Below are 115343 nucleotides of genomic sequence, written 5' to 3'. Positions count from 1 at the left end.
GGGTGACGGGGCTTTTGAACATGGTGGGCATTCTCGGTCGGTTGCCCAGCGGCAAGTGGCCTCGGAATCAAGTCTGAAGGGAAGCGGAGGCCGTGGCCTCACATGAACGTAATGTGCCGTTAGTTGACGTTTACGTAAAGCACGGTAAAGTGCTGTCTCAACAGAATGGGTGTGCTGCGCTATGGTTTGGCGGCGGCAGGCCCGATGACCGACCGGAGAGCCGGGTGGTCTGACGTTTCGGAAGGGGAGGCCGCCGTGACACTTGCGCTTTTCGTGATCAGCCTCATCGTTATGGGCGTGCTGGCCTGGCGGGAAAGCCCGCTCTGGCACTGGGGAGTTGCCATGCTGGCGATCGGCCTGCTCACCCGGTTCGATGTGGGCGCAGGCGGGCTCGCTTTCTATGGCGGGTTCGGGCTGCTGCTGGCGCTGGTGCCGGGCATCGTGCTGCTGCTGCTCAGCGTCGAGGCCATTCGCAAACCGGTGTTGACGCGGCCGGTCTATGGGGCGGTCAAATCCATATTGCCCAAGGTGAGCAAGACCGAGCAGGAAGCGCTGGATGCCGGCACGGTGGGCTGGGATGCCGAGTTGTTTTCCGGCAGGCCGGACTGGAGCAAGCTGACCGATATCAGGCCGCTGACATTGTCGGCGGAAGAGCAGGCGTTTCTTGATGGGCCGACCGAAGAGGTCTGCCGGATGATCGACGATTGGGATACGCGCAATAATCGCGCTGATCTCTCGCCCGAGGTCTGGCAATTCCTCAAGGAGCAAGGCTTTTTGGGCATGCTGATCGCCAAGGAATATGGCGGGCTGGGCTTTGGTGCGCAGGCGCAGTCGATGATCGTGTCCAAGATTGCCAGCCGCTCGGTGGCGGCGGGGATTACGGTGATGGTGCCCAACTCATTGGGGCCGGGCGAGCTGCTGGAAAAATATGGCACGGAGGCGCAGAAGGCGCAGTATCTGGGGCGCTTGGCGCGTGGGCAGGAAGTGCCGTGCTTTGCGCTGACCGGCGTGCATTCGGGATCGGATGCCGGGGGGATGCGCGATATTGGCGTGGTCACCAAAGGCCTGTGGCAGGGCGCCGAAACGCTGGGCGTAAGGCTGAGCTGGGACAAGCGCTATATTACGCTGGCGCCGATTGCGACGCTGGTGGGGCTGGCCTTCATCCTCAAGGACCCGGACAATCTGCTGGGCAAGGGCGAGGAGATCGGCATTACGCTGGCGCTGGTGCCGCGTGATCATCCGGGTGTTGAAATCGGGCGGCGGCATTTTCCGGCGCGGCAGGCCTTCATGAATGGGCCGACGCGTGGGACGGATGTGTTCATTCCCATGGACTTTTTGATCGGTGGCGTGGACCGGGCCGGGCAGGGCTGGCGCATGCTGATGGAGTGCCTCTCCACCGGGCGGGCGATTTCGCTGCCGGCGATTGGGACGACCTCGATCAAGCAGGCGCTGCGGGTAAGCTCGGCCTATGCGCGGATCAGGCGGCAGTTCGGCATTCCGGTGGGGATCATGGAGGGGGTGGCCGAACCGCTGGGGGAGATGGTCAAGCGTGCTTATACTTTTGAAGCGTCGCGGCGGCTGACGGCCTCGATGGTGGATGAGGGACAGCGGCCGGCGGTGATTTCGGCCTTGCTCAAATATCGCACCACCGAAGCCATGCGCGACAGCGTGGATGATGCCTTCGACATTCATGGTGGGCGGGCCATTCAGGATGGACCGGGCAATTATCTGTTCGGCGGCTATATGGCGACGCCGGTGGCCATTACGGTCGAGGGCGCCAATATCTTGACGCGCACGCTGATGACCTTTGCGCAGGGCGTGCTGCGGGCGCATCCGTTTTTGTACACGGAAATCGCGGCGGCGCAGAATCCGGACAAGGCGGAGGGGCTGGACCAGTTCGACGCCGCCTTTGGTGGGCATACCAAATTCATGCTGCGCAATATGGTGGCCAGTTTTGTGCATGGGGTGAGCAATGGCGCATTTGCCACGGCGCCTGCGCAGTCGGAAATGGCCCATTGGTACAAAAAGCTGCATCGCTATAGCCAGGATTTTGCTCTTGTGGCCGATTGGACCACGGTGGTGCTGGGCGGAGCGCTCAAGCGCAAGCAGAAGATTTCGGGACGGATGGCCGATATTCTGGGCGAGCTCTATCTGATGTCGGCCGTCCTCAAGCGGTTTGAAGAAGAGGGTAGGCTGGTCGAAGACCGGGAGTTGGTGGATGCGATCATGGCCGACCGGATCGCGGCGATGGAGCAGGTTTTTGGCGAGGTCTTCGCCAATTTCCCCAATGGGGTCATGGCCAATGCGATGCGGTTTCTGTGTTTTCCGCTGGGGCGGCACGCCAGGCGCTCGGGCGACCGGGTGAATTACCGCTTCGTGCGTAGTGTGCTGCGACCGGGCTCGTTCCGCGATCGGCTGACCACGGGTGTCTATGTGTCGATGGACCCCAATGACGTGACGGGCGTTCTGGAAGATGGGCTGCTCAAGGTGACCGAGGCCGAGGAGATCGAGGCCAAATTCGTCAAGGCGGCGCGCAAGGGGGTGATCGAGCGGCGGCTGGATCGCGACGCCATTGCCGATGCGGTGGCGGCGGGCGTGCTCAACGAGAATGAGGCGGGGATCATGCGGGCGGCCGATGAAGCGACCGACCGCGTGGTGAAAGTGGATGATTTTGCGGCCGATGAACTGGCGGCGGAGCATAAGCGGGCGGCGGAATAGGCCAACTTTCCGCAACCTCCGGCAGCTTCCTCGGGCTTGATCCGAGGATCGGCCGGGGAGGCAGTGCGGTGGAGAAAGGCCCTCGGGTCAAGCCCGAGGGAAGAGGCGGTGGCTGGGGTTGGGCTCGGCAAAGAGTCAGAGGATTTGAGGAGGTATGATGATGGCGGCGCAGGAGACCACGACCAAGCATTGGCGCTTTCACACCGATGTGGAAAGGCTGGGCTGGCTGACCATCGATACGGCCGGGGCAGGGGTCAATACGCTCAGCCGCGAGGCGATCATGGAGCTCGAGACACTGGTGGCGCGGATCGAGGATCTGGTCAGCTCGGGCGAGGTGATCGGGGTGATCCTGCTCAGTGGCAAGGATAGTGGGTTCATTGCCGGTGCCGATATTTCCGAATTCGATGCGATGAGCGATTTTTCGGTGCTGCCGGAAGCGCTGAAGCGCACCCATGCCCTGTTCGCCCGCATCGAAAAGCTCAAAGTGCCGGTAGTGGCGGGCATTCACGGCTTCTGCCTGGGCGGGGGGCTGGAGCTGGCGCTGGCCTGCCATTACCGGATCGCGGTCAATGACGAGAAGACGCGGATCGGATTTCCCGAGGTTAATCTGGGGATTTTTCCCGGTTTCGGCGGTACCGGGCGGTCGATCCGGCAGGCAGGGCCGGTCGATGCCATGCAGATCATGCTAACCGGCAAGATGCTGAAAGCAGGCGCGGCGCGGGGTTTGAACCTGGTCGACAAGCTGGTGCGGCATCGCGACATGCTGGCCTGGGAGGCGCGCAAGGCGGTGCTGCAGAAGCGCAGGAGCCGGCCGGCTCCGCCCGTCAAGCGGGCGATGGCGCTGGGGCCGGTGCGCGGCTATCTCGCCACCAAGATGAGCGAAGAGGCGGGCAAGAAGGCGCGCAAGGAGCATTATCCGGCGCCCTTCGCGCTGATCGACCTGTTCGAGGCGCATGGCAATGACTGGCAGGCCATGATCCGCGGCGAGATCGACGCCTTCGTGCCGCTGATGGGAACGGATACGGCGACCAATCTGAGGCGTGTGTTCTTTGCCTCGGAAGGTCTCAAGAAGCAGGGCGCCAAGGGCGCAAAATTTGCCCGGGTGCATGTGATCGGCGCGGGGGTGATGGGCGGCGATATCGCGGCCTGGTGTGCTTTGCGCGGCATGGCCGTGACGCTGCAGGATATCGATATGGAGCGTATCAAACCGGCGCTGGAGCGGGGCAAGGCGCTGTTCAAAAAACGCCTCAAGAGCAAGCGCGAGGTGGATACGGCCATGCTGCGGATCGAGGCTGACCCCAATGGCAAGGGCGTGGCGCGGGCCGATGTGATCATCGAGGCGGTGGTGGAAAAGCTCGAGGTCAAGCAGGCGATTTTCAGCGGTATCGAGGATCAACTCAAGCCCGGCGCGATCCTGGCTACCAATACGTCGTCGATCGAATTGGAGCGAATTGCGGAGGAGCTCAAGAACCCGGCGCGGTTGATCGGGCTCCATTTCTTTAATCCGGTGGCGCAGCTGCCGCTGGTCGAGGTGATCCGCTCGAGCTTCAATTCCGATGCCGAGATCGGCAAGGGCGCCGCCTTTGCGCTGGCGATCGGGAAATCGCCGGTGGTGGTGAAGTCGGCGCCGGGCTTCCTCGTCAACCGGGTGCTGATGCCCTACATGCTGGGCGCGGTGAAGCGGGTGGAGGCCGGCGAGAGCAAGGAATTGCTCGACGCGGCGGCTGTGGCCTTCGGCATGCCGATGGGGCCGATCGAGTTGATGGATACTGTCGGGCTCGATGTCGGGCAATCGGTGGCGCGGGAATTGGGGCAGGCGGTGCCGGCAGAGTCCAAATTCGCGGGGCTGGTCAATGCGGGAAAGCTCGGGCGCAAGAGCGGCGAGGGCTTTTACAAATGGGTCGATGGCAAGGCGCAGAAGGGCGAAGTGCCGGCCCATGCCGACCTTGCGGGGCTGGGGCGCGAATTGGTGCAGCCGCTGGTCGACACCACTGAAGTGGTGGTGGAAGAGGGCGTGGTCGCCAATGCGGGCCTCGCCGATATCGGGGTGATCCTGGGAACGGGGTTTGCCCCGTTCCTGGGTGGGCCACTTAAAGCACGTGCGGATGGGAGGGCCTGAGGCATGGCCGAATTGCGGAAAGTCGCCATTGTCGGGTCGGCCCGGACGCCGTTTGCGCGGGGGCATGGGGCCTATGCCGAGGAGAGCAATCTCACGCTGCTGGGCACGGCGCTGGGCGGGGTGACGGACAAGTTCGGGCTCAAGGGCGAAAAGATCGATGAGGTGATGGCCGGCGCCGTTATCGGGCATAGCCGGGACTTTAACCTGGCGCGGGAGGCGGCGCTCGATGCCGGGTTGTCGCCGCGTACGCCGGGGACCAATATTCAGATTGCCTGTGGCACGAGCCTGCAGGCCGCGCTCGTGCTGGGCGCCAAGATTGCGACGGGCGAGATCGAGAGCGGGATCGCGGCGGGATCGGATAATGTGAGCGATGCTCCGGTGGTGCTCGGCGACAAGTTGCAGCACCGTATGATCGAGCTGTCGCGGGCCCGTTCGATGGGCGAGAAGTTCGGGGTGTTCAAGGGCTTTTCCTTTGGCGAATTGCGGCCGGTGGCGCCGTCGACGCAGGAGCCGCGCACGGGGCTATCCATGGGCGAGCATTGCGAACTCATGGCGCGCAATTGGGGGATTTCCCGGCGGGCCCAGGATGAGCTCGCCGTGGCCAGCCATCACAATGCAGCCAAGGCCTATGACGAGGGATTTCACGACGACCTGCTGGTGTCCTGTGCCGGGCTGGTGCGCGACAATAATGTGCGGGCCGATACGAGCCTCGAGAAAATGGCGAGCCTCAAGCCGGCTTTCGACAAGAGCTCGGGGCTGGGTACGCTGACGGCGGCCAATTCGACGCCACTAACCGATGGCGCGAGCGCCGTATTGCTGGCGAGCGAGGACTGGGCGCGGGCGCGGGGCTTGCCGGTATTGGCCTATCTCACAATGGGGCGAGTGGCCGGCAATGACTTTGCGCATGGCGAGGGGCTGTTGATGGCGCCGACCATTGCGGTATCAGAATTGCTGGCGCGGGCCGGGATCGGGTTTGACGATATCGACTATTTCGAGCTGCATGAGGCGTTCGCCGCGCAGGTGCTGTGTACGCTCAAGGCCTGGAACGACCCAGCCTATTGCCGGGACGTGCTGGGGCGCGAGGCGGTGATGGGGCAGATCGATCCGGCCAGGATCAACGTCAAGGGTTCGAGCCTGGCCTATGGGCATCCGTTTGCCGCGACCGGCGCACGGATCCTGGGGTCGACGGCGAAATTGCTGTCGACGGAGCCGGGCAAACGGGCTTTGATTTCGATCTGTACGGCCGGCGGCATGGGAGTCGCGGCTTTGGTAGAGAGTTCAGCATGAGCGACAATGTCGTCAAATTCCGCCGCATCGAGAAACAGCCCGAGCCGCCGGTAAAAAAGCCGCGAGGTCCGTTGCCGGGCTGGGTACCCTTTCTGGTACTGGTGGTCATTGCGGTGGCGATCTATTTCGCCCAGCAATCGGGGCTGCTGGGCGGGCGCTAGCAGGGAAGTGTCTCTCAGGCTTCACAGCATGTTAATAATTCCCGCGGCCTTGACGCTTAGGTCAATGTTTTACTTGTCAGTGGACGGAATTGCGTAATACCGTCCAGCGATCTTGACCGTCGGGTCAAAACTGGCGGCCACAAGACTACCCACCCGCAGCAACAAACGCGCGGGACAAGAAAAAACTCAGGAAACTCCAAAAGGAGATGGGAACGAGCATGAAACTACATTCAACCCTGACCGCAGTAGCGGCCGCGGGCGCTATGGCGCTGATGATGAGCACGGCCGCGTCCGCCGTGACGCTGCAGATGCACAATGGCGGTGATCCGGGTTCGCTTGACCCCCATAAGGTTTCGGGCGACTGGGAAAACCGCGTTGTCGGTGACTATATCGAGGGCCTGGTCACCGAAGATACCAAGGCCGATGCCATTCCGGGCCAGGCCGAAAGCTGGGATATTTCCGAAGACGGCACTGTCTATACGTTCCATCTGCGCGACGGCATCAAGTGGACCGACGGCACGCCGGTTACCGCTGACGATTTCGTGTTTGCCTTCCAGCGCCTGATGAACCCGGCAACCGCCTCGGAATATGCGTATCTGCAATATCCGATCAAGAATGCCGAAGCGATCAACTCGGGCGAAATCACCGATTTCAGCCAGCTCGGCGTCAAGGCAATCGACGACAAGACCGTCGAAATCACGCTGGAAGCGGCAACGCCCTATTTCCTGCAGGCGCTGACCCACTACACCGCCTATCCGGTGCCAAAGCACCTGGTGGAGGAATATGGCGACGCCTGGACCAATATCGATCACATCGTTGCCAATGGCCCGTTCAAGATCACCGAATGGCTGCCGGGCTCCTATGTGCACTCAGTCAAGAACGAAGACTATTACGACGCAGCGAACGTGAAGATCGACGAGGTCTATTACCACGTGCTGGAAGACCAGGCTGCGGCGCTCAACCGCTACCGCGCCGGTGAATTCGACATCCTGACCGACTTCCCCGCTGACCAGTATCAGTGGATCCAGGACAACCTGCCGGGCCAGGCCCATGTCGAGCCCTTCCTGGGCGTCTATTATTATGTGCTGAACCAGGAAAAGCCGCCGCTGGACAATCCGTCCATTCGTGAAGCGCTGTCGATCTCGGTGCTGCGCGACGTGATCGGCCCCGACATCCTGGGTACCGGCGAATTGCCGGCCTATGGCTGGGTTCCCGAAGGCACCGCCAATTACGAAGGCGAAACCTATCTGCCCGAATGGTCCAAGCTGCCCTATGAAGAGCGCGTGGCCAAGGCCAAGGAACTGATGGCCGCGGCCGGCTATACGCCGGAAAACCCGCTGACCCTGCAGCTGCGCTACAACACCAATGACAACCACCAGCGCATCGCCGTGGCGATTGCCGCCATGTGGGAGCCGATCGGTGTGAAGGTCGAGCTGTTCAACGCCGAAACCGCCGTGCATTACGATGCGCTGCGCGCCGGTGATTTCAATGTGGGCCGTGCCGGCTGGCTGCTCGACTATTCCGATGCCGCCAATACGCTCGACCTGCTCAAGACCGGCACCCAGCAGGGTGAGACGATGAACTGGGGCAACAATTACGGCCGCTATTCGAACCCCGAGTTCGACAAGCTGATGACCGATGCCGCTGTGGAACTCGACCTGACCAAGCGCGCCGGTCTGCTGCACCAGGCCGAAAAGCTGGCCATGGACGAATTCGCGGCCATTCCGATCTACTGGTATGTGTCCAAGAATGTCGTGTCGCCCAAGATCACCGGCTTTGAAGACAATGCCAAGGACATCCACCGTACGCGCTGGCTGACCAAGGCCGAGTAAGCCCAAGGGCTTGATGATCGTGGGGGCCCTTACCGGCTCCCACGATCTCTTTTATTCCGGCGAGCGCGCGTGGACGCAGCGCCCCGGATAGCAAAGGTTTCGCATCATGTTGGGTTATGCCCTGCGGCGCGTGCTATCGGCTATTCCGATCGCATTGATTGCCGTAACCGTCTGCTTTTTCATCCTGCGCCTGGCACCAGGCGGTCCGTTCGATGGTGAGCGTGCGCTCCCGCCAACGGTGCTCGCCAATTTGCGGGCGCATTACAATCTCGATCAGCCGCTGATCAACCAGTACTTCATCTATATCTGGCGCCTGCTGCATGGCGATCTGGGACCGTCCATGGTGATCGACGGCTTCAATGTGAGCCAGCTGATCCGCATCGGCTTCCCCTTCACCCTCACCATGGCGCTAACTGCCTTCGTGATTGCCACCAGCATTGGCCTGTTGGCTGGCATGCTTGCGGCGGTGAACCAGAATAAGTGGCCGGACTATGTGCTGGTGCTGGCGGTGATGCTGGGCGTGGTGGTGCCGAACTTCCTGATGGCGGCGCTGCTGCAGCTGTGGTTCGGCGTTTATCTCCGTTGGCTGCCGGCGGGCGGCTGGGTCAATGGCTCGATATGGCACCTGGTTTTGCCGGTAACCGTGCTGGCCTGGCCGCACGCTGCGCGCATCAGCCGGCTGATGCGTGGCTCGATGATCGAAGTGCTTGGTACCAATTATGTGCGCACCGCCAAGTCCAAGGGGCTGGGGCAACGCCTGGTCCTGGCGCGCCACGCCATCAAGCCGGCGCTGCTGCCGGTCGTCTCCTATCTCGGGCCGGGGCTGAGCTATCTGCTGACCGGCTCGCTGGCCGTGGAGCAGATTTTCGGCTTGCCGGGGATCGGCAAATATTTCGTCACCGCCGCGCTTAACCGCGATTACGGCATCGTGCTGGGAACCACCATCCTTTACATGTTCATCATCCTGGCGCTCAATCTGCTGGTCGACCTCCTCTATGCCTGGCTTGACCCCAAGGTGAGGTATCGCTGATGGCCGGGATCACTGGAAAAGACGAAGTCCTCACCGCTTACGCCCGGAAACTGGAAACGCTGGACGCGCCCAAGGGCCGTTCGCTGACGCAGGATGCGGTTCGCCGCCTGCGGCGCAACAAGGCGGCCGTGGTGGCGATCTTCCTCGTCATCTTCATCGTGGCGGCCGCGTTTATCGGGCCTTATTTCCTGACCTGGGGTTATGCCGAGGTCGATTGGACCGCCATCCGCAAGCCGCCCGATTTCGACAAGGGCCATTATTTCGGCACCGACCAGAATGGCCGCGACATGCTGGCCCGCGTGCTGCAGGGCACGCAGATGAGCCTGATCGTGGCGGCGGTCGCCACCGTGGTTTCGGTGTCGATCGGCATCGTCTATGGCGCGGTGGCCGGCTATTTCGGCGGACGGGTCGACGCGGTCATGATGCGCATCGTCGATGTGATGTATGCGCTGCCCTATATCCTCTTCGTCATCATCCTCGTGGTGATGTTCGGGCGCAATCCGGTATTGCTCTTTGTGGGCATCGGGGCGATCGAATGGCTGACCATGGCCCGCATCGTGCGCGGGCAGACGCTCAGCATCAAGGAAAAGGAATTCGTCGAGGCGGCGCGGGCAGGCGGGGCCAAGCCCTGGACCATCATCATGCGCCACATCGTGCCGAACCTGACCGGACCGGTCATCATCTATGCAACACTCACCGTTCCCGAAATCATTATCGCCGAGAGCTTCCTGAGCTATCTGGGGCTTGGCGTGCAGGAGCCGCAGACTTCGCTGGGCACGCTGATTTCGTTCGGTGCGCCGGTGGCCGAAGTGCTGCCCTGGATGCTGCTGGCGCCGGCCGGCGTGCTGGTGACGCTGCTGCTCTGTTTCACCTATATCGGGGACGGCCTGCGCGACGCGCTCGACCCCAAGGATCGCTAACATGAAACAAGTCCTCAAAGTCGAAGACATGTCGGTGACCTTCGCTCTGCATGACAGCGAAGTGCATGCCGTGCGCGAAATGAATTTCGCGCTGTCGGAAGGGGAAACCCTGGCCGTGGTGGGCGAGAGCGGATCGGGCAAGAGCCAGGCCTTTCTCGCGATCATGGGCTTATTGGCCAAGAATGGCCGCACGGGCGGGCGCGCCATGATGGGCGAGATCAACCTGATCGGGCTGGCGCCGAGCCAGCTGGATATTTATCGCGGCAAGGATATCGCGATGATCTTTCAGGACCCGATGACCTCGCTCAACCCCACGCTCAAGATCAAGACGCAGCTGGCCGAAGTGCTGGTCAAGCATCGCGGTTTCGACAAGCGGGCGGCGGTGAAATCGGCCGTGGAAATGCTCGAGCGGGTCGGCATTCCCGAACCCGCAAAACGGGCCAATGCCTATCCGCATGAGCTCTCGGGCGGCATGCGGCAGCGCGTCATGATCGCCATGGCGTTGCTGTGCCAGCCCAAAATCCTCATCGCGGATGAGCCGACTACGGCACTGGACGTGACGGTGCAGGCGCAGATGCTGGATCTGTTCAAGACGCTGACCGACGATTTCGGCACTTCGCTGGTGCTGATCACGCATGATCTGGGCGTGGTGGCGGGCGTGGCCGACCGGATGATGGTGATGTATGGCGGACGGGCGGTGGAAAAGGGCGTGACCGACGATTTGTTCTACGATCCGCGCCATCCCTATACGCTGGGCCTGTTGCATTCGACGCCCCATATCGCCAAGCGGGCCGAGCGGCTCGATCCGATCCAGGGCCTGCCGCCGAGTCTTGAACACTTGCCCAAGGGCTGCTCGTTCAATCCGCGCTGCGCTTTTGCGTTCGACCGGTGCCTCAATGAACGCCCGCATTTGACCGATACCGGCAATGGACGGGAAAAGGCCTGTTTCTATGAGGGCCCGATGACTTACGGAAAGGTCGCTTGATGGACCAGACCCCGATCAACCTGCTCGAAATCCGCAATCTCAAGAAGACATTCGCGATTTCCTCGGGCCTGTTCGCCCGACCGCTGACCCTGACTGCGCTCGAAAACATCAACTTCACCATCCGCCAGGGCGAGACGCTGGGCATTGTGGGGGAAAGCGGCTGCGGGAAATCGACGCTGGGCCGCTGCATCCTGCAATTGCTGAGCCCCGATGAGGGGCAGGTGCTGTGGCTGGGGCAGGATTTGACCAAGCTGCCGGCCGAGGAGATGCGCAGGCGCCGCCAGGATCTGCAGATCATCTTCCAGGATCCGCTGGCCTCGCTCAATCCGCGCATGACGGTGGGCGAGATCATTGCCGATCCGCTGCGCACGCTGCGGCCGGAGCTGAAAAAGGAAGAGCGGCGCGCGCGCGTGCTCAAGACCATGGAAGCGGTGGGGCTATTGCCCGAGATGATCAACCGCTATCCGCACGAGTTTTCGGGCGGGCAGGCGCAGCGCATAGGCATTGCCCGGGCGTTGATCACCGAGCCCAAGCTGATCGTCTGCGACGAGCCGGTATCGGCGCTTGATGTCTCGATCCAGGCGCAGATTCTGAACCTTCTGGCCGAGCTCAAGGATGAGTTCGGGCTGACGCTGATCTTCATCTCGCATAATCTGAGCGTGGTACGGCATGTGTCGGACCGCATCCTGGTGCTCTATCTGGGGCGCATCGTGGAGCTGGCGACGGGCGACGAGATTTATGAGGACCCCAAGCATCCCTATACGCGGGCGCTGCTGACAGCGGTGCCGATCCCCGACCCCAAGCTGGCGCGACAACGCAATATCGATGCGCTCAAGGGAGAAATTCCCTCGCCGATCAATCCGCCATCGGGTTGCACCTTCCGAACCCGCTGCCGGTTTGCCAAGCCCTTCTGCGCCGAGCAACGGCCGCCGCTGGAGACGATCGATGGCGGGCGGCTGGTGGCGTGCCACCGCTGGCGCGAGATCGAGGTTCCCGAAGAGGCCGTGCTGGGGGTTTAGGCAGCCGGCGCTCGCGCTTGAAACCGCTGGCTAGGACCCAAAGGCCCAGGCCAGCATTTTGACGAACTCGGCCTGCCAGAACGGGTCGCCATGATCGCCAACGGGTTCGGTCAGGACAATGTCGGCGCCAGCGGCATGCAGCGCCTGGGCCCAGCGGGTGGCGTTGTCGCGGAAAAACGGCTCGAGCGTGCCAGCGGTGAGATAGATGCGCGGAAGCGCGGCGGGCATTGGCGTGGGTGGTTTGAAACCGGCGCCGGGGGAGGCGGCGAATACCGCCCCGTAAATGTCGGGGTGCCGCAGGCCCATGGCGAGCGAGAGCTCGGCGCTTGCCGAGACGCCGGCTACGGCCGTGCGGCTGGCCGGCAAGGCGATGTCGAACCTGCTGTGGACCCAGTCGCGAATGTCGCGGACGAAGAAATGCTCGTGCGCGGCAAAAAGCTGGCGGTCGAAATCGGGCGAGTATTCGCGAATACGAACCATCTCGTCGTCGGCGCCGGTTCGCCAGGCGCCGACAATCATTGTCGGCGGAAGGTCGGCCGCTTCGAGATAGCTGCCCCATTGCGAGAATAGCTGGCCGTCGCCGCAATAGACCACGGCTTGTGGCGGGTGGGGTGGACGGTAGACCGTGACCCGCCGCCCTCCGTCATAGGTGAAGGTCTGCGTGACGAGTTCGCCGGCGATCGAATCTGGACGGCGATGTTGGCCTGTCTCGTCGGTCATAGAAGGCACCTAGCCTGTTGTTCAAGCAGCAAGGCAGGGCAATCTGGCATTTTTGCGTGAGTGGATACCCCCTCCTGGCCTCCCCCTGATAGGGGGAGGGATCTCTCCACTCTAGGAGTGAGATCGAGTCACAATCACAAAACGGTCCCTCTCCCTATCAGGGGGAGGCCAGGAGGGGGTACTCCAATCCCTCGAATGCCGTGCTAATCCTAGCCGCCATAGCGGCCATTTCAGCATCCGAAAATTTGAGGACGCCATTCTCGGCCATCAGGGCGTGATATTGCTGCTGCTCATAGGGCACGCCCTTGGGCAGAGGCGTCACATGCCAGTGGATGTGGCTATTGCCCGATTGGCTGCCAAGCGAGAGCACATAGATGCGCTCGGCATCAAAGACCTGTTTGAGGGCGCGGGACAGGCGGTGCACCACCGCTTGCAGCCTGAGGTAATCATCGGGCGAAAGACCATCCGCCAGGTCCTCGATATGGGCCTTGGGGCAGACGATGGCATAGCCGGCCATGGTGGGATATTTGCTGAGAAAGGCGACGAAGAAGTCGTCCTGGGCAATGATATGGTGCCGATAGGCGGGATCGCCTGCCAGCATTCTGCAGATAAAGCAGGGGCCAGTGCGGCTGCGGTTGACCAGACCGGCCAGGTCGAAAGCCTGGCGTGCCATCAGCCGAGCCCGGATGCCTTGCCGGCCTCGCGCCGGTCCCTGCTGCCCATATCGACTGTTTGCGGCGGCGGTCGGGCCCGGCATAGGCGGGGGTTTCGATGAAGCCACGGGGATTGGTTTCGATATTGAGGAGGCGCGACTGCAGGTGGTTGGCGGCGAAGGGCTTGCGCAGGAATTCGGTGACGCCGGCGTCGCGTGCCTCGGCAATGCGCCGGGCGTCGGGGGCCGCGCTCATCATGATGACGGAAATCAAACGGTTGGCGCAGGCGGTGTCGGCGCGCAGCTTGCGGGTGAAGGCTATGCCGTCCAGTCCCTCCAGGTCGGCGTCGATGATCAGGATATCAAAGGGGCGCCGCTTGAGCTCGGCCATGGCTTTTGTGGCATCATTTGCCTCGCGGATATCCCGGCGGCCGATGGTGCGCAGCATGCCGGCGACCAGTGATGACATATGAGCAGAAGGGTCCACAACCAGAACGCCGAGGGCGGTAATAGCTTCGAACGTCATGAGCGGAGCCTGCCGGTTTGCCGTTTTGATGAATTGACACAATAGGTTAGTTTTCTTGTGACCGCGTTAATGACAATTTCGTCGCCTGACGGGAGCAATGTGCCGATTTGCCGTGAAAACCATGGCTTTGCCGCGTTGACAGGACGGGGCATTTTCCATATGTATGCCCCAAGTTTCCGGGCGGCGCTTAGAGAAAACTCTTGGGCGCCCCTTTTGTTTGACGAGGATATCAAGATGAAGATCCGCAACTCGCTGAAGGCGCTGATGACTCGCCACCGCGCGAACAAGCTCGTCCGCCGTCGCGGCCGGGTTTACATCATCAACAAGGTGGACAAGCGCTACAAGGCCCGTCAGGGCTAAGCGTTTTTACCATTCGTTAAGTTGACTCAAGCCCGCGAAAGCGGGCTTTTGTTTTTCGCGAAGTTCCTGCTGCCGCGGAAAGCCGATGCGCCGTTCCCATACGATCAGCATCCAGATCGATTATCCCTGCGAGGCCGCCTACCGGTTTCTGTCGCAACCGCGCAATTATGGCGAATGGGCAGCGGTGGACAAGGCGAGCTATAAGCCTGTTGGCAGTGATGGCGACTGGCAGGCCGACACCCCCTTCGGCAAACGGCATTTCCGCTTCACGCCGGCCAATGCGTTCGGCGTGCTGGACCATGCCGTTTTCGTGCCGGGCGAACCCTTGCTCTATACGCCCATGCGCGTGGTGCCCAATGAAGGCGGCACGGAGCTGACCTTCATCTTCTACCAGCGGCCGGGCATGAGCGAGGCCGAATTCCTCTCGGCGGTGGAGTGGATCACTACGGATTTTCTGACGCTCAAGAGCCTGCTCGAGGCGCGGAGGAAGTCGGGATAGGGGCGCCTCGCCCTCCCACGCCGGTTTCGCCGATCAGCCATATAGCTGACGCATCATCCTGTGAGAGAGAGCGGGGTCCTGGAGCAGAGGGGTGAGGTCGCTGACCTGATCGAGAGAGCCGACAATCGGCAAATGCTTGATCGGGCTGTCCGATATCGCGGCACTCGTCGCTGCCACGGCATCGTCGGCATTGATGGTGGTAAAGGGTCGCTCGTGGTAGGGACCCACGATGGGCTCGAAGCTGATGGCGCCGATGCGGTTTTGATGGTGCGCTAGGTCCAGATAAGCCGCGGCGAGGGCATCCTGGCGCTCCGTCCATTCGCTTGCCTGCAATGCGCGTTGTAGGTGCGGCGTAAGGGATTGGGCAATGGGCAGCCGGGCGAAGCCGCTGCCGAACCATTTGGAATAGGGCGCGTAGCGCCGCTCGAGCAGGAAGCCCATGCGCATCACGTCGCGTGCCAGCCGCGCGGCGACGACGCGTGAGCCGAGGTCGTCTCCCACCTGCCCGGCGCGGCCGACAAAGGCCTGTTCTTCGGCAATGCGCCCCCACTGACAGGCGATTTTGTAGAGCCAGACATTGCGTGGATAATAGGCTAGGCGATCCCGCGCCTGGCCTAAGCGGTTGTCATCATCATGGAACACAGCGCCCGAGGTAAAGGCGAGCAGCATTTGTTCGGCAAAGCCAAGCCATTGCAGATCGTTGAGATCGTCTAGGGAGCGCAGGGCGAAGTGGCTCTCAAGGCGCGCTTCGAGCGTATGAAACTCCAACCCATGCTCCCACGCCCCTGCGGCTTCGACGCCATTGGCCGGCGGATGGGGCCGGCTGCGCCAGCCAATGGGCTCGCCATGATAGCTGGGTGGTGCGATCCTGGAAAAGTCCTCGACCAGCCGGCGGGCATGAAGATCGAACTGCGCCTGGGTCACCATGATGTGGACGCGTGGTCCCCAATTGTGGTCCTTGGATACTTCATCGTCAAAGCCCAAAAGCTCCGAGCCATAGCCGATCAAGGCCGCCGAATAGTGAAGGTGCGGTGCAACCTGGCTCAGCCAGGGTCGAACGATATCGGCATAAAAACCACGTGACAGCTCAATGCCCTGCATGCCTTCCTCCCCTGGTCGCGATGCGCGGGTGATTGGATCACAGCTGGTTGTGCGGGGCCAATAAAAAGGCCCGCGCCTGGCGGGCCTTTTCCAATGTGGGTGGTTGGCGGCGCCTAGCTGGAGCCGGCGCCGTCCTGGCGGACGAAGGCGATGCGCAGCATGTTCGTAGCGCCCGGCGTGCCCAGGGGGATGCCGGCGGTGATAGCCACGCGGTCGCCAGGGCGGGCAAAGCCCTCCTGATAGGCGATGACGCAGGCGCGATCCACCATGTCTTCGAGGCTGACCGCATCTTCGGTCTGCACGCAATGGACGCCCCAGACCACCGACATGCGGCGGATGGTGCGCATATTGGGCGAGAGCACAATGATGGGCTTGGTAGGCCGTTCGCGGGCGGCGCGGATACCGGTGGAGCCCGAGGCGGTATAGGTGACGATGGCGGCCAGATCGAGCGTTTCGGCAACCTGGCGGGTGGCGGCCGAGATGGCGTCGGCGGCAGTTGCCTCCGGCTCGGTCTGGGCGGCGCGGATGATGCCGCGATAATTGGCATCGCTTTCGACGGCCACGGCCACCTTGTTCATGGTGGAGACCGCTTCGACCGGATATTGGCCCGAGGCGGATTCGGCCGAGAGCATGATGGCGTCGGCGCCTTCGAACACGGCGATCGACACGTCGGAAACTTCGGCGCGGGTCGGGACCGGCGAGGTGATCATGGATTCGAGCATCTGGGTGGCCACGACCACCGGCTTGCCATAGCGGCGGGCCATGCGGATCATGCGCTTTTGCAGGCCCGGCACGGTTTCGAGCGGCAGCTCGACGCCCAGATCGCCGCGCGCCACCATGATGGCGTCGGAGAGCTTGACGATTTCCTCGAGGCGATCGATGGCCTGGGGCTTTTCGATCTTGGCCATGACGCCGGCGCGGCCCTGCACGATCTTGCGGACATCGATGATGTCTTCGGGGCGCTGCACGAAGGAGAGGGCGATCCAGTCCGCCTCGGCCTTGAGACCTTCGATAAGATCGGCATGGTCCTTTTCGGTCAGTGCGCCGACCGGCAGGAGGGTGTCGGGCAGCGAGACGCCCTTCTTGTCGGAGAGCTTGCCGCCATAGATGACTTCGGTCTCGATGGCGCCATTGCCGACCTTGGTGGCCTTGAGCTGCAGCTTGCCATCGTCGAGCAACAGACGATCGCCAACCGAGACGCTCTCGATGATTTCGGGATGGGGCAGGTAGACGCGCTCGGTATTGCCCTTGTCGTCATTATGGCTGTCGAGCGTGAATTTCTGCCCGGCCACGAGCTGTACGGCGCCTTCGGCGAATTTCCAGACGCGGAGCTTGGGGCCCTGCAGATCGACCAGGATGCCCAGGGGATGCTTGAGGCGGGCTTCAACGCTGCGAATGCGCGCGACCGTCTGGTGCAGCAGATCGTGGCTGGCATGGCTCATATTGATGCGGAAGACGTCGGCGCCGGCCTTGGCCAGTTCCTCGATCATCTTCTCGTCGTGGCTGGCAGGCCCGAGGGTGGCAAGGATCTTTGCCCGTCTCATGCGTCTCATTGCGTATCCATGCCTTCGCTACTAGGTGCATCCGGAGGGGGAGCGTTGTCCGGACTGGGGATGTCGTCCTGCGGTGGGGCTGCGTTCACATCGTTCGGATCGACCAGAAATGTGGGATCTTCCAGATCTTCTTCGCTGCCGGGTGCGACAACCGACGGATCGACACCGCTCTCGGTGAGCTGCAAAGTCCAATCCGTACGGTTCTGCGTATCGATTTCAAAGAACCCCGTGCGCTCATAGCCTCGCGCCAGGCAATCCTCAACCCCAAAGATGGTGAAGGTCTCGTCACGCGTGCACATGAATACCGAACCATCCCAGGCGCCACCGCCGATATCATCGACTGCGAACATGTAATAAAAGCGACGCTGCAGATCGCCCTGGTAGAGCACGCGACAATCGCCGGGCGGGGCCTGCCACCAGCCCTCGCTCATCCAGCCGCGATCAGCCCGATAGCCGATGGCCACCGACACCAGATTGGCGGTTTGATTACAGATGCGCAGATCGGCCTTTGCCGGCAGGGCAAAGAAGGCGAGGCTTGAAAGCGTCGCCCCGACCAGGGTTAGACCGAGACGGAGAGTTCGCAAGAGCGTGCCGGAAATCATCGGGAAAAACGTGCCTGTTTGATAACAAGGTGATCGCAAGGTCAATGGCTAAAGCCGCGATTTGACGGAATTGCGGGCGCTGAACGGGCCAGACTCGCAAGGATGTGACCGCATTGCGGCAACCAGGCATTTACAAGCCCGTCCTGGGTGTGGATTGGGCGACAAAAGGCTTGAACCGGAGCGGGCTCTGGGTTTGAACCAAACCCAACGCCGCGCGCCCTGCGCGGCCGATTGTTTTTGTTTCCGCGGCATGGTCGCGGAACCGGGCAGGCGGCCTCGCACTGCCCTTTTAGCCAAGAGGACCGATTAATGGCCGAAGACAGCGTTGCCCAGGACCAGCTCCGCGCATTCATCGAACGCATCGAGCGGATGGAAGAAGAAAAGTCAGCGATCGCTGCCGATATCAAGGAAATCTATGCCGAGGCCAAGGGCAATGGCTTCGATACCAAGATCCTGCGCAAGATCGTGGCCATCCGCAAGCAGGACGCCAATGAGCGCATGGAGCAGGAAGCCCTGCTCGAGCTCTATATGAGCGCGCTGGGCATGGTGGCTGCGCCGCCCGAGGATTGATTGGTGGGGTGAGGCTGGTGGTTTGGGGCGCGCCATTCGAGCGCAGCACTCATGGCCTTCTCACCCTGATCATACTTCTGAACGAGGAATGATCTGTCCTTCTCCCACCGGGGGCGAGGGTTGGCTTCGAGCTTGACCCAGCGCTGGACCTTTTCCTCTCGCCTTGTTTCAGCCAAGAGCCGATAGCGGCGGCCTGCGCAGATTGGTGCGCAGGGCAGCGGCGTCCTGGCTGGGCGGGGAGCCGAACTGGCGGCGGTACTCGCGGCTGAACTGGGACGCGCTTTCGTAGCCCACGCGGAAACCAATTCCAGTCACATCGTTTGGATGAGCGGCGAGCAGTAGCCGCGCCTCCTGCAGCCTGATCTGCTTCTGGAACTGGATGGGGCTCATGGCGGTGGTCGCCTGAAAGTTCCGATAGAAGGCAGAAACGCTCATCCCGACAAATTCGGCGACATCTTCCACGCGGAAGGTCTGGGCATAGTGCTCGCGAATCCAACGGATCGCCCGGGCGATGTGGCTCAGCCGGCTATCGGCAAGACCCAGATGGCGCACGGCGGCCCCCTGCTCACCGACAATCAGCCGCCACAGGATTTCGCGTTTGATCATCGGGGCGAGCACGGCAATGTCACCTGGACAGTCGAGCAGACGCAGCAGACGCATGATAGCATCGAGCAGGTCGGCAGATGCGCTGCTGACAGCCATGCTCGAGGGCGTATTGACGCTCAGCAGGGGGAGGCTGCCCGCCGGCGCCTGCAGCAAGAGTTCGGCGATGCTGGCGGGTTGCAGCAGCAGGCCGAATCCCAGTGCCGGGTATTGTGGGCTTGCATCGAGATATTGACCCGTGATCGGCAGGTCGAGCGAGGCGATAAGATATTGGCCGGTGCGATACTCATAGAGGCGATTGCCCAGACCGATCCGCTTGCCACCTTGCACGATCAGCGCCATCACCGTGCCCGACATGGATGTCTCCTGCTCGGAGCCTTCCTGCCGGGCAATCATGACACCATCAATGGGCGTGCTCATGTCCTGCCTGACGTGGCGCAGGATTAGTGCCCGCAATTCCTCCAAGTACATTCGCTGTTCCTCCTAATGGTCAATTTTCTCAAGGATAAGAGGATTAGGCAAGTAGTCGGGAGCGCCGTTCTAACGCTTCGAGGGATGGGAGTGCTGTGATGTTGGCATGGCGATCAGACGTCGCCACCAACTGAAAGGAACTTCCATGAAGACCGTTATGATCACCGGCTGTTCATCCGGCTATGGGCTTGAAACAGCCCGCCACTTCCTCGCCCAGGGCTGGGCCGTCGTCGCGACCATGCGCAAACCGCGTGAAGATGTGCTCCCCCAATCCGAACATCTTCGCGTCATTGCGCTCGATGTCACCGATGCCCAGAGCATTGCGGTCGCGCTGGCAAGCGCCGGGCCTATCGATGCCCTGGTGAACAATGCCGGCATTGGTGTCGTCGGTGCCTTCGAAGCAACGCCCATGAGCTTTGTCCGGAAGGTATTCGACACCAATACTTTCGGCGTGATGGCCATGACGCAGGCCGTGCTGCCACAGTTCCGTGAGCGGAAATCGGGTGTCGTGGTGAATGTGACCTCCAGCGTCACATTGGCACCCATGCCCTTGGCGGCGGCCTATACCGCCAGCAAGATGGCAATCGAGGGGTTCACGGGATCGCTGGCGCACGAACTTGGCGCCTTCAACATCCGCGCCAAGCTGGTCGAGCCGGGATATGGCCCGAGCACGCGTTTCACCCAGAATACCGAGTTCAAGGTCGATGAGCTGATCCCCGAACCGTATCAAGGGTTTGCGCGCCCGATCTTTGCCGCCTTCGCCAATCCGGTTATGGTCACGAAGGAAACGGACGTCGCCGAAGCGGTGTGGCAGGCCGTTCACGACAGTTCGGGGCAGCTCCGATTTCCAGCTGGCCCCGATGCCGTTGCGTTGGCCCAGGTGAGCTGAAGCCGCGGGAGGGGGTGGCATTCCACTGAGCCGCCCCTTCCCCGTCGTAGGAGAAGTGCCCGCAGGCGGAGGGGGCCTTAGCGAAAGTTTGCCGGCGTCAAACTTGCCATGACCAGTTTGATCGAGCGTTTGCGGACGTTGGACTGGCCGGGGCTGGTGGTGACGGCGTTGGGCAGGTCGAGAAGGATGTCGGCACGGCCATTGACGATGGCGCGGGCAGGCAGCGGGAAGGTGAAGCGGCTGGTCTTGCCTGGGGTGACCATGGCCGTTCCCAGATTTACGCCATTGGCCGAGACGGCGACGGTCTGTTGACGCGGGCCGGGCAGGGTTACGCCGGTCAATTCCAATGTCAGCGTCAAATCTTCACCGGGTGCGGCAAAGGCGAGCCGGGCGCTCTCGCCGAGGGCATGCATGCCATCGCCCGTGGGGCCTTCCCAGCCGCAAGGCAGCAGCTCGCGGGTATTGGAACCTCCGGAGCGGAAATCGATCTGGGTGCCGAGGGTGTAGGCGCCGCTGACAGGCTGGGCGAAGCAAGTGGTGGTCTTGTCGATGTAATAGGCCTGATAGTCCGGCGGGACATTGGGATGGAGCATCAGCCAGACGACAGCTAGCTCGCCCAGGGCGATGGTCGCCGCCAGGCCATAGATGGGCATGGCCCAGGGGCTATCAGACCAGCGCAACATTGCCTCCGAACCAGGCGAGCGTGGTGGTATAGGCGCCCAGGAGGATGGCCAGGAGGCTCAGCCAGAACAGCCAGCGATGGCGAGCGAGCAGGGTCATCAGCGTGATGGTGAGCGGGGTCAGCGCCGTCATGAAGCGGAGCATGGAGGCAAGGCCCGCCGCCAGCGGAATGAGAATGGCCAAAAGGCAAAAGAGCGCTGCGGGCCATTGCCGGCGCCAGGCAAGGACGCCCGTGAGCACCAGCCCCGAGGCAGCCGCGATCGCCAGGACTTGCGAGCTGGAAGGCGCCCAGCCTTCGTCAGGCAGTTTGCCAAAGCCCTGCCAGAGATAGGTCAGGGGATTGGCAATGGTGCGGGCCCAGGCGCGTTGCACATGGCTGAAGGCGAGAGCGTCGCCCATCCAGAAATGGAGGAAGGCCATATAGGCAAAAAGGCCCAGCGGGGCGACGAAGAGGGCGAGGACCAGTTGCGGATTGCCCAACAAAGCGGGGATTGCGCCGCGCCAGGTGCCGGTATTGCGGCGATAGTCGAGCAGGGCTTGCAGGCCGATGGCGAGCGAAGCGAAGACGCCGACAATGCGGGTGGCTGAGAGGATTGATGCGGCGACGCCGGCGCTGAGATAGCGCGCGCGGTTGAGCTGGGCGAAGACCAAAGTGGTCATCAGCACATAGAGCGGCTCGGTGAAGAAGCTGGTGAAATAGAACGAGACCGGGCCGCTCAGCATGAAGGCGGCATAAAGCGCATAGGCGTGGCGGTCGCGGCCGAGCAAGGGCCAGGCGGCGAGCACGGCCGCATAGGTGGTGACCAGCGAGACCAGGCCTGCCGTGACGATGGTGGGGAAGGGCAGGAGCGCGCGGACGCCGCCCACCAGCATAGGGAAGGCGGGAAAGAATGCCCAATTGCCAGCATTGATGCGGCCGGGCACCGGATAGCGATCATAGCCGGTTTCGGCCATCTTGACGTACCAGCTGCAATCCCAGCGGCAAAGCTCGTCAAAATATTGGTCTATGCCGGCATCGGGCAGGGCGGTGCGGAAGGCGAGGTAGCGCAGGAGGAGGCCCGAGAGCAGGAACACCAGCGGCAGCAGGAGGAGATAAAGCAAGGTGCGCGATTTGGGGCTGTCGAGGGCGCCGGTTGCCGGCAATGCAATGGTGGCCTCTACCGGCACGGGCGTCGCGGTAGCTCCCAGAAGGTTATCGGCGCTGCGGTTCTCGAAAATCGCCATCGGCTCACCCTGCAAGGCAACTCAAGATTGGTTGACATAAATCCATGCGTGGGGACATCTGCGTCAATTGCAAGGCAGCCATCCAATATTTGCGTGCAACCAAAGTGTCATCTCGTGCTTTGTAGCGCCTTGCGGGTGGTGGTATAAAATTAAGCAACAGGTAACACCCATGTCGGTTGGCCCCGCTATCGAGACTTCTGCGGCACAGATCTCCAGTTTCAGCCCTGCCCAATTGGCGGTGATTGTTCCCAGCTATAACGAGCGGGGCAATATCGAGCTGCTTTACGAGAAGCTGGCAATCGCCCTGGGCGACACCGCCTGGGAAATGATCGTCGTCGACGACAATAGCCCCGATGGCACGGCCGACGTTGTCAATGAGCTTTCCCGCGTTTACGCCAATGTGCGCTGCCTGCGCCGTTTTGGACGGCGGGGCCTGGCTTCGGCCTGTATTGAAGGCATGGCCGTGACCTCGGCGCCCTATGTGGCGGTGATCGATGCCGATCTGCAGCATGATGAGGCTATTCTGCCCAAAATGCTGGAAGAGGCGCTGAATGGGGCTGACCTGGTGATCGGGTCGCGCTTTATCGGCGGCGGTTCGGCCGGGGATGGATTGAGCAAGACGCGGCTATCGGGCAGCCAATTGGCGACCAAGCTGGCGGTGATGATTGCCGGGCAGGATGTGAGCGACCCGATGAGCGGGTTCTTCTTGATGCGGCGCGACGCGGCGCTCAAGGCCGCGCCGAAGCTGGCCAGCGACGGCTTCAAGATTCTGATCGACCTGATCGTGACTTCGGCGCGGATGGGCAGCCCGCTCAAAATTGCCGAGGTGCCCTATGTGTTCCGGCCGCGCCACGCGGGCGAGAGCAAGATGAACCCGCTCATCGTCATCCAATATCTGGGGCTGTGGTTCTCCAAGCTCACCGGGGGCGTGCTGCCGCCGAGCTTTTTGCTGTTCGGCCTGGTGGGCGGCACGGGTGTCGTCGTGCATCTGGCGAGCCTGTGGCTCTTTACCTCGGCGATTGGCGCCAATTTCGTGGTGTCGCAGGTGGCGGCCACGTTGATCGCCATGACGTGGAATTTCTTCCTCAACAACAATTTGACCTATGCCGACCGCAAGCTGCATGGCTTCAAGCTGATCACCGGGTTGATCGGGTTCTGCGGTATCTGCGCGCTGGGTGGCATTGCCAATATTTCGGTGGCCAATGCCATCTATCAGGCCAATCACCAGACCTTTATCGCCGGGCTGTCGGGCGCGATCATGAGCTCGGTGTTCAATTACGCCGTGACGCGGGCGTTTACCTGGAAGTAGGCGGGGAGATCGGAGTACCCCCCTCCTAGCCTCCCCCTGATAGGGAGAGGGACTGGCCGGTGGGTGGCCGCAGCAATAAGCCTGCTTAGCTGATCTGGGCCATGGCTGCCGCCATGGCGGCTTCGTCGTAGCCTAATGTGGTGAGGGCGGTGGCGACGATGCCGGCACGGTCGAGGCCCGCGGCGGCGTACATGTCGGCCTGGGTTGCGTGCTCGTCGAAGCGATCGGGTATCATCAGCGGGCGGAAGCGGAGCTTGCCGTCGAGCAGGCCGTTGCTGGCGAGGAATGTCGCGACATGGCTGCCGAAGCCGCCAACGGCGCCTTCTTCGGTAGTCAGCAGCACGTCATGGGTGCCGGCGAGGCGGGCAATCAGGTCTTCGTCGAGGGGTTTGAGGAACCGCGCATCGGCAATGGTGGGGTTAAGGCCCAGGGCCGCCAGCTTGTCGGCGGCGGCGAGGACTTCGCCCAGGCGCGTGCCGTAGCTCAGGATGGCGATCGTCGCGCCCTGGCGGACGATGCGGCCCTTGCCGATGGGCAAGACCTGGCCGCGGGCGGGCATATCCACACCCAAGCCCTCGCCACGCGGATAGCGGAAGGCGATAGGGCCGTTGTCGTAAGCGGCAGCGGTCGCCACCATGTGGCGCAGCTCGGCTTCGTCGGCCGCCGCCATGTGCACCATGCCCGGAATGGCCCCGAGATAGGCGCTGTCGTAATTGCCGGCATGGGTAGGGCCGTCAGCGCCGACAAAGCCGGCCCGGTCGATGGCGAAGCGCACCGGCAGATGCTGGATGGCCACGTCATGCACGACCTGATCGTAGGCGCGCTGCAGGAAGGTGGAGTAGATGGCGCAGAACGGGCGCATGCCTTCACTGGCAAGGCCCGCGGCGAAGGTCACCGCATGCTGCTCGGCAATACCGACATCGAAGACGCGTGTGGGATGGACCTCGCCAAATTTGTCGAGGCCGGTGCCTGAGGGCATGGCGGCATTGATGGCGACGATGCGCGGATCGTCATTGGCTTCCTGGATCAGGCTTTCGGCAAAGACCGAGGTATAGGACGGGGCATTGCTGACCGCTTTGGCCTGGGCGCCGGTGATGACGTTGAATTTGGAGACGCCGTGATATTTGTCATCGGCATCTTCGGCCGGGGCATAGCCCTTGCCCTTCTTGGTGACGACGTGAACCAGGATCGGGCCTTCGGCGGCATCGCGGACATTGTCCAGAATGGGCAGAAGGTGATCCAGATTATGTCCGTCGATCGGGCCGACATAGTAGAAGCCGAGTTCCTCGAACAGGGTGCCGCCGGTGAAGAAGGAACGGGCGAATTCCTCGGTGCGGCGGGCCGGTTCGTGGAGGAACGGGGGCAGCTTGCTGACCAGGTTTTTGGCCGCCTCGCGGGTGCCGCGATAAACGGGGCCAGAGACCAGGCGCGCGAGATAGGCGCTGAGCGCGCCGGTGGGCGGGGCGATGGACATGTCATTGTCATTGAGGATGACAATGAGCCGGGCATCCATGGCACCGGCATTATTCATGGCCTCATAGGCCATGCCGGCCGACATGGCGCCGTCGCCGATGACGGCCACCACATTGCGCGGATTGCCCTGCAGGTCACTGGCCACGGCCATGCCAAGGCCGGCCGAAATCGAGGTGGAGGAATGGCCCGCGCCAAAGGGATCGTATTCGCTTTCGGCACGGCGGGTGAAACCGGAAAGGCCATTCTTCTGGCGCAGGGTGCGGATGCGGTCGCGGCGGCCGGTCAGGATCTTGTGCGGATAGGCCTGGTGGCCGACATCCCAGATGATGCGGTCATGGGGGGTATCGAAGGCGGCATGCAGCGCCACTGTCAGCTCGATAACACCCAGGGCCGAGCCCAGATGGCCACCGGTGACCGAGACCGCGTCGATCACTTCGGCCCGCAATTCGTCGGCCAGCTGGCGTAGCTCGGCACGCGGCAAGGCGCGCAGATCGGCAGGTGTGTTGACTTTATCGAGGAGCGGGGTCGAGGGGCGGTCGGCCAAGCGGCAATCCTTCGCCAGAAACGGCAATACATGAACTCTTTAGGCCTGCTGCAATGGCTTTGCAACATGGCCATGGCGCCAGCCGGAACCGGCTGGCGAGGAGCGATAGGGGCCCATCTTGCCCGAAATGAGGCTTTGCCCAGGGCTTAATTGGTGGCCGTGGCGGGCGGGACGATCACGAAACTGGAATGGCTGGGAACAGCGGCGAAATCGCCCACACTCATGGTCGCGACATATTTGCCCATTTCGGTGGCCGGATCGAAATCGGCCTCGTCGTGGTTGAAGATCACGGCGAAATGGTCCGAGCTCATGGTCGAGGGCGCGGTGAAGATCTCCGCGACATGCTCGAGATCGGGAGCAATGAGATCGGGCTGGCGCATGCCTCCGGTCGGCGCAGCCTTGGCCAGATGATCGGCCAATGCTGCGGCCACAGGGGCGCTATTGCTCTGCTCGGCGGAGCCGAAGGTGCCAGAGAAGAAGCCCGCCAGGGCGGCGGTGGCCGGATCTGCACCAAGCGAAGCCGTGCGCAGGCCGGTGGCTGAAGTCAGCGGGGGCAGGCGATTGGCCGGCTGGGGCGGCACGGCGGCGGTGACCGTAGTGTCGCGCTCGATGATATTTTCGAGGGCCCGCTGCGCATCCGGGTTTGGCGCAAGATAGGCGGTGACCCCTTCAGGCGGCTCGGACATGATGAGGCGCGGCTGGGGGATTGGCGCGGTGAGGGCGGCGAGCGCCGTGACCGCATCGCCCGAGGGCAGCGCGGAGGCGGTGGCCACGCGCAGGGTTTCGGATTTCGTGACCGGCATGGGCGCCAGGGTCTCGGGCAGCAATTCGGCTGCATCGAGCGGGGCGCTGCCCCTGGTCGAGAACGGAATGGCGCCGGGAGCGGCGGGCTGGGGGGCGATGTCGGCCACGGCCACGGCGGTTGGTGCGCCGCCCAGATCGGCCGGACGCATCATGGGGATGGGCGCTGCGGCGGGCATTGCCGCCTGCTGCGGTGCAACGGCGGCAACCTGGACGGGTGCAGCGGCGGCGGCCGGCACGGGCTGGCTATTATTGTCGCCGCCAAAAATCATGTCCATCAGCGTGCGGCCATTGCCGCCGCTATTGCTGGCGACACGGGTGCCCGAATTGCCGCCATTGCAGGGATAGGCGTGGCATTGCTTCCACTCGGCCATGGCGACCTGATAGCCCTCCTGCGATAGCGGTTTGCCATCGGTGGGCAGGTGCATGGTGCGGCCGTCGGGGAACAGGTCCTTGAGCTGAGCCCGTGTCATGCGCGGCCAGGCGCGGACCGAGCCGGTATCGAGATGCACGAAGGGGCTGCCCGAAGTGGGGTAGAAGCCGACGCCGCCGACCTGCTTGCGCATGGCGACGGCCCGCAGCTTGGACAGGGGAATGCCGGGAATGAAGAAATCCATGGCGTGGCCCTTGGTGTGCTGAGAATTTTCAGCAACGCCGGATGAACTCGCGCGCAGCATTTCATTGGTCTTGGGCGAGCGGTAGGCCGAGACCACGTTGATGGGCTGGCTGGCGCCCACTTCCTGATAGACTTCCCAAATCAGATCGAAGAGGCGCGGATCCATGCGTGCCGGCTCGTTGCGGCGCCAATCGCGCAGGAAGCGGTTCAGCTCGTTGAGGCCGGACTGCACATATTGCCCATTACGCTTGAAGACGATGCGGGCCGTTTCCTTGGTGTGGGTATAATAGAGATAGAGGGCACGCTCAGTGGCGGCGTGGGCCGGAACCACAGCCTGCGGCAGGATCACAGAAATGCTCATAAGGGCGGCGACAAACGCACGCACAATATGGTTCCGTATCAAAAGGTAAGTCCCCGTCACGCCAAACTCTGCCCGGTTGATTGCCAGTTGTCGTCCGACATTAGCGTCAAAATCGCTCGATTTTATTAACGCTAACGAGATGTCAAATGGCCCGCCAACGGACCCATGCACGGCTCTGTTATTACGAGGAAAACCCGGCTGAACCAAGGCGAAATTGTAAAGCGGGGGTTAAGAGGTGGCGGCAGGAGGCGGAGGCTTCCTCGTCCGGTCAGGCCGTGAACCGAGGGCTCTATAGGGGCGAGGGGAGCCTCCGTCCCATGCGATAGAGCGCGGCTCCTTGCAGTCTCAGGGAGATAGCGTCGTATCGGCCGGGGCGGCGTCGGCGATGATGGGGGTGGGGGTGGCGTCGCCCAGTCCCATGGCCTTGATCAGCTTAGCATTGTGGCCATAGACGTCGGCGTAGGAGCGCAATTCGCCATCGGCGCTCACACGCACCGTGAAATAGGCCAGATGCACGGGCACCTGGCGTTCCGGGTTCACCCAGCGCTCGGAAGGGCCGAACATGGCTTCGAGCGAGGCGCGATCGATATTGGTTTCGTTGGCGGTGAGAGCAGCGGCAAATTCCATGGGGTTCTGCACGCGCACACAGCCATGGCTGGCCGCCCGGAAGGCCCGGTTGAAGAGGCCCTTGGACGGGGTATCGTGCAGATAGACGTCGTGCTTGTTGGGGAACAGGAATTTGATCTGGCCCAGCGAATTGCCCGGACCAGGCTTTTGCCGCACGCGGAAGGGGAAAGTGTCGCCCACTGCGGCCCAATTGACCTGATAGGCGCTGACCACATTGCCCTGATAGATCAATTCCATGTTCTGGCTGGCGATATAGCCGGGATTGGCGCGGGTCTTGGGGGCGATCTCGTTGCGGATGATCGAGGAGGGGACGTTCCAATAAGGATTGACCACGATGTGGCGGATATTGTCCGAGAAGACCGGGGTCTGGTTCTTGGTGCTGCCCACGACAACGCGGGTGCCATAGGTCTCTGCCCCATCGCGATTGATGGTGAGGCGGTATTCGGGAATATTGACGAAAACGTTGAACTGGCCGAGATCGCGCGGCATCCAGCGCCAGCGTTCCATATTGGCCAGGATGTCTTCGCGCGTGACGGGGACGCCGCCATTAAGCGCGGTGAGCGTGGCCGGGCCGAGCACACCATCGTCCTCGAGGCCCGCGCCGAGCTGGAAGGTCTTGATCGCGGCAACCAGTGCATCGTCATAAACGAGGCCGTCAATGGCCGGCAGTTCGAGCCGTTGGCGCAATATGGGCACGCGCGGATCATTCATGCCGGGCTTGAGGGTCTTGCCGGTGGCAATGGTGATGGGGCGGTCGGCCGGGGCGGCATCGAAACTTGCCAGCCTGGCCTTGAGCGCCAGGAATTCGGGATGGGTCGGCTCAAGCTTGGCGAGCACGGCCGCCGGATCGTCGCTGGTGGCCAATTCCAGCATCAGCGCCGACTGGTCGAGCTGCTTGGGCTGGATATCGAGATTGGGATCGATCGAGAGCGGCTCGATGCGGCCGGTATAGATATGGGTGGCATAGCGCATGGTGGCCGCCGAAAAGGCGGTTTCGAGCGCCGCCATCTTGGCCGGGTCGCTGCCGACCGAATTCACGTCGAGCGCGGGCGTGAGATAATCCGAGGGGCGCAGGCCCTCGCTGGCGGCGGCGCCGAACAGCTTCATGATCTTCTGGGCGGCGGCGGAATAGGCCACGGCACCGTCGGGACCCTCGGTCAGCCAGATCGGCTCGAAATGACGGGCGCCGTAGAAGAAGTAGAGCTTTTGGGCTTCGCGATAGGCCTGGGAAGCCTCGGGCGCGCCATAATAGGCGGCGGCAAGCTCCGATTTGATGGTGCGCCCCAGATCAGACTGGGCGGGCGCAATCACCACCGGGGTTACCGCCAGGCTCGCAATATCCTGGGCACGAGCGGGCAAAGCACTGCCAACGCCGGCGAGGGCGGCGAGGAGGTAAACCGTAATCCTGTTCATGCGAGCTCCATGCACGGCGATGCTAGGCCGCGCCTAACACCCGATTCGGCCGGCGGCGGGGCACTACGAGCAATACCTTGCAAATCTTAACGGGAGCAATTGCTCGCAAAGTTGTGAGCAGGTTTTGTGGCGCGGACGCAACGTATTTGCCGGTCAGCTAAGCTTTAAAGTCATCGCTGCGTTCCGATTTGGAATGGTGAGGTTGGCTCACCGCAGGCGGGCGCCGCCGGCATCGAAAAACAGGATGTCGCTGAGGTCGACCTGCACCTGAAGGGTCTGGCCGTCGCGTGCGCGCAGCTTGCCGCGCTGCTCGACCAAGACCTCCTGTCCCTCAGGCAGGCGACCATAGACGATGGAGCTTGCCCCCAGATTCTCGACCACATCGACTGATACATCAAATGCGACGGTGTCGCCCATTGCTTCGAATTGTTCCGGCCTGATCCCAATCGTCACAGCGCCCTTGGGCAAGATGCTTTCCAGAGCAGGCTTAAAGCGGGTTTCTCCGATCTGGACCGTTTCGCCATCGGACTGGGCATCGAGGAGGTTCATCCGGGGTGAGCCAATGAAACCGGCGACGAAGGTGTTGTCGGGGTCGGTATAGAGGGCACTGGGTGTGCCCACCTGCTCGATCAGGCCGGCCCGGAGCACCACGATCTTATCGGCCAGCGTCATCGCCTCAACCTGATCGTGGGTAACGTAGATCATGGTCGAACCCAGTTCGCGGTGCAGCTTGGCGATTTCCACCCGCATGGCGACGCGAAGCTCGGCATCCAGGTTCGACAATGGCTCGTCGAACAGGAAGGCCTTCGGCTGCCGCACGATTGCACGGCCAATCGCCACGCGCTGGCGCTGGCCGCCTGAAAGTTGAGCGGGCTTGCGGTCGAGCAGGCTGTCCAATTGCAGGATGCTTGCTGCTTCCAGAACGCGCTTTTCGGTTTCGCTCTTGGAGGTCCCGGTCATGCGCAAGCCGAAGCTCATGTTCCCGCGAACAGTCATATGCGGATAGAGCGCATAGGACTGGAAGACCATGGCGAGCCCTCTTGCCGAGGGCTCGATGTCGTTGACGACCTTGGTGCCGATTTCCACCGTGCCGGCGGTAATGTCCTCAAGCCCGGCAATCATGCGCAGCAGGGTGGACTTTCCGCAGCCCGATGGGCCGACGAAGACGCAAAACTCGCCCTCCTCGACCTTGAGGTCCACGCCGTGGATAACGGGTGTGGCGCCGTAGGTCTTGCGGACATCGTTGAGGACGATTGCACTCATGCTTTGACCCTTTCCCACCAGGCAAGGACTTCATTCGCGGGGACTTGCGGAACCGAGGCAGCGCCACCGGCGACATAGGAAGACAATGCGGCACGCAGCTTGGCGCTTACGAGCCGCTGGTCCAGCCCGCTTTCGATATCGACGGCGCTGAGGATCAGCCTTCCCTTGCCGATCTGGATCTCGGCCAGGAGTGCCAGGTCGCGGTTCCTGTTCCAGTCGTCGATGACTCGAATGAGATGGCGTGCCGGCAGGCCGCTGACGTCGAATGCCCGGCGACCGTAGGTCAATTCCCATTCGTGCCAGCTGCTGTGCTCCAGGGCCGGGAAGCTGACAAACACGGGGTGGTCGAGATCGTTGATCAGCCCCAGCGTATGGGGAGGCTGATCGCGGGTCCAAAGCGTGTTCCAGAACAGCACCGTATGCCCCAGTTCGGCATTCGGTTTGATGCTTTCCGGGCCCGGCGAGAACACCAGGGTTGCCCCGTTTTCGACCTTGGCCAGCACCTCGGCATCGAGAGAATGGACGATATCCAATGGCGTGACACCGTTTCCGGCAAGCACCGCCAGTTCATAGCGATTGGCATAGCCATTGCCCGAAAGGCGGATTTCATAGAGCCCGTCGGCAAGACCCGCGGTCGGAATCTCGACCGAGCCGATATCATGCAGCAAACCGGTTGCCAGTGCCTGGGCCGGCAGCGAGTATTCCCTATGCTGGCTACCATCCCTTGCAACCAGCCGCACCGTCACCGTTCCGGCCGGCAAGGTGCCGGCGCCGAAATGGGCAATCTGCAGATCGGCCGAGAATGTATCGCCCTGTCGCGTGACAAAACCATCGGCACGCAACAGCGGCACGGTGGGGGCGCAGAACTCGTTGAACTGTTCCGGGCTCACATAGGGCTTCTCGTCCCAGAATGCGTCCACCACGCCGACCAATGCGGTGCCCTGGCCGGAAAAGTCCTGCAGGCCAAGAAGCTGGAAGCCGGCAAAATCTGGGGTACGCAACGCTGCTTCGACGTCTTCCTTGTAAAGCATCGTCTGGAGCGCGCCGCTGTTGCGCATGAAGCTGTCGGACAGCTCAAGCAGGCCCTTCGATGCCAGATCGTCGCGAACCTGGATGAAGTTACGCGCCTCCAGCACACCGGTATATTTAGATATTTCCTTGAGGTCGGGATAAACGCACCATTGGCCGATTTCGTGGCTGACCAGGGCCATGGGGACCATCTGCACCCATTCGCTCCAGTCTGTCCGAGTTTCGAGCGGCCGCGCATTGAGGCGGCTCTGCATGCCTTCGTCCCAGCGATGGCTGCGGGGGTCGGGTTTGCTGATATATTGGGCCCGCTCCGTTGTCGGCCAGCCCGAGCCGCCATTGTAGATGCGGCGATCATCCTCTGCCTTCCAGTCTTCAACGAAGCGTTCGAGGAAGACGTGCATGCGCCCGCCATAAACCTCGTTGCCGACGGTAAGCATCATGAAGCTGGGGTGATTGCCGTACTCGTCGACGATACGCTCCGCCTCGACACGGATGTAGCGGTCCAACGCGGGGTCGGTGCCAAGGAATGCCCAGATCGGCGTTTCGACATGCAGGATCAGGCCAAGCTCGTCGGCCACTTCGAATGCCGCCTTGGGCGGGCAGTAGGAGTGGAACCGGATATGATTGAGCCCATATGCCTTGGCTGTTCCCATCGCCTTGCGCCAGCCCTCGCGATCGGTTGGCGGGTAGCCGGTCAGCGGGAAGATGGAACAGTCGAGCGTGCCGCGAAGGAAAATCCGGCGGCCGTTGAGCAGAATGTGACGGCCCTGCGTGGTGATGGAACGTATACCGAAATCGGTCTCGGTTCGATCGAGAACCTCCCCATCGCGTACCCATTCAACCACGAGGTGATGGGTGACCGGATCGAATTCGTCCCAGATGCGTGCATTTTCGGGCAGCTCGGTTTCAACCTCGACATGGGTGAGTGAGGACGTAATGGCGACCTTGCTTTCCACCACGATGTCGCCACCACTGGTCACCTTGAACGTGAGGCGAGCGACATCGTCATGCCCGGCCTTCCAAAAGGTGGGCCACAGGTTGTCGGTGTCATAGCCCTCGAGGTCGAATGTCACACGAACGGAGCGCGTTGGCGCAAAGACTTTGAGCTTGGCAATGCCGGCAGCCTGCGATTGCAGCTCGATACGGCCGACAACGCCGTTCCAGTTGGTTTGGGTGTGGTCCGATTTGGAGTGGGCGACATCCGGATTGCGCGGCAGGTGCGGATCGCCCACGGCCTCGAAACGCCCGTTATCTATCAAGAGCGTCAACACGTGCTCTCCGGCGCCGAGCTTTCCGAGGAAGAACCGGTTCGGGGTCGAGAGGCTTTCGTCACGTCCCGTCTTGAGCCCGTCTACAAAGGCGTCGATCTGACCATGTGGGCGCTCCAGGAACAACCAGTGGAATTGATCCGCCTTATCTTCGGCGATGGTGATCGTGCGTTGATACCAGGCCTTGCCGACATAGGGATTTTTGCGGCTCAGATAGGCCATCGTCGTCGTCGTGGTCAGCGGAGTCTTCTCCGCTTCGTCGATGCTGCCGGGGAGATTGATCGTGTCCGAATAGGCCGCGCTGGGCGCGGCCCAGTATGTTTCTTGCCGTTCCCCCTTGGGATCGAGCGCGAAGGACCAGGTACCGGAAAGATCTTGGCTGGTGAGCATTGAGCAATTCTCTTGAAACGGATGGAAATTTGAGGCGGCAGCATGAGCCGCCGCCCGGATCGACTAGAGGCGCGCAGCGACTTCGGTCTTGGCCTGCTCAAGCGCTTCTTCGGGCGTAGCGACGCCCTGGACGATGTTGTTGACAGCCGTTTCCACGGCGTCGCTGACGATATTGTCGTCCTGGTTGAGCGTGGACGGGATCAGGTTGGCCTGGATATCGGCGAAGACCTCGTTGACGTTCTGGCCGCCGTAATAAGGATCCTGGAAATTGATCCAGTCGGTCGAGCCGGCTGCGGTCCAGGCTGGGTACAGGTCGTCGTTCTGATACTGCTGCTGCAGGCTGACGCCGTCCGTCACGACCCAGGAAATGAAGGCCCAGGCTGCTTCCTTGTTTTGTGATGTTTCCAGAATGCCAATGTGGTCTCCGCCCGCATTGAACGAGCGGTTGCCCGTTTCATCGGCCGGTGCCGAGGCAACGCCCCACTTGCCTGCATCGTCCGGTGCGAAAGCGCGCTTGAGTAGTCCGCCGAACCAGTTGCCGGACATAATGGTGGCAATCTGCCCGCGGCCGAACGCGCCCTGCCATTCGGGCGACCACATTGTGAAGGGAGAGATCAGACCCGCATCGGCGGCCTGATCTACCTTGGTCAGCGCCTCAATCACGATCGGATTGTCCAACTGCAGGTTGCCTTCGGTATCGAACCAACTGACGCCGCGTTGAGCCATCATGGTCGAGACGATTTCCATGCCATTGGCGATCAGCCAACGTTCGTTGGGCTTCACCACCTTCTGTCCTTCGGTGATGAACGCGTCCCAATCGGCAAAGATCGCCTCTACTTCCGCCGGTTCGGTCGCCAGACCCGCTTCCTCGAAAATGTCACGGCGATAGAAGAGACCGCCCGGGCCGGTATGCTTGGGCAGGGCGACGATTTTGCCATCGGGCCTGGTGACGTTGGCAGCGGCAAAGGGCGCGAACTGGCTCATCAGTTCGTCGGCATTGTACGGATCTTGCGCCAGATCGACCCATTGGGGCCGTTCGCGCAATAGCGCCAGTACGCCGATCTCGATCATTGCCACGTCCGGGCCCGAATTGCTCAGAAGGGCGCGCTGGACCGTGTTGAGATACTGGTTATCGGCGTTGGGGAAACCCTGCACCTCTACTTTGATATTAGGGTAGGCCTCGTTGAAGGACGGCAGCAACGCCGCAAAGGTGCGATCGTTGTTGGGCCAGGTCCAGACAGTGATCGTTCCCGACGTATCGGCACTGGGGCGGTACGGTTCGGCGTCCTGAGCCAATGCTGTCGATGCCAGGGCAAGTCCCGCCAAGGCCGACAGAATGGTCGTGGTAGTCATTTGCATGAGAGTTCCCTCCTCGAACTGGTTTCCGCAGTCATGATTTGACCGCGCCGGATGTCAGCCCTGCTATGAATTCGCGGCTTAGCAGGGCGAACAGGATGAACACCGGCACCAGGCCCATCAGCGTTGAAAGCATGACGGCAGGGGTGTCGGAGTAATGGGTGGTCGAAAGCGTCGTGAGCGCCAGAGGCACGGTGAACTTTGTACCGTCGCCCAGCACGACCAGTGGCAGTTGAAATTCGTTCCAGGTGCCGATCAGGGTCCAGACCGCAAGCGCGGCCAGTCCGGGGCGGATGATTGGAATGACCACCAGGAAGAAGGTCGCAAAGCCCTTCGCACCGTCCATCTCCGCGGCCTCATAGAGCTCGCGAGGAACGGCTGACCCGATGTACGTGTACATCCAGATCACCCCAAAACCCGATGCGACTGCCGGTACGATCAGGGGCCAGAACGTGTTCAGCCAGCCGATCCAGCCCATCTGCAGGAAGAAGGGGATCAGTGCAAGCGAGGGAGGGAAGAACAAGGTGGCGAAGGTTGCTGCCAGCAGGAAGCCGCGGCCGGGAGCCCGAACGTAACGTGCGAAGCCATAGCCAGCCAGCGCACTGACCAGCACAAGACCTATGGTCTTGGGAACGGCCACCAGGAGGCTGTTGATGATAGGGCGGAACGGGGGGAAGACCTGCTCGATGCGAGAATAGTTGTCCAGCAGCGAATTGCCGAACCACAGCGGAGGCGGAAACTGGAAAACTTCGCTCAGCGTCCTGGTTGCAAATACGGCCGTCCAGTAGAGCGGCAGGATGAAGACCAGCGACAGCAGGAACAGCCCCGCCGTAACCATCAGATTGAACCGGCGTTCGCGATTGGCGAGCAGCTTGAGCATCATGAAATCCCCAGGCGGCGGTTGACGACGCGGCTGAGCAAGGTGAAGCCAACTACAGCGGCGAAGAGGTACCAGCTGACGGCTGCGCCAAGGCCGAAATCGAACTGCATGAAGGCCGTGGCATAGAGATACATGCCCAGCGTGGTGGTGGAGTCATTAGTGCCGCCCTGGCCCTGCGTAAGCACATAGGGCTCGTCGAACATCTGCAGGCCGCCCAGTGTCGCCATCACGATCGAAAAGGCAATCGAAGGCATCAGCAATGGCAGGGTGATGCGGGAGAAGATGGCCCAACGGCTGACGCCTTCCATGCGGGCGGCTTCGTAGATGTCGCGCGGGATCGACTGCAGACCGGCAAGGAAGATCACCATATGCCAGCCCGTCCAGCGCCACACGACAAGCAGCACGACCAGGGGTTTGATCCAGGTTTCTGATGCAATCCAGTTGAAATAGCTGGGTTGGCCCTGCACAGCCCCAACCAGCATATTCACCAGCCCGCCGTTCGATGTGAAGAAAACGCGCAGGATGATGGCGGCAATGGCCGGTGCCACCAGCAGGGGCAGAAGAAAGACCAGGCGGAAATAGGTTCGGCCGCCCAGAACGTACTCATTAATCAGCACCGCCAGCGCTAGGGCGAGGCCCACCGTGAAGAGAGTGGACCAGAACCAAAGGTAGATCGTGTTCCAGATCGCCTTCTGGAAAACCGGGTCTCCCAAAGCCCTCGTATAGTTGGCGAGACCAACAAAACTCGGATCGCTGAAGCCGTCCCAATCGGACAGGCCGAGATAGAAGGAGAAAGCGACAGGGAAAATGGAGAACGCCAGGAAAACCAGGAAAAACGGCGCGATGGACGCGTAGAAAGCGCGGTTCTTGCGCAGGCCCGCCCAAGTGGAAGTTGATGCCATTCACGCTCCTCCTCGGCCGTTTTAATAATCTGATGATTAAATATCGTCAATAAGACAAATGAGCGGTTATACGCCTTGACAGCAGCTTTGACGGCCTTCAGAGATTTAAATAATCAGATTATAGGTCCGCTCACATATGAAGATAACCGCAATCACCACCCGCGTGGTCAACGCGGAGATGCGCAATTGGGTGTTCGTGAAGGTCGAGACCGACGAGCCGGGGCTTTTCGGGTGGGGAGAGGCGACGCTCGAGTGGAAGACCCGGGCCGTCGTTGGGGCGATCGAAGATTTGTCGCCCTTGCTGATCGGTCGAGATCCGCGCGATATCGAGCAGGCCTATCGCGCCATGACCAAGCAAAGTTTCTGGCGGCTGGGCGCTGTCGGAATGAGTGCCGTTTCCGGCATCGAGCTCGCTCTCTGGGACATTTTGGGCAAGCACCTCGACGTTCCGGTATGGCGGCTGCTCGGCGGCAAGGTGCGCGATAAGGTCGGCGTCTATACCCACCTCGGGATGGGCGACATGAGAGCCGTATATGAAACGGATTCGGTCGATCCGCTCGTCGAGCGCGCCATCGAGGTGGTTGAGAATGGCTACAAGGCGTTCAAGGCGGTCTTTGTGCCTTATACCCACTATCACGCCCCATTGCTCCAGGTGGACAAGGTCGCCCGAATGATGGAGGCGATGCGTGCTGCCGTCGGCAACGATATCGAGATCATGGTGGACTTCCATGGCCGACCTGCATCGGCCGGCGCTGCCCTGGCGTATATCGACGCTCTCGCACCCGGTCGCCCGATGTTCATCGAAGAGCCTGTGCCGCCAGGAGATTTCCAGAGTCTCGCCAATCTGGCCGGCCGGACCAATGTGCCTCTGGCAACGGGCGAGCGGCTCATCGATCGGAACGAGTTTGACGCCCTGTTCAATACGGGGGCGATCGACATCGTCCAGCCCGACATATGCCACTGCGGCGGGCTCATGGAAGCCAAGAAGATAGCGGCTCGTGCCGAGGCACTGGGGATCGGCGTGGCGCCGCATAATCCCCTCGGCCCGATCGCTGGGGTGGCTGCGCTCCACTTCGCCGTCTCGACCCCGAACCATGTCATCCAGGAGGAAATGGTCGGAGCCGTGCCTTGGTATTTCGACGTGGTGCAGGGACCGATACGTCGCGTGGACGGCTTCTGGCAGGTACCTGAGGCGCCGGGCCTCGGCATCGTGGTCGATGAGGCCGAGTGCGCCAAGCATCCCTATGCCCAGGAAGTGCTGCACACACAGAATGCCGTGCTGGGCGATGGCACGATCGTGGATTGGTAGACATGCGTCTGAACGACAAGATTGCAATCATTACCGGGGCCGGGCGCGGCATCGGCGCGGCCATTGCCGAGGCCTTCCATCGTGAGGGCGCCAAAGTCGTCATCGCCGAGCGCGATGCTACTACCGGTCGGGCGACCGCCGCCGGGTTGGGGGACAACGCCCTGTTCGTCGAGACCGATGTGACCGATCAAGCATCGGTCGATGCCACCATCGCGGCTACGACCGAGCGCTTCGGCCGCATCGACATTCTGGTCAACAATGCCGGTATCAACGTCTTCCACGAGCCGCTGGAGACCACCGACGCGGAATGGGCGCGCTGCATGGCGGTCGATCTCGAAGGGGTGTGGCGCATGTCCCGCGCCGTGCTGCCAACCATGCTGGATGGCCGCGGCGGCAGTATCATCAACATCGCCTCCTCCCATAGCTCGACGATTATTCCCGGCACCTTTCCCTACCCCGTCGCCAAGCACGGTCTTTTGGGACTGACCAGATCGTTGGGGATCGAGTATGCAGCGCGCGGTGTCCGCGTGAATGCGATCGCGCCCGGCTACATCGAGACCGATCTGGCGATCCAGTACTGGGATACTTTTCCGGACCCGGACGCCGAACGCCAAAGGACCTATGATCTGCATCCGCCGCGCCGCATCGGCAAACCGGAGGAAGTCGCGATGACCGCCGTCTTCCTTGCCAGCGATGAGGCGCCCTTCATCAACGCCACCTCCATTGCCATCGACGGTGGGCGATCGGTACTTTACCACGAGTAATCTGGTCCCACGCCCGCCTCGCACATAGGGAACGTTCTGTGTCACTGATCGAGACGACCAAGCCGCTGCTCAAGCCTCGCGTGCATCGTCATGTCGTCAAGACTTTGGCGCAGCGAATCCTGGGAAACGAGTTTGCCCCCGGCACCGTTCTGCCGCCGGAACCCGAATTGTGCGAAACTTTCAACATCAGTCGAAGCGCGGTGCGCGAGGCCATCAAGGTTCTCGACAGCAAGGGCATGGTGTCCACCAAGCCGCGTACCGGCACTGTCGTTCGTGCCCGTGAAGAATGGAACCTGCTCGACCCTGACGTTCTCGCCTGGTCCATCGAACTGAAACCAAGCGCCGAGCTGGTTCTGAGCCTCATCGAAGCGCGGCAGGTCATCGAGCCGGCAGCAGCCCGCTTCGCCGCGCTACGGGCTACCGCCGCCGATATCGCGCCGATGGAGGATGCTTTCGCGCGCATGGAACGCTTCAAGGCCGCGCTCGACTTCGAGGCGTTCAACAAGGCCGATATCGATTTTCATACCGCCCTGCTGCGCGCTAGCCGGAACATCGTCTTCCAGCAGCTGTCCAATACCATCGGAGCGGCGCTGGCCTATTCGTTCCGCCTGACGATTTCGCGTGCAAGAGAGCCAGGTGCGTCCTTGCCGAACCATGGCGAAGTCATCGAGCGGATACGCCTGCGTGACAGCGTCGGAGCTTTTGAGGCCATGACACGGCTTCTGCACATTGCGATCGTCGACGTCGGCCTACAATAGACGTGGCGTTTTGGGCGTTTTAGGGCCCGGTTGGATAGGTGTTCGCGCCCATGGCTCGAGACAGGCCTTGTGCTGCCTCCAGGACCATACGGCCAATAGTGCCGACACGATCATTGGGGATACGGGCAGGGGTGCCGGATACCGAAATCGCACAGACGACTTCGTCCCGACCATCATACACGGCGGCCGCGACGCATCTGACGCCGACGCGATATTCTTCGTCGTCGATGGAAAAGCCATCCAGCTTGATGCAGCCGAGTTGATATTCCAGATCTGTCGGTGTGGTGATGGTCTTTGCCGTCACGCGACGCATGCCGCTGCGACGGATGAGCGTCCTCACCTCATCTTCCGGATATGACGAGAGCACGGCCTTGCCCATGCCCGAGGCAAAGAGCGGTGTGCGCCCGCCGATGGTGGATATGGAGCGGTTGATTTCGCGGCTCTGGATCTGGTTGACCAGTACGATTTCATGATCCTCGACGATGCCAAGATTGGCGGTTTCGTGTGTCTTGTCGCGAAGGGTCTTGAGAAAGGGCAGCGCGGCGGCGACGAAGTTTCTGTCGCGCGTGAAGGCGTTGCCAACGGCGAATGCGCCTCGCCCGATATGCCACAGATTGTCTTTTGTGGAGAACTGGACGAAGTGGCGCTGTTCCAGTGTCGTCAGCAGCCGGTGCACGGTTGTAAGCGACAGCTGGGTTACCCTGGCGAGATCGGTCAACCGCTTACCGCCCCCCTCGCGGCCAAGGGCCTCCATAATCGTCATCGCCCGATCGACCGACTGGACGCGGCCGCTCAAGTCCTTCTCCATCTGGCTTTCCTCCCAGCACCAGCGAGACGATTTTTCGTTTCTCACAGGCTATCATTTGTATGGATGGTAGCGCTACCATTGCGGTGCGTCAACGATCATGCAGGCTGCGGACTTCGCGATTTGCAGGTATGGATCGGTCGAGGAATGAGCAGATGACCAAAAAGAGATCGAGCAATCGACCCACTATCGCCGATGTGGCGGAGCGCGCTGGCGTCAGTGCCATTACGGTTTCGCGCGCGCTTCGCGAGCCACAAAAGGTTTCCTCTGAATTGCGTCGGGCGATCGATGGCGCTGTCAGCGAACTGAACTATGTTCCCGACCTCAATGCGCGAGCGCTGGCATCGAGCCGGACCGACGTTGTGGCGGTGCTGGTGCCGTCCCTGACCCAGCACATTTTTTCCGACGTCGTTCGGGGAATCTACGATGGCCTGGAGGATAGCGGCCTCAGGATCGAACTCGCCAATACGCGTTATAGCGCCGAGCTCGAAGAGCAACTGGTGTTCGGCATCATGCGGCATCGCCCCGCCGCGGTCATCATCTCGGGCACCGAGCAGACGGCCAGAACGCGCAAGATGCTGGAGGCCGCCAAGTGCCCGGTGGTGCAGATCATGGATCTCACCGATGATCCGATCCAGAAGATCATCGGCTTCTCCCATGAGCGGGCGGGCCTGGAGATGACGCGGCATCTGATCGAGGCAGGCTATCGCCGTATCGCTTTCTTTGCCGGATGGATGAATGCCCGGTCCTTGCAGCGTCATGGCGGCTATCGGCAGGCCATGGAGGAGGCCGGGCTCTACGACCCTGACCTGCTGGGGCAGAGAAGCAACGATAACCCTGAGTTCAGTCGCGGATCACGGCAGGACTTTCATCAGTTCTCCTCCACCGTGATGGGGCGAGAGTTGATGCTGGAAATGCTGGAGCGGCGCCCGGACATAGACGCCGTGTTCTGCAATAATGACGTTCTGTCGCTGGGGGCGCTGTTTGCGTGTCAGGCAAAGGGCGTAGCCGTCCCGCAGCAGGTCGGTATTGCCGGGTTCAATGACTTCGATTTCATGGCGGCGGCGGAGCCGCCACTGACCAGTATCCGCATTCATCGCTGGCGGTGCGGGTTTGAGGCCATGAAGGCAGTGCAGGGGCAGCTCAATGGCGAGCCGGTCGGCGAACCCGTGGTCGATCTGGGCTTTGAAATCATCAAGCGCGCCAGCACGGACCGGAATGGCGAAGTGGCGGCTGCTGCGCAGGAAGCGCCGCCCCTAGCTCTGAGCTAGACTTTCCAGTCGCCCTCCCAATCCTGGACGATGTGGTCAGATGCAACTGTCCGGTAGACGCGGGTCGGGGGAACGAAATCGGCCGCCCTGATCGGGCTCTTGATTTCGTCATTGGCGACCTTGCGAACCTCGTTGCGCCGGGCCGGGTCCGGCACGGGCACAGCGGCGATAAGGCGCTTGGTATAGGGATGCTGCGGGTTGGCGAAAACCGAAGCAGCCGGCCCCATTTCAACGATCTCGCCCAGATACATCACAGCCACCCGGTGACTCATGCGCTCGACCACTGCCATGTCGTGCGAGATGAAGAGATAGGACAAGCCCAAGGATTCCTGCAGATCGAGAAGCAGGTTGACGACCTGTGCCTTGATCGAAACGTCCAGGCCCGAAACCGACTCATCGGCGACGATCACCTTTGGTTCTAGCGATAGGGCACGGGCGATGCAGATGCGTTGGCGCTGACCCCCGGAGAATTGCTGCGGATAGCGGGAAGCGACAGCCGGGTCGAGACCCACGCGCACCAGAAGATCGGCCACCTTGGCGCGGGCCTGCGCGCGATTGCCCAGCTTATGGGTCAGGTAAGGCTCAGCAATAGCCTCGCCGACGCGGATGCGTGGATTAAGGCTGGCGAATGGATCCTGGAAGATCATCTGGATATGACGCCGCATATCGCGCACACGGCGCTTGTCGAGCGCCATTATATCGGTGCCGGCGAGATGAACTTCGCCCGATTGCGGTTCGACCAGACGCATGATGGCGCGACCGGTGGTGGATTTGCCGCAGCCGCTTTCGCCAACCAGCGATAGCGTTTCCCCGGCATGCAGATCGAAGGAGACGTTCTCGACTGCGTGGACACGCCCATGTACGCCGCCGAACAGCCCGCTCGAAAGATCGAAGCGCTTGACCAGATTGCGTACGGACAGCACCGGTTCATGCCCATGATCCACCGTGTCGCGGCGTTGGGTGGGGGGACGCAGCGCGCCGGTTGCCTTGTCGATAACCGGGAAATGCTGGGGCTGGCCATTACCATCCATCGTGCCGAGACGAGGAACGGCGGCAATCAGCGTCTTGGTATAGGTATTTTGAGCATTATCGAAAATGCGCTCGGTCGGCCCCTGTTCGAGCAGCTCGCCGCCATACATGACCACGGTGCGGTCGGCGATTTCGGCGACCACGCCCATGTCGTGCGTGATGAAGAGCACCCCCATGCCCTCTTCGCGCTGCAGCTCCTTGATGAGTTGCAGAATTTGGGCCTGGATGGTCACGTCGAGCGCGGTTGTGGGCTCGTCGGCAATCAGCAATTGCGGCTTGCAGGCAAGCGCCATGGCGATCATGACGCGCTGCCGCATGCCACCCGAAAGGTTGTGGGGCAGGTCGTTGGCGCGATTGCGGGCGGCCGGAATACGGACGCGCTCCAGCAACCGAACCGCTTCGGCGTCGGCCGCGGCGCCATTCATGCGGCCATGAATATAGAGCGTCTCGGCAATCTGTTTGCCCACGGTTGCGAGTGGGTTGAGACTGGTGAGGGCCTCTTGGAAGATCATGCCGATCTGCCGGCCGCGCACCTTACGCATTTCGGCTTCGGGGAGTGTCAGTAATTCCCGGCCGGAGAGACTTACCGAGCCCTCGATCCGGCTGAATTCGGGATCGAGCAGGCGCATGATCGACAGGGCGGTGACGCTTTTGCCTGAACCGGATTCGCCGACCACAGCCAGCGTTTCCTGAGCGCCGATCTCAAAGGAAATGCCTTTGACGATCTGTGTCCAGCCTGGGCCGGTCCGGAACGTCGTCTTGAGGTTTTCGACGCGCAGAATGGGATCGGTACCGGCCGCTTTCTGCCCTGCGGATGCCACCAGGTCTGCTTGCATGACGGGCTCCATCTATTCGGACGTCGAGGGGTCAAGTGCGTCACGCACAGCGTCACCCACAAGGTTAAACGAGAGCACCACCAGTGTGATCGCGGCGCCGGCGCCGATGATTGGCCAGGGGGAGCCGAAGATGTTGTTGAGGCCATCGCGAATGATATTGCCCCAGCTCGGATTGGGAGGCTGGGTGCCGATGCCGAGGAAGCTGAGCGATGCTTCAAGGCGGATGGCGGACGCGACCCAGAGCATCATGAGCACGACGACAGGCGCCATGATGTTTGGAATGATGTGCCGGAAGATGATTACCGGCGTCCGCACGCCGATGGAAATTGCCGCCTCGACGTAAGGCTCCTGCTTGACGGCCAGCGTCTGGGCACGGGCCACGCGGGCAAAGCCAGGCACGAAGGCGATGGTTATGACGATGATGACATTCCAGAAACCGCCGCCCAAGACGGCGGCGATCATGATGGCCAGCAGCAGTTCGGGGAAAGCGAGCAACAGATCGATGACGCGCGAGATCAGCCGGTCGACAATGCCGCCGAAATAGCCGGCAACGACGCCGAATGTCGTGCCGATAATGGCGGCGCAAAAAGGCGAGATCAGCCCAAAGATCAGCGAATTGCGCGAGCCATAGATCATGCGTGAAAGCACGTCGCGGCCGAACTGGTCAGTGCCCAGCCAGTTTTCCCAACTCGGGGTCCGGTTGATCTTGAGCATGGACTGGGTCAGCGGATCATAGGGTGCCAGCAGCGGCGCAAAGAGGGCGATGATGACCAACAGGCCAATGATGGCCATGGCGATGATGGTGCTGACCCGGCCGAACAGGATACCACGCAAGGTGTGCAGAAGATTGGGTTCGGGCGCCAGGGTGGGCGTTGTTTCTGAAATGGTGGTCATCACTGCATCCGGATTCTGGGATCGACGACGATGTAGAGCAGGTCCATCAGCAGGTTGATGATCACCACGAACATGGCGAACACCACTATGCCGCCCTGAATGACGGCATAGTCCCGCTCGGAGATGGCGCTGATCAGCAGCTTGCCAATGCCCGGGCGATTGAAAACGAGTTCAATAGCCACCGAACCGGACAGGGTGGCCAGCGTGCTGAGGCCCAGTCCGGTGGTTAGCGGGAGCAGGGCATTGCGCAGACCGTGGCGGTAGATAACGCGGCTTTCCTTGGCGCCCTTGGCGCGTGCAGTTCGCACATAGTCCTTGCTCAGAACTTCAAGTAGCGAAGTTCTGGTCAACCGGCCGATGAAGGCGGCCTTGACGAAAGCCAGCGTCAGAGCCGGCAGGAAAACGTGATACATGCGGCCGACAAAGCCCTCGCCGCCCCCGTTGATGGGGAACCAGCCCAGATTGAGGGCAAAGGTGATCAGCAGCAGCGCGCCAAGATAAAAGTCGGGAATGGCATAGCCGATGAGCGAGAACCCTCGCACGACGCTGTCGGGTAGCTTGTTGCGATGGGTGGCGGCCATGACACCGAGTGGCACGCCAAGCACGACGCCGATCAGCATGGCGACGATGGTCAGCTCGATCGTATAGGGGAGGTTATAGAGGATCAGCCCCACTACGCTTTGATTGCTCATCATGGACGTGCCCAGATCGAGCGTCAGCACGCCTTTGACGAAGTTGATGAATTGCAGCCAGAGCGGATCATTGAGCCCCATGCGGTCGCGGAACATGGCCAGTTGCTCTGGCGTCGCCATGTCGCCAAGCGCGGCGATTGCCGGATCGCCTGGCAGAATGCGCATGGCCACAAATACCAGCAACAGCACCAGAAAGACTGTCGGAATGGCATCCAATAGCCTGAGCAGGAGATATCGCGTCATCCCTTGGTCCTCCTCCAAAGTGTCGCTGCCTTAGGCACTGCTAGTTATGCAGTGCCGTCAAGTAAGGTTCGTTGGCCAGATCGTCGTTGAGGCCCGGTATCAAGACGGATTGGCCATTCCGGCTCAGGCTGACAAAGTATTGCAGGTGATAGGGGCTATCGGTGTAGGCGCCGGAGACTTCAGCGGCATAGACATTGCCCTGCCGTTGCATTGGAACCGATTGCCACCGCTCGGCCTGATTGACGTGGCGGTAATGCAGGACGGGCTGGCCTTCCGCGGCGGTTTCGATCGATACGGCAAATGCCTGCCCGGCCGAGAGGGTCTCGGGCGCCTTGATTGACAGCGGCTCCGAGCGGGTTGGTTGACGAGCCCTGAGCGCATCAATAGCCGCCCTGGTTTTGGCATCGGTTGGTACCGATTCCGTTCCGCCGGCGCGGCGAATGGCTTCGAGATCGAGCAGTTCCGCCTGCATTTCGGGCAGACGACCATGCCAGGAACCGCGCAGCCATGTTTCCGGGCCATAGGTCAGATCGGTATGGTAGACGTCACGCGAGACGGCAGCGAGACGCTCCCAGACTGCAACCGAGCGACGGGCATAGTCGACCATCGGCTCGAGCAGTTCGGTCGCCTTGGTTGCCATGAACAGCTCAGCCCAGCAGGCGGCGCGGAACTTGTCGGCAAAGTGCCGTGCAATGCCCGACAGGATCTCAACGTCGATGAAGATGCGCTGCACCTCGACACGGCCGAAGTCTGGGCTCCGGCGGGCCCTGGTCAATGCGGCTTCGCAACCCTCGGCCAGTTCATCCAGCCAGTCGGCGACATCGAGCGGCGTGTAGCGGTGCGATGGTTCGCCTGTCAGCAGCAGGGCGGCATATTCCTGCGGGTTGGCGAAAAGGGCGGAGTCGAAGGTGGGCGCGTTGCCGAAGCGAGAGTCGCCCTCCATGTCGTTGCCATAGGCACGCGCGCCGGCGCCGCCATTGATCAGGCCGTAATTGGTATAGATTTCGGGCCAGTAGTGATTGTTGGACGCCGAGGGTCCATGGGCGAGCGTGATGAGCGGCAGCACGCGACTGGCCAGGGACAAGCCGCTTTCGCAGGCTTCGGCGGCATCGCCGCATTCCTTCTCGAGCCAGCGCATCCAGCTATCGCGTGGCGCTTCGGGATTGTAGAGCAGGCGCCCCCAGACGCGGTACTGATAGTCGTATTTCTGCCAGTCCTGCCGCGGGGCGAGGCCATGCTTTTGGTAATTGAAGCGCTGGCCGGGCATGCCGGTACCCATGCGGCCCTTGAAGCTTTGCGGCTCGCACCACTCGACCCCGTCCGAACCGGCAAACATCGAACTGCGGCCATAGCCGCCAGCAAAGACCGGATCGCCCCAGAGCAGCACGCGCTGCGTGCCCGCCCAGATGCGGTAGATGACCTTGAAATCCTTGTCCTTGGTCAGCAGGTCGCCATAGGAATAGCGCAGGAATTTTCGCGATCCTTCGCTGAGCTGTTCGCGCTCGGAACGGGCTTTCTCGGGAGGGTATTCCTTATTGCGGATGGCCGACTGGTGATAGGGCAGCCCCATATGCTCGGCCAAATATTTGGGTGAGGCGGCGACCGGCATGCCCGACTTGCGGGCAATGTCGATCATGGTCCAGTCGAGCCCTTTGCCATGCATGTCGATCTCGACCGGACGGCCGCCATCGGCGACCCCGGCAAAGGCCTGTTCCCAGAAGCCATATTCACCTTCAGCAATGCCGCCTTCGACATGCACGCGGAAGGTCAGGCCGGTGATTTCGGGCACTTCCTTGAGCAGGCGGGTGATGGCCGCGCGGCAATAGGGCGCCAGGTTATCGGTGGTGACGCCGCGCACGGTATAGTTGGCGCGTGGCACATCGTCGAAATCGTAGCGCTGCGTCCAGAGTGCGAGCTGGAATTCGAGGCCGCGGCGCTTGGCTTCCCGCCCGATGAACTTGAGCATTTCGAGGTTGGAGTCGCGCTCTTCCTCGCTCAGTTCCTTGACGTCGATGTCGAAGCCATCGATCTTCATCAGATAGGGGTAGGGAAAGTAGAAGTAGACGTCGGTGACCCATGGATTGTGATAGGGGTAGTTGTAGCCCATGCCCAGGGTCAGGGCGAAACGGTTGAAGCGGTTTGCCGCCAGCATGGAGAGGTAATCGCGCCATTGCTGCTTGTCGTTGTACCAGACCCGGTCCTCTTCGACTGCGCAGAACAGCCGCGCCATGGAGCGGATGCGGGCGGTGGGTTTTTCCACGAGCGGGAACGTACCGGCGAAGGGGTCGTCGCCCATGCTGTTGCGAACACGATCGGCCAGTTCGGTCAGGGCGTAAACGATGCCACGCTGATCGTAGCCCCAGGCGATAATGCGATCGCCCGCACGGTAAAGCGCGAGTGCCTCTGCAAGCTGGGGCAGTTGGGAGGGTGATGGCTGGCTCGGTTCAACGCCCGCACCAGCAATTTCGACCACCAGCCCGTCCGATGCCGATGCCGATGCGGCGACGCCAGCCTGATAATCCCGTTGCCTGAGCGCATGAGCCAGCTCACCTGCCGCCCAGGCCAGTGCGCCGCCTTCTCCCTGGCCAAGTTCTGCCGGCAATACGATCGTGATCGAGCGTGCTTCGCCCATTACCCTCTTCCCAATTGTCTTGTGAAACAGTGGCCGGCGACCCGTTGCCGCCGGCCGACGTCATTTCAGACGAATTTTGCCTGCGACAGTGGCCAGTTGACGTAGCCTGAGACCACGTCGTAGCCGAGTTCCACCTTTGGCGAGCGGACGATCATGAAGCCATTATTGGCGACAGGCAGGATCACCGCGTCGGTCAGTGCCTTGATCTCGATCTGCTGCACAAGGTCGATGCGCTTCTGCAAATCAGGTTCGGCCAGTGCCTGGGCGATGAGATCATCGACGCCTGGAATGGCGACACCATAATGGCTCATATTGCTGCCACCGTTGCCGTCAGCCGTTACTTCCTGCTCTGCCGACAGGTAAGTAACGATGGCCTGGGTCGGCACGGGCGGCATGGCGGAGGACTGCTGGCTCAGAATGTTGGTGCCGATGTTCTGATCGGCATGGAAAGCCGTATGGTCCTTGATGTTGAGTTCCATATTGATGCCGACGCGGCGCAACTGATCCTGCATCATCAGCATGATGGCGGAAAAATCTTCGCGTTGGCTGGTGTCGTTGGTGAAGCTGAAGCCATCGGGCATGCCAGCCTCGGCCATGAGCGCCTTGGCCTTTTCCGGTTCGTAATTGTAGGCCACTTCCGCCGGGATGGTTTCAGCGGTGAACCCGCCCGGGAAGGTCGGCGGATTAAGGCCGTAGGTGCGCTTGGAGATCGGCGCGATGGCCGTGGTGATCTCGTCGCGATCGATGGCGTAGAACAATGCCTGCCGGATGCGCACGTCGTCGAACGGCGCCTTCGTTACATTGACCTGCATGGTGAAAAAGCTGCCCGGGCTGACCACGTCGAAAATCAGGCTGGGGTCGCGCTGTGTCATGGAGTCGGCCCAGCCGGGGGCACGAACACCCTCGATCATGTGCACACTGCCCGAGAGCAGGGCCAGGGTGCGGGCGGTGGTGTCAGCAATATATTGAACCTGGAGGCTGGGCGTTGCGGCCGGCGTGTCCCAATAGTCCGGATTGGCGACCATGGTGACGCCCTGCGACGGATCGGTGTGAACCTGCTCCAGCATATAGACGCCGGTGCCGACCGGATTTGTGCCGATCGGCTCCTCGCCGATCTCCTCGACCGCCTTCTTGCTCATGATGGCGCCGTCATAGTCGCTGAGGACGCCCAGCGGGAACAGGGGGTCAGGCTGCTTGAGGTTGAACACCACGGTGTATGGTTGGGGTGCTTCGACGCTCTCGATATTCATGAACTTGGCGCGGACGCCACCAACGCGCGGTCCGTCCAATGCACGATCGAAGGTGAACTTGACGTCTTCGGACGTCATCTCGCCATAGCCCTTGTGGAACTGCACGCCTTCGCGCAGCTGGAACGTCCAGACCTTGGCGTCTTCGTTCCTTTCCCAACTGGTCGCCAAGCGCGGTACCAACTGGTCCAAGGTTTCGGGGAAATTCCAGCGCGGCAGATCCACCAGCTTGTCGTACATGGCGATGATCGCCCAATTATCGACACCCTGGATCGACTTGTGCGGATCGATGGTGCGCAGCCCGCGCGCCGAAGCCGCGAATTTGATCGTATCGCTACCCTGCGCATAAGCCCGTCCGCCCATAACCGCGGCGAGCGTCACACTGGCTGCCACGGCGCCAGTACCTCTCATGAAGTCGCGTCTGCTAAAGGTCATGTTTTTCCTCCCTGCGTCGGCCGCCGACTCCTTGCCCGGATCATGCGGCAGCGAAACATCCGCCCAAGCTAACGGCGGCAGCGCCCCGCCAAAAGCAATTGGCTGCCGGTTTTCCGCATAGTGGAAGTTCCCGGGGCAGCAGGCGTTTTACGCTTCCACATCGCGGAAAGCTGGCGCTGTGCCACTGGCGCATGACCGGTTTTGCATTAGCTCTTGCGACCGGAAAACCGGAAGCCAGGAGGAGACGAATGAGCGCTGAACCATGGTACAAGACGACGCTGCGCTGGGGGCAGACCAATCTCGTAGAAATCGATCCGGCACGTTACGACGCCGAGTGGTGGCGCGAGCATTGGCGCAAGACCAAAGTTCAGGGCGTGATCGTCAATGCAGGCGGTATCGTCGCCTATTATCCTTCGAAGTTCCCGTTGCATCATCGTGCCGAACATCTGGGCGAGCGCGATCTCTATGGCGAGATTGTCAAGCTGGCGCGGGAGGAGGGTCTGCGCGTCATCGCACGCATGGACTCCAACCGTGTCGCAGAGGATTTTTACGAGGCGCATCCGGAGTGGATCTGCCGCAAGGCAGATGGCTCACCGCACAAAGAAGCCGAAAAATACGTCACCTGCATCGGTTCGGAATACTACTCCAAATATCTTCCGTCCGTGATGGAGGAGATTATCGAACGCAGCCATCCCGATGGGTTCTCGGACAATAGCTGGGCCGGCATGCCGCGCACCCATATCTGCTATTGCGACAACTGCAAAACCCAGTTCAAGGCATATGCCGGCAAGGAACTGCCCAAGGATCATGACTGGCAGGACAAGTCCTATCGGGACTGGATCCGCTGGAACTTTGAACGCCGGACTGAACTCTGGAAGCTCAACAATCGCGTGACGCGCAAGGCCGGCGGGGATGAGTGCATCTGGTCGGGCATGATTGGCGGGGAAACATTATATAATTCGGCCCGCTTCATCGATCTGCAGCAGATCATGCCGGAAGCGGCGATCGTCATGCTCGATCACCAGCGGCGCAATCCCCATGACGGCTTCGAGCAGAACACCGAGGCTGGCAAGCGCCTGCATGAAATGGCGGGCTGGAACAAGCTGATCCCGGAATCGATGCCGCAATATCAGCTCGGCGGGCCCGCCGTGTTCCGGCAGGCTTCGATGCCGCCGGCCGAAGTGCGGCTGTGGTCGTCGTCCGGTTTCGCGGGTGGCATCCAGCCATGGTGGCATCATATCGGTTCCATGCACGAGGATCGCCGCCAATATAAAACGGCCGAGCCGATCTTCCGCTGGCACGAGGCCAATCAGGATGTGCTGGTCAACCGCACCTTGACCCCTGATGTCGGCATCGTCTGGTCACAGCAAAACCAGGACTATTTTGGCCGCGATTTCGGGCGTTATGCCACCGGCACTAAAACGATGGTGCCCTATCGAGGGGCCGTCAAGGCGATGGACCGGCACGCCATTCCCTACCTGCCGCTCCATGCCGACGACATTGCCAAGGCGTTCGGGCGCGTGTCGGTCATTATCCTCCCAAATATGGGCGGACTGAGTGATGGCCAGATCGCCGGCATCGAGGCTTTCGTGGCGGCCGGCGGCTCGGTGATTGCCACTGGAGACACGTCAATCGCCAACGAGCATGGCGATGCTCGCAGCGACTTTGCGCTTGGCAAGCTGTTCGGGGTTCACCGCGGCGAAGGTGACAAGGGTGGCGAGGGGCCGGTGGATTCCAATATCGAGACCTATCAGCGCCACTCCTACCTGCGCCTGTTGCCTGAAAACCGTGTTGGCGTTTATGGCTCGCGCGACGCGACGGCTCCGAGCCAGGCCGGCCAACGCCATCCCGTCCTCCATGGCCTGGACGATACCGATTCCCTGCCGTTTGGCGGATTTCTGCCGATGGTGACCGTGGATGACGGGGTGGAGGTGTTGGCGACCTACATTCCTGAATACCCAATCTATCCGCCCGAAACGTCCTGGATGCGCGAGCCGCGCTCTACCCATGCAGCCATCACGGTCAAGGCGTCGGCGTCCGGCGGCAAGCTGGTCTGGTTTGTGGCCGATATCGATCGGTGCTTTGCCCGCGATGGCCAGTTCGAGCATGCCCTGTTGCTGGCCAATGCTGTCCGCTGGGCGCTGGGTGATCGGGCAAAGGTTCGAGTGTCCGGTACGAAAGGCGTGATTACGGCAGAGCTTTACGAGCAGAACGGCCGTCACATCATGCATCTCAATAACCGGCTGCTGCTGTCCAACATTCCTGGCCGGCAATACGACCTTGTTCCCATCGGGCCGGTCGAGGTGCGCCTCAAGACGGATAGCAAGGCCAGCAGTGTCGAGCTGAGAGTGGCGGGGCGATCGGTGCCGACACGAAGGGATGGAGATGCCCTGGTCTTTACGGTGGACTCGATCCTGGATCACGAGGTCGCCGTCATCGGCTGATCCGCAAACATAAGGGGCGCGCCGTGAAGCGCGCCCCTTTTTCTTAGGCTGTGCGCGTCGCTTTGCGGAGCGACCAATAGGCGAAACCCGCCTCGACAGGGAAGCCGATATCGACCCGTGGATTGCGGGCGATCACATAGCCCAAAGTCATGATGCCGATCATTGGCAGATCGGTCAGCAGCTTCTTTTCCATCTCCTTGAACAGTGCAGTGCGCTGGTCGAAGTCCGGTTCCTGCTGGGCCTGAGTGAGCAGGTCGTCGATGCCCGGAATGGCCACGCCGTAATGGCTGAAATTGCCCTGTCCGGTGCCGTCTGATTTGACGACCGCAGCGGCCGAACACTGCTGCAGGAAGACATTCATCACCGCCGGGCCATAGCTCGACGAGTTGAGCGGCATGGCGTTCTTGTCCTGGCGGTTATCGCCATGGAATGCGTTGTGGTCGATGATGGAGAGGTCGAGCGTGATGTTGGCTGTGCGCAACTGCTCCTGGATCATCAGCATGATTGCCGAATAATCTTCGCGCTGGCTGGTGTAGCAGGGGATGGTCAGGCCATCGGCATGGCCGGCCTCGGCGAGTAGCGCCTTGGCCTTCTCCGGATCGTAATTGTATTGCAGTTCTTCAGGCAGTTCCTCCTTGGTGACAGAGCCTTCGAACTGGGACGCGAGAATGCCGACCATAGGGGCCGCCTGTTCACCATAGGCCGACGCCAATGCGGTATTGTCGATGGCATAACGGATGGCCTGACGAACCCTGAGGTCGTCGAGCGGAGCCCGGGTCAGGTTGAAATGCAGGAAGTTGAAACTGCCCGGCTTGGTCATGTCGAACAGGGTTTCGGCCGAGCGCTGCTGCATGGACTGGATCCATCCGGGCGCTCGGACACCCTCGATCATGTCGACCTGACCCGAGGCAAAGGCTAGCGTGCGGGCAGTCGTGTCGGCGATGAAGGTGATGTTGAGCTTAGGCGTGGCGGCGGGCTCCCCCCAATATTCGGGGAAGGCCGAAAGAGCGATGCCGCCCTGTTCGGTCATGCTGTCCACCTGGAACGGACCGGTGGCGACGGGATCGGTGTTATAGCCCTCGCCCTTTTCCTCAAAAGCCTTGCGGCTCATGATGCTGGCAGACATCACCGATACCGTCGCGCCGTTCAGCAGCGGGTCGGGCTGCTTGAGGGTGATGACGACCGTATAGGGATCGCTCGCCTCCACCGACTCGATGTTGGCAAACTGCACCTTGCCGGCCGTGACGATTTCGGGATCGAGCTGGCGGCCATAGGTAAAGACCACGTCATCAGCGGTCATCTCGCCATAGCCCTTGTGGAATTGCACGCCCTGGCGAAGTTTGTATGTCCACACTTTGGCGTCTGCCGAGCTCTCCCAACTCTCGGCAAGACCCGGTTCGAACTCCTCCGGACGGGTTGCGAACTTGCCGTCCGGGTTGCGCACCAGCGTTTCGAACACCTGGTAGATGGCCCAGTTGTCGCCACCGGTGAGGCCGGATTGCTGTGGATTAACACCGGCCGGCGCGCGCGCTGCCAGGGCAATGGTGATGGTGCCTTCCTGCGCCTGAGCGGCGGTGAAGGGAAGGCCCATGCTGGCGGCAGCCCCCACTGCGCCTGCATTGATCAGGAAATTTCGTCTCGTCAGAGCCATCGGTTTTCCTCCCTTGGTGGCTTCACACGGTGATGGGAATAGATCTCCGCTTCAGTTCGTCCTGGTTGAATTCGGCGCCAAGTCCGGGTGCCGTCGGCAGGTGAAACAGACCATCCTGCGGTTGGGACGGATTCTTGAACACGCTACCCGCGCGTTCCCAGCCATCGGCAAGCTCTACCGGCTTGTTCAGATGCATGATGGTGGAGAGCACGTGCAGGTTTGCCAGATGGCCGATCGAGGGCTGGGTCTGGTGCGGCACCAGGTCCACGCCATGCGCATAGGCCACGGCCGCGCATTGCATCAGGCCGGTAATGCCGCCCATCTTGACGATGTCGGGCTGCACCATGCGCACGCCGGCATTGATGAGGTCCTTGAGGCCCTGCAGCGTATAGGTCTGCTCGCCGGCCGATACCGTAATGTCGAGGCGCTGGGCCACTTCGCCCATGGCCGAGACGTGATAGTGCTGCACCGGTTCCTCGAACCAGGTATAGCCCAGGTCCTCGAGTGCCCGGCCGACCCGCATGGCGCCGCCGACCGAATAGCCATTATTGGCATCGAAGCCGAGCACGAAGTCATCGCCGAGCGCCTTGCGGACGGCCTTTGCCTTGGCGATGTCGCCGGGAATGTCGACATCGAGCTTGGTGCGGTCGCCATCCCAGCGGATCTTGACCGCCGCTGGCTTTTCCTTTTCCACGCGCCGCGTGACGACTTCCACGGTCTGATCGACAGTGCGCCAGGCATTGCCGCCAACCGAGGCATAGCAGGTCAGGCTCTGGCGCCAGGCGCCACCGAGCAGCTTATAGACCGGCTGGCCAAGAAGCTTGCCCTTGAGGTCCCAAAGCGCGATGTCGATCGCGGCCAAGGCCGCTGTCGTTGCTCCTTCGGGGCCGAGCTTGACGCATTTGTGAAAGAGCGTGTCGATCAGGACCGCATGGTCCAGCGCGTCCTTGCCGACGAGGAATGGCGCCATATCGGCTGCGATAATGGTCAGGGACGCCAGTCCGCCCTGCATAGGCGAGGCTTCGCCCAATCCGAACTGGCCATCCTCGGTTTCGATGCGGACAAGGGCGGCGCGCCCTTTGCCCTCGCCCCAATCCAGCTGGAATGCCTCGACTTTGGTGATCTTCACCGCTCTTTCCTCCTCGGTGGTTTGCCGTCTTACCAACTGACGGCGATATATTTGGTCTCGCAGAATTCCATGATGCCGTGGTGAGCGCCTTCGCGCCCGAGGCCCGATTGCTTGACGCCGCCAAATGGTGCTGCGGGGTCCGAAACAAGGCCGCGATTGAGGCCGACCATGCCGCTTTCAAGCCTCTCGGAAACCCGCAGGCCGCGGGCGAGGTCGCCGGTATAGACGTAAGCGATCAGGCCATATTCGGTGTCGTTGGCAGACGCGACGACGTCGTCTTCACGATCGAATGTGCTGATGGCGACGACCGGTCCGAAGATTTCCTCGCGTGTGATGCGGGCATCGGCTTTGACGCCCGCAAGGACGGTGGGCGCGAAATAGAAGCCGGCGCGGTCGTCAGCCTTGCCGCCGGCAAGTACCGCCGCGCCGTCTGCAACGGCTTCGTCTACCAGCCCGCCGATGCGTTCTACCGCGTCCTTGTTGATGAGTGGGCCGCATTGGGTTGCCGGATCATAGCCCGCGCCAACCTTGAGCGCGGCCATGCGGTCGGTCAGACCCTTTGAAAAGGCGTCGGCGATGCCGCTCTGCACATAGAAGCGGTTGGCTGCGGTACAGGCTTCGCCGCCATTGCGCATCTTGGCGATCATCGCGCCGTCCAATGCGGCCTCGAGATCGGCATCGTCGAAGACGATGAATGGCGCATTCCCCCCCAGTTCCATGGAGCAGGAAATCACGTTGTCCGCCGCCTCATGCAGCAATTTGCGGCCCACTTCCGTCGAACCCGTGAAGGAGAGTTTGCGGACGCGCGGATCGTGCAGCATGGCGCTGACGGTTGCGCCGGAGCGCGAGGTGGTGATGACATTCACCACACCATCGGGCACGCCGGCCTCGCGGTAGAGGTCGGCGAGGACATAGGCAGTCAGTGGCGTTTCGGTGGCAGGCTTGAGCACGCAGGTGCAACCCGCTGCGAGGGCAGGGGCGATCTTGCGCGTTGCCATGGCCGCCGGGAAGTTCCATGGCGTGATAAGGACCGCAACGCCGATCGGCTGGTGTTGCACCACAATCTTGTTGGCGCCGCTCGGCGCCGAATAGATATCGCCGTTGAGCCGTACCGCTTCTTCGGAGAACCAGCGGAAGAACTCGGCGGCATAGGTTACTTCGCCCTTGGCGTCGGATAGCGACTTGCCGTTTTCAAGGCTGATCAGCTCGGCCAGCATGTCGCGCCGCGCGATCATGAGGTCGAAGCATCGGCGCAGGATTTCGCCGCGTTCGCGCGGGGCGGTTGCTGCCCATCCCGGCGCAGCGGTGTGAGCTGCCGAAACGGCATCAAGCGCGTCCTCGATGCTGGCATCTGCGATGGTTGCGATCGCTTTACCGGTGGAGGGGTCAAACACCTCCATCCGCTTGCCGGTCATACCAGGGCGCCATTTACCGCCAATCCAGAGATCGCTGGGCAGTTGACGCGGATCGAAACTCAGCTTGACGGGGCTATGCACGTTCATCTTGGTTCCTCTTCATGTATCGGCGCCGAGGCGCGCCATTTCGCCGGAATAAGCTGCGCGGACCAGCAGCGACATCGAGGCAGCGTCGAGCGGGCGGGGGTTGTTCTTGACCAAACGGGTAGCGCCGAGCGCGGCGTTCGCCGTCCAGTCCAGCTTATCTTCGCTCATGCCCAGGGCGCGCAGGGTGGGGGGTATGCCGATGGCAGCGAACAGGTCCGTAACCGCGTCTATGGCGGCCTGCGCCTGCTTGGCCTGGTCCAGTCCTTCGACGGGTAGCCCCAGTGCCTGGGCGACCTGAGCTATTTCCGCTTCGGCGTGGCTGCGGTTGAACGCCATCACATAGGGCATCATCACCGCGACGCCGGCGCCATGGGGGGTGTGGGTAAGCGCGCCGACCGGGTATTGCACCGCATGGGCAGCAGCCGTTCCGGCCGTACCGAATGCAAGACCAGCCAGGGTCGCGCCCAGCATCAACCGCTCACGGGCGGCATGGTCCTGCCCATTGTCATAAGCCTGTTTGAGGCTTGATCCGATCAGCCGGATCGCTTCGAGCGCGTAGTGATCGGACATCGCATTCTTGCCGATAAAGACATGCTCATGGACCATGGTCGGCGTCACGTCACGCCGCAGCGTGGTGAAGGCCTCGATGGCATGGGTGAGGGCGTCTGCGCCGGATACGGCGGTGAGTGCCGGTGGGCAGCTATAGGTCAGTTCCGGATCACAGATGGCGGTGTGGGCGATCAGATGCGGGCTGGCTATGCCGACCTTGACTGCGCGATCGGGGTCCGACACCACCGCGACCGGAGTGACCTCCGAGCCCGTGCCGGAGGTTGTGGGCACGGCAACGAGCGGCACGACCGGGCCCGGAACCTTGAACTCACCATAATAATCCGAGGCCTTGCCGCCATGGGCAAGGAGCAGAGCGACAACTTTGGCCGCGTCCATGCAGGAGCCGCCACCGATCCCGACAATGACATCAGCGCCAGATTTCTGGCCATGGGCCAGGGCTTCGGCGATATTTTCGGCCGGTAGTTCGGCGACGGTGCCGGAATAGACCGACACGGCACATCCCGCTGCCTCTATTCCGTGTTGCATCTCGGCAAATACGGGCTCGTCGGCCAACCGGGCATCCGTCACGATCAGCGCTCGCTTACCCAAAGCGCCAACATAGCCCGGCAATGATCCACGCTGACCGGCGCCAAAGACGAGATTGCGGGGCATGCGGGCTGCGCCGAAGAGGGGCGATATCATGCTGCGGGTTCCTTTGCGTCAGCCAATGCCTGCAATGTCGCCCATACCGGATCGGCGATCGGCACACCCTCGCGCATCCGTTTGGCGCGAAGGGCCCGGCCACGTTCACCGGGCACGAGCACCGACGCAAAGCCCTGCGCAGGCTCGGCATTTCGAATGATGTCCAGGTAGCCGGCAAGGCCGTCGGTCCGGGCGCGATCGATGACGATGAACATGTCGCCCTTATTGCAGGGATGGTCTGCATCGAGCGTTCCGTGGACATCGCGACCAAGCGCAGCGCCCGTCAGCGCAGAAATCATGAGTTCGAATGCCAGGCCGAGAGCATAGCCTTTTGCCTGGCCGAACGGCGCAATGGCGCCGGACTTTGCGGCCTCTGCATCTACTGTCGCAGCGCCATTGACGTCGAGCGCCCAGCCGTCTTCGAGCGGTACACCGCGATGCGCACGATCATGGATTTCACCCATCGAGACGATGCTGGTGGCGGTGTCCATCACGAATGGCTCAGGCTCACCCGTCGGTACGCCGATTGCGATCGGATTGGTGCCCAGCAGGGCTCGCCGTCCTCCCCAGGGGTGGACCAGGGCTTCGCTGGTCGACAGCACGATGCCGACCTGACCTGCTTTGGCCACGCGTTCGGCATACCAGCCCAACATGCCGATATGCTGGGAATTGCCAATGGCAGCGATGGCTATGCCGGTCTCCTGGGCCCGTTGCATGATCTGGTCAAGCGCGGCCAGCGCAACGACCGGGCCGAGGCCTGCCTTACCGTCGACCGCCAGGAAACTTGAGCCGAGCCATTCCCGTTCGCCAGACGTTTTCGGGTCGGCCAAGCCGCGCTCGATGCGCTGGACGATACGTTCAAGCCGCAACAATCCATGCGAGGCAATCCCGCGCAGTTCGGCATCAAGCCACAGATCGGTCTGGGTCGTGGCGTTTGATTGGGAGACGCCGGCGCGTGCCAGTGCACGCATCGCGACATTCCGGGCTTCCTCCACCATTACCAGCGTCACAATATAAAATCCGATCGGATATCTGATTGTTCGCGGCGGACTATGGTGGTATCCATCCGGTGCGTCAATAGGGGTAGCCATTCATGGTCATAAGCGACAAGCCATCCAAGCCCGGTTTGCTGAAGCGGCCAAATCGCCTTGGGGAAGAGGTTTACAACGCCATCTATGCGCAGCTGATGTCCCGCGAAATCCAGCCAGGCGGCCGCATTTCGGTGGATGGGTTGGTCCGCGATCTCGGCGTTTCGCAAACGCCTATTCGAGAAGCCCTGTCGCGCCTCGAGGCCGAAGGCCTCGTCGTCAAGACGCATCTTATTGGCTATAGCGCCGCCGATCAGATGGATGCCGAACGGCTCGATCAGCTTTATGAGCTGCGCCTGTTGCTTGAACCCTTTGCCGCAGGGCGTGCGGCAGAGCGGATGAACGAAGACATGCTGGCCCAGCTCAACAAACTTGCTGCCGAGATGCAGGCTTGCGAGAATGACGCGCCGGGCGAGGCCTATGGCCGCTTCGCTCAACTCGACACCCAGTTTCATGATCTGATCGCCGAAGCGGGCGGCAATGAACTGGTGCGCGAGACGCTGGCGAATCTGCATATCCATGTTCACCTGTTCCGTCTGTTCTATCATGCCAGGGTGACGGCGGAGGCCATCGAGGAGCACCGCCAATTGATCGCTGCGCTGGCACAGGGCAATCCTGCTGCGGCTGAGGCGACCATGCGCTCGCATATCGAGCGTTCCCGTGACCGGTTTATCAAGGCCTTCTGGCGCTGAATTTCCACGATGCGGAAAGCCTTGGCGGGCTTGCTCGACGCGTGCGCGAGCGCGGCCTAGTCATGCCGCGAACTACCGCGGAGGGAAGTCGTGGGCAATTACACCGAACGCAGCGGCCTGCGCGTCGCAGATGAACTTGTCGCGCTGATCGAACAGGAGATGATCCCGGGCACGGGGGTCGATGCAGCCAGCTTCTGGCGCCATTATGCCGAAATCATTTCTGACCTCGCGCCTTTGAACCGCGCTCTTTTGGCCCGGCGCGATGATCTGCAAGCGCAGATCGATAGCTGGCATCAGGCGCGTAGGGGCGTTCCCATCGACCCCAAGGCCTATCGCGCTTTTCTTGCCGAGATCGGCTATCTGGTGCCAAGCGCCGGTCCGGTCGAGATCGAGGTGCGCAATGTCGATCCCGAAATCGCCAGCCTCGCCGGGCCGCAATTGGTCGTGCCGGTCAGCAATGCTCGTTTCGCGCTCAATGCCGCAAATGCCCGCTGGGGCAGCCTTTATGACGCGTTCTATGGTACCGACGCCTTGCCCGGCACCGCCAAGCCGGGTGGCTATGACGCCGAACGTGGCGCTGCGGTCGTGGCCCATGTCGCCGGTATTCTCGATCAGATTTTGCCTCTCGAAACCGGCCGGCATGGCGATATCGGGCAGCTCGAGGTGATCGACCAACGCCTGGTTGTGACGCTCAGGGATGGCACAGCAACGCAATTGACCGATCCGACGGGCTTTGTCGGCCATCGGCAAGATGATGGCCGATGGACATATCTGTTCCGTCACCACGGATTGCATATCGAGTTCCATGTCGATCACGACCATCCGGTGGGCAAGGCGAGCGCCGCCGGCATCAGTGATGTCGTGGTCGAAGCGGCACTGACCACGATCCAGGATTGCGAGGATTCGGTAGCGGCGGTCGATGCGACCGACAAGGTTCACGTCTATCGCAACTGGCTGGGCCTGATGCGGGGTGACCTGAGCGAAACCTTTGAGAAATCCGGCCGAAGCCTCACGAGAAGGCTGGCGGCCGACCGCTCCTATCTGGGTGTCGACAGCAATAGCATTACCTTGCCGGGGCGCAGCGTCATGCTGGTCCGCAATGTCGGGCACCTGATGACCACCGATGCCGTGCTCGACCCGTCTGGAAACGAGACGCCCGAGGGGATTATGGATGCCCTGGTCACCAGCCTGGCGGCCATGCACGATCTGCGTCGCACCTCCGGGCCGCGCAATAGCCGCGCCGGCAGTATCTATATCGTCAAACCCAAAATGCATGGTCCGGACGAAGTCGGCTTTGCCAATACGCTGTTCGATCGCGTCGAAGAAGCGCTTGGGCTCGCCCGGCACACGATCAAGATCGGAGTGATGGACGAGGAACGCCGCACCAGCGTCAATCTTGCCGAATGCATTCGCGCCGTCCGTCACCGCCTGGTCTTCATCAATACCGGCTTTCTCGACCGAACGGGCGATGAGATTCACACCTCCATGCAGGCCGGACCCGTCATACCCAAAAATGACATCAAGGACGCCATCTGGCTGGGCACCTATGAAAATAACAATGTGGATGTAGGCCTTGCCGCCCGCCTGCCGGGGCAGGGGCAGATCGGCAAGGGCATGTGGGCCAAGCCCGACGCAATGCAGGAAATGCTCAAGGCCAAGGTGGCCCAGCCTCGGGCCGGCGCCAGCACGGCCTGGGTTCCGTCGCCAACGGCGGCAACCCTGCATGCGATCCATTATCACCAGGTCGATGTGCCCGACATACAGCGCAAGCTGGCTGACCGGCAGGTGGTGGCACTCGACGATATTCTGACCCCGCCGCTGCTCGACGGCCGCAATTTGTCGCCCGAACAGGTCAAACGCGAGCTCGACAACAATGCCCAGGGTATTCTGGGCTATGTCGTGCGCTGGATCGATCAGGGTGTGGGGTGTTCCAAAGTGCCCGATATCGACAATGTGGCGCTGATGGAAGATCGTGCGACGCTACGCATCTCGTCGCAGCATATCGCCAATTGGCTGCTGCATGGGCTGATTACGCCCGATACGGTCGTCGAGGCCTTCCGCCGCATGGCGAGTGTCGTGGACAGTCAGAACCGCAACGACAAGGCCTATCGCCCGATGACACCCGATTGGGGTGCCAGCATCGCCTTTGCCGCAGCGCTCGAACTGGCGCTGGAGGGGGGCGGCCAGCCCAATGGGTATACCGAGCCAATCCTGCACCGCCGCCGTCGCCAGTTCAAAGCCGCTGCCTCGTGAGGATATTTCCGTGCTGACCATCAATCGTCTTTCTCTTTCGGACGCAGGGCCATTGCTCGAAGGTGCCCGCGCCCGGGCCGAAGCGATCGGCGTGCCGATGTGCATCGCCGTCACGGACGAAAGTGGCAATCTGATCGCTTTCGAGCGCATGGATGGTGGTAAAATCACCAGTATAACCATTGCCATCGACAAGGCTTTCACCGCAGCTGCTGCACGAAAGCCAACGCATGAATATGGCGAAGCGGCTCAGCCTGGCAGCGCTGCCTATGGCATCAATAGTGCCATTGCCGGGCGTTTGTTGGTGGTGGCGGGTGGCTTGCCCATCGTCGTCGATGGGGTCGTTGTGGGCGGCATCGGTATCAGTTCGGGAACGCCGGGGCAGGACAGGGAAGTGGCAGAGGCTGCCATCGCCGCGTTCGGTTCCGGGCAATAGGGATGAGCACGGGCAGTCGCAGCCTCGACCTTTCCGACGAATTGCACAATGTCGAGGCGGTGCTCTTCAAGCTTGCTTCGGGGCTGTTCTTTGCGCTGATGTTCGCATCGGGCAAGTTTGCCGGCGAGCTGGCCTCGGCGCTTCAGATTCTGTTCTGCGCTATATCGGCGGCTTTCTCACCGTGCTCGTGATTGTCGGCGTGGTCCGGCGCAGCGATTTCCTCCTTTCGCGGAGCAATCACTGGCAGCTGCAACTGGTTCGCACCTTTTTCAGTGCCTTTGCCGGCGTCGCCATAATTCACGCCAATGCGCATATGCCCATCGCCGATGCCAATGCGATCAGTCTGCTCAATGCCGTATTCCTGGTCGTGCTGGGCATGCTGATCTTTCACGACCGCCCAACCTACTGGCATGTTCTGGGCATGATCATATGTCTTGCCGGGGCCGCAACCATTGCGCTGTCGCGCGGCGTGTTTGCCACTTTTGATGAAGCCTATATCTGGCCGGCCGTCGTCGCCCTGCTTGCCGCTATACTTTTTGCGGGTGAAAGTATCTTCATTAAGATGTTGTCGCGGGTCGATGATCCGCTGACGACGTTACTCCATGTCAATTTCTTCGGGATTTGTCTTCTGCTGATACCGGCGCTGGCGAGTTGGCAGTCATGGGGTGCAGAAAACTTCATCTTCATGGCCCTGGGGCCGCTGGCGGTACTGGCGCAGTACTGCAACCTGCGTGCCTTTACGCTGGCAAAGGTGTCGCTATTGGCGCCGATAAGCTACAGTTCCTTGGTCTTTGCTGCACTGATCGGCTGGATCTTTTTCGGCGAGGTACCAACCCCCGGAGTGTTCGCCGGCGCGTCGCTGATTGCTGTTGGCGGCATGGTACTGGCACTGTCGAAGCGGTAGATGTTGTTCAGATGAAATCCGCTAGCGGTCCAGGTGGGACCGCACGACAACGGGTTTCCGTCGCGCTTGTGTCAATCGTCGTCAGGCAGACTGGCGGGGTTCCAGACGATTTCCCACAAATGCCCATCCGGGTCACGAAAATACCCGGCATAGCCACCGTAGAACGTATCCTGGGCGGGCTTGACGATTTCGGCACCGGCGTGCGTGGCTCGGGCCATGGCCGCATCGACCTCTTCGCGGCGGGTGACGTTATGCCCGATGGTGAAGGAAGTCGGGCTGTTCGGCGTCCGCGGCAGGCCGGTATCGTGCGCAATATCGTCTTGTTTCCAAATCGCCAGCCTCAGTCCGCCCGACAGCGTGAAGAAGGCGACCGCGCCAAGTTCGAATTGCCGGCCCACAATGCCTTCGGTCGGCAATCCAAGTCCGTCGCGATAAAAGGCCAGCGACCGCTCGAGGTCGGCTACGCCAATGGTCAATACGGAAATTCTCGGCTTCATGACTGCCTCCATCGATGGATGGCCCGCCCATGGGGGCTCACTGTCAAGCAGGTTCACCCGAACAATGAAGGGGGGCGGCCAGGGTTCCGCGCCGATTGCGGGGGATCACGGCTTTTGCCGTTGTGGCTCCGGTTGGCCGAGGCTTTTGTCGAGGGCCATTTGTTGCTGAAACCAGCGGCGGACCAGGTGCATGGTGCGGCTGGAGCGGTCATTGCGCCAGGCGAGGAACCAGCTGCCGTCGCGGGTAACCATGCCCAGGGGCGCAACCAGGCGGCCGTGGTCGAGGGCGTCGGTAATGGCGGGGCCGGGGCCGATGGCGACGCCCAGGCCTGCTTCGGCGGCTTGCACGCTGAAGGAGAGCGCGTCGTACCAGATGGTTTCGCGCGGGGGCAGGTGGATCCCGGCCTCGCGGGCCCAATTGGTCCACATATCGGGCGGCCAGCGGATATCGAGGCGCGGCAGGCTCCAGAGCAGTTCGGGCGTGACCTGCCGGCCGCGGAGAAGCAGCGGGCTGACGACGGGGCCGAAGGTTTCGGGCGCAACGGCGGTTACCGTCATGCCGGCAATATCGAGCAGGGGGCCGACGCCGACATAGACGTCGATGGAGCGGTCGGCGGGGTTGATCTCGCGCGTCCAGGTGGTGAGCCGCACCGAAATGCCGCCCAGCGCGCGTTCGAGGCTTTGCAGGCGCGGCACCAGCCAGCGCAGCATGAAGGTGTCGGGCGCGGTGATCATGATGGTGGACTGGCTGGAAGCGGCGCGCAGATGCTCGGCGCCACGGGTCATGGAGGCAAAGGCCTCGGTGACCGTGGCGGCGAAGGCGGCGGCCTGAGGCGTGAGCCGCATGGAGCGATTGCCGCGCTCGAACAATTCGATGCCGAACTCGTCTTCCAGATTTTTGATATGCCGGCTGACCGCCCCACTGGTGACATGGAGTTCCTCGGCGGCCTTGCGCACGCTGCCGAGCCGCGCCGCGACTTCGAAAGCGCGCACGGCATTGAGCAAATGGAGCATCTTATCCTTGAGAAAAACTCAATCGAACGGCGGAATTCTATGCTGTTACAGAACCGTCGTCCATCTTACGCTCTGCCCTATCATCTGTGGGCTTGGCGCGCGGTCGAGCCGGTTTTCCGGCCAAGGGATCGCGCAGTTATGACGCAGCTTTTTGAACCAAATACCTGCGAGTACAGCCCAAGTGACCAAGCACAGGATCATCATCGATTGCGACCCCGGCCATGATGACATGGCCGCCATTCTGCTGGCGGCCTGGCACGAGGCGATCACGATCGAGGCCATCACCACGGTCTGCGGCAATGCCTCGGTCGACAATACGACCAATAATGCCCTGCGGATCGTGGATGCGTTCGGGCTCGACGTGCCGGTTTATCGCGGCGCCGAATTGCCGCTGCTCAACCGCTACGAATTTCCTGCCGAGTTTCATGGTCCCTCGGGGCTCGACAGCTCCCGGGCCGACCTGGCGCAGACCAGCCGCAAGGCCGAGGCCATGCATGCCGTACAGGCCATTATCGAGCTGGTCGATGCCAATCCGGGCGAGATTTCCGTGGTCGTTGTCGGCCCCATGACCAATCTGGCGCTGGCTTTCGGACTGCGGCCGGACCTGGCCGGCAAGATCAAGCAGATCGTCTTCATGGGTGGGTCCGCCACCGAGGGCAATATTACCCCGGCGGCCGAATTCAATATCTGGGCCGATGCGCATGCCGCCCGCATGGTATTCCGCTCGGGCGTCAAGCTGGTCATGTTCGGGCTCAACCTCACCCACCAGACCTTGCTGCGCCGGCAGGATATCGCCGCGGTGCGGGCGGCCCATCCGGGCGAGAATGCCGTGGCCGATATCATGGATTTCTATTGCGGCACCTATTACCGCTTTGCCGGGGCCGACAAGCCCGGCGCGCCGCTGCACGATCCCTGCGCCATTGCCTATCTGATCGATCCGAGCCTGTTCGAAGTGCGGCAATTGCCCGGCGAGGTGATCGTGGGCGATGATGAAAGCTATGGCCAGACGTTGATCGATATCCGGCCGCAGGATCTGGCCCATGATACGCGCAACAAGAATGTCGGCGTCGCCATGACGGCCGATGCCGAGCGCTTTGCCACACTGGTTACCCAGGCCCTGGTCTGGGCCGCCGGCCGCCTTTCTGCCCAGTCGTAATCCCCAGCATCACGGGTGCATCATGAAGATTATCAAGACTGCCATCGCCGCCGGCCTTGTGGCCAGCATGCTTGCCGGCACCGCCCTGGCGCAGGACAAGACGCTCACCATGATCGTCATCGAGGGCGGCGATACCACGGCCATGCAGGCGGTGGTGGATGGCTACAAGGCCGCTCATCCCGGCATCACCATCAATCTGCAACCCTATCCCTTCGCGCAATTCTTCCAGGTGGCCGAGTTGCGGCTGCGCTCCAAGGACGCGGGGATCGACCTGGTCTATGTCGATGCGCCGCTGGTGGCGAGCTATGCCTCGCGCGGGTTCCTGTCGCCGTTCGAAGCGAGCGTTGATACATCCTCGCTGGTGGGCAGCGCGCTCGATGCCGGCAAGTATGAAGGCACCCAGTTCGCGCTGCCGATCAACAATTCGGCGCAGGTGCTGTTCTTCAACAAGACGCTGTTTGCCAATGCGGGGATTACCCCGCCCGATGGGCTGACTGCCGGGGAAACCGCGAGCCAGGCGCAGGTGGACGAGCTGGCCTCGACCAAGCGCTGGACCTGGGAACAGGTGGCGGACGCCGCCCAGAAGCTCACCGTCAAGGATGGCGGGCGCACCACCACCTATGGCTTCACCGTCGAGCAGTTCGGCGAGCTTTACCAGCTACAGCCCTTTGGCGAGTCGCTGGGTACCGATGTGATTGGGCCGGATGGCTATACTGCCAAGGGATTTCTGGACAGCGAGGCCTGGACCAAGGCGGCGACCTATTGGGCCAATCTCTACAATGAGTGGGGCGTGAGCCCCAAAAGCCTGGGCTATGGCGAAGCGGCGCAATTGTTCGGTAATGGCCAGCTCGCCATGATGGCCGGTGGCACCTGGAACCTGCCGGGGCTAGAAGCCAGTGGCGTCGATTTCGGCGTAGCGCCCTATCCCTATTTCGAAGGCGGCAAGGTGGTGACCCCCACCGGCAGCTGGTATGTGGGGGTCAATGCGGCCTCGGCCAATCAGGCCGAAGCTGTCGATTTCGCGCAATATCTGACGACTTCGGCCGAGGGCACCAAGACCTGGTTCGACTCGCTGCAGCAATTGCCGACCTATAAGCCGCTGCTTGACGAGATCAGCACCGCCGCCGCATTCGACAGCTTCCCGCAGGATGTGTTCCGCCTGGGTGTCTATGACTCGCTAAATACCGCCAAGGCGCGTCCGGTGACGGCGGCCTATGGCCAGTTGCAGGATGCGTTCCGCACGGCCTTTGTCGATATTGCCAATGGCGTGGCGGTCAAGGATGCGCTGGCCAGCGCCGTGCAGAAGTTCGAGGCTGCGGCGTCGCGCGTCGCGCCGTGACGTTATCCGGCGCCTCCGGTTCTGCCCCGGAGGCGCCCTCACCGGAAGACGGCATGACCCGATCTCGATCACCATTCCTGCTGATTGCGGCGCTGTTGACGCCGGCCCTGATCGGGCTTGTCGTTTTCCGGCTCTATCCCATCGCGCTGGCGGCCAATGACAGCTTTTTCAATGTGCTGCGTGGCCAGCCGGTCTTTGTCGGCTTCGACAATTACATCGCGCTGCTGACCGATTCCGTGTTCTGGAATTCGCTCAAGGTTACGTTCTGGTTCAACCTGCTGATCAACCCGATCCAGATCGCGCTCGCGCTGGGCCTGGCGCTGCTCTATGTGCAGAATTTCAAGGGCGTGACGCTCTACCGGGTGCTGTTCCTCATCCCCATCGGGGTGTCGCTGCCGACAGCGGTGCTGATCTGGCGCATCATGCTGAGCCAGGATGGGCTGGTGAATGGCATAATCGGGGTTGCCGGCGTGCCGGCGCAGCCCTGGCTGACCTCGGAGGCCCTGGCGCTCTATTCCATCATCGCCATCGCCACCTGGAAGGGCATTTCCTATTGGATGATCTTCATCATCGGCGGGTTGCAGAATATCTCGCCCGAAATCTATGACGCGGCACGGATCGACGGCATCAAGCCGTGGCAAAGGCTGGTTTTCATCACCATTCCGCTGCTCAGGCCGACGCTGCTCTTCGTGCTGGTGGCCGATGTGTCGATCAATTTCCTGCTGTTTGCCCCGATCTTCATGTTGACACAGGGCGGGCCGGCAGATTCGACCAATGTGCTGATGTATGAGGCTTATAAATCGGGCTTCATCTTCGGGGATATGGGGCGGGCCATGGCAATCATCGTTGTCGTGGTGGCGATCCTGCTGGTCATTGTCGGGTTGCAGTTCAAGCTGCTGTCCGGCCGCAAGGAGGCCAAGTGATGGCCAGCACGTCACTGCAGATCAAACGCGGTGCGGGGCTGGGCGCCAGACATCTGATCTATGCGCTCATCGCCTTTATTTTCGTGCTGCCGCTATGGTGGGCCATCGTCTCGTCGTTGCGGCCCAATGCCGAAGTGTTTGCCGATATCTTCCCGGTCACGCCCAAGGCGCTGATCCCTTCGCCGCTGACCTTTGAGGCCTATACCGGGGTTTTCGAGCGCGGTTTCGGCATGATCATCGCCAACACCATGTTCGTGGCGCTGGTGACCATGGTGGCCGGCTTGATCGTCAATGGCGCGGCGGGCTTTGCCTTCGCCATGTTCGACTTCAAGGGCAAGAAGCTCATTCTGTCGCTGATCATCATCAGCTTCATGCTGCCCTTCGAGGCCATCGCCTTGCCGCTCTATACGGTCACCCAGCAATTGGGGTGGCTGGACAATGTGCTGGCGCTGATCGTGCCCAGCGTCGCCAATGGGCTTGCGGTGTTTCTGTTCTATCAATTCTTCAGCCAGGTGCCGAAGGATTATATGGAAGCGGCGCGGCTCGATGGGGTGAGCTGGATCAACATCCTGCTGCGCATCTATGTGCCACTATCCATGCCTACCTGCATCAGCGCGGCGCTGCTGCTGTTCATCTTCCAGTGGGAAGCCTTCCTCTGGCCGCTGCTGGCCATGCCCAGCCAGCAGTTCAAGGTGATCCAGGTGGGTATGGCTGCGTTCCAGCAGCAATACCAAACCATCTGGAACCAGCTCTTTGCGGTGTCGGTGATCACCGCGCTTATCCCCATAGCGCTGCTGCTGCCGCTGCAGCGCTATTATGTCCAGGGGCTCGCGGGCGCGGGCATCAAAGGCTAGTTCGGAGAAACGTCATGGCTGGTCTTTCGCTACGCGGCGTCAAAAAATCTTTCGGGGATACCGCCATCATCCATGGCGTCGATCTCGATATTGCCGATGGCGAGTTTGTCGTCTTCGTGGGGCCTTCGGGCTGCGGGAAATCGACGCTATTGCGCATGATCGCGGGGCTTGAAACGGCCTCGTCCGGCAGTATCGCCATCGGTTCGCGCGATGTGACCGAGCTCGATCCCTCCCAGCGGGGCGTCGCCATGGTGTTTCAGTCCTATGCGCTCTATCCGCATATGAGCGTGGCCGACAATATCGGTTTCGGCCTGCGCATGAACGGCATGCCCAAGGCCGAGGTGGCGCGCAAGGTCGATGAGGCGGCGGCGATATTGCATCTGGGGGATCTGCTGGAGCGCAAGCCCAAGCAGCTTTCGGGCGGGCAGCGTCAACGCGTGGCCATCGGCCGGGCGATCGTGCGCAATCCGGACGTATTCCTGTTCGACGAGCCGCTCAGCAATCTCGATGCCGAATTGCGCGTACAGATGCGGCTCGAAATCGCGCGGCTGCACCAGCAGCTCGACGCCACGATGATCTATGTGACGCATGATCAGGTCGAGGCCATGACGCTTGCCGACCGTATCGTGGTGTTGCGGGCTGGAAAGGTGGAGCAGGTCGGCACGCCCCTGGCGCTGTATGACGATCCGGACAATCTCTTCGTGGCCGGCTTTATCGGATCGCCCCGGATGAATTTTCTGTGGGTCGAGATGGCAGGTGATGGGCGGTTGATCCTGCCCGATTTCGGTGGCGTCGAAGTTCCGCTGCAGCTTGCGGCCCGGCCGCCTGTTGGCGATGCGCTATTGCTGGGCATCCGGCCGGAGCATTTCACCCCGGCCGGCGATGTGCGCCTGTCGGTCGATATCGATCTCATCGAACATCTGGGCGGTGGTTCGTTTGCTTATGCCGGTTCGGGCACGGAGCATCCCCTGACCATAGAGCTGCGCGATCAGCGCGATCTGGTTTCGGGACAGAGACTTGAAACGGGGTTCAATGCGGCCAGGGCCCTGCTCTTCGACAAGAGCACGGGCCAGCGCCTGCGCTAGGATCAATCGATTCAGTTGATGCTGGCCTGCAATTGCTGGATCAGCGCTTCGACGGTGGGAGTAAGCGGGCGGCCAAGCGCCGTGATCAGGCTCCAGCGGAAGGGAATGTGGAACGACAGCGGCACCGCCTTGAGCCCGGTCAGCGGCAGGCCATGGCTGGTAACGGGTTCGACCAGAGCTATGCCGAGGCCCTGGCGCGCCAGAGCAAGCGAGGCATAGGTGGCATTGCTGTCGATGATGCCGGAGGGGACGACGCCGTTCTCGGCCAGCACCTGATCGATCTGCATGCGCAGGCGATAGGGGTTGGCTGCCATGATCAGCTGCGCGCCCTGCAGGTCAGCGGGCTTCACGCTGTCTTTGGCAGCGAGAGGGTGGTCGATGGAGACGACGGCGTGGCAGGCCGCCTCGGCCTGCCAGTGGACCTCGACGCCGGGATTGTCCATCGGGGCACTGGTCAGGCCGATATCGGCAGTGCGGGCTATCACGGCCTGGACCACATTTTCCGATGAAATGCTCTGCACATGGATATGGTCGGGGAAGAGAGCCTTGGGCAAGGCGGCAAGGGCCGCAGGCAAGAGGCCCGTGGCGAGGGCGGGCACCGAGGCGATGGTGATCGGTTCGGCCGCGCCGCTGGCAATGGTCTCGGCCTTTTCGGTGATGGTGCGCAGCCCCGAGAGGATAAGCTCCACCTGTTCGTAAAAGGCGATGCCCTGGCTGGTGGGGGTGATGCGCGGGCCATGGCGATGCAGCAGCGGAAAGCCGACATCGCTCTCCAATTCCTGGATCAGGCGGGTAATGACCGGTTGGGAACGTCCAAGCGCCTTGGCGGCGCCGGTCATGCTGCCGATCGAAACCACCGCAGAAAAGGCGGCAAGCTGCTTGGTATCGAAATACTTGACGCTCATGGGTCCCTGCGCGCGATCGCTCGTCATCGGGTTTGCCAGAGTTCGACGCGCTCCGCAAAGGGGTCGGGCGTGATCGTGATGTCGCTTTCGGCGATGCGCAGGACGTTGGGCGCTTCCGGCCGGAAACGGGGCCAATCATGCGGCGAGGCATCTCCGGCGATGAAGGCGCGCCAGATGTCGTGCACGCTTTCGGCAAAGACCGGGTCGGTGATCCGCTGCCGCTGGGGCTGCTGGGAAAGGTCCATGCCGTCGCGATACCAGACCGCGCCCACCTCCGCGCCGTGCGGCGCGCCGCCCTCGTCGGGCGCCAGGGGACCATAGAGATATTTCCAGACCGGTTGATGGGCCGAGCAGAGACGGGCAAAGCGGCTGGCGGGATTCTGGAAGACCAGATCGCCGGCCACGGCGCGCCAGATGCCATGGGGGGAATGCTGCGGCAGGGCGGTACGGTAGCGTTCGACTATGCCCGCACCCGTCCAGCCCATGGGCAGGACGCGTTCATGCAACAGGCTTGCGGCGTCCGCATAGTCGAGGTCGGCGGGCAGGATGCTCGAATGGGTGAGATATTCGGCCGTGGTGCAGCCAATCATCATCGGGACCTGGGCTACGCGACCGGCAGCGGCAGCCGTCTCGGGGTGCTCGGGCAGGGAAACCCCATCCACGATGGGGACGAAGGGCACGCCCAGCATGGCGGCGCTGCCGTCCCGGCTGTAATCGTGGTGCTCATAGCTTTCGTTGCAGAGATCGCGCTGGGCAATCAGCAGGTCCTGGAGGGGAGCGTTCAAGAGACCGGCATGGTCGGTGCCGAGCGCGCTGCACATGCGGGTCGTGAGTTTTTCTGCATCATCCATGGACGCAATGGCTGTGCTGGCGCCGCTCTGGGGCATGGCGCGGGAGAAAAGGCCGCGTGCGCCGCGCATGGCCATGACGGCGGCAATGGCAAAACCGCCGGCCGAGCGGCCGGCAAAGGTGACGCGATCGGGGTCGCCGCCAAAGCTGGCTATGTTGTCCCGCACCCAGGCAAGGGCGGCCAGCAGGTCGAGCAGACCGCGATTGTCGGGCTGCCCGGGAACATGGAGAAATCCCAAAGCGCCGAGGCGATAATTGACACTGACCTCGACCACGCCGCTGGCGGCGAAGGCTCCGCTTTGGAGGATCGGTTCATTGGCCGAGCCCACGGCATAGCCTCCGCCATGGACCCAGACCAGAACCGGGGCGCGGCCATCGAGCGAGGGCGTGCGGATATTGAGCGTGAGGAAATCGATGCCATGGGCAAGCGAGGATGTGGCGCCGCGGCCCACCGGACCATAGGTAGCGATCTGCGGGCAGACCGGGCCAAGTTGCGTGGCATCGCGAATGCCCTGCCAGGGCTCGACCGGCTGGGGCGCGAGAAATCGCCTTGCGGGCGTGACGGGAGCCGCATAGGGCACTGAGAGGAAGGACAGGTAGCCCGTTTCGGCCCGCCCCTCGATCTTGCCGCCGGGGACGGTGAGAATGGTCATGACAAGCTCCTATACGGCCTTGCGCAGCCCGATCAGCCGCTCCAGCACGATGACGACGAGGAGCGAAATCAGGATCAGGATTACCGAGAGCGCGGCGATCTGCGGATCGGTGGAATATTCCAGATAATGGTAGATTTCGGTCGGCAGGGTCGAGGCTTTGACCGAAACCAGGAAGAGCGAAATGGTTGTCTCATCGAACGAGATGAGGAAGGCGATAACCCCGCCGGCAATGAGGCCGGGGCGGATCAGCGGTAGGGTGATGCGCCAGAAGACCTTGAGCGGGGAAGCGCCATGGACCATGGCGGCTTCTTCGACACGCCGGTCGACGGACATGAGGCTCATGCTGACCGTGCGCACCGTATAGGGAATGGTGACGCCCAGATGGGCGAGGATGATGCCGGGATAGGAATCGAGCAGGCCGAAATTGGCCAGCACCAGCACAAGGCCCACGCCGAGCACGATATTGGGCACGATGAAGGGCGCGATGACGAGGAAATTGACAGCGCCCTCGCCGCGGAAGCGGTGGCGGGTCAAGGCGAGGGACAGCAGGGTGCCGATGGCCACTGCGCCGAAACCAACGACAATGCCAATCAGCAGGCTTCGCCAGAAGGCGCCGATGAAAGTGGCATTCTGGAAGACCAGCGCATAGGAGCCCAGCGACAGGCTTTCCGGCGGGAAGGCCAGATATTGGCGGGTGTCGAAGGAGACGATGAAGACGATGAGAATGGGCGCGAGCAGGAAGAGGTAGATCAGCCCGATCAACAAGCGCCAGGACCAGCGGGCGAACAGCGCGGTCTGGTTCATGTCAGGCCTCCAGCGCGCGCAAGGCGCGGCGATAGAGGACGATGACGGAGCTGAAAATGATCAGCAGCAGCAGCGCCAGGGCGGCGGCGAGTGGCCAGTTGAGCGTGACGGTGGCTTCGGAAAAGACTTCGGTGCCCAAAACGAAGACACGGCCGCCGCCCATCAGGCGCGGGGTGACGAAGCCGGAAATGGCGAGCACGAAGACCAGCAGCGCCGCCGTCAGCACGCCCGGCAGGCTCAGCGGCAAAATGATGCGCCAGAAGACCTTCAGCCGGTTGGCGCCTAGCATGGCAGCCGCCTCTTCGAGCTGCACATTGAGCCGGCCCAGGCCGGAGAGAATGGCGAGGATGGCATAGGGCATCAGGATTTCGATCATGGCGATGGTGGCGCCGAGAAAGTTATTGGCGAGGCGAATGGGCGTGTCGGTGAGCGACAGGGCCTGCAAAGTCCCGTTGATCACGCCGCGATCGCCCAGAATGACCATCCAGCCATAGGTGCGGACGACACCCGAAGTCAGCAGGGGCGCAATGGCCAGGGCCGTGAGCAGGCCGCGCCAGCGGCTTTTGGTGCGGGCGAGGAACAGGGCAACCGGGTAGGAGAGCAGCACGGCAAAGAAGGTGACCGACAGGCCATAGGTCAGGGTATTAGTGGCGACCCGCCAGTAGAAGGGATCGAATATCACCGTGGAATAATTGGCGAGCGTCCATTCCCCGTTCGGGCCGCCAAAGGCGGAGGTGGAGAACGAGGCCCGCAGCAGCCAGAGCATGGGCATGACGAAGCTGACACCGAGCGCCAGGAGCCCCGGCAGCAAGAGCCACAGCAGAAGTCCGCGATGCGAGCGTTTGTCCGGGGCCAGCGTGCTCACGAAGCCGCCTCGCCGATCAGCGTTACGTCGTCGGGCGCGATGGAGAGGGCGATGGTTTCGCCGGTGACGGGGAGCTTGCCGGCGTGAGTGGGCAGGTCGGCAATGATTGTGCGTTCGCCCACCTTCACTGTCAGGGTCAGGATCTGGCCGCGATAGACCAGATGTTCGACCGTGCCGGTAAAGTGGTTTGTGCCCTGATGCCCAAGAAGGATTCGATGCGGGCGGACAAGAAGACGGACCGGGGTACCCGCTGCAGCCGACTGGCTGAAGGTGAGCCGGCCGAGGCCGGGAATGTCGGCTTCGCCATTGCCGGAGGCAGTGCCGGCGAAGAAATTGCCGGCGCCGATGAAGCCGGCGACGAATTCGGTAGCGGGGCGGTCGAAGACTTCACGCGGGGTGCCAATCTGTTCGATGCGGCCGGCCGACATCACGGCCATGCGATCGGCCATGGAGAGGGCTTCGTCCTGGTCGTGGGTGACGAAGATCGAGGTGACGCCGGTGCGCGCCTGGATGTCGCGGATTTCGTCGCGCATTTCCTCGCGCAGCTTGGCATCGAGATTGGAGAGCGGTTCGTCGAGCAGCAACAGGTCCGGCTCGATAACGAGGGACCGGGCAATGGCGCAGCGCTGCTGCTGGCCGCCGGAGAGCTGGGTGATGCGGCGTTCGCCATAACCGGAAAGCTTGACCAGATCGAGCGCCCGCTCCACGCGCTCCGCGCGTTCCGATTTTGGTATGCCGCGCATTTCGAGGCCAAAGGCGACATTTTCGGCCACGTTCATATGCGGAAACAGCGCATAGGACTGGAACACCATGCCCATATTGCGCCGATAGACGGGCAACTGGGCGATGTCGCGCCCTTCGAGCAGGATGCGGCCCGATGTGGGCGCGATCAGCCCGGCCACCATGCGCAATATGGTGGTCTTGCCGCAGCCAGAGGGCCCGAGAAGGGCGAGCATTTCGCCCTTCTGAAGATTGAAGTCGACATGGTCGACGGACGAGGCCGTGCTGCCCGGATAGGTCTTCGTCAGGCTTTCGACGATGAGGTGGGAATCGGGCATCGGCTCAATAGTCCTAGTTGAATGCGATGACTTCGCGGTTGATGCGCTGGATCCAGTCCGAATAGACCGTGGCGATATAGGGCCAGTCGAGCGTGGATTGCGCGGCCTGGGCCTCCTTGCTGCCATAGATGCGGGCGGCGACTTCGTCGGTGAGCGTCACCTTCGAATTGACCGGACCATAGAAGCTCTTTTCAGCGAAGGTCGCCTGAGCTTCGGCGCTCAGGGCGTAGTTGATGAAGAGCTGGGCGGCTTCGGCATTCTTGGAGCCTTCGACCAGATTGATCGTATTGGTCTGGCCGATGCTGCCTTCCTTGGGTGCGGCGATGCCGATAATGCCGCCCTGGGTATCGTGCAGATATTGGGCGCGGCCATTCCAGCAGATCGAGAGATCGACTTCCCCGCTCTGCACCACGGCATAGCAATCGGGTGCGGGGTCCCAGGTCAGCACATTGGGCGCAAATTCGTTGATCGCGGCGATGGCCGGATCGATGCTTTCCTTATAGTCGGTGCCGGCGATCTTATCGAGGATGGGAATGAGGATCACGCCACGGGTATCGGCCAGGCGGGCGGCGATGCGGCCCTGATATTTGGGGTCCTTGAGATCGGTCCAGCTCGTCGGTGGCTCCGAGACGGTCTCGGTATTGTAGAGGATGGTGAGATTATCCTGCGAGAAGGCGATGGTGCGATCTTCCCCGATCCGGGCCCAGTCGGGCGTGTCGGCGAGATTGGTGACCACGGCCGGATCGAGCGGGGCAAAAAGCCCTTCGTCATTCCCCTTGATGGCGACGGCGACGTCGATCAGCGCCACATCGACCGTCGGATCGGCCTTTTGCAGGGTGAGCAGGGCCAGGGTTTCGGCCGAGTTCTTGGACTGTTCATAGGTCACCTCAATGCCCGGATGCTGGGCCTTGAACGGCTCGATGATGAACTTCTGGTAGTTGTCGGCGAAGACGCCGGAAAAGCCCACAATGTGGACGCTGCCGGTGGTGGCGTCCTGCGCCAGGGTGGTGCCACCGATGGTGAAGGCGGTTGCGGCGGCGAGAATGGCAGTCAGATGGCGGATACTTGGTCGGGTCATGATGGGTCTCCCAGGGTGATGTTCGATCAGGGGCGGGGCGTCCAGGCGGCGTCGAGAACGCGCAGCCAATTGCCGCCGAGCAGTTTTGCAATGGTCGTTTCGCTCCAGCCGCGCGCCAGCATGCGGGCGGTGAGATTGGGCATGTCGGTCATCCGGCGGATGCCCTCGGGCTTGTTGATCTTGACCGAGCCGAATTCGGTCAGCGTGCGGGCCGTGCCCTTGTCGCGATTGGCCCAGAGCAGCCAGTCGCTGGGGCGCGGGCGGTCGAGCGAAAAATCGGTGCCGATGCCGACATGGTCCTCGCCAATCAAATTGATCACATGCTCCATGGCGTCGAGCACGTCTTCGACCGTGGCGTCATTGCCGGCGGCAAGACCGGGGGCGAAGAGGCTGATGCCGACAAGGCCACCCTTTTCGGCGCAAGCCTCGAATAGGTGATCGGGCTTGTTGCGTTTGACATTGTGCAAAGCGCGCGGCAGCACGTGGGAGATGCAGACCGGCCCCTTGGCATAGGCTATGGCATCGGCGCTGGTCTTGTCACCGACATGGCTGAGATCACACAGCACGCCGACACGGCCCATTTCATCGAGCACTTCGCGGCCGAAACCGGTGAGGCCGCTATCGTTTTCTTCCAGATACCCGGCTCCGGAATAGTTCTGGGTATTATAGGTCAGTTGCATGATGCCGACCCCCAGATCTTTGAAGATCTCGACATAGTCGAGCTTGTCTTCGAGCGGGGACGTGTTCTGCCAGCCGATGATAATGCCGGTCTTGTTCTCGGCCTTGGCGGCGTGGATATCGGCCACGCTGCGCACCGGGCGCAGGATATCGGCATGTTCGCGTAGGAAGTGTTTCCATTGCGAGACATAGTCGATGCCTTCGCGGAAATTCTCCCACAGCACGGTCGAGACATTGACGGCGGTGAGCCCGCCGGCACGCATTTCCTCAAAGATCGGCCGGCCCCAAAGCGAGGTCTGCAATCCGTCCACAATGATGGAGCGATCATGCAGGCTCTGGGCTTGCGGCGGTATGAGGGGAGCTTGGCTCATCAGGCGGTTTCCTCAATAGGGCGGGCGTCAGCCAGGGCGCGGGCAACGAAATCCAGCCGGTCCTGGCCCCAGAACAATTCATCGCCGACGACATAGGTGGGGGTACCGAAAATGCCCCGGCGCTCGGCCTCGGCCAGGTTGCCTTGCCATTCGGCGATAATGGCATCGGGCTGGTGATCGCGCACCAATGCTGCGCCCTCCCGGCCGATGGTGGATAGGGCCATTTCGCGCAGCGTCTCCAGATCGGCAATGTCGCGGTCCTCGGCCCAGAGACCGCGCTGAATGGCGAAGGAAAAAGCGAAGGCGTCGAGCCCGGCTTGCTGCGCCGCAATGACAGCTTGGGCGGCAGGTTCAATCGTGCGGCAGGGATAGAATTTGGGCGTCAGGTTGAGCGGAATGCCGAGATAGCGGCGCCAGCGGTCGAGTTCGACGGCATGATAGTGCTGGCGGCTGTCGGGCCGGCTGCGCAGGGGAATGCCGCCATTGGCCTCGATGATGCGAATGGGCCGCAGCACGAGGCGCGCCCCCGCCTCCTCGGCAATGGTCTTGGCGCGCTGGGCGCCGAAATAGGCCCAGGGGGAGGAAATGCCGTAAAAGACCTGAAGGAGCGGTTGCGTGTTCATGCGGCGGGCGCCTTTTCGTCGGCATCGGTCCATTCGTCACCCAGCAATTCGGGCACCGAGAAGCGGGTGAATGCGTCGAGATGCAGGGAGCGATCCTCGACAAAAAGCGAGCGCGCGATGGCGCGGGCAAGGCGGGTGGCGCCTTCGCCGATGGAGGGGATGCCGCTGGTAATCTTGCCGTGCGAGGGGACGGCCGGGTAGCTGAAGCAGTAGATGTTCGAGACGGCCGGTGGAGCGCCTTCGGCCGGCAGAAATTCAAAGCCGGGTCCCAGATAGGGCATGTCGCCGAGACCGGGATGCTCGAGCCCGGCCGGCGGATGATAGGCGTCGCGCCAGAGCCTGACCTTGCCGGCAAGATCAGCGAATTCGGGCCGCTGGGACAGGTCGGCGGAGAAGCCGGTGGCGAAGATGGCGAAATCAGCGGGATAGCGCCCCTTGGGCGTCTCGATCTCGATGGCCCCATCGCGTTCGGCAAGGGCGATTACCGGACTCGCCAGGTGGAAATGCGCATTGGCATGGGCCGAAACGCGCAGCACGCTATGGCGGGGCGGTGGTATCTGGGCGCGTTCGCCCTCGACCATGTAGCGCCATTTGTCGGCATCGGGCAGGCCGACATAGCCAAAGGTCAGGCCACGGCTGCCTATGCCGGTAAACTTGTCGATGCGCGGGATATCGGGCCGGCGAATGAAGATATCGACCCGCGCGGCACCCGCCTCCAGGGCTGCGGCGGCATTGTCCATGGCCGAGGCGCCAGCGCCGATTACGGCGACCCGCTTGCCCGCCAGCGTGGCAACGTCGAAGATGTCGGAGCTATGGGCGATAAAATGCGGCGGCACCGTACGGGCGAAAGCGGGCAGGTTGGGCACCCCAAGCCCGTCAATGCCGGTAGCCAGGATCACGCGGCGGGCCAAGACCGGGCGCGACCTACCGCTGTGCTCGACGGTAAGCGCCAGAAGCCCGTCATCGCGCAAAGCCAGTCCGGTGACCGCGCTGTCATTGTCGACGGGAAGGTCCAGCACTTTGCGGTACCAGAGGAGATAATCCATCCAGATTTCGCGTGGGATGCGCGTCATCTGCGCAAAGGCATCCGCGCCGAACTGGGCTTCATACCAGGCGCGGAAGGTCAGCGAGGGCAGGCCGAGCGCGGGCCCCGCGGCGTCCTTGCTGGTGCGCAGGGTCTGCATGCGGGCCGAGGTGATCCAGGGGCCTTCCCGACCGGCGGGAGCGCGGTCGAAGGCGCGTATGGCCTCGATACCGATATTGCGCAGGGCGGCCAGGGTCACCAAGCCCAGCATGCCGGCGCCGACCACGGCGACGTCGAGGACAGGGTCGCCGGAAATGCTGGTTGTGGGCACCCAGGGCTTGGCCGGCAGATTCAGCCAGGCCCGATCGCGAGCCAGGTTTTCTTCCAACTGGGCCAAAGTCATCAGCGGCATTTCATTCTGAAACCTGATTACAGAAAGCCTATTATGCATAAATAGCATCATAGGTCTTTATGTATGTCGATATAGAAATTTCAGAATAGAGGCATGACTGAGCAAATCGGGCCAATTTCTGGGCCTTTTGCGGTATGGACACCCCGGAAGGTGTTGCGGGTAGTTAGCGCGGTCCTCTCCTTTGCAGGATGTGCAATAACAAAAGCGCCGCGTGAGCGGCGCTTTCTAAGCTCGATACTGCTGAAGAGCCGGCGCTCCACCCAGCGGCGGGTGCCGCCGGAGGGTGGGGTTCAAGACGCCTTAGTCGACCGGCGCCAAGGGCAGGCCGTTGGACTGCCAGGCGGAGACGCCGCCGCGATACCAGAAGGCATTCCAGCCCAGGGCGCCGGCGCGCAGGGCGCCGTTGTAGGCGGAACGATCCTGCAGGCCTTTGCCGAAAAAGACGATCGGCATCTTGGTGTCGCTGGCCGTTTGTTCCTTGAGCCAGGCATCGACCGCACTCTGGAAACCATCGGTGAGGCTGCCGTCCTTGCCGGCATCGACGACCGAAAGTGCCCCGGGAATAGTTTCGGCCAGCCCGCTGGTGTCGACCAGCAGGACCTGCGTGCCATCATTGAGCGCGGCGGCGAGATCTTCCGTGGTCAAGACCTGGGCCTTGGTGTGGCTTGCTGGCGTTGGCCCATTATAGGGGGCGGGAAAGAGTACATTGGTCGCTGGAATGCCGAGATCGGCAAGTTCATCGGTCGAGGTATTGCCGGACGGGGCAGTCCTCGTATTGGTAACATCTGCCGTTTTTGTATTGGCCGGCGGGGTGCTGGCCGCGCCCTGGTCGCCGCCCATTTCGATGTCCGAGATCATCACGGCGAGGTGCTCGATAAGATCGTAGCACATGGTAATGCTCCCCTCGCGGGGGTCATACCAGGCGTTGAGCTCGCCGCAGTCCTTATAGGTCACCTGGATCGGACGGGGCAGGGCATAAGTCTTGCTGAGATTGTCCGCAAAACCGCGAAGACCATCGCCGAAGGCGGTGGTCAGAAAGCTTCCGATCTCGCTCTTGGTTGGCTCAAAGGTCACTTCGACATTTGAGCCGGGTGCATCGGCGGGCAATTGCCCCTCCGGGAACCAGGCATCCACCCTGGTATGGGGGGCCAGGATCGTGCGCCATGCCCGGTTTTGCTTGTTGAACTCCCCCTCGCAACGGCCCAGGGTTCGGTCGTCGAAGCCGATCTGCTCGGCCAGATTGGTGAAAATCCCAGGATTGCCGCCATACATCACGCAGAACACGTTGCGGAACCGCTTGAGGTCGGGCGTATGCTCGTCCTGCCAGGGAGTTTCGCCGGCGCCCTGCTGCTGGGCGACCATGCCGCTATAATACCATTGCAGGGCCGAATAGGTCGCAACCTCCCGGCCGATGGCGTTGATGCCTTCGTCTTCGGTGGGGTACATGGTCGGCTCGACCACCTTGAGGGCCGAGAAGATATCGACCGCATCCTCTTCGGGGCCGGTCGAAGGAATCTGCAATTCCCCGATCAGGGCGTGGCCGAATTCATGCATGAAGATGCTGTTGGTCAGGCCCAGATAGACCCCGATCAGCCGGGCTTCGTCATTGCCGAACATCGGTACGCCACCGCCCGGCGCCGGCGTATTGCCGGAAGGCGAGGAGCCGGCCGATGCCGTATTGGCGCTGGTGGAGATGGTGAAGCCGCCGACATAGAATTCACCGCGCTCATAGGCGAGGATACCGATATCGGCGCCGAGAGACGGGTGATCCTGCACTTGGCCGATGGCCTGGCCATTGAGGCGGAATTCGCCAAAACCGGGGCGTTCGATAAATTCCAGAACGTCCTTGCCATCCCCCTGCGCCGCGCCATTGAGGCGGCCCACTTCGCTGCCCTTGCCGTCCGCGCCGAAGCACAGCACCAGCGCGTCGCGGGAGGCGGTGATTTCGCCGATGCACGAGCTGCTGCCGTCACTGCTTTCGATCAGGATGCCGGCGGCGGACTTGCCGAAATCGGCGGCGTTCTCGCCCTGCGGCGGCAAAATGCCGACATTGAGCGTGGTGACGCGTTCGCCCGAATTGAGCGGTCCGACGGGCACCTTATAGGCCAGCTCGCTCGAGGCCTTGGCGGAATTGACCAGGACCAGCCAATTGTCCTCGAAGAACAGCTCCCAGCCATCCTTGCCGTCGGCATTGGCAATGGTGTCGCCAAGCGGGCCCATGATCGCGGTCATGCGATTGTCGCCGCCGGAGGAGCCTCCGCCACTTTGTCCGCCCGTGCTGCCGCCGCTGGGGGCGGGGGTGCCGGAGGTCGAGCCCCCGCTGCCGGAACCGCCTTTGGGCGGCAGGCCCGCGCCACCGCCGGAGCCGCCCTTGGGGGGCAGACCCGAGCCGCTGCTGGCGGCCGCGCCGGGCGGCGGGCTGATCTGGAAGTCGGCGAGGCCAAAGGTGCCGCGCTCGTAGGCCATGATGCCGATTTCCCCGCCCAGGGCGGAGGCATAGGTGACGTCCCCGATCTGGGTGTCGTTGACGAAGAAGCGGGCTGCGCCGGGCACTTCGACCATGGTGATGGTGTCGCTGCCATCCATGCGGGCGGCATTGGCCACCGAAGCGATGGATTTGAATTCGCCCTCGATGACACAGAACAGGTTGCCCTTGGCCTCTGCGGTGATCTCCATCAGGCAGACGTCGTCATTGCTGGCGCTACGGGCCAGCAGGCCAATGGCAGCCTCGGCAATCTGCGACTTGAGCGTGACGCTGACCGTGATTTCCCGGCCGTCCTCGGGCGGTTTGCCGGCATTGAGCGTGAGTGTTTGCTCGGAGCCTTCCACCGAGTCATTGCGCAGGACGAACCAGCCGCCCTCCTCGCCCGCCTGCCAGCCCTGGACCAATTGACGATCGACCGCACCGGAGAGCGGACCGAGTATATCCTGGGCCCAGGATGGACTGGCCGAACCGAGCAGGGCCAGTCCCAGCGACAATACCAATGATTTGCAATTCATTTTATGTTTCCAGAGCCGGCGTTTTCCGGTTGCCATAAAGACTTGTAGGTTTCTTGACGACCATGCCCCATGAGATGCTGTCAAGCGGCAGATCGCATTGGAATCCGCCTTTGTCGCGCCGGCACCCGCCTTGACAACCCCTCCGGCATTGCGCTGCCGGGGAAAAAACGCTGACGCCTCGATGCATCCTGGGCTCCTTCTGTCACACCGTCGAGCATTTGACGCGCCCGCTCGGCAGGTCCTTGGGTGCCGCATTGCTTTTTTTTAATCTGCCGCCAATGGTCAGGTTGCCGCGGCAGCCGTATCGTGAGTGCATGAGCCTGTTCAGCCCCTTTCACCGAATATTCGAGTCTTGGCTCGATCCGTTCCGGCACACCGACAATTTGCAACCGCCCGCCGCGGGACCGCGCTTTTTCTGGCACTATATCCGCCAGGCAAAGCTGCCCTTCCTGTCGCTGCTGATCCTGGGTGGCGCCGTGGCGCTAGTCGAGGCGGCGCTGTTCTACTATGTGGGCCGGCTGGTCGACATGCTCGATGCGGCCAATCAGGGGGCAGGCTGGGACGGATTGATCGCGGCCAACGGCACAGAGCTTGTCGTCATGCTCGTCGTGGTGCTGGGCGTAAGGTTCGTCGTGACCTGGCTGTCGGCGACCGTCGAAGAACAGACGGTCAATCTGGGCTTTTACAATCTGGTGCGCTGGCAGGCCTATGCCCATGTGATCCGCCAGAGCCTCAGCTTCTTCCAGAACGATTTTTCTGGCGCCATCGCCAGCAAGGTCTGGCAGAGCGGTGGGGCGGTGGGCGATTTCATGGTGGCGCTGCTGCAGGTCGTCTGGTTCATCGCCGTCTATGCGGTGACGACCCTGGTGCTGGTGGGCCAGCTCGACTGGCGGCTGGGCGGGGCGGTGGCCTTGTGGATCGTCGCGTTTTCGGGGCTGGCCTGGTATTACGTGCCACGCATGCGCCAGCGTTCGGCGGCGGCGGCCGAGGCGGCTTCGGCCCTGACGGGGCGGATCGTCGACAGTTTTTCCAATATCCAGACGCTCAAGCTGTTTGGTTCGGCCGATGAAGACGACCGCTTCGTGCGGCGTGGTTTCGATAAGTTTCTCGGCTCCATGACCACTTTGGCGCGTACTCTGGTGGGCGTCCGGTCGGCCATGGGCATGCTGTCGGGCATTGCCATTGCCGGCATTGGCGCCCTCTCGGTGCATTTGTGGACGCAAGGCCTGATCTCGGTCGGGGGCGTGGCCTTCACGCTCGGCTTGGTGCTGCGGCTTTATAACCTGCTGGGCCGGATGATGAACCAGCTCAATGGCTTGATGCGCAATTACGGCACGGCGCAGAATTCGGCCGAGTTGATCGCCCGGCCGCTGGGCCTGGTCGACATGGCGGGAGCCGGGCCCCTTGCCGTCACCGAAGGGCACATCCATTTCGATGCTGTGGATTTCCACTATGGCAAGCAAAGCGGGATTATCGATGGCCTCAGCCTCGATATTGCGCCGGGCGAGCGGGTGGGGCTGATCGGCCGGTCCGGGGCGGGAAAATCAACGCTGGTGAGCCTGCTGCTGCGGTTTTACGACCTGCAGGGTGGGCGCATTACCATAGACGGGCAGGATATTTCCCAGGTCACGCAGGCCTCGTTGCGGGCTAATATCGGGGTGGTGACGCAGGATACGGCCCTGCTGCACCGTTCGGTGCGGGCCAATATCGTCTTCGGCCGGCCCGATGCCAGCGAGGAGGAAATGGTCAGCGCCGCGCAGATGGCGGAGGCCGACGAGTTCATCGACGACCTGGTCGATTTCAAGGGGCGTACTGGCTATGACGCGCAGGTCGGGGAGCGGGGCGTCAAGCTTTCCGGCGGGCAACGCCAGCGTGTGGCCATTGCCCGGGTGCTGCTCAAGAATGCGCCGATCCTGATGCTGGACGAAGCGACCTCGGCGCTGGACAGCGAGGTCGAAGCGGCGATCCAGAGCCAGCTCGAGCAGCTGATGGCCGGCAAGACCGTGATCGCCATTGCCCATCGGCTATCGACCATTGCCGCCATGGACCGGCTGGTCGTGCTGGAAAAGGGACAGATCGTGGAACAGGGCACCCATTCGGAGCTATTGGCGCTGGGTGGCCATTATGCCCATCTCTGGCAGCGGCAGTCCGGCGGGTTTCTCGACCCCGACACGGTCGCGGCGCAATAGTTGGGCTTGGAGAGCCGCGGTCTGCCGAACTTCCCAAAATAAAAACGGCCCTCCCGCAGAGGAGGGCCGTGGCAGTTTGGTGCGGGATGGCGATCAGAAGCTTTCCCAATCGTCGGCCTTGATCGCGGCATTGCCGGCACTGCGGTAGGCGGGCGCGCGGCGGGTAGGAGCGACATGGCGGACCGGCTCGGCCGGTGCCTGATGGACCGAGAAGATGTCGACAATGCCGTCGAGCTGAGTGGCCTGGCCTTCGGTCTGTTCGATCGAGGCGTTGATCTCCTCGACCAGCGCGGCATTGTGCTGGGTCATCTCGTCCATCTGGCGGACGGCGACACCCACTTCCTGGATGGCGCTGGCCTGTTCCGAGCTGTCGCGGGCAATGCCTTCGAGCAGTTCGGAATTGGCACGGACGCCGTCCAGCATTTCATCGAGCTTGGCTGCGGCGTCGGCCACCAGCTTGGTGCCGCCGCGTACTTCGAGAGCGCTCTGCTCGATCAGCGCCTTGACCTCGGTGGACGCCTGAGCCGAGGACTGGGCCAGGCGGCGCACTTCCACGGCGACCACGGCAAAGCCCTTGCCGGCTTCACCGGCGCGGGCCGCTTCGACCGAGGCGTTGAGCGCCAGAAGATTGGTCTGGAAGGCGATGTCGTCGATCATGCCGATAATGTTGGAGATCTTGGACGAGGAGGTGGCGATGCGCTCCATGGCCTGGGTGGCCTCGGCCATGACCACGCCGCCTTCCTCGGCCGAGCGGGTCGAGGCGATGGCATTGTCGCTGGCCGATTTGGCGCGGGTCGAGTTCTGGGTGACCGTTGCGGCCAGTTGCTCCATGGCAGCGCTGGTCTCTTCGATGGTCGCGGCCTGCTTGGTGGTGCGCTCGGAGAGGTCATTGGCACCCGAGAGGATTTCCCCGGTGGCGAGCTTGAGCTGGCCGGAGGTTTCACGCAGGCGGCCGACGATCTCGGAGAACTTGATGGCCACCGCGTTGGTGTCGTCCTTCAGCCGCCCGAAGGCGCCCTCATAGAGGCCTTCGATGCGCTTGGTGAGGTCGGCATTGGCCAGGGCCGAGAGCACCTGGCTGGTTTCGGAAAGGCCGGTATCGACGGTTTTGACCAGGCTATTGACGCTGTCGGCCAGGGCGTTGAGTTCGGGATCGGGGAATTCGGTGGTGACGCGCTGGGAGAAATCACCCTCGGCGGCGGCATCGACCACCGAACCGAACGCGCTTTGCAGTTCGCTCATCATTTCCTTGCGCGAAGCCTCATCGCGGATGATGCGGGCTGCCTCGGCTTCGGTCATATGGGCGATCTTTTCGCCATTGTCGCGGAAGACCTCGACGGCACGCGCCATGGCGCCGATCTCGTCGGGGCGGTTGGTCCCCTGGATGGTGATGTCGAACTTGCCATCGGCCAGCTCGGCCATCTGGCCATTGAGCGCGGTGATCGGCTTGGTCAGGCTGCGCACGATCAGCCAGCCCACCAGGACCAGGCCGGCAATGACGGCCAGAGCGATAAGAGCGCTGGTCAGCGCGTTTTCCTGATAGATCGCGTCGATATCGGTCTGCAGGACGCCCGTGCCGATGGCCCAGGACCAGGGTGCGAAATTCTGCACATAGGTCAGCTTCTGGACCTCGTTGACCGGCTCATTGGGCTTCTGGCTGTTCAGGTTGAAGCCGAAAGTGGTGAAGATGGAGCCCTGGGTCCGCGCGCCATCGGTATATTCCTCGATGAAGCGCTTGCCGGCGGTGTCGGTGCGGTCGCGCATGTTGGTGTCGACCACGGCCGGATTGGCGTTGACGATCATGACGTAGTCGTGGGTCACCGCGAAAACGTAGTCGTCGCCCGAATAGTTGATGGCGTGCAGCATGGCCTTGGCTTCGGTCTGGGCTGCTTCCAGCGTCATTTCGCCGGCCTGCACGCGGGCATCGTAATTGCCGAGCATGGTCACGGCCGTTTCGATGACGCTTTTGATCTCGGCCTTTTTGAGGTCGATCAGGTTATTGTGGGTATTGGTGAGCTGGTAGGCGGTCAGACCGGCAAAGCCGAGAACGAACAGCAGCAACAGGGCGGACATGCGGCGCGCAATGCTGCCGGTCACGATCTTGAGCATGAGAATATGGAACTCTGATGAGGGGATGAAAGAAGCCGGTGGCTTCGACGAGCCGGCGGGAGCCGGCTTAAGGTGCAGCGCGCGCGAATGCGGTCATCAAAGCGGTAGCCTCCTGGCAATGCCTCAGCCGGTACTGGCTGGGTGGTCATGTCGATCCAGGCAAAACATGGCTTGTCTTAAGTTAATTTACTGACAAGCCGGCAGGCTCTAGCCGCCTGTGGGTGCAAAGAAAATTCTGCGCGGCCGGGAAAAGGCCCGGGTCAAATTGTCGCATATTTGGCAATGACGGGGTTGTTCGCGCCGGCAGATCACGGCATAGTCCGCGCGCTATCGTAGCCCGTTGCAGGAGAGCAAGATGAAAACCTTCGTGTCCAATCAGAAAGGAAAAGTTCAACAGGACATGAAGCTTTATGCAAATCCGATTTCCACGGGCGAGGACGCATGCAAAGGCGCGTCATAGCTATTTCCTAAAACAGGTTTCCGCCGGCCGATCGACACAACCGCAAAGCAGCGGGCGTGGCGGGTCTGGCCGTGTGCGAAAATTTCTCTCCTATTATAGGCCGCATCTGCCGCTGCTGGTGGCGGATCTCGCCTGCGCCCTGTTGGTCGCGGCCACGGCATTGCTGCTGCCGCTCTGCGCCAATTACGTCACCAAACGGCTGATCGAGTTGCCCGAAGTGCCCGAGGCACTGGGACAGATCTATGCCATGGGCGGCTTGATGGTGGGCGTTCTGGCCATCCAGGTGCTGGCGACGTTTTTCGTCGATTACCAGGGCCATATGATGGGCGCCAAGATCGAGGCCTTTGTACGCAAGGAATTGTTCGAGCACTGCCAGAAGCTGTCTTTCGGCTTTTACGACCGGCAGCGCGTCGGGCAATTGATGAGCCGGATCACCAATGACTCGCTGTGGCTGGGCGAACTCTTCCATCACGGGCCGGAGGATCTCTCCATTGCCCTGCTCAAATTCACCGGGGCGATGGTTATCCTCTTCTTCATCGATCCGGTGCTGGCGGGGCTGATCGCGGCGCTGACGCCCCTGGCTGTGCTTTATGCCCTCTATTTCAATCGTCGCATGAATATCGCCCTGCGGCAGAGCAAGGAGCATATCGCCTCCGTCAACGAGCGGGTGGAGGACGCCCTATCGGGCATAAGGGTGGTGCAGTCTTTCGCCAATGAAGCCATAGAGGCCGAGCGTTTCGAGGCGGAAAACCAGCGGTTTCTCGAAAGCCGCCGGGATGGCTATTGCAGCGAGGCCTATTTTTCGGTGGGCACCGAAACCTTCGCGCAATTGGTGACCGTGCTGGTCATCGTGATCGGGGCGGTCCGTGTGCTCACGGCGGGGCTCGGCGTTGCCGACATGCTGACCTTCCTGCTCTGCGTGGCGGTGCTGGTCGATCCGGTGCAGCGGCTGGCCAATTTCGTCCGGCTCTGGCAGGAGGGCTATACCGGCTTCGTGCGGGCCATGGAATTGCTCGATGTAGCGCCCGATATCGAGGATCGGCCCGGGGCGGTGGAGCTTAGTGGCGTGGCCGGTGCGGTCAGTTTCCGCGATGTCAGCTTCCGCTACGAGGATAGCGGACCGCATGTGCTCAGCAAGCTATCGCTCGATATCGAGCCGGGTGAGTTCGTTGCCCTGGTGGGACCGTCCGGCGTGGGCAAGAGCACGCTGTGCGCGCTCATCCCCCGGTTTTACGAGGTGAGCGGCGGAGCCATCCTGATCGATGGCAAGGATGTGCGCGATGTCACCATGGCCTCGCTGCGGCGCAATGTGGGGGTGGTGCAGCAGGATATCTATCTGTTCAGCGGCACGGTGACCGACAATCTGCGCTATGGGCGGCCCGATGCTTCATTCGAGGAAATCGAGGCGGCGGCCCGGGCGGCCAATGCCCATGAGTTCATCATGGCATTGCCCCAGGGCTATGATACCGATATCGGCCAGCGCGGCGTCAAGCTCTCGGGTGGGCAGAAGCAGCGGCTCACCATCGCCCGGGCCTTTCTCAAGGACCCGGCTATCCTGATCTTCGACGAGGCCACCAGTGCGCTCGACAATGAGAGCGAGCGGGCGGTGCAGCAATCCCTATTGGCCCTTACCCGGGGACGGACCACGATCGTCATCGCCCATCGTCTGTCCACGGTGCGCAATGCCGACCGCATCCTGGTGCTGACCGAGGAGGGAATCGGCGAGGAGGGAAGCCATGACGTCCTGATGGCGGCCGATGGGCTCTATGCCAATCTGCATAAGGTGCAGGCCAGCATCTAGGCGGCATTCCGGCCCGCGCTTTGCCGTGCGGGCCGGTTATGGCGGTTTCTGCAAAAGTTGCTTATGCTTGATAATGTCTGGCTTATAATATTAGCGATGGCGAAGGGCTTGGGGTCGGCGGGATGACGAGGCAAGCAGATGATGGAAGTGTTTCCGGCGGAATGGGCCGGGGGCGGCGGGGGCAGTCGCGGCGGGTGACCATGACCGATGTGGCGCGCGAGGCGGGATGTTCGCAGGCCACGGTATCTTTCGTGCTCAACCATGCCCCGGGGATAAAATTGTCGGCGGAAACACGCGACCGCGTGTTCGAGGCGGCGCGGCGGCTGGGCTATGCCAATGCGCTCAATGGCCGGCACATGCCGGTGCGGGCGGCCGGGGGCGAGCGGCGGATCGGGTTCATCGCCGACCAGTTGGCGACGAGCCCGGAAGCGGTGGTGGCGATCGAGGGGGTGAGCACGGCCTCGCGCGCCAAGGGCGATCTGGTGCTGGTGGCGCAGAGCTTCAACGATGCCGAGACCGAGGCAGGCCTGGTCGAGGCCTTTGTCGAACAGGGCGTTTCGGCGCTGGTCTATATGACGATTTTCACCCGCGAAGTGGAGCTCAGCCCCGGTCTGCTGGCGCTCGACATTCCGGTTTTCCTGCTCAATTGCTACACGGAGGGGCAATCCCATCCCGCCGTGGTGCCCAGCGAAATCGCTGGCGGGCAGCGCAGCACGCGGCACCTGATCGAGCATGGGCACAGGCGCATCGCCACCATTACCGGGGAAATCTGGATGGAGGCGGCGCAGGACCGGCTCAAGGGCTATCGGCGGGCGCTGGCGACGGCCGATATTCCGTTCGACTCGGCGTTGGTTGTCGAAGGGGATTGGTCGGCCAGTGCGGGCTATGAAGCGACGCGCAAGCTATTGGCGCTGCCCGAACCGCCGACGGCGATCTTCTGCCAAAACGACCGCACGGCGATCGGCTGCTACGAGGCGCTGAAGGAAGCCGGGCTTGATATTCCCCGCGACATGTCGGTGATCGGCTATGACGACGAGGAAATCTCGCGGCACCTGCATCCGCGGCTGACCACGTCCATCCTGCCGCATCGGGCGATGGGGCAGTGGATTGTCGAGCAATTGGACGAGCTGGCGGGGCAGATTGCGGTGCGGTACCCGCTGACCAAGCTGGAATGCCCGCTGGTCGAGCGGGATTCGGTGGCGGCGCCGAAGGGGCGATAGATCGCCCGCCATGCGAAAATCGTTCACGGCGTCATTCCCGCGCAGGCGGGAATCCACTCTGGCGATCGCGCTCGGACGAAGGAAGAATGGATTCCCGCCTGCGCGGGAATGACGTTGTGGGTGGGTCGTGGTTCGACACGCCATGCGGTCTTCTGGGAATTAACCCCTTGGCGGGGCGATTGATTCCCGTTCGATGAATTCGCATTCGATCTTGATCTTCTGCAGGCGTTCGTCCTGGTCGGCGGCTTCGTAGCCGTCGAGCAATTGGCCGACGGCCCAGCGGGCCATTTCGTCATGCGGCAGGACCATGGTGGAGAGGCGCGGATCGAGATAGGCGGAGAGGTCTTCGTCATCGAAGCCGACAATGGATATGTCTTCGGGCACGCGCATGCCCAGCATGCGGGCGGCCTCGTAGCAGCCAATGGCCATGCGGTCGTTGAAGCAGAAAATGGCGGTGGGCGGATTGGGCTGGGACAGCAGTTCCAGCGCGCGTTCGCGACCGGCGCGGATGGTCCAGCCGCCAAGGGTGACGAGCTGGTCCTGGACCGGGACATCCCATTTATCCATGGCCTGGCGGAAGCCCTTTTCCCGGTCGACCGAGGCCTCGAGAAAGGTTTCCCCGGCGAAGTGGGCAATGCGGCGATGGCCGGCCCGGAGCAAAGCTTCGGTGGCGGTGAAACCGCCGACAATGTCGCCCGGCACGACGGACGGGTAGCGCAGTTTGCGCTCGTAGCAATTGAGCAGGACGATGGGCAATTCGGCATAGCTGTCGGGCACGCTGACCTGGCGGGTGATCAACGAGGCATAGATGATGCCGATGGTTTTCTGGGCGACCAGGAGGTCGATGGCGGCCTGTTCAAGCAGGGGATCGGAGCGGGTGCAGAAGGTGGCGACGGTGACGCCCTGGAGCGCGGCTTCGTCGCGGGCGCCTTCGATGAAAGGGGCGGCAAAGGGGGTAGTCGAGACCTCGTCAATGATGAGGCCGATGACGCGCTGGCGGCCCTCCGGCACCGGATGGGTCTTGCCGCGGCGATAGCCCAGCGTTTCGGCGGCATCGAGCACGCGGCGGCGGGTGGCGCGGGAGACGCGGGCATTGGGAACGCCATTGAGAACCAGGGAAACTGTGGCCTGCGAGACGCCGGCCAATTCGCCCACATCGACCATTGTCGCGCGTTTTTCCACGTTCACCCACCCCCTGATCTGGTTAGCCTTTTAGCCGAATACGCTAGCAGACTGTTAGCGTTGAAAAGCGCAAATCGTCCCCCTTGCCAGTCTCTCGGAAGGATCATAAGGTGATAATAATATAACTAATACTTCGAGGGATGAGGATGGATCGCGCTCAAGCCAGGGCCGAGCAAACGCAATCGGCGGCACGCCGCAGCCTGTCGCTGGACGGGGTCTGGCAGTTCCGGCATGAGGACGGGCCGTGGCGCGAGGCGCATGTGCCCTCGCCGTGGCAGGCCGAGTTCTCCGACCTGGTCGATACCAGCGGATATGCGGTCTATAAGCGGAGCTTTACGCTGCCCGAGGGGTGGGGTGCGGGCGAACTGGCGCTCAAATTCGGGGCGGTGAGCTATTTCTGCGAAGTGCTGCTCAATGGCGCTGAGGTCGGGAGCCATGAAGGGGCCTTCCTGCCGTTCGAAATCGTGCTGCCGGCCAATCTGCTGAAGGCGCAGAACGAGGTGGAAGTGCGGGTCACCATGCCCTCGGCCGACCATCGCGCCTATCCCGACTACCCCTTTGGCGAAGTGCCGCATGGCAAGATCAGCTGGTATGGCCGCATTGGCGGGCTGTGGCAGTCGGTTTCGCTGGAAGCGCGCGATGCGCGGCATATCGAGAGCGTTGCCATTGCGGCCGGCATCGATGGCGCGATCTCAGTCGATCTGGGTTTTACGGCCGCCGCCGCGGGGCTTGCCGCGCGGGTCTTCGTCGAGGATGCCGATGGCAAGCTGGTTGCCGAGACCGAGGTGAGCGCTGGCGCTGATGTCACGGCCGGGCTTTCGGTGGCCAGTCCCAAGCTCTGGTCGCCCGACAGCCCCAATCTTTATACGCTGACGGTCGAGCTGGCCGATGCCGATGCGGTGACCCATTCTTTCGGCTTCCGCAGCATCGAGGCGCGGGACGGCAAGCTGCTGCTCAATGGCGAGCCGCTTTATATGCGCGGCGCGCTGGACCAGGACTATTATCCCGATGGCATCTATACGCCGCCCTCGCTGGAATTCCTCGAAGACCAGGCGAAGAAGGCCAAGCATCTGGGGCTCAACCTGCTGCGCTGCCATATCAAGGTGCCGGACCCGCGCTATTATGACGTGGCGGATCGGTTTGGGCTGCTGATCTGGACCGAAATTCCCAATGTGGCCAATTTCACCGCCAAGGCGGCCGCGCGCATGCGCCAGACCATGGAAGGCATTCTCAAACGCGACCGCAACCATCCCTCGATCATCGCCTGGACGATCATTAACGAGGACTGGGGCACGCGCATGCTCGAAAATGGGGAGCATCGCCAATGGGTCAAGGACACCTATGATTGGCTGAAGGCCAAGGACACGACGCGGCTGGTGGTCGACAATTCGGCCTGCTTCCCCAATTTCCACGTCAAGACCGATATCAACGACTATCACTATTACCGCTCGGTGCCCGAGCGGCGGCAGGAATGGGACGATATCACCGCCCAGTTCGCCGCCGGCGCCGATTGGACATTCTCCTCCCTGGGCGACGCCGAACGAAGGGGCGATGAACCTCTCATCGTCTCCGAGTTCGGCGTCTGGGGGCTTCCCGACCCAGCAAAACTCCGCCGCAAGGATGGCAGCGAGCCGGATTGGTTCGAAACCGGTTCGCTCTGGGGCGATGGCGTGGCGCTGCCGCATGGCATCGAGGAGCGCTTTGGCGCGCTTGATCTCGACCGCACCTTCGGCTCGTTCGATGGGTTCATCGAGGCGGTGCAGTGGTATCAGTTCATGAACCTGCGCTACGAGATCGAGACCATGCGCGAGCATGCTTCGATCATGGGCTATGTGATCACCGAATTTACCGACGTGCATTGGGAGGCCAATGGCCTGCTCGACATCGAGCGCAATCCGCGCGTGTTCCATGATGTCTTTGCCGAAATCAACACCGATATCGTCATCGTGCCGCGCCCGGCGCGCTATTCGGCCTATGCCGGGGAAGCCCTGAGCTTTGCGATCAAGATTGCGACCGGCGGGTTGAGCATCCCCGAAGGCGCGGTGCTGCGCTGGAGCGGGGCGGTGAGCGGTGAGGCTTCAGTCGCGACGGCGGGGACGGTTTCGACCGTTTCCATCGATGCCGAGCTGACCATGCCGGCGGCTTCGGCAAACCAGATGGCGCGGATCGATTTCGTGCTGGAAGCGGGCGGGCAGGTGCTGGCACGCAATTCCTGCGATATCGCGCTGTATGCGGCGCGCAATATTTCGGGCCTGCCCAGCATTGCGGCGGCCGATCCCAAACTGGCAGATTATGCCAGCGGCCTCGGCTATCGTGTGGTGCCGGCTGCCGAGGCCGATCTTGTTCTCGTCCATGCGGTGGATGGCGGGGACGTCGAAGCCATCAAGGCGGGGGCGCGTTACGTGATCCTGGCCGATGGCTCGGTCAAGACCAACAATAACCTACGCACCGATATGCCCGATGGTGAATTGCCCCATCGCAGCATCGTGGCCGATGGGCGCAAGTTCCGCCCCAGCCTCGATCAGCACCTGCCGGGTATTAGCCTCGTCGAACGGGACGGCACGATCTGGCGCGGCGACTGGATCGCGGGCTTTTCCTGGGTGCGGCGCGATGGGCCTTTTGCCGATATTCCGGGCGGCCCGATCTTCGATCTCAGCTTCTCGGACGTGGTGCCGCATCACCTGCTGACCGGGTTCCGGCCCTGGGAATATGGCTCCAATGTCCATGCCGGCATGGTGGTGGGCTGGGTGCATAAGCCCGCGGCCATTATCGGGGAAAAGCGCGTGGGCCGGGGCGGGGTGGTGGCGACCACTTTCCGGTTGACGCGGGAAGCGCCGGGCGCCGATCCGGTGGCGGCGGCTTTGTTCGATGCCGTGGTGCAGACGGCAAAGGAATTGAAGGTGGATCAAGAGGTTTTTGGGTGAGCGCTTTCCCTTCTCCCCTTGTGGGAGAAGGTGCCCCGCAAGGGTCACCGAATTCGCGTCTGCGAATTCGGTTGGGATGAGGGGGGTGCGATCGCGCCGCAAGCTCCTCTGCGGAGGAGAGAGACCCTCACCCTGGATTTTTGCTGAACGCAAAAATCCTGTCCCTCTCCCACAAGGGGCGAGGGAAGGGCCGGTGGGCGAGGAGACGATAAAGCCGGGAGACCGGCAGAGGTTGGAAGACGGTGAATATGCCGCGCCAGCCACGAGGAGGAGGAACAGAAATGGCCGATATCGTTCTGAACGAGGTCAGTAAGTCCTATGGCGCCGTCAGTGTGCTCGAGAGCGTCTCGATGCATATCAAATCGGGCGAGTTCATCGTGTTTCTGGGGCCTTCGGGCTGCGGGAAATCGACGCTGCTGCGCATGATTGCCGGGCTTGAAGCGGTCAATGCCGGAGAGATCCATATTGGTGACCGCCGGGTCGATCAATTGCCGCCCAATCAGCGGGGCGTGGCCATGGTGTTCCAGAATTACGCGCTCTATCCGCATATGACGGTGCGCGAGAATATGAGCTTCGGGCTGCAGAATATCGGCACCGACAAGGCCGAAATCGCCCGGCGGGTGGACGATGCGGCGCGGATGCTGGAAATCGTGCAATTGCTCGATCGGCGGCCGGCGCAACTTTCGGGCGGGCAGCGGCAGCGCGTGGCCATTGGCCGGGCCATTGTGCGGGAGCCTGAGGCGTTCCTGCTCGATGAACCGCTCTCCAATCTCGATGCGGGTCTGCGGGTGCGGACGCGGGTGGAGCTGGCGCAGCTGCATAACCGGATCAAGGCGACGATGATTTTCGTCACCCATGATCAGACCGAAGCCATGACATTGGCGAGCCGGATCGTGGTGATGAACAATCGCCGGATCGAGCAGATCGGCACGCCGATGGAGGTCTATTCGCGGCCGGCCAGCCGGTTCGTGGCAGGTTTCGTGGGGTCGCCATCGATGAATTTCCTGCCCGTCACCGCCATTGCCGAGCGGGACGGCAAGGCCATGGTGACGGCTGGCGGCTCGGTGATCGAAACCGATATTGCCATGGCCGGCCTGCCGGGGGCCGAGGGGCTGACGCTGGGCGTGCGGCCCGATGCCCTGCGCGTGGTGAGCGACGGGACGGGGAGCCTTGCCGGCAAAATCGACATTGTCGAGCGGCTGGGCGATCGGACGCTGGTGCATGTGCGGTTGGCCGATGGCGCGCTGGTGGTGGCCGAGGATGTCGGCAAGAGCACGCTGGAGCCGGGCCTGGCCGTATCGCTGCGACCCGATGGGGCGGCGACGCATATTTTTGGCGCTGACGGGAGAGCCTATCACGCCGACTGAAACAGCATAACGGCAGCCGGGCGAGGTGCTCAATGCGCCGGGCTGCCGACCAAGAGCAGACATTGGGCATCCATTCGGGAGGAGTGAATAATGCTGAAATCATTGAAACGGCTGGCGCTGGTTTCGAGCGCTTTTTTGGCCCTGGCGGCCGGGGCGCATGCGCAGCAGAATGTCGTCTGGTGGGACTTTCTGGCCGGCGGCGACGGCGTGCGCATGAAGGCGCTGATCGACGGCTTCAATGCCGAGCATCAGGGGGAAATCCAGATCCAGGGCACGACGCTGGAATGGGGCACGCCCTTCTACACCAAGCTGCAGACCTCGGCCGCGATCGGGGAGGGGCCCGATATCGCCACCTATCACCTCAGCCGCATTCCGCTGGCGGTCGATAGCGGCACGCTGAGCGAAATCACTGACGAGGACCTGGCGGGCGCCGGCATTTCCGATGCCGATTTCACCGCGGCGGCTTCGGACGCCGGCAAGGTCGATGGCACCCGTTACGCCGTGCCGTTCGACCAGCACGGCCTCATTCTCTACTATAACAAGGACATGCTCGGGGAAGCCGGCCTGCTCGACGCGAACGGGCTGCCGACCGGGCTCGATGGGCTGGAGAATTTCGATGCGGTGCTCGCCAAATTCACCGGCGATGGCAAGTATGGTATTTCGACGCCGACGGGCGACCGCTATCGCACCATTTATAGCCTGTTCGGCCAGCAGGGCGGCACCATGTTCGATGAAGCCGCTGGCGGCTTCTTCCCCACCGATGAGGACCTGGCCAAGCTGACCACGGCGATCGAGGTGGTCAAGGGCTGGGTGGACAAGGGCTATACGCCGGTGCAGGTGGAAAGCCCGGCGGCTCTGGCGCTCTTCACCTCGGGCCAGGCGCCCTTCTTCATCATGGGCAATTGGGAAGTCCCCACCTTTGTTGACCTCCATGCCAAGGGAGAACTCTTCGAATGGGGTGCGGTGGAATTGCCGACACTGTTCGAGAACAAGGCCGCCTGGTCGGACTCGCATGCCTTCGTCATTCCCGCCAATGCCGGCAAGGAAGCCGATCCGGCCAAGCGCGAAGCGGTGATGAAGGTCATCGCCTGGATGGACCAGCACTCGCTCGACTGGGCTGGCGCAGGCCATATCCCGGCTTTCAACGCCGTGCGTGAAAGCGCCGAATTCCAGGCGCTGAAGCCCCAATCGGACTATGCCGGCTTTGCCGATACCGCCGTGTTCGATCCGCGCACCATCCTGGCCGGGCCGGCCGCGCCCCTGGGCGACGCCTGGAGCAACTTCATCAATCCCGCCACGACCGGCGAGATCGAACCCGCCGATGCCGCCGCGCAGATGCGGGATGATCTGAACGGGCAGCTGTAGGAGCGACCCGACGTTGGGCCTTCGCCTCCCTCCCCCTTGAGGGGAGGGATTGAGGGTGGGGGTCGTTGTGTATTCCACCGCGCGACCCCCACCCTGGCCCTCCCCTCAAGGGGGAGGGGGCGCAGGAACCATTCGGTCGGGCTTGTGGCCGCGAATTTCAGGAGGTGACGCCATGCTCAGGGACAAACGCAGCGAATATCTGACCGCGCTTATTCTGGTCGGGCCGTTCGTGGTGATCTATGGCGTGCTGTTCGTGTGGCCCACCATCCAGATGGCGCTGCTCAGTTTCACCAAGGCGCCGCTGATCGGGCCGGGTGAATGGGTGGGCTGGGACAATTACGTCAAGATCCTCAGCCACAAGCTGTTTCATTCCGCCTTCTGGAACACCGCCTATTTCGTGCTGCTGACAGTGATCCCCAATACGCTGGTGAGCCTGGCCATTGCCTTGGCGGTGAACCGCCTCAAGGGGTGGCAACAGGGCTTTGTGCTCGCCTGCTTTTTCCTGCCCTATATCCTGCCCGTCTCGGTGGTGTTCCTCACCTGGAACTGGATCATCGATGTGCAATATGGGCTGGTGCAATATGTGGTGCGGCTGTTCAATGGCGGCCAGCCGCTGTCGCTGACGCGCACCATTCCGCTCTTCATGCCGAGTGTCGCCTTTGTCACCATCTGGTGGACGCTGGGCTTCAATGTGCTGCTGTTCATCGCCGGCCTGCGCAGTATTTCGCCTGAAATCTACGAGGCGGCGTCGCTCGACAGCGCAGGGCGCTGGCGGCAATTCACCCGTATCACCTGGCCGCTGATCTGGCCGGTAACCGCGCTGGTGCTGACCATCCAGCTCATCGCCCAGCTCAAGATTTTCGACCAGGTCTACCTGTTCTCGATCGGCGGGCGGCAGGACGCAACGATCGTGCTGGTGCAATATGTCTATAAGCTGGCCTTCCAGCAGAACAAGGGCGGTGAGGCGGCGACCGCGGCCATGCTGCTGTTCGGGATGATCATCATCCTGAGTGTCCTGCAATATCAATTGCTGCGCGCGCGAGGTCAGAAATGAGTGCCGAGGCCCTTCCCCGGGTGGCCGAGGCCACCGAACGCGGCAACCGGGACCGCGCCATCGATATTGGCGGGCTGATCCTGACGCTCATCACCTTCGCGGCGGCGCTGGCGGCGTTTTTCCCGATCTATTGGGCAATCATTACGTCGGTAAAGCCGGACAGCGAGGTGATCTCGGGCAGCAATAGTCTCTGGCCCGGCCGGTTCAGCTTCGACAGCTATATCCATATCTGGAACAACACCAATATCGCCATCTGGTATGTGAACTCGATGGTCACCTCGCTCATCATCACGGCGCTGGTGATCGTCAGTTCGGCGGGCTGCGCCTATGCGCTGAGCCAGCTCGATTTCCCGGGGCGGCGGGTGATCTATGTGCTGATCCTGGCCTGTTTCATGGTGCCGATGCAGGCGCTGATCGTGAACCATTTCGTGCTGATGGCGCAGTTCAAACTGCTCAATACCTGGGCCGGCATCATCCTGCCCCAGCTGATCGTGCCGGTGGTGATCATCGTCTACAAGCAGTTCTTCGACTCGGTGCCCAAGGAGTTCCGCGAAGCGGCGCAGATGGATAGCGCGGGGCATTTCAAGATCCTGTTCCGCATCTACCTGCCGATGAACTGGGGGGTGACGGCGGCCCTGGCCATCATCACCTTTATCGGGGCGTGGAACAGTTTCCTCTGGCCATTCCTCGCCGCAACGGGCGAGGCGACGATGACGGTGCCGGTGGGCATTACCCAGGTCAAGGACGCCTATGGCATCGTCTATGGCAAGTTGATGGCCTCGGCCGTGGTGGCGGGGCTGCCGGTGGCTATCGTCTATCTGGTGTTCCAGCGGCGGGTGACGCAGGCGATCATGCTGTCGGCCGGGGTGAAGGGGTAGCGGACCGGTCGCTCTTCAGCTGAGGCCGGCCACTGCGCCCGTGCGACAATAACAACGTCATTCCCGCGCAGGCGGGAATCCACTCTTTGCCTGGCACGTCGGAAGAAAGAATGGATTCCCGCCTGCGCGGGAATGACGCCGTGGTTGATTACGCGATCCGTGGTTCTCAAGGAGCACTCCTAACTCTTCTTCCCACAGCCGCTTCCCTCGGGCTTGACCCGAGGGTCTTTCTCGGTTCGGCACAAGCGGTGAGCGGCCCTCGGGTCGAGCCCGAGGGAGCGACTGTGATGGGGCGGAATTTGGGGCCATATCGCTGACCGAAGTGCCTATGACGCAGCGTAATCCTGCAGGCCCTTGACCAGGGCGTCGAAGGTGAGGCGGATGCGTTCGACGTGGCGGAGGTCTTCGTGGGTGACGACCCAGGTTTCGAGCTCGAAGCCGAATGTGTCGGGGAGGACCCGGACCAGGCCGGGGTCGCGTCTGGCGATGCCGGTGTGGCAAATGCCGATGCCGATGCCGGCGCGAATGGCCGCCAATTGGCCGATATCGCTGTTGCAGCGAAAGGCAAAATCTTCCCGTTGCAGGGTGACACCCTTTTCGCGATAGGCGGCGATGCCGACCGGGTCGGTTTCAAAGCCGATGGTGGCAAAGCGCTGGAGATCCTCGAGGCTGGCCGGCGTGCCATGCCGGTCGAGATAATCGCGCCGGGCATGGAGCCCAAGCCGGATGGCGCCGATCCGCTTGGCGACCAGCGCTTCCTGGAGCGGGCGGGTCATGCGCACGGCGATATCGGCCTGTCGGGCCAGCAGGTCCTCGCTGCGATTGTTGAGGCCGAGTTCGATGACGAGGCCGGGATGATCCTGGTGCAATTGGGCCAGGATTGATGGCAGCACTTCGACGGCAACGACCTCGCTGGCGGTGATGCGCACCGTGCCGGAGGCCGAGCCGGCCTCGGCGGAGGCGGTGCGGGCAAAGGCCGCGGCGGCATTGGCCATGGCCTCGACATGGCTGGCCAGCTCGAGCGCAATAGCGGTGGGGATGAGGCCATTGGGGGCGCGGGTAAAGAGGGCGACACCATGGTCGCGCTCAAGGTCTTCGATGCGGCGGCGAATGGTGGGCTGGGCGACATTGAGCGCCCGGGCCGCACCCGAAAGGCTGCCCTCGCGCAATACGGCGAGGAAGGCGCGCTGCCGTTCCCAATCGGTTGGAGTGCTCATACATTTTATACTATCGAGGTGGAAGAGATTGTCAATTTATTGCAGGGCCAGCGGGAGCGATATTAGGCGGGCCGATGCGGGGCCGGGGTGGTTCCGGGCACGGCTTCATCACGGAGACAAAAATGATCCTGCTCACTGGCGCTACCGGCAATGTCGGCTTCGAAATCGCTAGAATTCTCGACCAGCAGGGCGTGACCGCCAAGGCGCTGGTCCGCTCGCCCGCAGCGGCCGAAAAGCTGGCCGGGTTCAGCCATATTATTCCCGTCGAGGGCGATCTCGACGATGCCGCTTCCGTGGCGGCGGCGCTTGAGGGGGTGGAGACGGCGTTTCTTTTGACCCGCTCGTCGGAACGGGCCGAGGCGCAGCAATTGGGGTTCGTTACGGCGGCCAAGGCGGCCGGTATCCGCCACATCGTCAAATTCTCCCAGGTGCATGCCGATGCCGCTTCGCCTGTGCGGTTCCTGCGCTACCACGCGGCGGTGGAAGCGGCGATCAAGGCGAGCGGGCTGAGCTATACCTTTTTGCGGGCAAACCTGTTCATGCAGGAATTGCTGGCCTTCGGCGAGACGATCCGCCAGCAGGGCAATATTTTCGCGCCGGTCGGGGACGGGGCGGTGAGCCTGGTGGATGTGCGCGACCTGGCGGCGGTTGCTGTCGCGGCGCTGACCCAGCCGGGCCATGACGGCAAAAGCTACGACCTGACGGGGCCGGAAGCACTGACCCATGACGAAATCGCCCGGCAGATCGGCACTGTGCTGGGGCGGGAGGTGGGCTATGTCGATATCGCCCCCGAACAGATGCGGCAGGTGCTGCGGGATTACCATTTTCCCGATTGGCAGGCCGATGGGGTGATTGAGGACTATGCCCATTACGCCCGGGGCGAGGCGGCCGGGATCAGCGGGGATATCGAAAAGGTGACGGGGCGTAAGGCGCGGAGCCTTGGGGTGTTTCTGGGGGATTATGCGGATCGGTTGCGGGGGTAGTAAGGGGGATGGTCGATGGATTGGGGCACTCGCCACCCCACCCTCGTTCCCTCCCCTCTTGATCAGTGCCACTGCGTCATTCCCGCGCAGGCGGGAATCCACCTTCCGCTCTCACAAGCCCCAAAAAGAATGGATTCCCGCCTGCGCGGGAATGACGTTGTGGGTAGGGGAGTTTCGTGGGTGGGGGAGTTTGGCGTGATCTCTAGACAATCATTGTCGCTTCCCTCGGGCTTGACCCGAGGGTCTTTCGCCACTTGTGCTGGGGGGAGAGTGGCCCTCGGGTCGAGCCCGAGGGAGACGATTGTGGGTGGGGCGGGAAGGTGCCAGCGGGGCGGGATGGGATGACCCGGCGTTAGCCGCGGCTGGCTCAGGCGCTGTCGAATTGTTTGAGGGCGCAGTCGAGCACTTCGGTGCGGGGGGCGCCGGTATAGGTGCCGTTGAGGCGTTCAATCAGCATGGCGACGGCGCGGTGGGCGAGGGCGGCGGGGGCGACGCCGATGCGGGTGAGGGTGGGGCGGGCATAGCGCATTTCGGGCTGGTCGCCAAAGACGGCGACGGCGATGTCGTTGGGCACTGAAAGCCCGTGATCGTGGAGGCGGGCGAGGCCTGCCGTGGCCATCAGGTAATTGGCGAAAAAGATGGCGCTGGGCATGGCGTGGCGGTGGTTTTCGACCAGCCAGTCGACGGCCGCTTCGCCGGAAGGGGCGAGATAGGTGCCCTCGTAGCGCAGCTCAGGCGCGGCGGGGGTGCCAGCTTCGGCGAGCCCAGCTTCGAGACCCGCAGCGCGGGCCATGGCTTCGGCAAAATGGCTGGGGCCGGTGACATGGGCGATGCGCTTGTGGCCCCGGCCGGCCAGATATTGGCCCATGGCGCGGCCGCCGCCGAAATCGTCGATCCTGACGCTGTCGACGGCGTGGTTGGGCAGATCGCCGATGAAGACGGTGGGGATATCGAGCTTGAGCAATTCGTCATGCATGCGATGCAGCGCGAAATCGCCCACGATCAGGCCATCGACCCGCTTGTTGCGGATCTGGCGGAGATATTCCTTGTTGTGCTCTTGGGGATGGCCACCGGGCACGTCGGAATTGAAGATCATGGTATCGAGCCCGATGGCCTCGAGATCGGATTGGGCCGTCTTGACCAGCTCGGGATAGAAGGGGTTGCGGATATCGGGGATCAGCAGGGCCACGATATTAGTGCGGCCGGTGCGCAGGCTCTGGGCCTGCGGATTGGGCACATAGCCCAGTTCCTCCACCGCTTCCAGCACGCGGGCACGCAAATGGGCCGAGACCCGATCGGCATGATTGAGCACATGGGAGACGGTGGTCCGCGACACGCCGGCGCGCTCGGCAACTTTGGAAATCGTTGTCATGAAGGGATCGCTATCATTGGAAAAATCGATTTGCAAATTGATTTGTGAATGCATTTGCAAAGCGGAAATTGCTTGTTATGGTGATCGCGTCGGGTGAGGCCGTTGTGGTCGCCCGAGGAATGCGGGCGCGCTTGAACCGGCACAAGCCGGCGGCCTGAACGCCATTCGGGAGAGAGACGATGAGCACGTTCCACGACACTGCCTAGCCTTCCGGCCGGCGCCTTCGATTTCACAGAAACGAGGCTTTGAGCCCGCCTGGGCAATGGCCTCGATTTGTCCATGCAATGGACCTTTGCCGCGCCTTCGGGCCGCGAAGGGCCTGCTATTGCCCGCTTGCTACGGAACCCCATATGAACGCCCCCTTTTCCGGCCTCGACCTCAATCTCGGCAATCTCTACCGGCTGTCAAATGCCAAGACCCGTTCCATATCACCGGAGAATTTCACCGGGGAAAAGGGGAAAGGCGGCATGGCCACCGAAGGCACCGGCGCCAATTGCGCCCGCGGGCTGGGGCAGGGCTGGAAGGTTTCGCCCTCGATCCGGATCGAGCCAGGTGAAACGCGGGTGCTGGCCGATATCGAGGGGCCGGGCGCCATCCAGCAGATCTGGCTGACCACGGCCAATCTGCGCTGGCGCGACCTGATCCTGCGCATCTATTGGGACGACCAGGAGCATCCTTCGGTGGTGGCGCCGGTGGGCGACTTTTTCTGCTCGGGCTGGAACCGGTTTTCGCAGGTGACCTCGCTGGCCGTCTGCGTCAATCCCGGCCGGGCGTTCAACTGCTATTGGCAGATGCCGTTCCGCAAGCGGGCGCGTGTCGAGATCGAAAACCGCGATCCCGACGATTTCGGCATCATTTATTACCAGGTCAATTATGCGCTGACCGAGGTGCCCGAGGACGCGGCCTATTTCCACGCCCAGTTCCGCCGCACCAATCCGCTGCCGTTCAAGACCGATTACACCATCATCGATGGCATCAAGGGCCGGGGCCAATATGTGGGCACCTATATGGCCTGGGGCGTCAACAATGCCGGCTGGTGGGGCGAGGGCGAGATCAAGTTCTTCATGGATGGGGACAAGGATTTCCCCACCATTTGCGGCACCGGCACGGAGGACTATTTCTGCGGCGCTTATAATTTCGATGGCGGGGTGGTGGATGATACCATGGACAGCCGCTATCGCGAATTCACCACGCCCTATGCCGGCCTGCCGCAGGTGATCCGGCCCGACGGGGTCTATAACAGCCAGATGCGCTTCGGCATGTATCGCTGGCATATCCATGACCCGATCCGGTTCGATGACGATCTGCGGGTCACCATCCAGGCGCTGGGCTGGCGCACCGAAAAGAAGGACCGGCGCTACCTGCCACTGCAGGACGATATCGCCTCGGTCGCCTTCTGGTACCAGACGCTGCCGACTGCGCCTTTCCCCGAACTCGCCGACCGCGATTATCTCGAAGTCATCTGATGACCCTTATCCGCTACATTGCCGGGCGGCTCGTGGTCTATGCCCTGGTGATCATGTTTGCGCTGACGGTGCTGTTCTTCGTGCCGCGGCTGGGGCCGACCGACCCGATCGAGGCCATGCTGGCCAAGGTGTCCTCGCAGGGCGCCTATATGGACGCGGCGCAGGTAGATGCCCTGCGCCAGTCGCTGGCCGATACGTTCGGGCTGGGCGGCTCGCTCTGGGAGCAATATGGCGCCTTCATCAAGCGCATCGTGCTGACGGCCGATTTCGGGCCGTCGCTCTCGATGTATCCGACCCCGGTGATGGAGCTGATCCGCAATGCCCTGCCCTGGACTTTCGGGCTGCTGCTGACCTCGACGCTGATCGCCTGGGTGCTGGGCAATTTCGTGGGGCTCCTGTCAGGCTGGAAGCCCAATAGCCCGACTTCGCGGGTGATGGAGGGGATAGCGATCTGCCTTTACCCCATCCCCTATTACATCCTGGCGCTCGTGCTCTCGATCCTGTTTTCCTATGTCTGGAAGATCTTTCCGCTGACCACGACCATTCGCGGCGCGCCCTGGAGCTGGGAGCTGGTGACGAGCGTGGTCTGGAATTCGTTCCTGCCGGCCATGTCCATCGTCATCGTGGTGTTCGGCTGGTGGGTGATCAGCGTCAAGGCGCAGACCACGGCGCTCAGGGAAGAGGAATTCGTGCGCTATGCCCGGCTCAAGGGGCTGGGCGATGGGCGCATCCTCACCCGCTATGTGCTGCCCAATGCCATCCTGCCGCAGATCACGTTTCTGGCGCTGCAGATCGGGCTGATGTTCAACGGCTCGCTGATCACGGAAATCCTGTTCGATTATCCGGGGCTGGGCCTGCTGATCTACTCGGCCGTGCTGCAGGGCGATTTCAACCTGTTGATGGGCACGATCAGCCTTTCGGTCATCGCGGTGGCGACTGCCACCATGGTCATCGACCTGATCTATCCGCTGCTCGATCCACGCATCAGGCACAGGTAGGCCCATGCGCAATTTCTTCCTTCATGCCCCGTTCCGGCTCTATCTCGGCGTCGCGCTGGTGGCACTCTGCGTTATCCTGGGGGCTATCCTGCCCTGGTTCGCGCCAGGCGATCCTCTGGTCTGGTACACGGCGCCGCGTAACCAAAATCCGGGTGCGGCTCATTGGCTGGGCACGACGAGCCTGGGCCAGGATGTGTTCTGGCTTTTGACCTATGCGCTGCGCAATTCGCTGATCCTGGGCCTCATCGTGGCGGGGCTATCGACCATCATAGGCGTCTTTCTCGGCCTTGCCGCGGGCTATGCCGGTGGCTGGCTCGACCGGGTGCTGTCGTTCTTCATGGATGCGCTGCTCTGCATCCCGACACTCCCCATCCTGATCCTGATGGCGGCCCTGTTCAGCGGGCAATTGGCGCTGCCCATCGTCGGGCTGCTGCTGGTGGTCTTCAACTGGCCCTATCCGGCCCGGCAGGTGCGGGCGGTGGCGCTGACCATGCGCGAGCGCGAATTCATCAATGTCGCGTGGTTTTCCGGGGAGTCGAGCGTACGGATCCTCGTGCGTCACATCTTCCCCTATATCGCGGGCTGGTCGGCGGCCAATTTCATCAACACGGTGCTGGTCGGCATTTCGACCGAAAGCGCGCTGGCGGTGATCGGGCTATCGAGCGCGCAACAGGCGACGCTGGGCACGATGATCTATTGGGCCATCAATTATCAGGCGCTGCTGGGCGGCAAATATGTGTGGATCGGCTCACCGGTCATCGCCATCGTCCTGCTGTTCATCGGGCTGTTCCTCGTTTCCTCGGGGCTTTCCATGCGGTCCTCGGCCCGGAGGATGAGCGTATGATCGAAGTCGACAATGTTACGGTGGGCTATGGCTCGGCCGGTTTCATCAAGGCGGTCGATGGGGTGAGCCTCACCATCAACGACAATGAAATCCTGGGTATTGCCGGGGAATCGGGGTCGGGCAAATCCACGCTGATGCGGGCCATTTACGGGGATTTTTCGACCGGGCTGCGCATCCAGAGCGGCACGGTCACCGGGCGGTTCACTGATCCCCGTTCCGGCAAGGTGATCGAGGCGCCATCGAGCCGGTTCGCGCCGCTCTGGTGGGACCAGATCAGCTATATCCCGCAGGGCTCGATGAGCGTGCTCAACCCATTGATGAAAATCGAGGCGCAGGTTGTGGACGGCTTGCCCAAGCGCGAGCGCCAGGGCAGTCGCGGCGAATTGCGGGCGCGCATCGCCGCATTCCTGGCCGGGTTCGGCCTAGAGGAAAACGTGCTCGACGCCTATCCGCATCAGCTATCGGGCGGCATGCGGCAACGCGTGCTGGTGGCCATCGCGGCTTTCGTCAATCCAAGGCTGATCCTGGCCGATGAGCCGACCACGGCGCTCGACGTGGTGGTGCAAAAGAAGATCCTGCTGATGATGGTTGAAATCCAGCGGCGCCAGCGCAATTGCCTGGTGCTGGTGAGCCATGACCTGGGCGTGCATTACCAGATCACCGACCGGCTGGTGATCATGTATCAGGGGCGGATTGTCGAGCAGGGCCCGACCGCCGACATCTTCGCCAATCCGCAGCACGATTATACCAAGAACCTCATCGCCTCGCTGCCGCGGCTGCATGGCAAGCGGGCGGTCGAGACGCTGGGAGCGGTGTCATGAGCGGCGTGCCCATACTCGAAGTCAGCAATCTCTCGCGCAGCTATCGCAAGGGCGGCCTGTTCGGCGGCAAGCCGTTCAAGGCGGTGGACGATGTGTCCTTCACCCTGCCGGAGACGCCGCAGGTCTTTTCAATCGTGGGGGAATCGGGGTCGGGCAAGACGACGATTGCCCGCATGATCCTGCGGCTGGTCGAGCCCAGCGAAGGCAGTATCAGGCTGCTCGGGCGACCGCTCAGCGGCAAGGGCGCAGACCGGATCGACAATTTCGAATTCCGGCGGCTGGTACAGCCCATTTTCCAGAATCCGTTCGAGGCGTTCAGTGCCTATCTGCCGGTCGAAGCCTATCTGCGCCGCACGGCGCTTAATCTGCGGGTGGCGCGCAATGAAGCCGAGGCCATCGCGGCGGCCGATGTGGCGCTGCGCTCGGTGGGGCTCAGTTATGAGCGCATTCGCGGCAAATATATCCGGCAGTTCTCGGGCGGCGAATTGCAGCGCATCAGCGTGGCACGGGCGCTGATCCCCAAGCCGAAGCTGATCGTGGCGGACGAGCCGGTCTCGATGGTGGATGCGAGTTTGCGCATGTCCATCGTCAATCTGTTCCGCCAGATCGTTGGGGAACAGGGCGTCTCGTTCATCTACATCACGCATGACCTGTCGACCGCCTATTACCTGTCCGACCAGGTCTCGATCATGAATACCGGGCGGGTGGTGGAGAGTGGTGTGCCCACCGACATCCTCGACAATCCCCAACAGGCTTATACGCGCGAATTGATGGCGGCGATTCCCTCGGTCGGGGACCGCTGGAGCGAACTCGACGCCATCGACGAGCAATATTCCCATCCAGACATTCGGCACCAGAGTGCACTCAAGCACCCGCCAACCAACGCTTGAAAAAGCAAGAGGAGGAGACCATGACCACAAGCCTATTTCCCCGCCGGACAATAATGGCGCTCGGCCTCGCCGTCGCCATGGGCGGTACCATGCTCAGCGGCACGGCGCTGCCCGCATGGGCCCAGCAGATGACCGATGTCGGCACGCCACGCGCCGAAACCCTGGTCGTCGACATGCTCAATGCCCGGGTCGGCAATCCGACCAATATGAACATGTATCAGCAGGGCGTGACCATCAATCACGGCTATCACCAATTGGCCGGCGCCTTGCTCTATGACATCGACACGGCCAAGGGCGCGCAGATTCCCGATCTGGCATCGGCCATGCCCGAGGCGCTCAACGCGGATTTCACCAAGTTCAAGGTGGCTTTGCGCGAGGGGCTGACCTGGAGCGACGGGCAGCCCTTTTCGGCCGATGACGTGGTGTTCACCGACCAGATGCTGCGCAATACCCCGGCTTTGGCCTATAGCGCGGCCTATACCGCCCAGATCGCTTCGGTGACCAAGGTGGACGCCAATACAGTCGAGATCACCACCACCAAGCCGACGCCTCGCCTCGCCATCGTTTTGGGCTCGGTGATCTATGGCAATCCGTTCCACATCGTGCCCAAGCATATCTGGGAAAAGGAAGATCCGGCGACCTTCACCAATTTCCCGCCGGTGACCATCAGCGCCTACAAATACAAGGACCATGACCCCAATGGCACCTGGTTCCTGTGGGAGAAGCGCGAGGATTGGCAGAATACCGATATCGGGCAGATCGTGGGCGAGCCGGCGGCCAAATATGTGCTGTTCCGCAGCTATGGCACCGAGGAGCGGCGCGTATTGGCCATGGCGGCCAATGATATCGATATCCTGACCGATATTTCCCCGGAAAGCCTCGATATCCTGCGCGGGCAGAACCCCAAGGTGCGCGCCTGGTTCAACGATTTCCCCTATGCCAATCTCGATGACCCTTGCGAGCGCGGCATTCATTTCAATACGTCCAAGGCGCCCTATGACGATGCCAAGACGCGCTGGGCGCTGGCACTGGCCATCAATGCCGAACAGGCCAGTATCGCGACCTTCTCGGGCATGATGCGGGCGTCTCCGCTGGCCATTCCGCCGACCACGGTGCTGATGGATACCTATCACCAGCCCATGGCGCAGTGGCTGGGCGAATTTGCGCTGGAGGATGGCTATAAGCCGTTTGATCCGGACTATGCGGTGCGCTTAGGCGAACGGCTGCGCTCGGAAGGGGTGGCGGGGATTCCGGAAGACCCCGAAGCCTTGCGCGAATTGCTGGGCGTGGGCTGGTGGAAGCATGATCCGGAACAGGCGACCAAGCTTTTGACCGAGGCCGGCTTTACCAATAATGGCGGGCAATGGCTCAAGCCCGATGGTACGCCCTTTACCATCAATATCCTGGCCCCGGCCGATTTCGAGGTGCAGTCGCAGCGCCTGGCCTTTGCGGTGGCCAATGAGTGGACGCAGTTCGGCATTCCAGCCCAGGTGCAGCAGATGCAGGCTGGGGCGTTCTTCACCGCCGAGAACACCGGCGATTATGAAGTGGGGTCCTATTGGGGCTCGTCCTGCGCCATCACGCCCGATCTCTTCGTGCGCATGGAAAGCTGGCACAAGGATTATGTGCGCGACAATGGCACGCCGGCCTCGTCCAACCAGGGCCGCTATGTCGATGACGAGCTGAGCGCGCTGATCGACCAGCTCCGAGCGGTACCGGCCGACGATCCCAAGATCGTGCCGCTGGGCACCGATATTCTCAAGGAACTGGTGGAAGGCCTGCCGGTTATCGAGATGTTCGGCACGTCCAAATTCGTGCCGGTGAACGAGACCTATTGGACCAATTACCCCTCGGCCGACAATTATTATGAGGGCCCGTGGTGGTGGTGGAGCAATTTCAAGTTCATCGCGGCGAAGTTGAAGCCGGCGGCGGAGTAACTTCGGTACCAGCATCAACCCACGGTGTCATTCCGGCGAAGGCCGGAATCCATGCTGTGCCCTATCCCTGCACTGGATGCTTGGATAGCCTTCAGCATGGATCCCGGCCTTCGCCGGGATGACACCGTGTTTTTAACGCGTGCGAAGTTCACCCCCTAAGGGGAGGGCTCTCCTACCGCGCCGCCCAGTTCATGCCGCGGCGCAGGATGGTGTTCATCTGCGGGACGGCGAATTCGCTCGATACGTGGCCGAGCGAGGAATAAAACACCCGGCCCTGGCCGTGCTTGCGCTTCCAGACCACGGGCATGGTGACGCCGTCGATCCAGGAGGCGTGCTCGCCGGTGAAGGTGGTGGTTGCCAGCACCTCGTTGGAGGGGTCGACATGCATGTAATATTGCTCGGAATGGTAGGGGAAGCTTTCGATCCCTTGCATGACCGGGTCATCCGGGCGGGTGATATCGACGCGGTAGTCGATGATATTGCCCGGATGGGCGACCCATTGGCCGCCGACCATGAATTGGTAATCGACCGCATCGCGGAAGGCGTCGCCCATGCCGCCGTGATAGCCAGCGAGACCCACGCCGCCTTCGACGGCGGCGGTGAGGTTTGACAGTTCTTCCTTTTCGATCTTGCTCATGGTGAAGATCGGCACGATCAGGCTGAGATCGCGGATGGAGGGATCGGCGAAGGCTTCGGTCGTGTTCTCGACATAGACCTTGAAACCGTCTTCCTCGAGCATGGTGCGAATGATGGTGGCGCATTGTTCGGGCTCATGCCCGCTCCAGCCGCCCCAAACGATCAGTGCTTCACGCATAATAGTCCTCCTTAAATTCGATCAGGCCAGCTTGCCGTTGACCAGCGACGAGGCGAGTTGCGCGGGCCGCTCGGCTGGCGTGGTGATGTCGATGACGCGGCCGGTATCTGAAGAAGTCTGGAAGGCCTCCATCACTTCGAGCACGTGCAAAGCCAGGTCGCCATTGCAGCGGTGGGGGCGTCCTTCGAGGATGGCATGGGCCATGTCGGCGAGACCGATCGAGCGGTAATTGCCTTCGGCATAGGGCATGTCGGTGGCGATATCGGCCCACTCGCCGCCCTTTTCGAGCAACTGGATCTGGCCGCCGAAATGGTTGGGATCGGGCACGAGGAGCGAGGCCTCCGTGCCGTAGATTTCGAGCGGGACATGCTTGTGGCCGGCCACGTCAAAGCTCATCGTCACCTGCACCACGGCGCCATTGTGGAAGACCAAAGTGCCCGAGACATGGGTGGCGACATGGACGGGGATGATTTCCCCATTGCGGTCCTTGGAGGTGATGGTGCGGGTGTCGCGGAGCTTGGTGCCGAAGCCGGACACCTTGACGACGGGGCCGAGCAGGTTGACCAGATCGGTGATGTAATAGGGGCCCATATCGAGCATGGGGCCGCCGCCGGCTTCGTAATAGAAGGCGGGATTGGGGTGCCAGCGCTCATGGCCGGGGCACATGAAATAGGCGGTGCCGCCGACGAGCTGGCCCAAGGCGCCCTCATCGACCAGGCGGCGCGACGTCTGGTGGCTGCCGCCCAGGAAGGTATCGGGAGCCGAGCCGACGCGCAGGCCCTTTTCGCGGGCACGGTCGACCAGCTTCTTGCCTTCGGCAAAGACAATGCCGAGCGGCTTTTCCGAATAGACATGCTTGCCCGCTTCGATGGCGCGCAGGCCGACTTCGACATGGGCCTTGGGGATGGTCAGGTTGAGGATGATGTCGATGGAGGGATCGGTGAAGATCGCGTCGAGATCGACAGCGTTGAGGCCGAATTCATCGGCTTTCGCCTTGGCGGCGGCCGGGTTCATATCCGCCACGGCGCGGATGTCGAGCACCGGAAAATCCTTGCTCGCCTTGAGATAGGCGGCGGAAATATTACCCAGTCCGATAATGCCAATACCGACCTTATCCATCATTCACTCCTCGTTCCGGCATCTGAAAAATCACTAAAACTGCCCCGCGCCGGGCCTGTCGTGCCCCAGGGCGAGCCATAAAGTTCGCCCAGGGCCACGGCGGCAGCGCCGCGCGCCCAAAGCTCGTCGCCCACTTCGTCGATGACGATCTGGGCGACATTGGCGAGGCTTTCCGGCGTGGCGCGGGCAAAGCCGGCGCGCAGCGGATCAAGCAGATGATCGCCCAAAGCCAAAGTCGAGCCGACCAGGATGACCCGGGGCGGGGCAAAGAGGGCGACGAGATTGGCGATGGCAATGCCGAGCGCCGCGCCGGCGCGGCCGGCGGCGTCTTTCAGGCGATTGTCGCCGGCCTCGATCAGCCCGCGCACGCGGCCCATGCCCTGGCCCAGCCGGATGGCGTCGCGAATTTGCGGATCATTGTGTTCGCCATTGAGGATGGCGCGTTCGCTGGCGACTTCGGAGAGTTTGAGGGCGTGGTCGGGGTCGGAACCCATGATCATGTCGCCCAGGGTGAGGCTCAGTTCGCGGGCGCCGCGGAAGAGCTGGCCGCCATGCATGACGCCAAGACCCAGGCTTTCCTCGATGGCGACCAAGACGAAATCGTCGCAGTCGCGGCAGCGGCCGAACCAGTGCTCGGCCATGGTAATGGCATTGGCGTCGCTTTCGACAATGGTGTCGATGCCCAGCCGTTTCACGATGGCTTCCTTGAGCGGCACATTGGTGTCGCGGAAAATGCTGCTCGAACGAACGCGGCCGGTGCCGTGTTCGACAATGCCGGGCAGGGACAGGGCCACGGTCTTGATCTGATCGAGCGCAATGCCGGCATCGAGCACGCAGCGGCGCACGCCATCTTCGACGAGATCGGCGATGACCTCGACGGGCAGGCGATCGACCCGCACCGGCAGGGTGAGATTGGCCAGCACATCGCCCTGGAAATTGGTGACGGCAAAGACCAGTCGATTGGTAGCGATCTTGGCGCCGACGACGCGGGCGGCCTCGGGGTTAAGGGTCAGCATGACGCGGGGGCGGCCCCGGCTGCCGCCGCTGCGCAGGTCGCCTTCATGGCGGGTGGAAATCAGCCCGTCATCGAGGAGCGAGGCGGTAATGGCCGAGACGGTGGTGGCGGAAAGCTGGATGCGTTCGCCGATCTCGACGCGCGAAATCGCACCGAACCGGCGGATGGTATCGAGCACGTGGAAGCGATTGATCGCCCGCATCAATTCGGGGTCAGCGGTCTTCACGGGACGGGCAGGCTCCTCGCGCGTCTTTTTCTACGTGACGCGAATTAAGTTTCGTCTTTCTAGGCATGGCTTGGAGGCCAAAGCAAGCGTAAAGCGCTGAAATTTGGCGGTTTTGGCGCGCGTTTTGCACACCCTCTTGACAGATCGGAAATGCCGGGCGCTATTTAATACGCATCAGGGATAAATAAGTCCCGATCTGGGAGGATCACCATGAATCACGGCTTTGCCCGCCCTTGGCGGGATACGCTTCTGCTTGCCGTCAGCGCAGTGACGCTGTTCTCGGGCGTCACGGCCGCCTATGCGCAAAGCACCATCAAATGGCTGCATCTGGAAGCCAATGCGGACCGGCTCAAGACCTGGCAGGACATTGCCGCGGCCTATGAGGCCGAGCATCCCGACGTCAAAATCGAATTCCAATTCCTCGAAAACGAGGCCTTCAAGGCCAAGCTGCCGACGCTGCTGCAATCCAATGACGCGCCCTCCATGTTCTATACCTGGGGCGGGGGCGTGCTGAAGGCGCAGACCGAGACCGGCGCCTTGCGCGATGTGACCGCGGCCATGGATGCCGATGGCGGCGCCTGGCGGGCGACCTTCTCGCAGGCGGCTGTCGACGGGCTGAGCATTGACGGCAAGGTGTGGGCCGCGCCCTATCAATGGGGCCAGGTCTCGTTCTTCTACAACAAGGCGCTGTTCGAGCAGGCGGGCGTCGACGCCACCACGATCAAGACCTGGGATGATTTCCTGGGTGCCGTCGAGACCATCAAGGCGGCGGGGATCGTGCCGATTGCCGGTGGCGGCGGCGAGAAGTGGCCGATCCACTTCTATTGGTCCTATCTGGCCATGCGCGAACTGGGCAAGGACGGCTTCGAGGCCGCCAAGAATGGCGATGGCTTTACCGGCGAGGGCTTTGTCCGCGCCAGCCAGAAGCTGATCGATCTGGGGGCGCTCTCGCCCTTCCAGGAAGGCTATCTCGGGGCGACCTGGCCCGATGCGCAGGCCGTGTTTGCCGATGGCCGTGCAGCCATGATCCTGGGCTTCCAGAATACGGCAACGGTGCAGAACCAGACCAATGCCGCCACCGATGGCAAGGGGCTGACCACCGACCAGATCGGGCGGTTCCTGTTCCCGCTGATCGATGGAGCGCCTGGTGTTGCCACCGATGAATTCGGCGGGCTCAATGGCTGGGTGGTGACGGCCAATGCGCCGCCCGAAACCGAGGACTTCCTCAAATATCTGCTCGACCAGGACAATGCTCTGCTGCAGGTCAAGCAAAACGGGATTTTGTCGACCACTTTGGGCGCCGAGAGCGCGGTGGAAGACCCCTATATGCAGCAGATCGTGACCGAGATGGCCCAGGCCACCTGGCACCAGAATTTCCTCGATCAGGATCTGGGCCCCAATGTCGGCCGCGTGGTCAACGACATGTCGGTGGAGCTGGTTTCTGGCGAAATCTCGCCGGAAGACGCGCTGCAGCAGATCGAAGACGCCTTCTCGCTCGAGATGTGATGCATCCCCGCCGCCTGGCCTTGGCCGGGCGGCGGCTTTTGCCGGACAAGGAGCCTAGACCCGGATGAGCCAAGCCACTTCCCTATCTGCAAGCGGGCCGCTGGCGTCCGGCGTGCCCAGCGTGGCGCGGCGGCGGCGCGGCCAGATGCGCGGCAAATGGCCGGTGCTGGTGCTGTTCCTGCCCCCCGCCTTGCTGCTGTTCACGGTGTTCGTGATTTTGCCCATGGGCGAGGCGGCCTGGTATTCGTTCTACAATTGGAATGGCTATGGCCTGCCCAGCCAGTGGATCGGCTTCAAGAATTACGAGCTGATTTTCCGCAATGGCGCTTTCCGCAATGCCCTGGTCAATAATGGGCTGATCATCTTCATTTCGATCTGCGTGCAGGTGCCGCTGGCGCTGTGGCTGGCAACCATGGTGTCGCGCAGCATAAAGGGGGCGTTGGCGTTCCGGCTGCTGTTCTTTTTACCCTATGTGCTGGCCGATGTGGCCGCGGGCATGATCTGGCGCTTCGTCTATGACGGGGAGTTCGGGCTCGTCGCCGGTATCTGGCACTTTTTCGGCGCCGCGCCGCCCTTCTGGCTGGCTGACAAACAGGTGGCGTTTTACGCCGTGCTTGGGGTGATCGTGTGGAAATATTTCGGCTTCCATATGATGCTGTTCATTGCCGGCCTGCAGGCCATCGACAAAAGCGTGCTGGAGGCGGCCGATATCGATGGCGCCACCGGCTGGCAGAAATTCTACCGGGTCACCCTGCCGTTGCTGGGCTCGACGGTGCGGCTGTCGGTATTCTTTGCCGTGGTGGGCTCACTGCAATTGTTCGACATGATCATGCCGCTGACCGGCGGCGGACCATCGAATGCGACTCAGACGCTGGTGACCTTCCTTTATTCCTTCGGCGTCATGCGCATGCAGGTGGGGTTCGGCTCGGCGGTCGGCGTCGTGCTGTTCATCATCTGCGTCACCCTGGCGTTCAGCTACAAGCGGATATTCATGCGAAATGACTGAAGCAGCACCCATCGATGCGGCGACCGCCGCCAGCAGCGGCAGGCGGCTGAGCATTGGCACCCAGACCTATCTCTATGCGTCCATGCTGATCGTGGCGGCCATCGTGGTTATTCCGCTGGTTACCACGGCCCTTGGGGGCTTCAAGACGCTGGGCGATCTGCGCGGCAATCCGTTCGGCCTGCCCGCCGAATGGCAGTGGAGCAATTACGGGGATATCATCACCAGCCAGCGCTATTGGATGCAGATGGGCAATTCGCTGCTGATCGCGGCTTTGACCGTGTTCCTGACGCTGCTCTTTGCCTCCATGGCCGCCTTTACCTTCGCCCATGTCAAATTCTTCGGCTCGGACTTTTTGCTCAATTATTTCCTGATCGGG

General features: G+C 62.1%; 93 protein-coding genes and 1 pseudogene (1 of these 94 only partly in view). 47 read left to right on the top strand and 47 right to left on the bottom strand.

Features of this window, described 5'->3' with window-relative positions; genetic code table 11:
- The first annotated feature begins 255 nt into the window (after positions 1 to 255).
- The 9 genes from QQL79_RS19565 to QQL79_RS19525 all read left to right on the top strand — a co-directional run bounded on the left by QQL79_RS19565 (position 256) and on the right by QQL79_RS19525 (position 12071).
- Complete coding sequence (locus QQL79_RS19565) at positions 256 to 2718, top strand: acyl-CoA dehydrogenase (protein ID WP_284393726.1); 2463 nt, start codon at positions 256 to 258, stop codon at positions 2716 to 2718.
- 160 nt (positions 2719 to 2878) lie between these two features.
- Complete coding sequence (locus QQL79_RS19560; RefSeq protein WP_284393725.1) at positions 2879 to 4837, top strand: 3-hydroxyacyl-CoA dehydrogenase NAD-binding domain-containing protein; 1959 nt, start codon at positions 2879 to 2881, stop codon at positions 4835 to 4837.
- Positions 4838 to 4840: 3 nt separating this feature from the next.
- Entirely contained in the window at positions 4841 to 6124 is a 1284-nt protein-coding gene (locus QQL79_RS19555; protein WP_284393724.1) for an acetyl-CoA C-acetyltransferase, read from the top strand.
- Complete coding sequence (locus QQL79_RS19550; RefSeq protein ID WP_284393722.1) at positions 6121 to 6285, top strand: hypothetical protein; 165 nt, start codon at positions 6121 to 6123, stop codon at positions 6283 to 6285. The genes QQL79_RS19555 and QQL79_RS19550 overlap by 4 nt, the downstream gene beginning before the upstream one ends.
- Before the next feature lie 218 nt (positions 6286 to 6503).
- Positions 6504 to 8117, top strand: coding sequence for a peptide ABC transporter substrate-binding protein (locus QQL79_RS19545; protein ID WP_284393721.1), 1614 nt, complete (start codon positions 6504 to 6506; stop codon positions 8115 to 8117).
- A 106-nt stretch (positions 8118 to 8223) separates the two neighbouring features.
- Entirely contained in the window at positions 8224 to 9147 is a 924-nt protein-coding gene (locus tag QQL79_RS19540) for an ABC transporter permease subunit (protein WP_284393719.1), read from the top strand.
- Positions 9147 to 10067, top strand: a complete 921-nt coding sequence (locus QQL79_RS19535) for an ABC transporter permease (protein WP_284393717.1) — start codon at positions 9147 to 9149, stop codon at positions 10065 to 10067. The genes QQL79_RS19540 and QQL79_RS19535 overlap by 1 nt, the downstream gene beginning before the upstream one ends.
- Before the next feature lies 1 nt (position 10068).
- Positions 10069 to 11052, top strand: a complete 984-nt coding sequence (locus tag QQL79_RS19530) for an ABC transporter ATP-binding protein (RefSeq protein ID WP_284393716.1) — start codon at positions 10069 to 10071, stop codon at positions 11050 to 11052.
- Complete coding sequence (locus tag QQL79_RS19525; RefSeq protein WP_284393986.1) at positions 11052 to 12071, top strand: ABC transporter ATP-binding protein; 1020 nt, start codon at positions 11052 to 11054, stop codon at positions 12069 to 12071. The genes QQL79_RS19530 and QQL79_RS19525 overlap by 1 nt, the downstream gene beginning before the upstream one ends.
- A gap of 30 nt (positions 12072 to 12101) precedes the next feature.
- Here the strand turns inward: QQL79_RS19525 and QQL79_RS19520 are convergent, their stop codons facing one another.
- The 3 genes and pseudogenes from QQL79_RS19520 to QQL79_RS22575 form a co-directional block, all read right to left on the bottom strand.
- Positions 12102 to 12791 (bottom strand): alpha/beta hydrolase, encoded by a 690-nt coding sequence (locus QQL79_RS19520; protein WP_284393714.1) that lies wholly within the window; start codon positions 12789 to 12791, stop codon positions 12102 to 12104.
- 157 nt (positions 12792 to 12948) lie between these two features.
- Positions 12949 to 13467 carry an HIT family protein gene (locus QQL79_RS19515; RefSeq protein WP_370461275.1) on the bottom strand — a complete coding sequence of 173 codons (519 nt, stop codon included), beginning with the start codon at positions 13465 to 13467 and terminating at the stop codon, positions 12949 to 12951.
- Between the two features lie 187 nt (positions 13468 to 13654).
- Positions 13655 to 13891 (bottom strand): annotated as a pseudogene (locus QQL79_RS22575) (response regulator); the annotation flags it as partial.
- 312 nt (positions 13892 to 14203) lie between these two features.
- Here QQL79_RS22575 and ykgO point away from each other — a divergent pair.
- Both ykgO and QQL79_RS19500 read left to right on the top strand, forming a co-directional pair.
- Positions 14204 to 14329 carry a type B 50S ribosomal protein L36 gene (gene ykgO / locus QQL79_RS19505; protein ID WP_035098668.1) on the top strand — a complete coding sequence of 42 codons (126 nt, stop codon included), beginning with the start codon at positions 14204 to 14206 and terminating at the stop codon, positions 14327 to 14329.
- Between the two features lie 85 nt (positions 14330 to 14414).
- Positions 14415 to 14828 (top strand): hypothetical protein, encoded by a 414-nt coding sequence (locus tag QQL79_RS19500; protein WP_284393706.1) that lies wholly within the window; start codon positions 14415 to 14417, stop codon positions 14826 to 14828.
- Between the two features lie 33 nt (positions 14829 to 14861).
- On the opposite strand, the gene QQL79_RS19495 is transcribed toward QQL79_RS19500, so the two are convergent.
- From QQL79_RS19495 to QQL79_RS19485, 3 genes are all read right to left on the bottom strand, one after another.
- Entirely contained in the window at positions 14862 to 15929 is a 1068-nt protein-coding gene (locus QQL79_RS19495; protein ID WP_284393704.1) for a DUF4037 domain-containing protein, read from the bottom strand.
- A 113-nt stretch (positions 15930 to 16042) separates the two neighbouring features.
- Complete coding sequence (pyk, locus tag QQL79_RS19490; protein WP_284393703.1) at positions 16043 to 17482, bottom strand: pyruvate kinase; 1440 nt, start codon at positions 17480 to 17482, stop codon at positions 16043 to 16045.
- Positions 17479 to 18129, bottom strand: a complete 651-nt coding sequence (locus QQL79_RS19485) for a DUF1036 domain-containing protein (RefSeq protein ID WP_284393701.1) — start codon at positions 18127 to 18129, stop codon at positions 17479 to 17481. The genes pyk and QQL79_RS19485 overlap by 4 nt, the downstream gene beginning before the upstream one ends.
- A gap of 264 nt (positions 18130 to 18393) precedes the next feature.
- On the opposite strand from QQL79_RS19485, the gene QQL79_RS19480 reads away from it, so the two are divergent.
- Positions 18394 to 18654 carry a DUF2312 domain-containing protein gene (locus QQL79_RS19480; RefSeq protein ID WP_284393699.1) on the top strand — a complete coding sequence of 87 codons (261 nt, stop codon included), beginning with the start codon at positions 18394 to 18396 and terminating at the stop codon, positions 18652 to 18654.
- A gap of 168 nt (positions 18655 to 18822) precedes the next feature.
- On the opposite strand, the gene QQL79_RS19475 is transcribed toward QQL79_RS19480, so the two are convergent.
- Complete coding sequence (locus QQL79_RS19475) at positions 18823 to 19728, bottom strand: AraC family transcriptional regulator (RefSeq protein ID WP_284393697.1); 906 nt, start codon at positions 19726 to 19728, stop codon at positions 18823 to 18825.
- A 145-nt stretch (positions 19729 to 19873) separates the two neighbouring features.
- Between QQL79_RS19475 and QQL79_RS19470 the strand changes: the two genes are divergently transcribed.
- On the top strand, positions 19874 to 20617 hold the full coding sequence (locus QQL79_RS19470; RefSeq protein ID WP_284393695.1) for an SDR family oxidoreductase: 744 nt from the start codon (positions 19874 to 19876) through the stop codon (positions 20615 to 20617).
- Positions 20618 to 20694: 77 nt separating this feature from the next.
- Here QQL79_RS19470 and QQL79_RS19465 read toward each other — a convergent pair whose 3' ends face one another.
- Positions 20695 to 21300 carry a hypothetical protein gene (locus QQL79_RS19465; RefSeq protein ID WP_284393693.1) on the bottom strand — a complete coding sequence of 202 codons (606 nt, stop codon included), beginning with the start codon at positions 21298 to 21300 and terminating at the stop codon, positions 20695 to 20697.
- A complete protein-coding gene (locus tag QQL79_RS19460; protein WP_284393691.1) occupies positions 21284 to 22522 on the bottom strand; it encodes a hypothetical protein in 1239 nt (412 codons plus the stop codon). Before QQL79_RS19460 ends, QQL79_RS19465 begins: the two co-directional genes overlap by 17 nt.
- A gap of 169 nt (positions 22523 to 22691) precedes the next feature.
- Here QQL79_RS19460 and QQL79_RS19455 point away from each other — a divergent pair, with 169 nt between their 5' ends.
- Complete coding sequence (locus QQL79_RS19455) at positions 22692 to 23831, top strand: glycosyltransferase family 2 protein (RefSeq protein ID WP_284393689.1); 1140 nt, start codon at positions 22692 to 22694, stop codon at positions 23829 to 23831.
- A gap of 85 nt (positions 23832 to 23916) precedes the next feature.
- On the opposite strand, the gene dxs is transcribed toward QQL79_RS19455, so the two are convergent.
- The 8 genes from dxs to QQL79_RS19415 form a co-directional block, all read right to left on the bottom strand.
- Positions 23917 to 25848 (bottom strand): 1-deoxy-D-xylulose-5-phosphate synthase, encoded by a 1932-nt coding sequence (gene dxs / locus QQL79_RS19450; RefSeq protein WP_284393687.1) that lies wholly within the window; start codon positions 25846 to 25848, stop codon positions 23917 to 23919.
- A gap of 146 nt (positions 25849 to 25994) precedes the next feature.
- Positions 25995 to 27650 carry a peptidoglycan L,D-endopeptidase MepK gene (locus QQL79_RS19445; protein ID WP_370461269.1) on the bottom strand — a complete coding sequence of 552 codons (1656 nt, stop codon included), beginning with the start codon at positions 27648 to 27650 and terminating at the stop codon, positions 25995 to 25997.
- A gap of 321 nt (positions 27651 to 27971) precedes the next feature.
- Positions 27972 to 29666 (bottom strand): L,D-transpeptidase family protein, encoded by a 1695-nt coding sequence (locus QQL79_RS19440; protein ID WP_284393686.1) that lies wholly within the window; start codon positions 29664 to 29666, stop codon positions 27972 to 27974.
- 207 nt (positions 29667 to 29873) lie between these two features.
- On the bottom strand, positions 29874 to 30929 hold the full coding sequence (locus QQL79_RS19435; protein ID WP_284393685.1) for an ABC transporter ATP-binding protein: 1056 nt from the start codon (positions 30927 to 30929) through the stop codon (positions 29874 to 29876).
- Positions 30926 to 33616 carry a DUF8487 domain-containing protein gene (locus tag QQL79_RS19430; protein ID WP_284393684.1) on the bottom strand — a complete coding sequence of 897 codons (2691 nt, stop codon included), beginning with the start codon at positions 33614 to 33616 and terminating at the stop codon, positions 30926 to 30928. The genes QQL79_RS19435 and QQL79_RS19430 overlap by 4 nt, the downstream gene beginning before the upstream one ends.
- A 63-nt stretch (positions 33617 to 33679) precedes the next feature.
- A complete protein-coding gene (locus QQL79_RS19425; protein WP_284393682.1) occupies positions 33680 to 34975 on the bottom strand; it encodes an ABC transporter substrate-binding protein in 1296 nt (431 codons plus the stop codon).
- A 31-nt stretch (positions 34976 to 35006) separates the two neighbouring features.
- Entirely contained in the window at positions 35007 to 35855 is an 849-nt protein-coding gene (locus tag QQL79_RS19420; RefSeq protein WP_284393681.1) for a carbohydrate ABC transporter permease, read from the bottom strand.
- Positions 35852 to 36754, bottom strand: coding sequence for a carbohydrate ABC transporter permease (locus QQL79_RS19415; RefSeq protein WP_284393680.1), 903 nt, complete (start codon positions 36752 to 36754; stop codon positions 35852 to 35854). The genes QQL79_RS19420 and QQL79_RS19415 overlap by 4 nt, the downstream gene beginning before the upstream one ends.
- Positions 36755 to 36890: 136 nt before the next feature.
- On the opposite strand from QQL79_RS19415, the gene dgoD reads away from it, so the two are divergent.
- Genes dgoD through QQL79_RS19400 form a run of 3 tightly spaced genes read left to right on the top strand, consistent with a single transcriptional unit; the run spans position 36891 to position 39585 of the window.
- Complete coding sequence (gene dgoD / locus QQL79_RS19410; RefSeq protein ID WP_284393679.1) at positions 36891 to 38063, top strand: galactonate dehydratase; 1173 nt, start codon at positions 36891 to 36893, stop codon at positions 38061 to 38063.
- 2 nt (positions 38064 to 38065) lie between these two features.
- A complete protein-coding gene (locus QQL79_RS19405; protein ID WP_284393678.1) occupies positions 38066 to 38827 on the top strand; it encodes an SDR family oxidoreductase in 762 nt (253 codons plus the stop codon).
- 38 nt (positions 38828 to 38865) lie between these two features.
- A complete protein-coding gene (locus QQL79_RS19400) occupies positions 38866 to 39585 on the top strand; it encodes a FadR/GntR family transcriptional regulator (RefSeq protein WP_284393676.1) in 720 nt (239 codons plus the stop codon).
- Between the two features lie 19 nt (positions 39586 to 39604).
- Here QQL79_RS19400 and QQL79_RS19395 read toward each other — a convergent pair whose 3' ends face one another.
- On the bottom strand, positions 39605 to 40381 hold the full coding sequence (locus QQL79_RS19395) for an IclR family transcriptional regulator (protein WP_284393674.1): 777 nt from the start codon (positions 40379 to 40381) through the stop codon (positions 39605 to 39607).
- 164 nt (positions 40382 to 40545) lie between these two features.
- Here QQL79_RS19395 and QQL79_RS19390 point away from each other — a divergent pair, with 164 nt between their 5' ends.
- Positions 40546 to 41661: a LacI family DNA-binding transcriptional regulator gene (locus QQL79_RS19390; RefSeq protein ID WP_284393672.1), complete on the top strand. Its 1116-nt coding sequence runs from the start codon at positions 40546 to 40548 to the stop codon at positions 41659 to 41661.
- Here the strand turns inward: QQL79_RS19390 and QQL79_RS19385 are convergent.
- From QQL79_RS19385 to QQL79_RS19365, 5 genes are all read right to left on the bottom strand, one after another.
- Positions 41658 to 43526 (bottom strand): ABC transporter ATP-binding protein, encoded by a 1869-nt coding sequence (locus QQL79_RS19385; protein ID WP_284393670.1) that lies wholly within the window; start codon positions 43524 to 43526, stop codon positions 41658 to 41660. The genes QQL79_RS19390 and QQL79_RS19385 overlap by 4 nt on opposite strands.
- 12 nt (positions 43527 to 43538) lie before the next feature.
- On the bottom strand, positions 43539 to 44420 hold the full coding sequence (locus QQL79_RS19380; protein ID WP_284393668.1) for an ABC transporter permease: 882 nt from the start codon (positions 44418 to 44420) through the stop codon (positions 43539 to 43541).
- The gene (locus QQL79_RS19375; RefSeq protein WP_284393666.1) at positions 44420 to 45355 is read right to left on the bottom strand and encodes an ABC transporter permease; all 936 of its coding nucleotides are present in this window, start codon (positions 45353 to 45355) and stop codon (positions 44420 to 44422) included. The genes QQL79_RS19380 and QQL79_RS19375 overlap by 1 nt, the downstream gene beginning before the upstream one ends.
- 40 nt (positions 45356 to 45395) lie before the next feature.
- Positions 45396 to 47987, bottom strand: coding sequence for a hypothetical protein (locus QQL79_RS19370; RefSeq protein ID WP_284393664.1), 2592 nt, complete (start codon positions 47985 to 47987; stop codon positions 45396 to 45398).
- A 65-nt stretch (positions 47988 to 48052) separates the two neighbouring features.
- Positions 48053 to 49669, bottom strand: a complete 1617-nt coding sequence (locus QQL79_RS19365) for an ABC transporter substrate-binding protein (protein ID WP_284393662.1) — start codon at positions 49667 to 49669, stop codon at positions 48053 to 48055.
- A gap of 248 nt (positions 49670 to 49917) precedes the next feature.
- On the opposite strand from QQL79_RS19365, the gene QQL79_RS19360 reads away from it, so the two are divergent.
- The gene (locus QQL79_RS19360) at positions 49918 to 52113 is read left to right on the top strand and encodes an alpha-amylase family protein (protein ID WP_284393660.1); all 2196 of its coding nucleotides are present in this window, start codon (positions 49918 to 49920) and stop codon (positions 52111 to 52113) included.
- A gap of 43 nt (positions 52114 to 52156) precedes the next feature.
- Here QQL79_RS19360 and QQL79_RS19355 read toward each other — a convergent pair whose 3' ends face one another.
- The 5 genes from QQL79_RS19355 to QQL79_RS19335 are packed head-to-tail and all read right to left on the bottom strand — an operon-like array spanning position 52157 to position 58644.
- Complete coding sequence (locus tag QQL79_RS19355; protein ID WP_284393658.1) at positions 52157 to 53764, bottom strand: ABC transporter substrate-binding protein; 1608 nt, start codon at positions 53762 to 53764, stop codon at positions 52157 to 52159.
- Positions 53765 to 53786: 22 nt separating this feature from the next.
- Positions 53787 to 54893: a mandelate racemase/muconate lactonizing enzyme family protein gene (locus QQL79_RS19350; RefSeq protein ID WP_284393656.1), complete on the bottom strand. Its 1107-nt coding sequence runs from the start codon at positions 54891 to 54893 to the stop codon at positions 53787 to 53789.
- 29 nt (positions 54894 to 54922) lie between these two features.
- Complete coding sequence (locus tag QQL79_RS19345; protein WP_284393654.1) at positions 54923 to 56395, bottom strand: NAD-dependent succinate-semialdehyde dehydrogenase; 1473 nt, start codon at positions 56393 to 56395, stop codon at positions 54923 to 54925.
- Positions 56396 to 56407: 12 nt separating this feature from the next.
- A complete protein-coding gene (locus tag QQL79_RS19340) occupies positions 56408 to 57646 on the bottom strand; it encodes an iron-containing alcohol dehydrogenase (RefSeq protein ID WP_284393652.1) in 1239 nt (412 codons plus the stop codon).
- Positions 57643 to 58644: an Ldh family oxidoreductase gene (locus tag QQL79_RS19335; protein WP_284393983.1), complete on the bottom strand. Its 1002-nt coding sequence runs from the start codon at positions 58642 to 58644 to the stop codon at positions 57643 to 57645. Before QQL79_RS19335 ends, QQL79_RS19340 begins: the two co-directional genes overlap by 4 nt.
- 95 nt (positions 58645 to 58739) lie before the next feature.
- Between QQL79_RS19335 and QQL79_RS19330 the strand changes: the two genes are divergently transcribed.
- The 5 genes from QQL79_RS19330 to QQL79_RS19310 all read left to right on the top strand — a co-directional run bounded on the left by QQL79_RS19330 (position 58740) and on the right by QQL79_RS19310 (position 63016).
- Positions 58740 to 59426: a GntR family transcriptional regulator gene (locus tag QQL79_RS19330; protein WP_284393650.1), complete on the top strand. Its 687-nt coding sequence runs from the start codon at positions 58740 to 58742 to the stop codon at positions 59424 to 59426.
- A gap of 90 nt (positions 59427 to 59516) precedes the next feature.
- On the top strand, positions 59517 to 61679 hold the full coding sequence (locus tag QQL79_RS19325; RefSeq protein ID WP_284393649.1) for a malate synthase G: 2163 nt from the start codon (positions 59517 to 59519) through the stop codon (positions 61677 to 61679).
- 10 nt (positions 61680 to 61689) lie between these two features.
- Positions 61690 to 62112, top strand: a complete 423-nt coding sequence (locus QQL79_RS19320) for a GlcG/HbpS family heme-binding protein (protein WP_284393647.1) — start codon at positions 61690 to 61692, stop codon at positions 62110 to 62112.
- 2 nt (positions 62113 to 62114) lie between these two features.
- Positions 62115 to 62303, top strand: coding sequence for a hypothetical protein (locus QQL79_RS19315; RefSeq protein WP_284393645.1), 189 nt, complete (start codon positions 62115 to 62117; stop codon positions 62301 to 62303).
- Positions 62294 to 63016, top strand: coding sequence for a DMT family transporter (locus QQL79_RS19310; protein WP_284393643.1), 723 nt, complete (start codon positions 62294 to 62296; stop codon positions 63014 to 63016). Before QQL79_RS19315 ends, QQL79_RS19310 begins: the two co-directional genes overlap by 10 nt.
- Positions 63017 to 63087: 71 nt before the next feature.
- Here QQL79_RS19310 and QQL79_RS19305 read toward each other — a convergent pair whose 3' ends face one another.
- Both QQL79_RS19305 and QQL79_RS19300 read right to left on the bottom strand, forming a co-directional pair.
- Positions 63088 to 63513 carry a VOC family protein gene (locus tag QQL79_RS19305; protein WP_284393641.1) on the bottom strand — a complete coding sequence of 142 codons (426 nt, stop codon included), beginning with the start codon at positions 63511 to 63513 and terminating at the stop codon, positions 63088 to 63090.
- 105 nt (positions 63514 to 63618) lie between these two features.
- Positions 63619 to 64527 (bottom strand): LysR substrate-binding domain-containing protein, encoded by a 909-nt coding sequence (locus QQL79_RS19300; protein WP_284393639.1) that lies wholly within the window; start codon positions 64525 to 64527, stop codon positions 63619 to 63621.
- A 181-nt stretch (positions 64528 to 64708) separates the two neighbouring features.
- Between QQL79_RS19300 and QQL79_RS19295 the strand changes: the two genes are divergently transcribed.
- From QQL79_RS19295 to QQL79_RS19275, 5 genes are read left to right on the top strand one after another with little or no spacing between them, the layout of a single operon-like run.
- Positions 64709 to 65683 carry a nucleoside hydrolase gene (locus tag QQL79_RS19295; protein WP_284393637.1) on the top strand — a complete coding sequence of 325 codons (975 nt, stop codon included), beginning with the start codon at positions 64709 to 64711 and terminating at the stop codon, positions 65681 to 65683.
- Positions 65684 to 65705: 22 nt separating this feature from the next.
- The gene (locus QQL79_RS19290; RefSeq protein ID WP_284393635.1) at positions 65706 to 67022 is read left to right on the top strand and encodes an ABC transporter substrate-binding protein; all 1317 of its coding nucleotides are present in this window, start codon (positions 65706 to 65708) and stop codon (positions 67020 to 67022) included.
- A gap of 53 nt (positions 67023 to 67075) precedes the next feature.
- On the top strand, positions 67076 to 67945 hold the full coding sequence (locus QQL79_RS19285) for a carbohydrate ABC transporter permease (RefSeq protein ID WP_284393633.1): 870 nt from the start codon (positions 67076 to 67078) through the stop codon (positions 67943 to 67945).
- On the top strand, positions 67945 to 68799 hold the full coding sequence (locus QQL79_RS19280; protein WP_284393631.1) for a carbohydrate ABC transporter permease: 855 nt from the start codon (positions 67945 to 67947) through the stop codon (positions 68797 to 68799). The genes QQL79_RS19285 and QQL79_RS19280 overlap by 1 nt, the downstream gene beginning before the upstream one ends.
- 14 nt (positions 68800 to 68813) lie before the next feature.
- On the top strand, positions 68814 to 69884 hold the full coding sequence (locus QQL79_RS19275) for an ABC transporter ATP-binding protein (protein ID WP_284393629.1): 1071 nt from the start codon (positions 68814 to 68816) through the stop codon (positions 69882 to 69884).
- An 11-nt stretch (positions 69885 to 69895) separates the two neighbouring features.
- On the opposite strand, the gene QQL79_RS19270 is transcribed toward QQL79_RS19275, so the two are convergent.
- The 10 genes from QQL79_RS19270 to QQL79_RS19225 form a co-directional block, all read right to left on the bottom strand.
- Positions 69896 to 70789 carry a LysR family transcriptional regulator gene (locus QQL79_RS19270; RefSeq protein ID WP_284393627.1) on the bottom strand — a complete coding sequence of 298 codons (894 nt, stop codon included), beginning with the start codon at positions 70787 to 70789 and terminating at the stop codon, positions 69896 to 69898.
- 23 nt (positions 70790 to 70812) lie between these two features.
- Complete coding sequence (locus tag QQL79_RS19265) at positions 70813 to 72291, bottom strand: carboxylesterase/lipase family protein (protein WP_284393625.1); 1479 nt, start codon at positions 72289 to 72291, stop codon at positions 70813 to 70815.
- Positions 72292 to 72300: 9 nt separating this feature from the next.
- Entirely contained in the window at positions 72301 to 73095 is a 795-nt protein-coding gene (locus tag QQL79_RS19260) for an ABC transporter permease (protein ID WP_284393623.1), read from the bottom strand.
- A 1-nt stretch (position 73096) separates the two neighbouring features.
- Positions 73097 to 73960: an ABC transporter permease gene (locus QQL79_RS19255; RefSeq protein ID WP_284393622.1), complete on the bottom strand. Its 864-nt coding sequence runs from the start codon at positions 73958 to 73960 to the stop codon at positions 73097 to 73099.
- Entirely contained in the window at positions 73957 to 75018 is a 1062-nt protein-coding gene (locus QQL79_RS19250) for an ABC transporter ATP-binding protein (protein WP_284393619.1), read from the bottom strand. Before QQL79_RS19250 ends, QQL79_RS19255 begins: the two co-directional genes overlap by 4 nt.
- 13 nt (positions 75019 to 75031) lie before the next feature.
- Positions 75032 to 76096: an ABC transporter substrate-binding protein gene (locus tag QQL79_RS19245; RefSeq protein ID WP_284393617.1), complete on the bottom strand. Its 1065-nt coding sequence runs from the start codon at positions 76094 to 76096 to the stop codon at positions 75032 to 75034.
- Between the two features lie 26 nt (positions 76097 to 76122).
- Positions 76123 to 77145 carry a dipeptidase gene (locus QQL79_RS19240; protein WP_284393615.1) on the bottom strand — a complete coding sequence of 341 codons (1023 nt, stop codon included), beginning with the start codon at positions 77143 to 77145 and terminating at the stop codon, positions 76123 to 76125.
- A complete protein-coding gene (locus tag QQL79_RS19235) occupies positions 77145 to 77768 on the bottom strand; it encodes a 2-hydroxychromene-2-carboxylate isomerase (protein WP_284393613.1) in 624 nt (207 codons plus the stop codon). The genes QQL79_RS19240 and QQL79_RS19235 overlap by 1 nt, the downstream gene beginning before the upstream one ends.
- Positions 77765 to 79195 (bottom strand): NAD(P)-binding domain-containing protein, encoded by a 1431-nt coding sequence (locus QQL79_RS19230; RefSeq protein WP_370461268.1) that lies wholly within the window; start codon positions 79193 to 79195, stop codon positions 77765 to 77767. Before QQL79_RS19230 ends, QQL79_RS19235 begins: the two co-directional genes overlap by 4 nt.
- 309 nt (positions 79196 to 79504) lie before the next feature.
- A complete protein-coding gene (locus QQL79_RS19225) occupies positions 79505 to 82204 on the bottom strand; it encodes a DUF4344 domain-containing metallopeptidase (protein ID WP_284393609.1) in 2700 nt (899 codons plus the stop codon).
- Positions 82205 to 82518: 314 nt separating this feature from the next.
- Here QQL79_RS19225 and QQL79_RS19220 point away from each other — a divergent pair, with 314 nt between their 5' ends.
- On the top strand, positions 82519 to 84393 hold the full coding sequence (locus QQL79_RS19220) for an ABC transporter ATP-binding protein (RefSeq protein WP_284393608.1): 1875 nt from the start codon (positions 82519 to 82521) through the stop codon (positions 84391 to 84393).
- Between the two features lie 93 nt (positions 84394 to 84486).
- Here the strand turns inward: QQL79_RS19220 and QQL79_RS19215 are convergent, their stop codons facing one another.
- On the bottom strand, positions 84487 to 86502 hold the full coding sequence (locus QQL79_RS19215; RefSeq protein ID WP_284393606.1) for a methyl-accepting chemotaxis protein: 2016 nt from the start codon (positions 86500 to 86502) through the stop codon (positions 84487 to 84489).
- A 533-nt stretch (positions 86503 to 87035) separates the two neighbouring features.
- Between QQL79_RS19215 and QQL79_RS19210 the strand changes: the two genes are divergently transcribed.
- Positions 87036 to 88763, top strand: coding sequence for an ABC transporter ATP-binding protein (locus tag QQL79_RS19210; protein WP_370461267.1), 1728 nt, complete (start codon positions 87036 to 87038; stop codon positions 88761 to 88763).
- A 161-nt stretch (positions 88764 to 88924) separates the two neighbouring features.
- Positions 88925 to 89983, top strand: coding sequence for a LacI family DNA-binding transcriptional regulator (locus QQL79_RS19205; RefSeq protein ID WP_284393982.1), 1059 nt, complete (start codon positions 88925 to 88927; stop codon positions 89981 to 89983).
- 159 nt (positions 89984 to 90142) lie between these two features.
- Here QQL79_RS19205 and QQL79_RS19200 read toward each other — a convergent pair whose 3' ends face one another.
- Positions 90143 to 91165 carry a LacI family DNA-binding transcriptional regulator gene (locus QQL79_RS19200; RefSeq protein ID WP_284393602.1) on the bottom strand — a complete coding sequence of 341 codons (1023 nt, stop codon included), beginning with the start codon at positions 91163 to 91165 and terminating at the stop codon, positions 90143 to 90145.
- 146 nt (positions 91166 to 91311) lie between these two features.
- Here QQL79_RS19200 and QQL79_RS19195 point away from each other — a divergent pair, with 146 nt between their 5' ends.
- The 5 genes from QQL79_RS19195 to QQL79_RS19175 all read left to right on the top strand — a co-directional run bounded on the left by QQL79_RS19195 (position 91312) and on the right by QQL79_RS19175 (position 98753).
- A complete protein-coding gene (locus QQL79_RS19195; protein WP_284393600.1) occupies positions 91312 to 94089 on the top strand; it encodes a glycoside hydrolase family 2 protein in 2778 nt (925 codons plus the stop codon).
- 281 nt (positions 94090 to 94370) lie between these two features.
- Positions 94371 to 95456, top strand: a complete 1086-nt coding sequence (locus tag QQL79_RS19190) for an ABC transporter ATP-binding protein (RefSeq protein ID WP_284393598.1) — start codon at positions 94371 to 94373, stop codon at positions 95454 to 95456.
- Between the two features lie 90 nt (positions 95457 to 95546).
- A complete protein-coding gene (locus QQL79_RS19185) occupies positions 95547 to 96821 on the top strand; it encodes an extracellular solute-binding protein (protein WP_284393597.1) in 1275 nt (424 codons plus the stop codon).
- Between the two features lie 172 nt (positions 96822 to 96993).
- The gene (locus QQL79_RS19180) at positions 96994 to 97875 is read left to right on the top strand and encodes a carbohydrate ABC transporter permease (protein ID WP_284393595.1); all 882 of its coding nucleotides are present in this window, start codon (positions 96994 to 96996) and stop codon (positions 97873 to 97875) included.
- Positions 97872 to 98753, top strand: a complete 882-nt coding sequence (locus tag QQL79_RS19175; RefSeq protein WP_284393593.1) for a carbohydrate ABC transporter permease — start codon at positions 97872 to 97874, stop codon at positions 98751 to 98753. The genes QQL79_RS19180 and QQL79_RS19175 overlap by 4 nt, the downstream gene beginning before the upstream one ends.
- 326 nt (positions 98754 to 99079) lie before the next feature.
- On the opposite strand, the gene QQL79_RS19170 is transcribed toward QQL79_RS19175, so the two are convergent.
- Positions 99080 to 99970 carry a LysR family transcriptional regulator gene (locus QQL79_RS19170; RefSeq protein WP_284393590.1) on the bottom strand — a complete coding sequence of 297 codons (891 nt, stop codon included), beginning with the start codon at positions 99968 to 99970 and terminating at the stop codon, positions 99080 to 99082.
- 122 nt (positions 99971 to 100092) lie between these two features.
- On the opposite strand from QQL79_RS19170, the gene QQL79_RS19165 reads away from it, so the two are divergent.
- Positions 100093 to 100953, top strand: a complete 861-nt coding sequence (locus tag QQL79_RS19165; protein WP_284393588.1) for an SDR family oxidoreductase — start codon at positions 100093 to 100095, stop codon at positions 100951 to 100953.
- Positions 100954 to 101320: 367 nt separating this feature from the next.
- Here the strand turns inward: QQL79_RS19165 and QQL79_RS19160 are convergent, their stop codons facing one another.
- Entirely contained in the window at positions 101321 to 102325 is a 1005-nt protein-coding gene (locus QQL79_RS19160; RefSeq protein WP_284393586.1) for a LacI family DNA-binding transcriptional regulator, read from the bottom strand.
- 350 nt (positions 102326 to 102675) lie between these two features.
- Between QQL79_RS19160 and QQL79_RS19155 the strand changes: the two genes are divergently transcribed.
- The 6 genes from QQL79_RS19155 to QQL79_RS19130 are packed head-to-tail and all read left to right on the top strand — an operon-like array spanning position 102676 to position 109281.
- Entirely contained in the window at positions 102676 to 103791 is a 1116-nt protein-coding gene (locus QQL79_RS19155; protein WP_284393584.1) for a glycoside hydrolase family 172 protein, read from the top strand.
- On the top strand, positions 103791 to 104789 hold the full coding sequence (locus tag QQL79_RS19150; protein ID WP_284393582.1) for an ABC transporter permease: 999 nt from the start codon (positions 103791 to 103793) through the stop codon (positions 104787 to 104789). The genes QQL79_RS19155 and QQL79_RS19150 overlap by 1 nt, the downstream gene beginning before the upstream one ends.
- A 4-nt stretch (positions 104790 to 104793) precedes the next feature.
- On the top strand, positions 104794 to 105633 hold the full coding sequence (locus QQL79_RS19145; protein WP_284393580.1) for an ABC transporter permease: 840 nt from the start codon (positions 104794 to 104796) through the stop codon (positions 105631 to 105633).
- Complete coding sequence (locus QQL79_RS19140; protein WP_284393578.1) at positions 105630 to 106454, top strand: ABC transporter ATP-binding protein; 825 nt, start codon at positions 105630 to 105632, stop codon at positions 106452 to 106454. The genes QQL79_RS19145 and QQL79_RS19140 overlap by 4 nt, the downstream gene beginning before the upstream one ends.
- On the top strand, positions 106451 to 107344 hold the full coding sequence (locus tag QQL79_RS19135) for an ABC transporter ATP-binding protein (protein WP_284393574.1): 894 nt from the start codon (positions 106451 to 106453) through the stop codon (positions 107342 to 107344). The genes QQL79_RS19140 and QQL79_RS19135 overlap by 4 nt, the downstream gene beginning before the upstream one ends.
- A gap of 20 nt (positions 107345 to 107364) precedes the next feature.
- Positions 107365 to 109281: an ABC transporter substrate-binding protein gene (locus QQL79_RS19130; RefSeq protein ID WP_284393572.1), complete on the top strand. Its 1917-nt coding sequence runs from the start codon at positions 107365 to 107367 to the stop codon at positions 109279 to 109281.
- A 172-nt stretch (positions 109282 to 109453) separates the two neighbouring features.
- Here the strand turns inward: QQL79_RS19130 and QQL79_RS19125 are convergent, their stop codons facing one another.
- The 3 genes from QQL79_RS19125 to QQL79_RS19115 are packed head-to-tail and all read right to left on the bottom strand — an operon-like array spanning position 109454 to position 112455.
- Positions 109454 to 110095: a ThuA domain-containing protein gene (locus QQL79_RS19125; RefSeq protein ID WP_284393569.1), complete on the bottom strand. Its 642-nt coding sequence runs from the start codon at positions 110093 to 110095 to the stop codon at positions 109454 to 109456.
- A gap of 21 nt (positions 110096 to 110116) precedes the next feature.
- Complete coding sequence (locus QQL79_RS19120) at positions 110117 to 111214, bottom strand: Gfo/Idh/MocA family protein (RefSeq protein ID WP_284393981.1); 1098 nt, start codon at positions 111212 to 111214, stop codon at positions 110117 to 110119.
- A complete protein-coding gene (locus QQL79_RS19115) occupies positions 111214 to 112455 on the bottom strand; it encodes an ROK family transcriptional regulator (protein ID WP_284393567.1) in 1242 nt (413 codons plus the stop codon). Before QQL79_RS19115 ends, QQL79_RS19120 begins: the two co-directional genes overlap by 1 nt.
- A 210-nt stretch (positions 112456 to 112665) precedes the next feature.
- Here QQL79_RS19115 and QQL79_RS19110 point away from each other — a divergent pair, with 210 nt between their 5' ends.
- The 3 genes from QQL79_RS19110 to QQL79_RS19100 form a co-directional block, all read left to right on the top strand.
- Complete coding sequence (locus QQL79_RS19110) at positions 112666 to 113961, top strand: extracellular solute-binding protein (RefSeq protein WP_284393566.1); 1296 nt, start codon at positions 112666 to 112668, stop codon at positions 113959 to 113961.
- Between the two features lie 145 nt (positions 113962 to 114106).
- On the top strand, positions 114107 to 114967 hold the full coding sequence (locus QQL79_RS19105) for a carbohydrate ABC transporter permease (protein ID WP_284393979.1): 861 nt from the start codon (positions 114107 to 114109) through the stop codon (positions 114965 to 114967).
- 82 nt (positions 114968 to 115049) lie between these two features.
- A protein-coding gene (locus QQL79_RS19100; RefSeq protein ID WP_284393977.1) for a carbohydrate ABC transporter permease crosses the window boundary here: on the top strand, positions 115050 to 115343 show its start. The gene runs 489 nt beyond the window's last position; only the first 294 of its 783 coding nucleotides appear in the window; its start codon is at positions 115050 to 115052; its stop codon lies beyond the right edge, outside the window.

It is taken from the genome of Devosia yakushimensis (genome assembly GCF_030159855.1).
GTDB lineage: Bacteria > Pseudomonadota > Alphaproteobacteria > Rhizobiales > Devosiaceae > Devosia > Devosia yakushimensis.
The sequence above is the reverse complement of the archived record's forward strand: the minus strand, read 5'-3'. Positions and strand labels throughout refer to the sequence as shown.

Bases quoted from the DNA above. Each gene is read 5' to 3' on its own strand.
- QQL79_RS19475 (WP_284393697.1), bottom strand. From the start codon at position 19,728: ATGTACTTGGAGGAATTGCGGGCACTAATCCTGCGCCACGTCAGGCAG.
- QQL79_RS19530 (WP_284393716.1), top strand. From the start codon at position 10,069: ATGAAACAAGTCCTCAAAGTCGAAGACATGTCGGTGACCTTCGCTCTG.
- QQL79_RS19365 (WP_284393662.1), bottom strand. From the start codon at position 49,669: ATGACCTTTAGCAGACGCGACTTCATGAGAGGTACTGGCGCCGTGGCA.
- dgoD (WP_284393679.1), top strand. From the start codon at position 36,891: ATGAAGATAACCGCAATCACCACCCGCGTGGTCAACGCGGAGATGCGC.
- QQL79_RS19300 (WP_284393639.1), bottom strand. From the start codon at position 64,527: ATGCTCCATTTGCTCAATGCCGTGCGCGCTTTCGAAGTCGCGGCGCGG.
- QQL79_RS19190 (WP_284393598.1), top strand. From the start codon at position 94,371: ATGGCCGATATCGTTCTGAACGAGGTCAGTAAGTCCTATGGCGCCGTC.
- QQL79_RS19370 (WP_284393664.1), bottom strand. From the start codon at position 47,987: ATGGGCGAAGCACGCTCGATCACGATCGTATTGCCGGCAGAACTTGGC.
- QQL79_RS19375 (WP_284393666.1), bottom strand. From the start codon at position 45,355: ATGACGCGATATCTCCTGCTCAGGCTATTGGATGCCATTCCGACAGTC.
- QQL79_RS19195 (WP_284393600.1), top strand. From the start codon at position 91,312: ATGGATCGCGCTCAAGCCAGGGCCGAGCAAACGCAATCGGCGGCACGC.
- QQL79_RS19340 (WP_284393652.1), bottom strand. From the start codon at position 57,646: ATGATATCGCCCCTCTTCGGCGCAGCCCGCATGCCCCGCAATCTCGTC.
- QQL79_RS19405 (WP_284393678.1), top strand. From the start codon at position 38,066: ATGCGTCTGAACGACAAGATTGCAATCATTACCGGGGCCGGGCGCGGC.
- QQL79_RS19285 (WP_284393633.1), top strand. From the start codon at position 67,076: ATGACCCGATCTCGATCACCATTCCTGCTGATTGCGGCGCTGTTGACG.
- QQL79_RS19430 (WP_284393684.1), bottom strand. From the start codon at position 33,616: ATGCTCACCAGCCAAGATCTTTCCGGTACCTGGTCCTTCGCGCTCGAT.
- QQL79_RS19275 (WP_284393629.1), top strand. From the start codon at position 68,814: ATGGCTGGTCTTTCGCTACGCGGCGTCAAAAAATCTTTCGGGGATACC.
- QQL79_RS19175 (WP_284393593.1), top strand. From the start codon at position 97,872: ATGAGTGCCGAGGCCCTTCCCCGGGTGGCCGAGGCCACCGAACGCGGC.
- QQL79_RS19415 (WP_284393680.1), bottom strand. From the start codon at position 36,754: ATGGCATCAACTTCCACTTGGGCGGGCCTGCGCAAGAACCGCGCTTTC.
- QQL79_RS19420 (WP_284393681.1), bottom strand. From the start codon at position 35,855: ATGATGCTCAAGCTGCTCGCCAATCGCGAACGCCGGTTCAATCTGATG.
- QQL79_RS19120 (WP_284393981.1), bottom strand. From the start codon at position 111,214: ATGGATAAGGTCGGTATTGGCATTATCGGACTGGGTAATATTTCCGCC.
- QQL79_RS19290 (WP_284393635.1), top strand. From the start codon at position 65,706: ATGAAGATTATCAAGACTGCCATCGCCGCCGGCCTTGTGGCCAGCATG.
- QQL79_RS19355 (WP_284393658.1), bottom strand. From the start codon at position 53,764: ATGGCTCTGACGAGACGAAATTTCCTGATCAATGCAGGCGCAGTGGGG.
- QQL79_RS19440 (WP_284393686.1), bottom strand. From the start codon at position 29,666: ATGAACAGGATTACGGTTTACCTCCTCGCCGCCCTCGCCGGCGTTGGC.
- QQL79_RS19155 (WP_284393584.1), top strand. From the start codon at position 102,676: ATGAACGCCCCCTTTTCCGGCCTCGACCTCAATCTCGGCAATCTCTAC.
- QQL79_RS19305 (WP_284393641.1), bottom strand. From the start codon at position 63,513: ATGAAGCCGAGAATTTCCGTATTGACCATTGGCGTAGCCGACCTCGAG.
- QQL79_RS19165 (WP_284393588.1), top strand. From the start codon at position 100,093: ATGATCCTGCTCACTGGCGCTACCGGCAATGTCGGCTTCGAAATCGCT.
- QQL79_RS19480 (WP_284393699.1), top strand. From the start codon at position 18,394: ATGGCCGAAGACAGCGTTGCCCAGGACCAGCTCCGCGCATTCATCGAA.
- QQL79_RS19145 (WP_284393580.1), top strand. From the start codon at position 104,794: ATGCGCAATTTCTTCCTTCATGCCCCGTTCCGGCTCTATCTCGGCGTC.
- QQL79_RS19160 (WP_284393586.1), bottom strand. From the start codon at position 102,325: ATGACAACGATTTCCAAAGTTGCCGAGCGCGCCGGCGTGTCGCGGACC.
- QQL79_RS19215 (WP_284393606.1), bottom strand. From the start codon at position 86,502: ATGCTCAAGATCGTGACCGGCAGCATTGCGCGCCGCATGTCCGCCCTG.
- QQL79_RS19460 (WP_284393691.1), bottom strand. From the start codon at position 22,522: ATGGCGATTTTCGAGAACCGCAGCGCCGATAACCTTCTGGGAGCTACC.
- QQL79_RS19385 (WP_284393670.1), bottom strand. From the start codon at position 43,526: ATGCAAGCAGACCTGGTGGCATCCGCAGGGCAGAAAGCGGCCGGTACC.
- QQL79_RS19185 (WP_284393597.1), top strand. From the start codon at position 95,547: ATGCTGAAATCATTGAAACGGCTGGCGCTGGTTTCGAGCGCTTTTTTG.
- QQL79_RS19170 (WP_284393590.1), bottom strand. From the start codon at position 99,970: ATGAGCACTCCAACCGATTGGGAACGGCAGCGCGCCTTCCTCGCCGTA.
- QQL79_RS19455 (WP_284393689.1), top strand. From the start codon at position 22,692: ATGTCGGTTGGCCCCGCTATCGAGACTTCTGCGGCACAGATCTCCAGT.
- QQL79_RS19250 (WP_284393619.1), bottom strand. From the start codon at position 75,018: ATGCCCGATTCCCACCTCATCGTCGAAAGCCTGACGAAGACCTATCCG.
- QQL79_RS19110 (WP_284393566.1), top strand. From the start codon at position 112,666: ATGAATCACGGCTTTGCCCGCCCTTGGCGGGATACGCTTCTGCTTGCC.
- QQL79_RS19345 (WP_284393654.1), bottom strand. From the start codon at position 56,395: ATGAACGTGCATAGCCCCGTCAAGCTGAGTTTCGATCCGCGTCAACTG.
- QQL79_RS19465 (WP_284393693.1), bottom strand. From the start codon at position 21,300: ATGTTGCGCTGGTCTGATAGCCCCTGGGCCATGCCCATCTATGGCCTG.
- QQL79_RS19335 (WP_284393983.1), bottom strand. From the start codon at position 58,644: ATGGTGGAGGAAGCCCGGAATGTCGCGATGCGTGCACTGGCACGCGCC.
- QQL79_RS19545 (WP_284393721.1), top strand. From the start codon at position 6,504: ATGAAACTACATTCAACCCTGACCGCAGTAGCGGCCGCGGGCGCTATG.
- QQL79_RS19205 (WP_284393982.1), top strand. From the start codon at position 88,925: ATGGGCCGGGGGCGGCGGGGGCAGTCGCGGCGGGTGACCATGACCGAT.
- QQL79_RS19520 (WP_284393714.1), bottom strand. From the start codon at position 12,791: ATGACCGACGAGACAGGCCAACATCGCCGTCCAGATTCGATCGCCGGC.
- QQL79_RS19265 (WP_284393625.1), bottom strand. From the start codon at position 72,291: ATGACCATTCTCACCGTCCCCGGCGGCAAGATCGAGGGGCGGGCCGAA.
- QQL79_RS19230 (WP_370461268.1), bottom strand. From the start codon at position 79,195: ATGACTTTGGCCCAGTTGGAAGAAAACCTGGCTCGCGATCGGGCCTGG.
- QQL79_RS19495 (WP_284393704.1), bottom strand. From the start codon at position 15,929: ATGCAGGGCATTGAGCTGTCACGTGGTTTTTATGCCGATATCGTTCGA.
- QQL79_RS19280 (WP_284393631.1), top strand. From the start codon at position 67,945: ATGGCCAGCACGTCACTGCAGATCAAACGCGGTGCGGGGCTGGGCGCC.
- QQL79_RS19435 (WP_284393685.1), bottom strand. From the start codon at position 30,929: ATGAGTGCAATCGTCCTCAACGATGTCCGCAAGACCTACGGCGCCACA.
- QQL79_RS19240 (WP_284393615.1), bottom strand. From the start codon at position 77,145: ATGAGCCAAGCTCCCCTCATACCGCCGCAAGCCCAGAGCCTGCATGAT.
- QQL79_RS19315 (WP_284393645.1), top strand. From the start codon at position 62,115: ATGAGCACGGGCAGTCGCAGCCTCGACCTTTCCGACGAATTGCACAAT.
- QQL79_RS19425 (WP_284393682.1), bottom strand. From the start codon at position 34,975: ATGCAAATGACTACCACGACCATTCTGTCGGCCTTGGCGGGACTTGCC.
- QQL79_RS19330 (WP_284393650.1), top strand. From the start codon at position 58,740: ATGGTCATAAGCGACAAGCCATCCAAGCCCGGTTTGCTGAAGCGGCCA.
- QQL79_RS19105 (WP_284393979.1), top strand. From the start codon at position 114,107: ATGCGCGGCAAATGGCCGGTGCTGGTGCTGTTCCTGCCCCCCGCCTTG.
- QQL79_RS19380 (WP_284393668.1), bottom strand. From the start codon at position 44,420: ATGACCACCATTTCAGAAACAACGCCCACCCTGGCGCCCGAACCCAAT.
- QQL79_RS19220 (WP_284393608.1), top strand. From the start codon at position 82,519: ATGAGCCTGTTCAGCCCCTTTCACCGAATATTCGAGTCTTGGCTCGAT.
- QQL79_RS19390 (WP_284393672.1), top strand. From the start codon at position 40,546: ATGACCAAAAAGAGATCGAGCAATCGACCCACTATCGCCGATGTGGCG.
- QQL79_RS19130 (WP_284393572.1), top strand. From the start codon at position 107,365: ATGACCACAAGCCTATTTCCCCGCCGGACAATAATGGCGCTCGGCCTC.
- ykgO (WP_035098668.1), top strand. From the start codon at position 14,204: ATGAAGATCCGCAACTCGCTGAAGGCGCTGATGACTCGCCACCGCGCG.
- QQL79_RS19260 (WP_284393623.1), bottom strand. From the start codon at position 73,095: ATGAACCAGACCGCGCTGTTCGCCCGCTGGTCCTGGCGCTTGTTGATC.
- QQL79_RS19140 (WP_284393578.1), top strand. From the start codon at position 105,630: ATGATCGAAGTCGACAATGTTACGGTGGGCTATGGCTCGGCCGGTTTC.
- QQL79_RS19560 (WP_284393725.1), top strand. From the start codon at position 2,879: ATGGCGGCGCAGGAGACCACGACCAAGCATTGGCGCTTTCACACCGAT.
- QQL79_RS19125 (WP_284393569.1), bottom strand. From the start codon at position 110,095: ATGCGTGAAGCACTGATCGTTTGGGGCGGCTGGAGCGGGCATGAGCCC.
- QQL79_RS19245 (WP_284393617.1), bottom strand. From the start codon at position 76,096: ATGACCCGACCAAGTATCCGCCATCTGACTGCCATTCTCGCCGCCGCA.
- QQL79_RS19235 (WP_284393613.1), bottom strand. From the start codon at position 77,768: ATGAACACGCAACCGCTCCTTCAGGTCTTTTACGGCATTTCCTCCCCC.
- QQL79_RS19135 (WP_284393574.1), top strand. From the start codon at position 106,451: ATGAGCGGCGTGCCCATACTCGAAGTCAGCAATCTCTCGCGCAGCTAT.
- QQL79_RS19555 (WP_284393724.1), top strand. From the start codon at position 4,841: ATGGCCGAATTGCGGAAAGTCGCCATTGTCGGGTCGGCCCGGACGCCG.
- QQL79_RS19470 (WP_284393695.1), top strand. From the start codon at position 19,874: ATGAAGACCGTTATGATCACCGGCTGTTCATCCGGCTATGGGCTTGAA.
- QQL79_RS19525 (WP_284393986.1), top strand. From the start codon at position 11,052: ATGGACCAGACCCCGATCAACCTGCTCGAAATCCGCAATCTCAAGAAG.
- QQL79_RS19360 (WP_284393660.1), top strand. From the start codon at position 49,918: ATGAGCGCTGAACCATGGTACAAGACGACGCTGCGCTGGGGGCAGACC.
- QQL79_RS19270 (WP_284393627.1), bottom strand. From the start codon at position 70,789: ATGAGCGTCAAGTATTTCGATACCAAGCAGCTTGCCGCCTTTTCTGCG.
- QQL79_RS19180 (WP_284393595.1), top strand. From the start codon at position 96,994: ATGCTCAGGGACAAACGCAGCGAATATCTGACCGCGCTTATTCTGGTC.
- QQL79_RS19225 (WP_284393609.1), bottom strand. From the start codon at position 82,204: ATGAATTGCAAATCATTGGTATTGTCGCTGGGACTGGCCCTGCTCGGT.
- QQL79_RS19540 (WP_284393719.1), top strand. From the start codon at position 8,224: ATGTTGGGTTATGCCCTGCGGCGCGTGCTATCGGCTATTCCGATCGCA.
- pyk (WP_284393703.1), bottom strand. From the start codon at position 17,482: ATGAGACGCATGAGACGGGCAAAGATCCTTGCCACCCTCGGGCCTGCC.
- QQL79_RS19500 (WP_284393706.1), top strand. From the start codon at position 14,415: ATGCGCCGTTCCCATACGATCAGCATCCAGATCGATTATCCCTGCGAG.
- QQL79_RS19150 (WP_284393582.1), top strand. From the start codon at position 103,791: ATGACCCTTATCCGCTACATTGCCGGGCGGCTCGTGGTCTATGCCCTG.
- QQL79_RS19535 (WP_284393717.1), top strand. From the start codon at position 9,147: ATGGCCGGGATCACTGGAAAAGACGAAGTCCTCACCGCTTACGCCCGG.
- QQL79_RS19550 (WP_284393722.1), top strand. From the start codon at position 6,121: ATGAGCGACAATGTCGTCAAATTCCGCCGCATCGAGAAACAGCCCGAG.